The organism is Agrobacterium sp. 10T429 (assembly GCF_056393925.1).
Map to the genome: position 1 here is coordinate 1 of NZ_JBFTGV010000006.1, position 112,449 is coordinate 112,449.

115 protein-coding genes are annotated in these 112,449 nt (G+C 58.4%); 61 read left to right on the forward strand and 54 right to left on the reverse strand.

Annotated features, from left to right (window positions below; all coding sequences use genetic code 11):
* Positions 1-115: 115 nt before the first annotated feature.
* Positions 116-895 (forward strand): hypothetical protein, encoded by a 780-nt coding sequence (locus AC1DCP_RS14740; RefSeq protein ID WP_476774391.1) that lies wholly within the window; start codon positions 116-118, stop codon positions 893-895.
* Here the strand turns inward: AC1DCP_RS14740 and AC1DCP_RS14745 are convergent.
* Entirely contained in the window at positions 880-1,524 is a 645-nt protein-coding gene (locus AC1DCP_RS14745) for a hypothetical protein (protein ID WP_476774392.1), read from the reverse strand. The two genes, AC1DCP_RS14740 and AC1DCP_RS14745, sit on opposite strands and share 16 nt — an antisense overlap.
* A gap of 123 nt (positions 1,525-1,647) precedes the next feature.
* On the opposite strand from AC1DCP_RS14745, the gene AC1DCP_RS14750 reads away from it, so the two are divergent.
* The 3 genes from AC1DCP_RS14750 to AC1DCP_RS14760 all read left to right on the forward strand — a co-directional run bounded on the left by AC1DCP_RS14750 (position 1,648) and on the right by AC1DCP_RS14760 (position 3,253).
* Complete coding sequence (locus AC1DCP_RS14750; RefSeq protein WP_476774393.1) at positions 1,648-2,559, forward strand: glycoside hydrolase family 19 protein; 912 nt, start codon at positions 1,648-1,650, stop codon at positions 2,557-2,559.
* Between the two features lies 1 nt (position 2,560).
* On the forward strand, positions 2,561-2,785 hold the full coding sequence (locus AC1DCP_RS14755; protein ID WP_476774394.1) for a hypothetical protein: 225 nt from the start codon (positions 2,561-2,563) through the stop codon (positions 2,783-2,785).
* Positions 2,786-2,908: 123 nt separating this feature from the next.
* Positions 2,909-3,253: a hypothetical protein gene (locus AC1DCP_RS14760; RefSeq protein ID WP_065687874.1), complete on the forward strand. Its 345-nt coding sequence runs from the start codon at positions 2,909-2,911 to the stop codon at positions 3,251-3,253.
* 37 nt (positions 3,254-3,290) lie between these two features.
* On the opposite strand, the gene AC1DCP_RS14765 is transcribed toward AC1DCP_RS14760, so the two are convergent.
* The 5 genes from AC1DCP_RS14765 to AC1DCP_RS14785 all read right to left on the reverse strand — a co-directional run bounded on the left by AC1DCP_RS14765 (position 3,291) and on the right by AC1DCP_RS14785 (position 5,730).
* Positions 3,291-3,506 (reverse strand): hypothetical protein, encoded by a 216-nt coding sequence (locus AC1DCP_RS14765; protein ID WP_476774395.1) that lies wholly within the window; start codon positions 3,504-3,506, stop codon positions 3,291-3,293.
* A 169-nt stretch (positions 3,507-3,675) separates the two neighbouring features.
* A complete protein-coding gene (locus AC1DCP_RS14770) occupies positions 3,676-4,074 on the reverse strand; it encodes a hypothetical protein (protein WP_162695636.1) in 399 nt (132 codons plus the stop codon).
* An 11-nt stretch (positions 4,075-4,085) separates the two neighbouring features.
* Positions 4,086-4,748 (reverse strand): SOS response-associated peptidase, encoded by a 663-nt coding sequence (locus AC1DCP_RS14775; protein WP_476774396.1) that lies wholly within the window; start codon positions 4,746-4,748, stop codon positions 4,086-4,088.
* Positions 4,749-4,750: 2 nt separating this feature from the next.
* A complete protein-coding gene (locus tag AC1DCP_RS14780; protein WP_476774397.1) occupies positions 4,751-5,206 on the reverse strand; it encodes a hypothetical protein in 456 nt (151 codons plus the stop codon).
* Positions 5,207-5,490: 284 nt separating this feature from the next.
* The gene (locus tag AC1DCP_RS14785) at positions 5,491-5,730 is read right to left on the reverse strand and encodes a hypothetical protein (RefSeq protein WP_065687879.1); all 240 of its coding nucleotides are present in this window, start codon (positions 5,728-5,730) and stop codon (positions 5,491-5,493) included.
* Between the two features lie 193 nt (positions 5,731-5,923).
* On the opposite strand from AC1DCP_RS14785, the gene AC1DCP_RS14790 reads away from it, so the two are divergent.
* Both AC1DCP_RS14790 and AC1DCP_RS14795 read left to right on the forward strand, forming a co-directional pair.
* Complete coding sequence (locus tag AC1DCP_RS14790; RefSeq protein ID WP_476774447.1) at positions 5,924-6,535, forward strand: hypothetical protein; 612 nt, start codon at positions 5,924-5,926, stop codon at positions 6,533-6,535.
* 13 nt (positions 6,536-6,548) lie between these two features.
* Complete coding sequence (locus AC1DCP_RS14795; protein WP_476774398.1) at positions 6,549-7,616, forward strand: helix-turn-helix domain-containing protein; 1,068 nt, start codon at positions 6,549-6,551, stop codon at positions 7,614-7,616.
* Positions 7,617-7,653: 37 nt separating this feature from the next.
* Here the strand turns inward: AC1DCP_RS14795 and AC1DCP_RS14800 are convergent, their stop codons facing one another.
* On the reverse strand, positions 7,654-8,547 hold the full coding sequence (locus tag AC1DCP_RS14800) for a hypothetical protein (RefSeq protein WP_476774399.1): 894 nt from the start codon (positions 8,545-8,547) through the stop codon (positions 7,654-7,656).
* A gap of 563 nt (positions 8,548-9,110) precedes the next feature.
* On the opposite strand from AC1DCP_RS14800, the gene AC1DCP_RS14805 reads away from it, so the two are divergent.
* From AC1DCP_RS14805 to AC1DCP_RS14820, 4 genes are all read left to right on the forward strand, one after another.
* Complete coding sequence (locus AC1DCP_RS14805) at positions 9,111-9,326, forward strand: hypothetical protein (protein ID WP_476774400.1); 216 nt, start codon at positions 9,111-9,113, stop codon at positions 9,324-9,326.
* On the forward strand, positions 9,313-10,608 hold the full coding sequence (locus AC1DCP_RS14810; protein ID WP_476774401.1) for a deoxyguanosinetriphosphate triphosphohydrolase family protein: 1,296 nt from the start codon (positions 9,313-9,315) through the stop codon (positions 10,606-10,608). The genes AC1DCP_RS14805 and AC1DCP_RS14810 overlap by 14 nt, the downstream gene beginning before the upstream one ends.
* Positions 10,609-10,760: 152 nt before the next feature.
* Entirely contained in the window at positions 10,761-11,069 is a 309-nt protein-coding gene (locus tag AC1DCP_RS14815; protein WP_476774402.1) for a hypothetical protein, read from the forward strand.
* Between the two features lie 111 nt (positions 11,070-11,180).
* Positions 11,181-11,696, forward strand: a complete 516-nt coding sequence (locus tag AC1DCP_RS14820; protein WP_013761732.1) for a disulfide bond formation protein B — start codon at positions 11,181-11,183, stop codon at positions 11,694-11,696.
* Positions 11,697-11,725: 29 nt separating this feature from the next.
* Here AC1DCP_RS14820 and AC1DCP_RS14825 read toward each other — a convergent pair whose 3' ends face one another.
* Positions 11,726-12,283 carry an HNH endonuclease gene (locus AC1DCP_RS14825; protein WP_003511248.1) on the reverse strand — a complete coding sequence of 186 codons (558 nt, stop codon included), beginning with the start codon at positions 12,281-12,283 and terminating at the stop codon, positions 11,726-11,728.
* A 321-nt stretch (positions 12,284-12,604) separates the two neighbouring features.
* Here AC1DCP_RS14825 and AC1DCP_RS14830 point away from each other — a divergent pair, with 321 nt between their 5' ends.
* From AC1DCP_RS14830 to AC1DCP_RS14840, 3 genes are all read left to right on the forward strand, one after another.
* Positions 12,605-12,907, forward strand: coding sequence for a hypothetical protein (locus tag AC1DCP_RS14830; RefSeq protein ID WP_065687882.1), 303 nt, complete (start codon positions 12,605-12,607; stop codon positions 12,905-12,907).
* A gap of 148 nt (positions 12,908-13,055) precedes the next feature.
* Positions 13,056-13,661 (forward strand): transglutaminase-like cysteine peptidase, encoded by a 606-nt coding sequence (locus AC1DCP_RS14835; RefSeq protein ID WP_025595463.1) that lies wholly within the window; start codon positions 13,056-13,058, stop codon positions 13,659-13,661.
* 240 nt (positions 13,662-13,901) lie between these two features.
* The gene (locus tag AC1DCP_RS14840; protein WP_003511251.1) at positions 13,902-14,693 is read left to right on the forward strand and encodes a metallophosphoesterase family protein; all 792 of its coding nucleotides are present in this window, start codon (positions 13,902-13,904) and stop codon (positions 14,691-14,693) included.
* A gap of 54 nt (positions 14,694-14,747) precedes the next feature.
* Here AC1DCP_RS14840 and AC1DCP_RS14845 read toward each other — a convergent pair whose 3' ends face one another.
* The 4 genes from AC1DCP_RS14845 to AC1DCP_RS14860 form a co-directional block, all read right to left on the reverse strand.
* Complete coding sequence (locus tag AC1DCP_RS14845) at positions 14,748-15,965, reverse strand: glycosyltransferase family 4 protein (protein ID WP_065687883.1); 1,218 nt, start codon at positions 15,963-15,965, stop codon at positions 14,748-14,750.
* A gap of 9 nt (positions 15,966-15,974) precedes the next feature.
* Positions 15,975-17,300 carry a polysaccharide pyruvyl transferase family protein gene (locus tag AC1DCP_RS14850; protein WP_035199577.1) on the reverse strand — a complete coding sequence of 442 codons (1,326 nt, stop codon included), beginning with the start codon at positions 17,298-17,300 and terminating at the stop codon, positions 15,975-15,977.
* Entirely contained in the window at positions 17,285-18,772 is a 1,488-nt protein-coding gene (locus AC1DCP_RS14855) for a lipopolysaccharide biosynthesis protein (protein WP_065687884.1), read from the reverse strand. The genes AC1DCP_RS14850 and AC1DCP_RS14855 overlap by 16 nt, the downstream gene beginning before the upstream one ends.
* Before the next feature lie 161 nt (positions 18,773-18,933).
* Complete coding sequence (locus AC1DCP_RS14860) at positions 18,934-20,169, reverse strand: glycosyltransferase family 4 protein (protein ID WP_019564824.1); 1,236 nt, start codon at positions 20,167-20,169, stop codon at positions 18,934-18,936.
* Between the two features lie 470 nt (positions 20,170-20,639).
* Here AC1DCP_RS14860 and AC1DCP_RS14865 point away from each other — a divergent pair, with 470 nt between their 5' ends.
* From AC1DCP_RS14865 to AC1DCP_RS14895, 7 genes are all read left to right on the forward strand, one after another.
* The gene (locus AC1DCP_RS14865) at positions 20,640-21,968 is read left to right on the forward strand and encodes a hypothetical protein (protein ID WP_065687886.1); all 1,329 of its coding nucleotides are present in this window, start codon (positions 20,640-20,642) and stop codon (positions 21,966-21,968) included.
* Between the two features lie 132 nt (positions 21,969-22,100).
* Positions 22,101-23,219 (forward strand): acyltransferase family protein, encoded by a 1,119-nt coding sequence (locus AC1DCP_RS14870; RefSeq protein ID WP_035199581.1) that lies wholly within the window; start codon positions 22,101-22,103, stop codon positions 23,217-23,219.
* A 186-nt stretch (positions 23,220-23,405) separates the two neighbouring features.
* Positions 23,406-24,314: a hypothetical protein gene (locus AC1DCP_RS14875; RefSeq protein ID WP_065687887.1), complete on the forward strand. Its 909-nt coding sequence runs from the start codon at positions 23,406-23,408 to the stop codon at positions 24,312-24,314.
* A gap of 130 nt (positions 24,315-24,444) precedes the next feature.
* Positions 24,445-26,700 carry a polysaccharide biosynthesis tyrosine autokinase gene (locus tag AC1DCP_RS14880; protein WP_003511263.1) on the forward strand — a complete coding sequence of 752 codons (2,256 nt, stop codon included), beginning with the start codon at positions 24,445-24,447 and terminating at the stop codon, positions 26,698-26,700.
* A gap of 10 nt (positions 26,701-26,710) precedes the next feature.
* A complete protein-coding gene (locus AC1DCP_RS14885) occupies positions 26,711-27,370 on the forward strand; it encodes a hypothetical protein (protein ID WP_065687888.1) in 660 nt (219 codons plus the stop codon).
* A gap of 70 nt (positions 27,371-27,440) precedes the next feature.
* Positions 27,441-28,964, forward strand: a complete 1,524-nt coding sequence (locus AC1DCP_RS14890; protein ID WP_142851174.1) for an O-antigen ligase family protein — start codon at positions 27,441-27,443, stop codon at positions 28,962-28,964.
* A gap of 89 nt (positions 28,965-29,053) precedes the next feature.
* Positions 29,054-30,259, forward strand: coding sequence for a glycosyltransferase family 4 protein (locus AC1DCP_RS14895; protein WP_065687890.1), 1,206 nt, complete (start codon positions 29,054-29,056; stop codon positions 30,257-30,259).
* Between the two features lie 37 nt (positions 30,260-30,296).
* Here AC1DCP_RS14895 and AC1DCP_RS14900 read toward each other — a convergent pair whose 3' ends face one another.
* Positions 30,297-31,391: a glycosyltransferase family 4 protein gene (locus AC1DCP_RS14900; RefSeq protein WP_065687891.1), complete on the reverse strand. Its 1,095-nt coding sequence runs from the start codon at positions 31,389-31,391 to the stop codon at positions 30,297-30,299.
* Positions 31,392-31,446: 55 nt separating this feature from the next.
* A complete protein-coding gene (locus AC1DCP_RS14905) occupies positions 31,447-32,595 on the reverse strand; it encodes a glycosyltransferase family 4 protein (protein ID WP_026330708.1) in 1,149 nt (382 codons plus the stop codon).
* Positions 32,596-33,015: 420 nt separating this feature from the next.
* Between AC1DCP_RS14905 and AC1DCP_RS14910 the strand changes: the two genes are divergently transcribed.
* Positions 33,016-34,353 carry an SGNH/GDSL hydrolase family protein gene (locus AC1DCP_RS14910; RefSeq protein ID WP_065704386.1) on the forward strand — a complete coding sequence of 446 codons (1,338 nt, stop codon included), beginning with the start codon at positions 33,016-33,018 and terminating at the stop codon, positions 34,351-34,353.
* A gap of 136 nt (positions 34,354-34,489) precedes the next feature.
* A complete protein-coding gene (locus AC1DCP_RS14915; protein WP_065662497.1) occupies positions 34,490-35,872 on the forward strand; it encodes an O-antigen ligase family protein in 1,383 nt (460 codons plus the stop codon).
* Between the two features lie 74 nt (positions 35,873-35,946).
* Here AC1DCP_RS14915 and greA read toward each other — a convergent pair whose 3' ends face one another.
* Complete coding sequence (greA, locus tag AC1DCP_RS14920; RefSeq protein WP_065687892.1) at positions 35,947-36,429, reverse strand: transcription elongation factor GreA; 483 nt, start codon at positions 36,427-36,429, stop codon at positions 35,947-35,949.
* 209 nt (positions 36,430-36,638) lie between these two features.
* Here greA and eglC point away from each other — a divergent pair, with 209 nt between their 5' ends.
* A complete protein-coding gene (gene eglC / locus AC1DCP_RS14925) occupies positions 36,639-38,036 on the forward strand; it encodes an endo-1,3-1,4-beta-glycanase EglC (RefSeq protein ID WP_065687893.1) in 1,398 nt (465 codons plus the stop codon).
* Between the two features lie 78 nt (positions 38,037-38,114).
* On the opposite strand, the gene AC1DCP_RS14930 is transcribed toward eglC, so the two are convergent.
* The 6 genes from AC1DCP_RS14930 to AC1DCP_RS14955 form a co-directional block, all read right to left on the reverse strand.
* Positions 38,115-39,029, reverse strand: a complete 915-nt coding sequence (locus AC1DCP_RS14930; protein WP_065687894.1) for a TIM barrel protein — start codon at positions 39,027-39,029, stop codon at positions 38,115-38,117.
* A gap of 26 nt (positions 39,030-39,055) precedes the next feature.
* Complete coding sequence (locus tag AC1DCP_RS14935; RefSeq protein ID WP_065687895.1) at positions 39,056-39,781, reverse strand: glycerophosphodiester phosphodiesterase family protein; 726 nt, start codon at positions 39,779-39,781, stop codon at positions 39,056-39,058.
* Positions 39,782-39,792: 11 nt separating this feature from the next.
* Positions 39,793-40,905, reverse strand: coding sequence for an ABC transporter ATP-binding protein (locus AC1DCP_RS14940; RefSeq protein ID WP_035199593.1), 1,113 nt, complete (start codon positions 40,903-40,905; stop codon positions 39,793-39,795).
* Positions 40,906-40,910: 5 nt separating this feature from the next.
* On the reverse strand, positions 40,911-41,999 hold the full coding sequence (locus tag AC1DCP_RS14945; RefSeq protein ID WP_065687896.1) for a carbohydrate ABC transporter permease: 1,089 nt from the start codon (positions 41,997-41,999) through the stop codon (positions 40,911-40,913).
* Positions 41,999-42,910 carry a carbohydrate ABC transporter permease gene (locus AC1DCP_RS14950; protein ID WP_003511283.1) on the reverse strand — a complete coding sequence of 304 codons (912 nt, stop codon included), beginning with the start codon at positions 42,908-42,910 and terminating at the stop codon, positions 41,999-42,001. Before AC1DCP_RS14950 ends, AC1DCP_RS14945 begins: the two co-directional genes overlap by 1 nt.
* 67 nt (positions 42,911-42,977) lie before the next feature.
* Positions 42,978-44,351, reverse strand: a complete 1,374-nt coding sequence (locus AC1DCP_RS14955; RefSeq protein ID WP_065687897.1) for an ABC transporter substrate-binding protein — start codon at positions 44,349-44,351, stop codon at positions 42,978-42,980.
* A 94-nt stretch (positions 44,352-44,445) separates the two neighbouring features.
* Between AC1DCP_RS14955 and AC1DCP_RS14960 the strand changes: the two genes are divergently transcribed.
* The gene (locus AC1DCP_RS14960) at positions 44,446-45,585 is read left to right on the forward strand and encodes an ROK family transcriptional regulator (protein ID WP_112191711.1); all 1,140 of its coding nucleotides are present in this window, start codon (positions 44,446-44,448) and stop codon (positions 45,583-45,585) included.
* Positions 45,586-45,613: 28 nt separating this feature from the next.
* On the opposite strand, the gene AC1DCP_RS14965 is transcribed toward AC1DCP_RS14960, so the two are convergent.
* Together AC1DCP_RS14965 and AC1DCP_RS14970 are read right to left on the reverse strand one after the other, a co-directional pair.
* Complete coding sequence (locus AC1DCP_RS14965) at positions 45,614-45,937, reverse strand: hypothetical protein (protein ID WP_162540191.1); 324 nt, start codon at positions 45,935-45,937, stop codon at positions 45,614-45,616.
* A 188-nt stretch (positions 45,938-46,125) separates the two neighbouring features.
* A complete protein-coding gene (locus AC1DCP_RS14970) occupies positions 46,126-46,611 on the reverse strand; it encodes a hypothetical protein (protein WP_065662490.1) in 486 nt (161 codons plus the stop codon).
* 173 nt (positions 46,612-46,784) lie between these two features.
* Between AC1DCP_RS14970 and AC1DCP_RS14975 the strand changes: the two genes are divergently transcribed.
* The 7 genes from AC1DCP_RS14975 (at position 46,785) to AC1DCP_RS15005 (ending at position 53,158) form a co-directional block, all read left to right on the forward strand.
* On the forward strand, positions 46,785-48,737 hold the full coding sequence (locus AC1DCP_RS14975) for a BTAD domain-containing putative transcriptional regulator (RefSeq protein WP_476774403.1): 1,953 nt from the start codon (positions 46,785-46,787) through the stop codon (positions 48,735-48,737).
* 8 nt (positions 48,738-48,745) lie between these two features.
* Complete coding sequence (locus AC1DCP_RS14980; protein ID WP_003511290.1) at positions 48,746-49,174, forward strand: hypothetical protein; 429 nt, start codon at positions 48,746-48,748, stop codon at positions 49,172-49,174.
* Positions 49,175-49,301: 127 nt separating this feature from the next.
* A complete protein-coding gene (locus tag AC1DCP_RS14985; protein ID WP_236736221.1) occupies positions 49,302-50,408 on the forward strand; it encodes a YcaO-like family protein in 1,107 nt (368 codons plus the stop codon).
* Positions 50,408-51,121 (forward strand): TfuA-like protein, encoded by a 714-nt coding sequence (locus AC1DCP_RS14990; protein WP_142851177.1) that lies wholly within the window; start codon positions 50,408-50,410, stop codon positions 51,119-51,121. The genes AC1DCP_RS14985 and AC1DCP_RS14990 overlap by 1 nt, the downstream gene beginning before the upstream one ends.
* Positions 51,118-52,323, forward strand: a complete 1,206-nt coding sequence (locus tag AC1DCP_RS14995) for a hypothetical protein (RefSeq protein ID WP_142851178.1) — start codon at positions 51,118-51,120, stop codon at positions 52,321-52,323. The genes AC1DCP_RS14990 and AC1DCP_RS14995 overlap by 4 nt, the downstream gene beginning before the upstream one ends.
* A 69-nt stretch (positions 52,324-52,392) precedes the next feature.
* Entirely contained in the window at positions 52,393-52,830 is a 438-nt protein-coding gene (locus tag AC1DCP_RS15000) for a helix-turn-helix domain-containing protein (protein ID WP_025595440.1), read from the forward strand.
* A gap of 94 nt (positions 52,831-52,924) precedes the next feature.
* Entirely contained in the window at positions 52,925-53,158 is a 234-nt protein-coding gene (locus tag AC1DCP_RS15005) for a hypothetical protein (protein WP_019564849.1), read from the forward strand.
* Between the two features lie 200 nt (positions 53,159-53,358).
* Here AC1DCP_RS15005 and AC1DCP_RS15010 read toward each other — a convergent pair whose 3' ends face one another.
* From AC1DCP_RS15010 to xylF, 3 genes are all read right to left on the reverse strand, one after another.
* On the reverse strand, positions 53,359-54,141 hold the full coding sequence (locus tag AC1DCP_RS15010) for an ATP-binding cassette domain-containing protein (protein ID WP_013761766.1): 783 nt from the start codon (positions 54,139-54,141) through the stop codon (positions 53,359-53,361).
* Positions 54,142-54,159: 18 nt separating this feature from the next.
* Positions 54,160-55,473 (reverse strand): sugar ABC transporter permease, encoded by a 1,314-nt coding sequence (locus tag AC1DCP_RS15015; RefSeq protein WP_003511299.1) that lies wholly within the window; start codon positions 55,471-55,473, stop codon positions 54,160-54,162.
* A gap of 80 nt (positions 55,474-55,553) precedes the next feature.
* On the reverse strand, positions 55,554-56,594 hold the full coding sequence (gene xylF / locus AC1DCP_RS15020; RefSeq protein ID WP_003511300.1) for a D-xylose ABC transporter substrate-binding protein: 1,041 nt from the start codon (positions 56,592-56,594) through the stop codon (positions 55,554-55,556).
* A gap of 242 nt (positions 56,595-56,836) precedes the next feature.
* Here xylF and AC1DCP_RS15025 point away from each other — a divergent pair, with 242 nt between their 5' ends.
* Positions 56,837-58,069 (forward strand): ROK family protein, encoded by a 1,233-nt coding sequence (locus tag AC1DCP_RS15025; protein WP_476774404.1) that lies wholly within the window; start codon positions 56,837-56,839, stop codon positions 58,067-58,069.
* A 19-nt stretch (positions 58,070-58,088) separates the two neighbouring features.
* On the opposite strand, the gene AC1DCP_RS15030 is transcribed toward AC1DCP_RS15025, so the two are convergent.
* From AC1DCP_RS15030 to AC1DCP_RS15065, 8 genes are all read right to left on the reverse strand, one after another.
* Positions 58,089-59,633 (reverse strand): glycerol-3-phosphate dehydrogenase, encoded by a 1,545-nt coding sequence (locus tag AC1DCP_RS15030; RefSeq protein WP_142851180.1) that lies wholly within the window; start codon positions 59,631-59,633, stop codon positions 58,089-58,091.
* A gap of 189 nt (positions 59,634-59,822) precedes the next feature.
* Positions 59,823-60,239: a methylmalonyl-CoA epimerase gene (gene mce / locus AC1DCP_RS15035; protein WP_003511303.1), complete on the reverse strand. Its 417-nt coding sequence runs from the start codon at positions 60,237-60,239 to the stop codon at positions 59,823-59,825.
* Positions 60,240-60,252: 13 nt separating this feature from the next.
* Entirely contained in the window at positions 60,253-62,394 is a 2,142-nt protein-coding gene (gene scpA, locus AC1DCP_RS15040) for a methylmalonyl-CoA mutase (protein WP_476774405.1), read from the reverse strand.
* A 118-nt stretch (positions 62,395-62,512) separates the two neighbouring features.
* On the reverse strand, positions 62,513-64,516 hold the full coding sequence (locus AC1DCP_RS15045; protein ID WP_476774406.1) for an acetyl-CoA carboxylase biotin carboxylase subunit: 2,004 nt from the start codon (positions 64,514-64,516) through the stop codon (positions 62,513-62,515).
* On the reverse strand, positions 64,513-65,076 hold the full coding sequence (locus AC1DCP_RS15050; protein ID WP_111851409.1) for an RNA 2'-phosphotransferase: 564 nt from the start codon (positions 65,074-65,076) through the stop codon (positions 64,513-64,515). Before AC1DCP_RS15050 ends, AC1DCP_RS15045 begins: the two co-directional genes overlap by 4 nt.
* Positions 65,077-65,111: 35 nt before the next feature.
* Positions 65,112-65,489, reverse strand: coding sequence for a hypothetical protein (locus AC1DCP_RS15055; RefSeq protein ID WP_013761770.1), 378 nt, complete (start codon positions 65,487-65,489; stop codon positions 65,112-65,114).
* 125 nt (positions 65,490-65,614) lie between these two features.
* Positions 65,615-66,511, reverse strand: a complete 897-nt coding sequence (gene yghU / locus AC1DCP_RS15060; RefSeq protein WP_142851182.1) for a glutathione-dependent disulfide-bond oxidoreductase — start codon at positions 66,509-66,511, stop codon at positions 65,615-65,617.
* A 100-nt stretch (positions 66,512-66,611) separates the two neighbouring features.
* A complete protein-coding gene (locus tag AC1DCP_RS15065; RefSeq protein WP_065687910.1) occupies positions 66,612-68,144 on the reverse strand; it encodes an acyl-CoA carboxylase subunit beta in 1,533 nt (510 codons plus the stop codon).
* A 118-nt stretch (positions 68,145-68,262) separates the two neighbouring features.
* On the opposite strand from AC1DCP_RS15065, the gene AC1DCP_RS15070 reads away from it, so the two are divergent.
* On the forward strand, positions 68,263-69,681 hold the full coding sequence (locus tag AC1DCP_RS15070) for a helix-turn-helix domain-containing protein (protein ID WP_065687911.1): 1,419 nt from the start codon (positions 68,263-68,265) through the stop codon (positions 69,679-69,681).
* A 15-nt stretch (positions 69,682-69,696) separates the two neighbouring features.
* On the opposite strand, the gene AC1DCP_RS15075 is transcribed toward AC1DCP_RS15070, so the two are convergent.
* On the reverse strand, positions 69,697-70,344 hold the full coding sequence (locus tag AC1DCP_RS15075; protein WP_476774407.1) for a DNA-3-methyladenine glycosylase family protein: 648 nt from the start codon (positions 70,342-70,344) through the stop codon (positions 69,697-69,699).
* Positions 70,345-70,416: 72 nt separating this feature from the next.
* On the opposite strand from AC1DCP_RS15075, the gene gluQRS reads away from it, so the two are divergent.
* The gene (gene gluQRS / locus AC1DCP_RS15080; RefSeq protein WP_162690580.1) at positions 70,417-71,301 is read left to right on the forward strand and encodes a tRNA glutamyl-Q(34) synthetase GluQRS; all 885 of its coding nucleotides are present in this window, start codon (positions 70,417-70,419) and stop codon (positions 71,299-71,301) included.
* Here the strand turns inward: gluQRS and AC1DCP_RS15085 are convergent.
* Positions 71,269-72,186 (reverse strand): YihY/virulence factor BrkB family protein, encoded by a 918-nt coding sequence (locus AC1DCP_RS15085; RefSeq protein WP_013761775.1) that lies wholly within the window; start codon positions 72,184-72,186, stop codon positions 71,269-71,271. The two genes, gluQRS and AC1DCP_RS15085, sit on opposite strands and share 33 nt — an antisense overlap.
* Before the next feature lie 182 nt (positions 72,187-72,368).
* Here AC1DCP_RS15085 and AC1DCP_RS15090 point away from each other — a divergent pair, with 182 nt between their 5' ends.
* The 7 genes from AC1DCP_RS15090 to AC1DCP_RS15120 all read left to right on the forward strand — a co-directional run bounded on the left by AC1DCP_RS15090 (position 72,369) and on the right by AC1DCP_RS15120 (position 77,702).
* On the forward strand, positions 72,369-73,202 hold the full coding sequence (locus AC1DCP_RS15090; RefSeq protein ID WP_025595431.1) for an SDR family oxidoreductase: 834 nt from the start codon (positions 72,369-72,371) through the stop codon (positions 73,200-73,202).
* A 17-nt stretch (positions 73,203-73,219) separates the two neighbouring features.
* Positions 73,220-73,417 carry a twin transmembrane helix small protein gene (locus AC1DCP_RS15095; protein WP_003497428.1) on the forward strand — a complete coding sequence of 66 codons (198 nt, stop codon included), beginning with the start codon at positions 73,220-73,222 and terminating at the stop codon, positions 73,415-73,417.
* A gap of 1 nt (position 73,418) precedes the next feature.
* On the forward strand, positions 73,419-74,012 hold the full coding sequence (locus tag AC1DCP_RS15100) for a cob(I)yrinic acid a,c-diamide adenosyltransferase (RefSeq protein ID WP_019564859.1): 594 nt from the start codon (positions 73,419-73,421) through the stop codon (positions 74,010-74,012).
* Between the two features lie 32 nt (positions 74,013-74,044).
* Positions 74,045-74,818, forward strand: coding sequence for a rhomboid family intramembrane serine protease (locus AC1DCP_RS15105; RefSeq protein WP_065659671.1), 774 nt, complete (start codon positions 74,045-74,047; stop codon positions 74,816-74,818).
* Between the two features lie 183 nt (positions 74,819-75,001).
* On the forward strand, positions 75,002-75,748 hold the full coding sequence (locus AC1DCP_RS15110; RefSeq protein ID WP_013761780.1) for an electron transfer flavoprotein subunit beta/FixA family protein: 747 nt from the start codon (positions 75,002-75,004) through the stop codon (positions 75,746-75,748).
* A 25-nt stretch (positions 75,749-75,773) separates the two neighbouring features.
* Positions 75,774-76,703: an electron transfer flavoprotein subunit alpha/FixB family protein gene (locus tag AC1DCP_RS15115; protein WP_003511321.1), complete on the forward strand. Its 930-nt coding sequence runs from the start codon at positions 75,774-75,776 to the stop codon at positions 76,701-76,703.
* Between the two features lie 117 nt (positions 76,704-76,820).
* A complete protein-coding gene (locus AC1DCP_RS15120) occupies positions 76,821-77,702 on the forward strand; it encodes a 3-hydroxybutyryl-CoA dehydrogenase (RefSeq protein WP_013761782.1) in 882 nt (293 codons plus the stop codon).
* 67 nt (positions 77,703-77,769) lie between these two features.
* Here AC1DCP_RS15120 and tlpA read toward each other — a convergent pair whose 3' ends face one another.
* The gene (tlpA, locus tag AC1DCP_RS15125; RefSeq protein ID WP_003511324.1) at positions 77,770-78,438 is read right to left on the reverse strand and encodes a thiol:disulfide interchange protein TlpA; all 669 of its coding nucleotides are present in this window, start codon (positions 78,436-78,438) and stop codon (positions 77,770-77,772) included.
* A 24-nt stretch (positions 78,439-78,462) separates the two neighbouring features.
* Here tlpA and argH point away from each other — a divergent pair, with 24 nt between their 5' ends.
* From argH to AC1DCP_RS15145, 4 genes are all read left to right on the forward strand, one after another.
* On the forward strand, positions 78,463-79,863 hold the full coding sequence (argH, locus tag AC1DCP_RS15130; RefSeq protein WP_025595424.1) for an argininosuccinate lyase: 1,401 nt from the start codon (positions 78,463-78,465) through the stop codon (positions 79,861-79,863).
* A 195-nt stretch (positions 79,864-80,058) separates the two neighbouring features.
* A complete protein-coding gene (lptM, locus tag AC1DCP_RS15135; RefSeq protein WP_003511326.1) occupies positions 80,059-80,262 on the forward strand; it encodes an LPS translocon maturation chaperone LptM in 204 nt (67 codons plus the stop codon).
* Between the two features lie 13 nt (positions 80,263-80,275).
* Positions 80,276-81,544 carry a diaminopimelate decarboxylase gene (gene lysA, locus AC1DCP_RS15140; RefSeq protein WP_003511327.1) on the forward strand — a complete coding sequence of 423 codons (1,269 nt, stop codon included), beginning with the start codon at positions 80,276-80,278 and terminating at the stop codon, positions 81,542-81,544.
* Positions 81,545-81,722: 178 nt separating this feature from the next.
* Positions 81,723-84,416, forward strand: coding sequence for a TIGR02302 family protein (locus AC1DCP_RS15145; protein ID WP_476774408.1), 2,694 nt, complete (start codon positions 81,723-81,725; stop codon positions 84,414-84,416).
* Between the two features lie 247 nt (positions 84,417-84,663).
* Here AC1DCP_RS15145 and AC1DCP_RS15150 read toward each other — a convergent pair whose 3' ends face one another.
* The 3 genes from AC1DCP_RS15150 to AC1DCP_RS15160 form a co-directional block, all read right to left on the reverse strand.
* The gene (locus tag AC1DCP_RS15150; RefSeq protein ID WP_003511329.1) at positions 84,664-85,023 is read right to left on the reverse strand and encodes a response regulator; all 360 of its coding nucleotides are present in this window, start codon (positions 85,021-85,023) and stop codon (positions 84,664-84,666) included.
* Positions 85,024-85,165: 142 nt separating this feature from the next.
* The gene (gene hpt, locus AC1DCP_RS15155; RefSeq protein ID WP_003511330.1) at positions 85,166-85,708 is read right to left on the reverse strand and encodes a hypoxanthine phosphoribosyltransferase; all 543 of its coding nucleotides are present in this window, start codon (positions 85,706-85,708) and stop codon (positions 85,166-85,168) included.
* Between the two features lie 70 nt (positions 85,709-85,778).
* Positions 85,779-86,447 carry a hypothetical protein gene (locus AC1DCP_RS15160; protein ID WP_333717982.1) on the reverse strand — a complete coding sequence of 223 codons (669 nt, stop codon included), beginning with the start codon at positions 86,445-86,447 and terminating at the stop codon, positions 85,779-85,781.
* Between the two features lie 199 nt (positions 86,448-86,646).
* Here AC1DCP_RS15160 and ftsE point away from each other — a divergent pair, with 199 nt between their 5' ends.
* The 4 genes from ftsE (at position 86,647) to AC1DCP_RS15180 (ending at position 90,078) form a co-directional block, all read left to right on the forward strand.
* Positions 86,647-87,306, forward strand: coding sequence for a cell division ATP-binding protein FtsE (ftsE, locus tag AC1DCP_RS15165; RefSeq protein ID WP_003511334.1), 660 nt, complete (start codon positions 86,647-86,649; stop codon positions 87,304-87,306).
* On the forward strand, positions 87,299-88,306 hold the full coding sequence (locus AC1DCP_RS15170) for a cell division protein FtsX (protein ID WP_112161100.1): 1,008 nt from the start codon (positions 87,299-87,301) through the stop codon (positions 88,304-88,306). The genes ftsE and AC1DCP_RS15170 overlap by 8 nt, the downstream gene beginning before the upstream one ends.
* Positions 88,307-88,419: 113 nt before the next feature.
* Positions 88,420-89,157 carry a YdcF family protein gene (locus AC1DCP_RS15175; RefSeq protein ID WP_421611604.1) on the forward strand — a complete coding sequence of 246 codons (738 nt, stop codon included), beginning with the start codon at positions 88,420-88,422 and terminating at the stop codon, positions 89,155-89,157.
* Between the two features lie 123 nt (positions 89,158-89,280).
* Positions 89,281-90,078 carry a lysophospholipid acyltransferase family protein gene (locus AC1DCP_RS15180; RefSeq protein ID WP_025595414.1) on the forward strand — a complete coding sequence of 266 codons (798 nt, stop codon included), beginning with the start codon at positions 89,281-89,283 and terminating at the stop codon, positions 90,076-90,078.
* On the opposite strand, the gene AC1DCP_RS15185 is transcribed toward AC1DCP_RS15180, so the two are convergent.
* Positions 90,075-90,602 (reverse strand): gamma-glutamylcyclotransferase, encoded by a 528-nt coding sequence (locus AC1DCP_RS15185; RefSeq protein ID WP_013761788.1) that lies wholly within the window; start codon positions 90,600-90,602, stop codon positions 90,075-90,077. The genes AC1DCP_RS15180 and AC1DCP_RS15185 overlap by 4 nt on opposite strands.
* Positions 90,603-90,651: 49 nt before the next feature.
* Here AC1DCP_RS15185 and AC1DCP_RS15190 point away from each other — a divergent pair, with 49 nt between their 5' ends.
* A complete protein-coding gene (locus tag AC1DCP_RS15190; RefSeq protein WP_013761789.1) occupies positions 90,652-91,653 on the forward strand; it encodes a DUF2125 domain-containing protein in 1,002 nt (333 codons plus the stop codon).
* On the opposite strand, the gene AC1DCP_RS15195 is transcribed toward AC1DCP_RS15190, so the two are convergent.
* The 4 genes from AC1DCP_RS15195 to AC1DCP_RS15210 all read right to left on the reverse strand — a co-directional run bounded on the left by AC1DCP_RS15195 (position 91,650) and on the right by AC1DCP_RS15210 (position 94,960).
* Positions 91,650-92,069 carry a GNAT family N-acetyltransferase gene (locus AC1DCP_RS15195; RefSeq protein ID WP_013761790.1) on the reverse strand — a complete coding sequence of 140 codons (420 nt, stop codon included), beginning with the start codon at positions 92,067-92,069 and terminating at the stop codon, positions 91,650-91,652. The genes AC1DCP_RS15190 and AC1DCP_RS15195 overlap by 4 nt on opposite strands.
* A 9-nt stretch (positions 92,070-92,078) precedes the next feature.
* The gene (locus tag AC1DCP_RS15200) at positions 92,079-93,008 is read right to left on the reverse strand and encodes a prephenate/arogenate dehydrogenase family protein (RefSeq protein ID WP_013761791.1); all 930 of its coding nucleotides are present in this window, start codon (positions 93,006-93,008) and stop codon (positions 92,079-92,081) included.
* Positions 93,008-94,114 carry a histidinol-phosphate transaminase gene (gene hisC, locus AC1DCP_RS15205; protein WP_013761792.1) on the reverse strand — a complete coding sequence of 369 codons (1,107 nt, stop codon included), beginning with the start codon at positions 94,112-94,114 and terminating at the stop codon, positions 93,008-93,010. Before hisC ends, AC1DCP_RS15200 begins: the two co-directional genes overlap by 1 nt.
* 84 nt (positions 94,115-94,198) lie before the next feature.
* Positions 94,199-94,960 carry a class I SAM-dependent methyltransferase gene (locus AC1DCP_RS15210; RefSeq protein WP_003511344.1) on the reverse strand — a complete coding sequence of 254 codons (762 nt, stop codon included), beginning with the start codon at positions 94,958-94,960 and terminating at the stop codon, positions 94,199-94,201.
* Between the two features lie 107 nt (positions 94,961-95,067).
* Here AC1DCP_RS15210 and gloB point away from each other — a divergent pair, with 107 nt between their 5' ends.
* Both gloB and AC1DCP_RS15220 read left to right on the forward strand, forming a co-directional pair.
* The gene (gene gloB, locus AC1DCP_RS15215) at positions 95,068-95,838 is read left to right on the forward strand and encodes a hydroxyacylglutathione hydrolase (RefSeq protein WP_013761793.1); all 771 of its coding nucleotides are present in this window, start codon (positions 95,068-95,070) and stop codon (positions 95,836-95,838) included.
* Complete coding sequence (locus tag AC1DCP_RS15220) at positions 95,838-96,278, forward strand: cupin domain-containing protein (RefSeq protein ID WP_013761794.1); 441 nt, start codon at positions 95,838-95,840, stop codon at positions 96,276-96,278. The genes gloB and AC1DCP_RS15220 overlap by 1 nt, the downstream gene beginning before the upstream one ends.
* A gap of 5 nt (positions 96,279-96,283) precedes the next feature.
* On the opposite strand, the gene AC1DCP_RS15225 is transcribed toward AC1DCP_RS15220, so the two are convergent.
* On the reverse strand, positions 96,284-97,057 hold the full coding sequence (locus AC1DCP_RS15225; RefSeq protein ID WP_013761795.1) for a DUF3108 domain-containing protein: 774 nt from the start codon (positions 97,055-97,057) through the stop codon (positions 96,284-96,286).
* A gap of 251 nt (positions 97,058-97,308) precedes the next feature.
* On the opposite strand from AC1DCP_RS15225, the gene rpmB reads away from it, so the two are divergent.
* The 3 genes from rpmB to AC1DCP_RS15240 all read left to right on the forward strand — a co-directional run bounded on the left by rpmB (position 97,309) and on the right by AC1DCP_RS15240 (position 98,797).
* Positions 97,309-97,599 carry a 50S ribosomal protein L28 gene (gene rpmB / locus AC1DCP_RS15230; protein ID WP_003509888.1) on the forward strand — a complete coding sequence of 97 codons (291 nt, stop codon included), beginning with the start codon at positions 97,309-97,311 and terminating at the stop codon, positions 97,597-97,599.
* 111 nt (positions 97,600-97,710) lie between these two features.
* On the forward strand, positions 97,711-98,349 hold the full coding sequence (locus AC1DCP_RS15235; protein WP_003511348.1) for a queuosine precursor transporter: 639 nt from the start codon (positions 97,711-97,713) through the stop codon (positions 98,347-98,349).
* Between the two features lie 115 nt (positions 98,350-98,464).
* Complete coding sequence (locus AC1DCP_RS15240; protein WP_013761796.1) at positions 98,465-98,797, forward strand: pentapeptide repeat-containing protein; 333 nt, start codon at positions 98,465-98,467, stop codon at positions 98,795-98,797.
* A gap of 4 nt (positions 98,798-98,801) precedes the next feature.
* On the opposite strand, the gene AC1DCP_RS15245 is transcribed toward AC1DCP_RS15240, so the two are convergent.
* The 4 genes from AC1DCP_RS15245 to AC1DCP_RS15260 all read right to left on the reverse strand — a co-directional run bounded on the left by AC1DCP_RS15245 (position 98,802) and on the right by AC1DCP_RS15260 (position 103,522).
* Positions 98,802-99,779, reverse strand: a complete 978-nt coding sequence (locus AC1DCP_RS15245) for an esterase-like activity of phytase family protein (protein WP_041694705.1) — start codon at positions 99,777-99,779, stop codon at positions 98,802-98,804.
* 37 nt (positions 99,780-99,816) lie between these two features.
* Entirely contained in the window at positions 99,817-101,718 is a 1,902-nt protein-coding gene (gene cobT / locus AC1DCP_RS15250; protein ID WP_013761798.1) for a cobaltochelatase subunit CobT, read from the reverse strand.
* Between the two features lie 107 nt (positions 101,719-101,825).
* Positions 101,826-102,815 (reverse strand): cobaltochelatase subunit CobS, encoded by a 990-nt coding sequence (gene cobS / locus AC1DCP_RS15255; RefSeq protein ID WP_003511352.1) that lies wholly within the window; start codon positions 102,813-102,815, stop codon positions 101,826-101,828.
* A 68-nt stretch (positions 102,816-102,883) separates the two neighbouring features.
* A complete protein-coding gene (locus AC1DCP_RS15260) occupies positions 102,884-103,522 on the reverse strand; it encodes a J domain-containing protein (RefSeq protein WP_013761799.1) in 639 nt (212 codons plus the stop codon).
* A gap of 115 nt (positions 103,523-103,637) precedes the next feature.
* On the opposite strand from AC1DCP_RS15260, the gene AC1DCP_RS15265 reads away from it, so the two are divergent.
* Entirely contained in the window at positions 103,638-103,919 is a 282-nt protein-coding gene (locus AC1DCP_RS15265; RefSeq protein ID WP_019564879.1) for a BolA family protein, read from the forward strand.
* Between the two features lie 19 nt (positions 103,920-103,938).
* On the opposite strand, the gene aroB is transcribed toward AC1DCP_RS15265, so the two are convergent.
* Both aroB and AC1DCP_RS15275 read right to left on the reverse strand, forming a co-directional pair.
* Positions 103,939-105,072 (reverse strand): 3-dehydroquinate synthase, encoded by a 1,134-nt coding sequence (gene aroB, locus AC1DCP_RS15270; protein WP_003511355.1) that lies wholly within the window; start codon positions 105,070-105,072, stop codon positions 103,939-103,941.
* A 5-nt stretch (positions 105,073-105,077) separates the two neighbouring features.
* Entirely contained in the window at positions 105,078-105,659 is a 582-nt protein-coding gene (locus AC1DCP_RS15275) for a shikimate kinase (protein WP_003511357.1), read from the reverse strand.
* A 188-nt stretch (positions 105,660-105,847) separates the two neighbouring features.
* On the opposite strand from AC1DCP_RS15275, the gene AC1DCP_RS15280 reads away from it, so the two are divergent.
* From AC1DCP_RS15280 to AC1DCP_RS15300, 5 genes are all read left to right on the forward strand, one after another.
* A complete protein-coding gene (locus tag AC1DCP_RS15280; RefSeq protein ID WP_003511358.1) occupies positions 105,848-106,021 on the forward strand; it encodes a hypothetical protein in 174 nt (57 codons plus the stop codon).
* Between the two features lie 11 nt (positions 106,022-106,032).
* Positions 106,033-107,013: a site-specific tyrosine recombinase XerD gene (locus tag AC1DCP_RS15285; protein ID WP_410171195.1), complete on the forward strand. Its 981-nt coding sequence runs from the start codon at positions 106,033-106,035 to the stop codon at positions 107,011-107,013.
* A gap of 63 nt (positions 107,014-107,076) precedes the next feature.
* Complete coding sequence (locus AC1DCP_RS15290; protein ID WP_003511360.1) at positions 107,077-108,030, forward strand: acetyl-CoA carboxylase carboxyltransferase subunit alpha; 954 nt, start codon at positions 107,077-107,079, stop codon at positions 108,028-108,030.
* Positions 108,031-108,320: 290 nt separating this feature from the next.
* On the forward strand, positions 108,321-109,619 hold the full coding sequence (locus tag AC1DCP_RS15295; protein ID WP_476774409.1) for a L,D-transpeptidase family protein: 1,299 nt from the start codon (positions 108,321-108,323) through the stop codon (positions 109,617-109,619).
* A complete protein-coding gene (locus AC1DCP_RS15300; protein ID WP_025595404.1) occupies positions 109,616-109,852 on the forward strand; it encodes a sulfurtransferase TusA family protein in 237 nt (78 codons plus the stop codon). Before AC1DCP_RS15295 ends, AC1DCP_RS15300 begins: the two co-directional genes overlap by 4 nt.
* A gap of 107 nt (positions 109,853-109,959) precedes the next feature.
* Here the strand turns inward: AC1DCP_RS15300 and AC1DCP_RS15305 are convergent, their stop codons facing one another.
* Together AC1DCP_RS15305 and AC1DCP_RS15310 are read right to left on the reverse strand one after the other, a co-directional pair.
* Positions 109,960-111,099, reverse strand: coding sequence for a CobW family GTP-binding protein (locus AC1DCP_RS15305; protein WP_476774410.1), 1,140 nt, complete (start codon positions 111,097-111,099; stop codon positions 109,960-109,962).
* Positions 111,100-111,305: 206 nt separating this feature from the next.
* Positions 111,306-112,364, reverse strand: a complete 1,059-nt coding sequence (locus AC1DCP_RS15310; RefSeq protein WP_046205618.1) for a D-alanyl-D-alanine carboxypeptidase family protein — start codon at positions 112,362-112,364, stop codon at positions 111,306-111,308.
* Positions 112,365-112,449: the final 85 nt, after the last annotated feature.

Sequence of the window (112,449 nt, forward strand, 5' to 3'; positions counted from 1 at the left end):
AACAACCGGCGTTCGCGGCAATGTTCGCGATGGCTCAACCGACCTCACCGCATTTGGCGAACCCATGCACAACTGGGCCTGCCACCAGCTTGTCAATCTTTAAGGAGAATTGCGAATGACACGACTTGTTGTCGTCCCCGGAACCCGTGGTATCATCTTGCCCAATGCCCCGAAAATCCAGATGACGGATTTCGACAAAACCATCGCCAACATTCCCGGTCTGCGCTTCGTGATTGATCCCGCCACGCTCGCCAGCGACGGCTCCGGCCGGGACAGGTTTAGCCAGACGCTGATTGCGCCTCGTGGGACAGGTAATGCCCGGATCGCAAACGATGCCGATTTCAACGGCCTGCCGGTGATTTCAATCGCTAACGGCTCATCTGGCCTCGGTTTGCCCCCCGGCAGTCTCACGTCGAGCTTCACCATGATCGGTGTGGCGCGGTTGGACACTGCACGTTACGACGCCGCCACGACCAGCATCCTGTTTGCATCATCCGTCAATGATGGGACGCAGATATCCTCGCTGCGGGCAAACTCGGCCAACGATCCAACGTTCGTGGCCGTCGAAGGGGTGAATTCCAACAATATTGCAGTGTCTGGAAAGCCGGCCCGTGGTTCAACGGCAGTATGGGCGCTGTCGTTCGACTACGACACTAAGGAATCTGCACTTGTCACCGGAAATGGCAGTGTGGTTAAACTGTTCACTCATGCTTCTTCACATCAGGCCCTTGAAGGTGACCGCTGGCACTACGGCGGCAACCGGAACACTGCCTCAGGCTGGGTCGGGAAGATCGGCATGGGTCTGCTCTGCGACCGTGCTTTGCACAAGTCTACGCTGTTGCCGTATCTGCTCTCTTCGATTCAAGCCCTCAAGGTGCGCTACGGCGTCATTTGAACCGGTTGTTTCTTTTTTATCTTCTTCTTCGTGGTCTCGGCGGTGTAGTTATATAGTTTGGCTTCACCTTCGTGCCACGAGGGCTTGAATGCGTTGTGGTCGCCGCCGACGTACTTGTGACAAAATACATGCTTCCACGACCGGCCGTCTAAAGACGAATAGTCAACGAACCCCATGAGATACACGGCAGTGTTGGCGTCCGTGTCGATCTTTTCGAGGGGCACCGACTTCTCGCGTGACAATACCGGTTCACTTCTCCCTTTGTCAGCGACGATGATCGCTCCATCTGTCTTCCATCCTGTATGTTCAAGAAGGTTAATGGGGGAGAGGCGTTTGTAGTCTTCGAAGAAGAACAATTTCGCCTCAAGGTTTTTTATGATGGCGGGAGATGATCCGAAATTGGTGAGAACAAAGCTGATCCTCGTGTGCTGCTCAGGCGGAGTTACCGTTTTGTCGGGCTTCTCGCCAATGTTGGATATGTAAATCCTTGGCACATCTAGCAGAGCCTGTTCGCGCTCGTTTTTCAGGGTGTTGTTGAGCGCCTTTCTCACAATTAAAGTGTTGTACGCTGTCAACGCAGCGGCGGCGAAAGTGCCTATCGCGGCCATCGGTGTCCAAATGTCGGTCATTGGATGCTTTCTTTCCCAACTCGTTTGGCAAAAGGTTAATCTCTTACGGTTTGCCCGAACCTTGCGCACAAGACTTCACTGGGCCGTTTAGCGCTATCCTCTAAAAATCAGGAGATATCCTCAATGGATATGACAACGTTCTTCGCATATGCGAGGCGCGCGCCTTTTGGTGGCCGCCTTTCGCAGGGCCAGATTGACGGCATGAATGCCCTTTTCCGGTGCTGGGCTTCTCACAAGATTACCGGTTCGGACAATAACCGCCTTCTCGCCTATATCCTGGCATCGGTGTTTCATGAGACTGGCGGCCGCATGCTGCCGGTGCGCGAAACCCTCGCATCAACCGACGCCGGCGCAATCGCTGCGCTTGAAAAGGCATGGAAAGCCGGGAAGCTCGGACAGGTGAAGACGCCATACTGGCGCAAGGATAAGGACGGCAAGAGCTGGTTCGGCCGTGGCGATATCCAGCTAACGCACAGAGTCAACTATGATGCGCTTGGCAAGCGGATCGGCGTCGATCTGGTCGGAAATCCATCACTTGCGCTCGATGTCGATATCAGCGCCGAGATTGCCATTGTCGGCATGTTGGAAGGCCTGTTTACCAAGCGAAAGCTTACCGAGTTTTTCAACCTCAAGAACGATGATCCTATCGGCGCTCGGGCAGTCGTGAACGGGACCGACAAGGCGAAACTGATCGCCGGCTATTACAAGTCCTTCCTTGATGCATTGGAGGCGGCCACCCTCGCCCGCTACAACGGTCAGCCGGCTGATGTTGCCGCGCTCGATGCGCAGCCGGACAACGTGCCGGTGGCGCAAAGTCGTTCGCTCTGGACGATCATCGGCAGCTTCTTCGGCGCTATCGGCCTCGGCGCGGTGGGTGACGCGAGAGCCTTTGTCGATAGCGGCGCAACGCTGTTCGGTGCGATCTCCAATCCGTGGTCATTCGGCAGTCTGGTTTTCATCATCGTGGCGGCCAGCGTGCTGTTTTGGCTGATCGGTTCTGGCCGCATCACCATCAACCGGGCAAAGGCAAGTTGACATGCTCGACACCCTGAAACGATGGCTGGCGGTTGCTGGCGTGGCGCTCACATTCGTTGTGAGCGCTTTTCTTTATGGCCGCACGACCGGCAAGGCGGATGCCACGGTCGAGCAGCTCAAGCGCAACGCGAAATCCGCCGCAAAGGCGCGAGGGATTGAAGATGATATTCGCAAGACTGGCGATGCTGACGTTAAGCAGCGGCTTGATCGCTGGATGCGTGACTAACGGCAATTATTGCGATGTTGCCCGCGCTATCAGGCCATCAACGCAAGATGCCCTGACGCCGGAAACAGAGCGGCAAATCCTCACCGAGAATGAAAAGATTCAGAAACTATGCGGAGTAAAGCCATGACCGGCAGCGAAATCATGGCCGTCGCGGTCTTCTTCATCACGATTTTTGGCTTTCTGTTCGGCCTCTGGAAGTATGTTGATGCAAAGATCAACACTGCGAAGACAGAGGCTCATGGCGCTGCGTCGGCAGCATCCGCATTGGCGTCTTTGGCAAGAGAGGAGCTTGCTGCGCACCGCTTGCACGTGGCGGAAACCTATGTCTCGAAGTCCGGGCTTCGCGAACAGACGGAGCAGATTATGGGCGCAATTGGCGCTGTAAAGGACGCTGTCGACAAAATGACGTTGCGCGTAGACCGCATCGTCGAAAATCAATCTAAACCGCGCACGACGCGGACTTCTTAAGTTAACCCGCTTGCCGAGAGGTAGGCGGTTTTTTTTGTTATTCCACCACCCGCAAAACCGGCGGTGCACCCTCAGCTCTAAACGTCTTAAGATCCACCTGCGTCATCGGCCCACGTGACGTGTGCATTGTCAGGGTGCTGATATCTACATCCAGACCAGTCTTGTGAACTTCCTTGATGGCATCGTTCAATTGACGGAGAGCAATGGCCAGCCGTTGCTCTGCGCTCTTCTGGCGAGCGATGCGGGTTATCATCGTGGCGGCTCCTTGTGCGGGTAGTGCTCCCAGCAATGCCATATGGGCTTTTCAGCATTCGATTTCGAGTAGCCGAAGCCGCCCCACTTACGACAGTTCTGGTACGCGCACCAGTGATTCTCATGGATGCCGTCGCCGGCTTTCTTCTCGTCACTCATTCATTTCTACCTCAATTCGGGGCGTCGCCGGCAGCGACTGGCACCGCTCCGCCAGCGTGATGTTCTGCTGACCATATGTGAAGTGCGGTCGCTGGATCATCCGATGTGACCCAGCTTATGACCACGTCTGAAAGTGCCGGGTCGTGATAGAGAATAACGGCAAGCTTCTGTTTGTCGCTGTAGAGCATGTGCATCGACGCACCCGAGGTTCGCGTCGCGTCGGCCCAATATCGTTCAGGGCCGGCGTAGGCGTAGACCTCATCAAATTCTGGTCTCGCCTGAGCCGCCTCAATGAGCCTTCTGTCTATAACAGACAATTCCACCGCATCCATGTCCATGTAGTCGCCGTCGGCAGGCTGTCTAATAGCGCTTATTCCACGTTCTTCGAGCACGCTGGGTTTCAGAAGCATTTTCTCCTCCCTCATCCAAAAAGATCGGCAGTCTTTCTCTCGTCTTCGACAGGCAGCAGCACGAGGCCCTCATCAGGTAATGGTCGTTGAAGCGATTTCGCTTCTTCCCATGGCGCTGTCAGCCATGTTTCAATTTCATCCTTGTTCGTCAGAATGACCGGCATCGCTTTCGGATGGATCGGCTTGACGATGCTGTTCGGCTCAGTCGTCAGGAATGCAAAAAGCTGGTGTTCTCCACCGCGTGGGTTCTTCATTGAACCGCGAACACCATTCCAATCCGTCCAGATGCCGGCGAAGAAGGCGAGCGGTGCCTCTTCGTTGATCGCAAACCAGCGCTTTGTCTTGCGTGGCGTGGTGTCCTCCCATTCGCAAAACATTGTCCACGGCACAACGCATCTGTTCTCAGGCCTAAGCCATCGCCGCCAGTGGGGCGACGTAACATTACGAATGTTTGTGACACCCGTGTCCGGCTTCCCCTGTGTGACGAATTGCGGCGAGGGCATTCCCCAAGTCAGACCGGCGAGTTCCCGGCCATTGTCGCCGTTTCGCACTACGGGCGCCGATCGGTCCGGGTAGATTTCTATGTCAGGCTCGAGGTTAAGCCGTTCCTGCATGACGCCCACGATGTCGCGGATAGATTCCTGATTGGTCTTCACACGGTATAAATTACACATGCTCACCTCGGCATCTTGGCTATGGTGATTTTGACGTCACCCTTTGTGTTGCACCTTTTGCACTTTAGCCGCTTGGCAATATCGTCGACGGTGGTATCTGTCCTAGCCACGCGGTTGAGTTGCCAATGCTGGATATTCGAAACGTGACCGCAGTAATTGCACTTGGCAACGACAATCTCCCAGTTCCGTATTTCCTTGACCTTAACGGACGTCGGCGGCGCTTGTTTCAATGTTTCGATGAGGCTGCGCGAGCGGGCGTGGTATGTAAGCCTGCATCGATCCGAAAATCCCTCTATCGGCCGGGGACACTTGATTATATCCTTCGCTATCTTGTTGAGCAGGGATGGCATTGAGTGGTCGCCATATTCGATCATAAGCTCTCCCGAGCAGACGAACTTCAGAAGCTCGCAATCCTCGCACAACACGCCAACCGGTTCGCCGCCGTAGTCGGACAGCAAATATGCTCCTTCACCTGGCATCTCGATCTGCTTCCGGCATCCATCCCCTAGTGAAGCCTCGGCCCATTGCAGCCGTCGCCAGAGCGAGTTGCATCCTCAGATGCAGAATGTCCTCCATGAGCGTCTCAATAGCAGCGCGACTATCGCCGTCATGCCATGCAATGATGTGGTCCACCGGATCGGCGTCCGGCCTTTGTATTTCCGGGCGCACGTCCTCGTTCTCCTTTTTCAGAGCCGCAAAATATTCCCTGTCATGAAAAGGCGCGCGCCCCCGCGCCGGTAAATCAGTCTGGCATCAAGTCGGAAATTTGCCCATGTGAAACCAGCAGACGCGGGTTTGTCATGCCCCCGCTTTCCTCGTCCACGGTGACGGCGTAAGCCGCAACGCCGATATGGCGCGGTGCCATTGCGCTCGCTATTTTCTCGGCGGAGGCTTGATTAGAAGCTTGACGCATTTCGCCCGGAACAACACCGCCACGACTGTTTTTGAACTGCACGACAATGATTTTTTCAGCGTCTGACATGTGTCTTGGTCTCTCATTTGTTCTATAAATGTTCTCATTCTAGATAAGAGTCAACATGGTTTGTCCGGCCTATTGGTTGGCAACGCCAACCGAAATCTTTTCAGGATGAGGTCATCGGATGAACTTCATATTGCCTTGTTGATTTTTTTTACCTACAAGTAGGTTAGAAAAACCGACAAGGCGTGAAACCGTGATGATTCAGACAAGCTTAGTGAAGGATGAATTCGACGTTGAACAACGTCTCCAGCAGTTGCAACTGGATCGCAAACTTCTTTTGGAAGTACGTGATGTGGCTCGTGCGGCTGCGAATTCTGCTACCTCGTTCCATACCGCAAACGCATCCGGCACCTACGCATACATTGAGGGTACTTGGGCATTGCGGGATCGTTTCGTTGGTCCGGACTGGGAAACGGATAGGTCCGAGGGCGTCGAGGCAATCTTTAATAAGAAGCTTATGCTTCGCGTTGCATTTTCCAACGTTGATATTGCCGCAAACCACTTTCGTCACCCCAAGCCCAGATCTCCAAAAGGAGCAGGCGCCGAAAGGATTTGCGAAGGAAACCTTTTTGGGGATGACCTTCCTTCGTATGCGCCGATCGAACCGAGTGGTATCGCCACATATTACATGATGGTTGATGAGCGCGGCGCTGCCGAGCTGTCCCGGCCTGTCATTCAGGCCAGCACCTTTATCGCTTGTATTGAACGGATTTTTCTCTCTGACGGTCTCGATTCAGCTCTTGACAATCTCGTGCAGGAAAACGACGACCGCGCCGACGACTTCGATCCCAGGGTGATCGCGCGATAGCGCCGGAGCATACATGTTCAATAGTAAGAGGCTCAGCTTGGCCCGTATGAGGCGTCGGCTCACAGCAAAGAGTCTTGCGGAGCTGACGAATTTGTCGCCGATGACAATAACTCGGCTGGAAAAAGGAGAGAATCAACCGGACGAGAGTACGGTTGAGAGGATTGCATTAGCGCTCGACTACCCATTTGAGTTCTTTTTCTCTGATGATCCTGAACCGTTAGATACTGATGCGGTGAGTTTTAGAAGTCTCACGAAAATGAGCGCCAAGGAGCGCGATGCGGCTATATCTGCCGGCGCGTTAGGTTTGCAACTAGCTGACTGGGTTGAGAGACGATTCTCTTTGCCTGATACGGATGTGCTTGACCTCAGCTATGAGACTGATGTGGAGGCCGCCGCGAGATCGCTTCGTGAACATTGGGGATTGGGTGAGCGTCCAGTTGGAAATGTGATTGGGTTACTCGAAACAAAGGGCATCAGGGTATTCTCACTCTCCGAAAATACGAAAACAGTCGATGCGTTTTCTTTCTGGCGAGATAACAAGCCGTACATTTTCTTGAATAATTTTAAAACGGCAGAGCACAGCATTTTCGACTCGATTCATGAGCTTGGTCATCTTGCCTTGCATCGCCATGGTGGCCCGAAGGGTGATAGTAGGCAAGTAGAGCGTGAGGCGAATGCTTTTGCATCGGCCTTTCTTATGCCTGCGAATGACGTGAGGGCGCGCGCACCACGGTTCATTGATATAAACGTCGTGCTGAAAATGAAATCTCGCTGGCGTGTTTCGGCGATGGCAATGGCCTATCGCCTGCACCACCTCGGCAAGCTGACGGAATGGCAGTATAAATCAATGTGCATAGAACTTGGTCGCAGAGGCTATAGAAATGGAGAGCCAGATGGAATCGAGCGCGAAACGTCAATAGTTTGGCGAAAGGTTCTATCCCATCTGTGGCAAGAGCGCGTCAGCAAGAACGAGATTGCTAAGCAACTCAATATTCCCCTAGACGAGCTTGAAGGGCTGATTTGGAGTCTTACTGGCACGCCACGCCCCCCTGTATCGCCTGTCGGCCTTTCCGCGGTTTAGGGCAGCCTGTATTCACCGGCAGCTTAGTCAAGGTTTCTCATTTAAGTTCGGGTGACTGCAGAATAAAAAACTGCGCTCCAAACCCGTGGAGCGCTTCCTCGGCGATCTCCCGCAACATTTGCTGCTCTACGCTGAGTTCCTTGGGTGTTCTAACGTCCGGGGCTGGGCCCGCAGGAGGTAGCGCGACCTCAGTCTCTCTCCAGCGCCTACGGAACGGGCTAGGATAGCGGATCGCCACCTTTCTTTCTGCGCGGACACCGTCAATAACGGCCTCGACGAATTCTTGTGTCTCTCGCGCTTCTTCACGCCGTGCTCTGATATCTACAAGCCACTCTTTCAATTGGCTTCTGACGGGACGGCGATCGAACTCAATGCGAGTAACAATCAAATCATACAAAGCCGCCGCTGAAACCGCCTCTATTGAAACAGGTTCAGAGCAGAAGAAGGCGCGCCTACCATCGTAAGCCACGTGATGCTTTTCGTCGTCAGTAATCAATCCGATAGAGCGCGGACGGACAAAGATGGAGCGCGCTGCGACGTCCTTCGCGTGCCATGCCTCGTTAATCTCGGATATCAGGTGAAAACGGGGGGCGGCGTAAAACACAAGATTTCTTCCATTGTCCAAAGTGAACAGTGAAGTATGTTGGAACGACTTGGTCCTCTCTGTTATTGGGAAACGATAGAATGGCCGAGTAAGCGGAAGGCGGTGTTTCTTAATCTCTTTGGCGCTTGCTCTGGACATGCAGTCAGCGCGCTTAAACTGGAGATAAAGAGCAACTCCAGGGGCATCCAACTTAAGGTCATAACCGCCCCCTTGCTTCCCCTCTTCAATCAAGCTCGGAAAAATCGGCGCAGCATTTAAAGGAGCCCAGCCCACAATCTCATTTGTGAGCGCAAAACCGTAAGAAAACTCAGAGATATCAGAGATCAAATCACGCACCAAAACCCAACTAAATGCCGTATACGCTTATCTATTCTCTTTTAACGTGTAATTAATGGCGGCAAGCCCACCAGTCATCTTGGTTGAAAGTAGCAATCCCGAGCTACGGTACAACCTCTAGGTTTTGAGCCGGTGGCTAGACGCCTTGTTGCCTCGTCAGACTTGATGTTTTCGCTTGGCGTTGCAACTACGACTGAAACTGAACGGTAAACGGCGGATCGTTGTCGCGGCGGTAGAGTTTATTTTGAAATCGAGCTTCTAAAACTGCGATCGCTTGTGTCGTCCGGTGTCGAGACTTAGCATATAGGAACCGATTGTTATGACCGTAAAATCTACAGATGATTTGTGTTAGGCTACGAAAGCAAAGTGAATTGTTATAATTAATTTTGTGAGTTACGATTTGATGCGTCGAGATAGCGCGCAACCATTCTGCGTGTTCGGCGTTGCATAAATAGCAACGAAGCGGTAATGAGAGCCAAAAGCCACAATAGTCCGTTAAGAGACCATTAAGGGACGTTGCTGCGTAATAGCTGCAACAATGAAGGGAAGATGTCATGTCGGTGTCAGCCATCGTGTTCAATGCTCTAATGCAGATTTTAGAGGCGAAGCAGCCTATTCCCGCCCGAGCGCTTGTTGAAGCTATGCAGCAAGCTGGTCATGGCCAAGTGGAATCAAAACGAGCCATCCAGCTTGCGTTCGAGCGCGGCAAGATCCGCCTAGATGAACAAATGCGTGTCGTAATGGTAGAGTCTCATCTTGCGGCAGCCTAAGTGGCAGCTAGTTGAGCGAGAAAGACGCCAGCACTGCATTTCTAAGCAAGATCAGCGCAATCAATTCGCAATCGACAGAGACCGAATTCAGTATTCGTCGTCTTTTCATCGCCTTGCCGGGGTGACGCAAATCGTCCGCGCCGGCGAGGCTGATGTATTTCACACTAGGCAGCAACATACATACAAGGTCGCCCAAATTGGCCGACGCTTGGCGGAGATGTGCCTCAACGCGTATCCGGAACAAAGCGAATACCACGGCCTAGACGCCGAAGCGGTCGAGGCGGCAGGGCTTGCCCACGACCTCGGTCATCCGCCGTTTGGTCATGCGGGTGAGTACGAACTAAACCGTCTGGTCGAGGCGGCGGGAGATACTGATGGCTTCGAAGGCAACGCACAGACGTTTAGAATACTTACGGCTCTGGGCGTAAGGTTCACCGACGTCAACGGTTTGAACCTCACGCGCGCGACGCTTGCAGCTGTGCTGAAGTATCCATGGCATCGAGATCTGGACCACCCTAACAAGAAGAAAAAGTGGAGCGCCTATAAGGTAGACGCTGTGGCCTTCGACTTTGCGCGGGAGTTTCATCTTAAAGACGATCAGACCCTCGAAGCTGCATTAATGGACTGGGCGGACGATATTGCGTACTCCGTCCACGATTTGGAGGACTTCCACCGCTGCAATGCCATCCCGTGGAGGGTCATCATCGACGAGAGTGGCGAGGCTGTGAAAGCGTCAGCGAAACAACGCTGGCACAACCCTCCCCATGACATAGATACCCTTCTCGATGAAGCTTTCGTACGAATTGGAGACGCAATATACCTCTTCGCCGAAACGTTATTGGCGCCCTACGATGGATCTCGTGACCAGCGTGTGGGGTTGAGGACTTTTACGTCGGAACTGATCGGCCGACTGATCAAGCAAACCCGACTGGATTTCGACGGGAGCGGAGTGGTAATACCGCGAGAGGTTGAGGGTGAGGTACGCATCCTTAAGGAAATTACGAAGCATTACATAATTAGCAACCCCGCATTGCTCGCGCAGCAGCGGGGCCAAAAGAAAATAATCTCAGATATTTTCCAAGCTCTTTGCGAGGAATCGAAGGTAGCGCCACCGGGATACCTTCCGACGAGGCTCAGATATATTTGGGATTTAAACGAGGGCAACTTACCGCGTTATGCAGCAGACTGCATCTCAGGACTGACCGAACGGGAAGTTGTGAGCCTTCATGAGCGAATGTTCGGCGCTAATGCCGGTTCAGTCCTCGATCCGATCGTACGATAGCTCATTCGCCTATATCTTTCCTATACCGATCTCGAACCTTCTTAGGCGCCATCATCGGCGGTCTGCGTCATCGATATAACCGCGCGTGTCCCCCAAAAACGCCGCAACATTTTTTCTGTAACATAGCGTTTCAGGACGTTGATAATATCTTCGTGTCGTCTGCCGTGGCCGCCGCAGCAAATATCGGCGCGGCAGGCGTTGGACACTTTCCGAAAAAGCGTAATGTTCGCGTGGGAAACGATGAGGCACAACAATCGCGTAAGCCGCTGATTTACTTGAAAATCAGCGGCCCGGCTTGGGGTACCATTTCCAAAATCGCATTGATTTTCTTCGTTTTATTCCGGTCTTTCAAAAAGACCGGTCGATTGCTTCGCGGCCATCGAGACACTCACGAAACTTTGCTCATTCGCCCCTCGAATATTACCGGGCTTTCATTTGCCAGATGCAAAGGACTGGATTAGACGAATCCGGGAATACACCGTTGAACCGGCGACTTAATTTCGCCATCACGCCCGCCTTTTTGAAAGCCCGTTCGGGATATCTGCTTCTTCGTGAAGTTTGGGGAAAACATCATGGCCACTGCAACAACCGCCGACAACAGCCGCACGCTCGCCGCTCTTGGCGTAACGGCGGGAATGATCTTTACTGTCGGCTCCGCCCTCGGTTTCCAGCATATTGGCGGTTATACGCCCTGCGCATTGTGCCTTTTGCAGCGCGATCCCTATTACTACGCCATTCCGTTGGGTATTCTGGCCATAGCGACCAGCATCTTCAAGCTGCCGGTTCAGATCACGCGGCTGCTTCTCGCCCTCATTGGCGTGGCGATGCTGATCGGCGCCGGGCTTGGTGTTTATCACGCTGGTGTGGAATGGGGTTTCTGGGCAGGGCCTATCACCTGCGCCACGGGTGCGCCATCCATCACCACCAATGCCGGTGACCTGCTTGGCAATCTGAATGCCATCAAGGCACCCTCCTGCAACGACGCTGCACTTCGGGTGCTCGGCCTTTCGTTTGCCGGTTGGAATGTCATTGCAAGCGTTGCGCTTGCGGCCGTTGCCTTTTTTGGCGCGAGCCGGAAAAGCCGTTAAACGGAAAAGCCGCGTTGCAGTCCTCAGGATCAAGGCTGCAGCTCGGTATCCCAGTAAAGATAGTCCATCCAGCTTTCGTGCAGGTAGTTGGGCGGGAACAGCCGCCCGTTATTGTGCAAGTCCTGAACCGTCGGCTGGAAGGGCTTCTGCGCCGGGAACATGCCCGCCTGCTTGGGAAGCTTGCTGCCTTTTCTAAGATTGCAGGGAGAGCAGGCCGCCACGACATTGTGCCACGTGGTTTCGCCGCCATGGGCGCGGGGAATCACGTGATCGAAGGTCAGGTCGTCCCGCGTGCCACAATATTGGCATTCGAACTTGTCCCGAAGGAACACGTTGAAGCGCGTGAAGGCGGGGTTGCGGGTGGGCTGGACATAGGTCTTGAGGCTGACGACGCTCGGCAACCGCATGGAAAAGCTGGGTGACGACACCGCGTGATCATATTCTGCAATGATGTTCACACGGTCTAGAAAGACGGCCTTGATCGCGTCCTGCCAGGACCATAACGACAAGGGATAATAACTCAGTGGCCTGTAGTCTGCGTTCAGAACGAGCGCCGGCAGGGCCTGTGGTGAAACTGCAATCGTCAAGGGCTTCTCCTGATCGATTCGGCATCTGCACTTGTATATTAGGTCCGTTGTTACAGGATTGTGAAGCCCATAAATGCAGCGGAGAAGAGCTTAATTTTTCAGCTCTAAAAACGTCTTTTTTGCGTTCCGGACAATCGTGCGGCGAGATAGTCGTCTGGCCACTATCTGGTGATGCGCCCAGCGGTACCGAAGCGATTCGCCTGCCGACGAAGGCTATATTCGTTCTCACCCTCAATGCGGGATCAGTGATATAGTCAACGCGACGAACGATTGGGAAAGCAGAATGCGTATCTGTCGTTCTGTTGAGGGAAGGAAACGGCCATGATCTTGCGCAGGCACCAAACGGCAGCGTTATGGAAGGGCCTGGCGGCTGGCGCCTTTGGCGTGCTGATGGGCCTGCCCGCTTCCGCTTCTGCCCAGCAATATCAGAATTTCGAAGTCACGCCGAATGGCCGTGGCGGTGCGCAGGGAACGATCGGCGGGCGCAATTTCGAGGTCTACCGCAATTACGACCGGCCGCCGGCAAGTCGCAGCAACTCAACCGATACGCGGCGTGAGTACCGAAACGCTGTGCCACAGCAGACATGTATCATAGATGCCGAGGGCCGCACCCGCTGCAAGTAAGCGCCATCGCACCGGTTTCCCCGCTGTTCTATCTCGCTTTAATAAAATTGGATTTCGCTAAAAAGCAATCTATCGACTTAAACGGCCCGCAACGAAGGGTCGCTATGTTGCCATGCACAAGAGACAACAATCGGGCAGAGGCAGAGACATGGCGAAGAGACAAATCCGTCTGGCAAAGACTTTGGCAGTTGCCGTCAGTGTGGCGGCAAGCATCGCGACAATGGCATCGGCCGCCCCGCTTGCGGGCCTGGCGCAGAACCCGACCGCATCGCGTCCCGGCCTGTTCATGACGACAAGCCGCCCGACAATTGCACCCATCGCCTTCGCAAAATTTTGCGACGACGCCGCCGACCAATGTGTCCGGATTGGCGATCGCGACACGGTCGAACTGACCAAGCAGAAGCGCACGGAACTCCAGCGCATCAACGCCGAGATCAACACATCGATAATCTACACAAGCGAAGCGGACGGACAGGACGAATGGAATCTGAACCCCGCAAGCGGTGACTGTGACGACTACGCGGTGACCAAGCGGCAACGCCTTCTGCGCGCCGGCTGGCCCTCGGGCGCCCTGCGCATTGCCACCGCCCGCACCCCTACCGGCATAGGCCACGCCGTTCTGGTCGTCAGCACCAGCCAGGGCGATCTGGTGCTGGACAACCGCACCAACGTCGTCAAACCTTGGAAAGCGGTTGACCTGAAATGGATCAAGATCCAGTCACACGAAAACCCGCGTGTCTGGCTGAAACTCTAGGTCTATCTCGCACAGGATAGTCATCTTCGAACAGGAAGGGGGCGCTCCGTTCCTCTTCAATCGCCGCGGCGCGCCTTGCGAAAATCGACACCGGCTTTCGCAATTCCCTGCCCCGGATAGCTTTGTCCGACGGGGCTTTGGCTGATGCTGTAGCCGTTGCATGGACCCAGGTTTTACGGGCTCTGTGGCGTTGGCTTTCAACACTCTTGACCTCGTGCAAGAGAGACAGTATCGGCATCTATGCCTAAAGTGCTCAACTGGATTCGCGGTCGTAAACAGCCAGCCCCCCGCGACGACCGGAGGCGGCGCAGAATAGACCTCGGCGACAAATCTCCGTCTTTTCCGATCTATGCCATTGGCGACGTCCATGGCAGCCTCGATCTGCTTTTGCAGGCGGAACAGAAAATCCTTGCCGATCTCGCAAGCAATCCATCCCCCGCTCTGGTTATTCTTCTGGGCGACTATGTCGATCGTGGCCGGGATTCCTGCGGTGTTCTCCAGCATCTGCTGCAACCACCGCCGGCGCCCCTGCGCCGCATCTCGCTTTGCGGCAATCACGAACAGCTCTTCAGCGATTTCCTCGAAAATCCGCAAGACAACATGCACTGGCTGGATTTCGGCGGCCGCCAGACGCTTCTGTCCTACGGGGTCGATATCAGCTACTTCATGAACAACGGCCGTCTGCGGCTTCAGCCGTTCAGGGATGCGCTGATTGGCGCGATCCCGCAGGCCCATCGGCAACTTCTAGTCAGCCTGCCTATCTGCGTCCGCATGGGACCCTATTTTTTCGTTCATGCTGGCCTCAAACCCGGGGTGCCGCTTGAGGCGCAGACCGATGAGGACATGTTGTGGATCAGGGAACCCTTCCTGTCGGAAGGGGCGGGACTGGACCTTCTCATCATCCACGGCCATACGCCGGCGCCGGAGCCACAGACAGGTCCGCAACGGATCGGCATCGACACCGGCGCGTTTACGACGGGCAGGCTTACCATTTTAAAGCTCACGGATGCGGGGCCGCGACTTATTGCCTGATGGCTTGCCATCGTTGGATCAGGTTGCACCAGCCAGACGCATCACAATCGCGATTTATTTGCCCTTCAGAATATTGCCGAGCACCGTCATTTGCCGGCGGTTCCATTCGACAGCGTCAAGGAACGCATTGTTTCCCAATTCCTGCCGCTGCTCCCGACTGGAAGAGAGCCTCATAATGGCATTGGCAAAGGCCTGATGATCTCCATCTTCAACGACAATCACGCCACCACGATATCCTTCTGAAAGCCCCCTCACACCCGTCTGGGTGCTGATCGTTGGGACACCCGCAGCCAGAGCGTCAAGCAGTTTTATATTGATGCCCGTGCCAAGCGTGATGGGATTGATGGAAAGTGGCGCGCGCGTGAACGCATCCTTCAAGTTCTCCACCCGGCCAAGCTTGAGAACCCCCTCCATGTCCTCGACCTTTCCACATATGCTGCCTGCCAGCACCAGGCGAATGTCCGGACGGGCCGCCCTGACCAAAGGCAGGACATTGTGAAGGAAACTATTGAGAGAAATGACGTTCGCGTCGTTGCCTGAACCGAGAAACAGAAAATCAGCGGAAGTGAAGTCTTCCACTCTCTGGCCGAGATCCAGAATATGGCTCACCGTTTCAACCACCGGCGGCTCTCCTGCCAGCCGCTGCTTGAACGAACGTTCCTCTTCTTCCTGTATGGCGACAACGACATCGGCGCGGCGGAATGCCTTGCATTCCACGTCCGGCGGAACCGAGAACCAGTACCCAAATCTGTTGGCCGTGTTCACGAACGCCTTGTGACGATCGGCGAAGGAATCGTGCGTGTCGAGAATGCGAAGCACATCATCCGGCAGCCCAAGAAAAGCTCTCGAATGAAAGGCATATTCGACGATAACGGCGTTAATCCCGAGTCGACGCTGAAGATCCAGGACCTGCCTGCCTATTTCCGGATAATAGAACTCGTCGAGGTAATTGTAGAAACCGCTGTCGCGGCCAAGGAGCCGTTGAATTTTCCGACGGGTTCGAAATGCGGTCAACCCAATCTCGAACCTGAAGTCGTCGATGAGCCGTGCTGCAAACCCGCATCTTTCCCTGGACACGACGTGCATATGTCCGGCCCCAAACTCGACCTCATGGGCCGCGGGATCGAAATCAGCTATCATCGGAGTATCGACATAGACGAAATGCACTTCATGTCCGAGGCTACGCACGGCGCGTGTCAGCTGGAGAATCCTGTTCCGCGCACCCTCGTTGGCGGGAACGGCAGGGAATACGGAAACAAAAGCGACTTTCATGAAAATGACTCAAGGCTGCTTGGCGAAGGTTTCGAACACCTGAAAATTCCTTTTGGAAAGGTCCAGAATTTCAGGCAGCTTCTTCCCGACTTTTTCGCGAATCTCATCGGCCTGATCCACAAAATTGATCAAGGCATTCTTGATGCCATCATCCGTATGGAACTTGGCGGGCGAAAGCAGCTCAGCCGCGGAGAGACCGAAATGCTGGTACAACCCTTCGAACTTGCCTTGATACGCAATGCATATCACAGGAACGCCCTTGCCCAGCGCAGCGATCGCAAGATGCATGCGTCCGCTGACGAGGCCATCAAGTTTACCGGCAACGCCTTTTAAAACCGGGGCTGGCCATCTGCCATCCAGATATCGAACCCTGTCTGTCTGTGAAGATGGAGCAAGCTCGGTAATGGCCTTGAGGCAGGCTTGATCGCCCACGTCTTTCCGGTAGTCATGCGGAATGACCAGCCAGCAGACCGGTCTTGCATCGGCAACGAACTCCAGTGCTTCGGCCCCGCGCCTGATGATCGCCGCGATCTGCGCGCTATCCGCATTCTTGAACAGCATGGGATGCAGATTGAAGCCCATGACCCTGTATCCCTCGGCGCGCTTTCGCGCGATCCACGAGATCGTATCTTCATCGGGTTCCGATGGGACAAGGCTAAATGCAGAATCGGAAACCAGTGCCGCCTTGGCCGTGGCAAAGGCGTTCAGACGCTCGAGGGAAACAACGTCACGCACATTGAGCGACACCCCCGGATGAAGGGAGCTGTAGAACTTCGCCAAAGCGGGGTGCGGCGTTTCATTAAAACTGAAACCGAGGATAACGTTTTTGATCCCGGCAGCGGCAGCCAGATCAGCGCTTGCCAGGAGTTTTGCGCTGACCAGCGGATGATAATAGCCATCCATCACGTCGGCACCCACAACGACGATGCAATCGTACTTCCGCACCGAAAATTGCTGGGCAAGGGCCTGGATGAAGTCAGGCTTTCCAAAGATATCGACGGTAACAAAGCCTCTCTGCAAAGCAGAGTCGCCAAAATTCGTTCCGTCGACGAGGATGTCTATCTCGACATCGGGATTGCTCGCACGGGCATTCTGCACGGTCGCCGTGATCATCGCGTCATCGCCGGCGGAACCGAACAGGGTGATGGGATCACCAGCCACGATCAAAAGCCGGTTCAGCCGATCTCCGACATTGATAGGCTTGATACTGTGCTTCAGCTCTTGCAGATCATTGAAGAGTTGCTGGACCGCATTATCCAGATTGCGCCGCTCGTTATATTGCACCAGCTTCCGACGCAGTGGTGCAGGGAGTATTTTTTTCACGAGCTTGCGCATTTTCTTTCCTTTCGAGAACCGATTTTGCTCATGATGAGGGCGATGGCGGACCGGGCCTCGCTTCTCGCGGTCAGAGCCAAAAGCAACAGATATGCGACGCCAAACATACCACCGAGCAGGATGCCGGATACGAGGTCGCCCGCACCCAGCATTTTAACTTCAGGTCGCATCCACTGAACGAGCAGGAAGCAGAGACCGCTGGAACCGAAGCTTGGCAAAAGCAGGAGGAAAATTCTCCACAGCTTGATGCCGAGTTCCCGGGCGACAAAATAAAATGTGAAAGGCGTCGAAGTGAGCTGCCCGAAGACAAACACGATGACGATTTCCCGGATGTTTTCCGTCGGGACAAGCAATATCAACAGGATGGTAGAGATTGCCTTGACCGTCCCGGCAATCAGCACCTTATCCGGCCTGCCGCGTGCGGACAGAAACGGGCCGTTTTGAAACTGGACGCATTGCAATGCACCCAGCAGCAGCAGCGGCCGCGCAACCGCGTCGGCACCCTGCCATTGCGCGCCGAACAGGACGTTGCAGATCTCTGGCGCCAACGCAGCCGAGAGCACGAAGATCGGTGTCGAAAAGATCGACGATATGGTGATGGATTGCTTGTACAGTTCCGCCATGCGCTCCCGCTCGTGCGATATGCGGGACAGCACCGTCAACGAAACATCATATAGCGCCGCCTGAAGCAGCTGCATGAGAAGCTGATAGAGCCTGCTGCCGACGGTGTAGAGCCCAAAGAGGGCAACCCCGTAACGCCCCAGGATCATGACGTCGATCAGCCGCGTGGCTCCGAAATCCACGATGCGCAAACCGAGAGCCGACGAGCCGAAGCGAAGCAATTCGAAAAAAGTGTCGGGCTTGAGCGTGGTGCCCGGAAGCCAGTGCGGTTTGCGCCAGAGCCAGATCAGCGTCACAATGGTTGCAACATAAGTCTGAACGACGAGGCTCCAGACGCCCAGGCCCATGATGGCGAAAGCAATCGCAACGCCACCGCCGATAATATTCGAAATGAAGGTTCTTATTGCCAGCGGCTTGAACGCGAGCGCACGCCGATAATTGACTTCCTGAAAAAGCGAGGCGGTATTCAGCGGCAGCAATATACAGATTGCCACGATGATCGGTGCCAGCCCTTCCACCTCGAACCAGCTTTCCAGTCTGGGCGACAGCAGACAAACAACGATGACAAACACCGTTGCCAGCGCAACGGACACATAAAATGGCAGATTGACGTCGCTTGGCTCCAGATTTCGTTTCTGCACGATCGCATCTGCGAAACCGAACTCCGACAGCATCTGGATGAGCATCAGAACCAGGCCCGCCGTGGCGACCATGCCGTAGTCGGTGGGGCTGAGGAACCGGGCAAGAACGATGAAAAGAATGGAGGTAAAAAGCTTTCCACCCCAGTTCTGGACGATGGACCAGAAAACGCCTGTTATCGCGGCGCTGCCTATCGAACTTTGCTCCGCCATCAACCTGCCGCCTGCAAAGCCGGTCGTGACAGCCCGACCACCGCAGCGGCCAGAAAACGATCGAAGTCCAGCTTGGGGAAACGGACTTTGCCGATATTGCTTTCTACCATGTGCTCTTTCCTTGGAAGAAACGCTTGCAACGGACCCGGTCCGTTGCCGGTCTAAGATGCGCGTAAGGTTCGGCTTTCCCTGCTTTTCGCCAGCACGTCCTCGTAGAGCTTCACATAGTTCTCACCCACCCGGCGCGAGGTGGATTCCTCGACGATATTTCCGAAATCGGCCTCCGTCGGCAATTGCTCGCGCGAAAGCGTCAACACCCGGCGAATGCGTGCGGCAAGGTCCGTGGCGTTGCCCGGTTCGAACAGCCAGTCGTGGTTGGTCTCGCCGATCAGTTCCGGAATGCCGCCCGAGGCAGCGCCGATGACCGGAACCCCCATCGCGTAAGCCTCGTAGATGGTGCGCGGCGAAGGTTCAGCCCAGAAGGAGGGAACGATGAGCACATCGATCTCTTCGAAGAATTCCTTCGGCTTTGCCCAGCCGACGAACTCGATCGGCAGGTCGCCGGCCTGGGCCTTGAAGCGTTCGATGGAATCGTCCATCGCGTGGCCGGCAACAAGACAGCGCCAGTTGCCGTGGCCGATTTCCCTGAAGGCATCGACCATGTTGCCGACACCCTTTTCCGTGTTGATGCGGCCGATATAGCCGAAGGTCATCGGCTTGCCGGTTCGGTCGATCTGCCTGCGTGCGACCGGGTCGCCCTCCGGAACCGTGCAGGAATAAAAGATCACACGGCGCATGCTTTCCGGCAGGTGATGGAAAAGCCCGTGATCGACATGGGTTTTAAGGATTTCCGTGCCAACGCTTGCCACCGCGCCGATGTAGCGCTGCGTGAATTTCTTGGTGAAATTCACCACCTGACAGCCGAGATGGATGTGTTCGCAGGGCTTGCCGCCCTTGAACATGGCGGCGTTACCGCACAGAAGATCATATTCGCAGATCGTGTGGACGATCGGAATGTTGCGTTTATGCGCCGCCCGCCACACCAGCGTCGTCACATCCAGCAGCGAGTGCGTATTGAGAACATCCGGCTTGAAATCGTCAAGAACGGCTTCGAACTGCTTCTCGACGTTGAAATTCCATTGCTGCTTGATCTTCTGCATACGCCTTTGCTGCGGCGTATATTGTGGCCAGTCCTCGAGCCAGAAATCGTTATTGTGGAACATGCGGTAGACGCTGACGCCATTGCGCACCGTTTTGGGTTCGGCCTGCCGCTCTATGCAGGCGGCACCGACCTCATGTCCCATGGAGACGAGTTCCTCGGCAAGATGTTCGACCGAGCGTTCGCACCCGCCAACGATATGCGGCGGATAAAGGCTGCTGAGATGGAGAATTCGCATACGGATACGCTCTATTTCCTTATCGAAAATTTATGACTTCCGCTTGGCCTCGCCCATGTTGCCGGATACTCCGGGACCAATGAGACATGTGCAAAAAACACAAAAGGCAGAGCAGATTTAACGCTTGAAAATATGAATAACCAAAAATCCACTTTCAAAAAGCACGGGAACTGACGGCATTTCAAGTGCTTTTTTTTCGCGGCGCGACAAAAGTCATGCCGTGTTGCGAAAAGAACCTGTCCCGTGTTAGCTTCATTCTCATATGGAAAAACGTACGGGCGGAAGCGGTGAATTCTGTTTCGTCCGCATATAATATCATTAATTTATATATTTATTTCATTTCAGAAACATGGATTTGATGGCGAATGAAGATGCCAAAAACTTCCAGGACAATCTGACATATTGAGAGGCGCCGCCGATATGATCGCGGCTGCTTTTTATAATCTCGCCGGAATGACCAGGAGACGCAGATGAACGGAAAACAGCCGATCACCATGGGCCACCTGACACGGCGCGGCCTGCTTTCAGCTGCACCTTTCGCACTGGTTGCCGCCACGGGTGTGCGCCCCGCTTTCGCGCAGACTCAATCCGTTTTTTCGGCCAGCACGGAAGTCTTTTTGGACAGTGTGGGCGTGTGTGGCCATTTCGCCCGGACAAACGGCATTTATCCGGAAAGCTTCGAGCGCATCCTGCCTGAACTGGAAGCGCTTGGTGTGGGCCACCTGCGTGACGAGGGACTGATTACCGCAAGGGACAGCCGCAACAGCCCGGCTTTCCAGCGCCTGCGCAGGATTGTGGCGGCCAACGTTCGCCTCACGATCATCTGTTACGACAATCTCAACCCCTACGTCTCAACGCCACTGAACAGGATTGCCGATTTCTACAACTGGTGCGACGGCGGCATCGAAGTTTTCGAAGGCAGCAATGAACCGACGCTGACGAAAGACCCGGCCAATGCGCCGCGCATTTCGGCAGAGCATCAGGCTGCACTTTTTGCAACGATCCGCTCAACTCCGGCCGTGAGCAACGTACCGCTTGTCGCGCCAAGCTATATCCAGGCGAATACGGCGCTGGCGCTAAACCTGCAGAACGTGTGCGACTTCGGCAATATTCACCCCTACGCCGGAATGGAACATCCCGAAACGACTGGGCCGGGGGCGCTCTCCAAATCTGTCGCGGCCTCGGCGCATATAGCAGCCGGCCGGCCGGTGATCGCCACGGAGATTGGGTACCACACCTCACTGCAACCGAAGACCTTCCATTTTCCCGTCACCGAAGGCATCAAGGCGCGCTACATGCCGCGCACGCTCCTGTGGTCCTTCATCAGCGGCATCCGCCGGGCTTACATCTATGAAATGGTCTCCAGCTTTGCCGAAGACGAGACAAATCCGGAATCGTCCTTTGGCCTGCTGCGCCACGATCTGAGCCGGACCCCTGCGTACGGGGCCGTTCGTGCCCTTCTTGCGCTTTGCAAGGCAAGTCGACAAACAGAGCCAGCGGAACGCAGCCTCGCTTTCCTCAACGATGATTCCGAAAGGTTTTCCCTGCGCCTGACAAGACCAGACGGCGCGCTGCTCGCCCCGGTGTGGCTTGGCATACGCGGCTGGCAATGGCCGGCGCGGATCGAAAATCCGCCAACCGAACGTGCAACGGCCTTTTCGGTAACCGGCCCGCATAGCCAAGTCATCGCGCACCGGTTCGGCGATGACGGTTCCGTAAGCCAGCGGGTGATCGCAAAGGAAGGTGGGCAATACCGGCTTTCCGTCAGCGACCAGCTTACGGTGCTGGAGGTTTTCTGAACGCGTGCGGGCGAAAGCCGACAAATTTTATATATCGTGTCAGCCTATTGCATGATAGCCTTCTGAAATAGAGGACTTTTGCTCGCTGCTACGAGCGCACAATATTACTGTATAAATTTTTTCTTTTTATAGATGATGACGATGCAAAAAATTGAAAAAGCGCCTGTTTCCGGGGCGCAGCGTCTCGATATTCTTCAAATGATGCGTGCGCTGGCGGCAATCATGATTGTTGCGCTGCACGCGCAGGTGAACTGGGAGTTCTCGCTCGTCAACCTCCATCTCCTGAGGCTGGGTGCGGGCGTCGATCTGTTTTTCGTCATTTCCGGCTTTGTCATCGTTTATGCCTCCCGGCCGTATTTCGCAGCGGAGGGAGGGCGCTCGGCCTTTCTTGTGCGCCGGCTTCTCCGCATCCTTCCTCTTTACTGGTTCGTGTTGACCATGCGGCTCGCCATGGCCGCGGTCGCCGTTCTTCTCAGCGCCAAGGCCTTCCCGTCCTTGCAGGCCGTCCTAACCTCCTACCTCTTCATTCCCTATGACAGCATGGGTTATGGTGACGCTTATCCGTTTCCAATCATCGATCTGGGCTGGACGCTGAATTACGAGATGTTTTTTTATGTCGTATTCGCGGTTTTCATCTTCCTGCCGCTGGAACGCGCCGTGCTGACAACAGCGGCTGTGCTGCTCGCCGCAGTGCTCATCGGCTCCAACTTCAGTCTCGCCTTGCCGTTTAGTTTCTGGTTTCAGCCCATCATTCTGGAGTTCGTGGCGGGAATGTTGCTCGCCGTGCTTTTCCTGCGCGGCGTGCGCCTACCGCCCTTGCTGGGGATTGCGGTGGCCCTTTGCGGCGTGGCGATTTGGACGCTTATCGATCTGAAAAGGTTCGAATTCCAATGCAATCCGGGCTGTTATTCCTATACCCGGCTGCTCGTTTTTGGCGGTGGCGCGATTTTCCTGATGGCCGCGGCAACCCTGACCAGGGGCATCTCCCTGCCCCGTTTTGCGCAGCCGCTGGCGAAACTGGGCGATTCCTCCTACGCGCTTTACCTTCTGCACCCATTCATCTTTCGGGCATTCCTAGTTGCTTCCGGCGGCATCACCTGGCCGCAGGAGTGGAAAAATGTCGTCTATCTCATCGTCGTCGCCAGCACCATCGCCATCGCCCACGCATTTCACGTCCTTGTCGAAACGCCCGCAAATATCTGGCTTCGAGACCGGCTGATAACACCCCGGCGAAAAGTCGCCGTGTCCTGACGCCCAGAGAAAAGTCCTCGTTTCTGCTGTTAAGTATACCCCGAAGTTCCGTTCACAAGTTTATTTTAGCACTTGATCGTTAGCTAGGGCTGTGCGATTTAAAAAGAAAATTTTAGATGTTGGATAACCATATTCAGCATTTCAGCTTACTTAAAATCGTATTTTTTAAAAATTTGGAGAGTTGTGATGTCCCGCCTTCGTATTGGCTCGACGCTCACTGGTGCGGTATTGATCACCAGCCTCGGTCTTTTTTCCGCAGTCGCCAACGCCCAGAACGTGGAATCAGCGCCGCCAGCTGCCGGGCAGCAGACGCCGCCGGTACAGACTGCGACAACTGGCGCACCCGTAAAGGCCGCCGACGAAACCAACGCCGCATTTCTGGCTCGCGTTAACAGCTCCAATCCGGACACGGTTTCCCTTGCTGCCGCGGAACTGTTCAAGCAGTCTCCGACGCAGGCAACGGTCAAGGATCTGGCCGGCATCGCTTCCAGCACCGATGCGGCAAACGCCGAAATCACTGGAAAGGTGACGAACGGCTTTCCGATCATTGCCGTTTCCACCAGCGCGGCGCAGTTCTCCGAACAGCTTTCTGGCCTGATCCTGAGCGACTCCAGCCAGTTGCCCACCATCGTCGCACTGGCCCAGAAGGTCGGCAACAAGGACTTCTCCGAAGTTGTCGGCGAAGGTCTGGCGCTCGCCTATTCTACGGCGATGCAGAGGGGCAACACGATACTTGCCGCCGCAATCCAGTTGCAGACCAAGGGTGTCGGCGTGCCCTCCGATCTTCTGATCGCCTTTAGCGAAAATGTTCAGGGAACGGCGGCCGGTCCGGCAGCGCCTGCGGCAGCTGCAGCTGCTGCCTCACCGATTGGTGGCGCCGGCTCTTCACCTGCAAGCGGCAACAGCATTGGCGGCTCGGGAGCGGCGGGCTCACCAGCCGGTACGGCACAGGCCGGCGGCGGAGCCGCACCGGTTGGCGGTGGCGGCAGCGGTGGCAGCACCGGCAGCGGCGGAACCACCACAACCAACAACTTCTTTGCCGCGCCCCTTTCAACCGGCAGCACCAGCACGCCAGTCAGCACAAGTCCCGTTTGAACCCGGTTTTGCCGCCCGTCCTGCGGGAATGGCGGCCGCCTGTCCTACCATGCAACCGAGACTTGGCGGGTGCCACGCCCGCCAAAAAGAGCGAGGCTGACAGTTGTTGCAAAGGCACGATCCCTTGACTATGGCCGATATCGACAAAAGCGGATTTACAGCCGACTTTATCGATATAGACGCCGTTCTTGCCACGGTCCGCCGACAGTGGCGCGTCGTCCTCGCGGCAGTCGCCATTGCCGGGACAATCGGTCTCGCTTATGCCGCGACGGCCGTTCCGATCTATTCAGCTTCGGCTACCCTTTTGATCGACCGCAACAACAGCCAGGTCGTCGAGCAGCTTTCGACGATCGGCGGCGTCGTGGAGGACGAGGCTTCCATTCTCAGCCAGGTCGAGGTCCTGCAATCGGAAACCATCGGGATTGCCGTCGTCGACAGTTTGAACCTGACGGAAAATCAGGAATTCAGGGCAAACCGTGCCTCGCTTCTGAGTTCGATATTCGGCACGATCCGTTCGCTCGTCAACGTTTCGCAATGGTTCTCACCGGCAAAAGAGACCGTCATCGACGACGGCACGCTGAAGCGGGCGCTGTCGGACCGGCTACTGGACGGTCTCAGCGTCAAGCGTATCGGCCGTACCTACGCGCTGGAACTGACCTACAACTCGACATCACCGGTTCTCGCCGCCCAGATCGTCAACGCGGTGGCGTCGGCTTATCTGGTGGACAAGCTGAACTCCAAATACGAGGCGACGAAGCGGGCCAGCGACTGGCTGTCCGACCGTATTGCCGAGTTGCGTCAGCGGGCACTCGACACCGACCTTGCCGTACAGAAATTTCGCGCCGAACACGGCTTGATCGAGACCGGCAATAACGGCCTGCTTTCCGATCAGCAACTGGCCGAGTCCAACAGCGCGCTTATTCTGGCGCAGTCGGAAACGGCCAGGTCGCGAGCGCGGGTACAACGCATCGAACATATCCTTGCCACGGATGATGTCGACGCCGTCGTCACCGACATTCTCGAGAGCTCGGTTGCAAACGATCTGCGCAAGAAATATCTCGAATCCTCGAAGATCGAAACGGAAATCACCCGCAGGCTTGGCAGCAACCATGTTCAGGCGGTGCGTCTGCGCAACGAAATGCAGGAATACCGCCGGCTGATGTTCCAGGAAATCAGCCGTATTGCGCAAAGTTACAAGAGCGATCTGGAGGTTTCAGAAGCAAGAGAGAAATCACTTGCGGAGAGCGTTGCCAAGGCTACCAGCGTCAGCAACTCGGCCAGCCAGACCCAGGTTCAGCTTCGCGAATTGCAGCGTGAAGCGGAAACTTACAAGAACATGTATCAGACCTTCCTGCAGCGTTATCAGGAAGCGATGCAGCAGCAATCCTTCCCCGTAACGGAAGCACGCGTGATTTCGAGGGCAGTTCCGCCCAACATTCCAAGCAAACCGAACAAACCGCTACTTTTGGCGCTGTTCATGATCATGGGCGCCGCGGCCGGCGGTGGCATCGCCATGTTTCGCGAGTTCCGCGACCGTTTCTTCCGCACCGGAGAACAGGTTCGCGACGTTCTCGGGCTGGAATTTCTGGGCAACACCCCGCTCGTCCAAAACAAGCCGGGCACGGATGTGTTGCCAAAGGGACAGGAGGGGCCGCCTACCGCCACACGCCCGTCCAGCGTTGCCCGCTACACTGTCGATCACCCGCTATCATCCTTCGCCGAAACGCTGCGCAGCACACGGCTTGCGATAGATCTCGGCATTCCCCCGAAAACCGGCGCGCGGGTGGTGGGCGTCGTATCGGCGTTGCCGAGCGAGGGCAAATCGACGATCTCCATCAATCTGGCTCAGCTTCTGGCCGGACAGGGAGCAAGGGTTCTTCTGCTGGATGCGGATATTCGCAACCCGGGCGCCACGCGCGCTTTGGGGCGTCATGCTGCAGAAGGCCTGCTCGAAGTGCTGCTGGAAGGCCGCAATATGCGCGATGTGCTGCTGCACGACGAAAAGACGCGGCTCGCTTTCCTGCCAACGGTCGTCAAGCAGCGCGTACCGCACTCCTCCGAGCTGCTGACATCGGCGCAAATGTACAAATTGCTGGCCGAAGCGAGCGGTCTCTTCGACTACATCATCGTCGACCTGCCGCCTCTCGGGCCGGTGGTGGATGCCCGCGCGATGGCCGGCCGGATCGACGGTTTCGTCTTCGTCACAGAATGGGGCAAAACCGCCCGCAGGGCGGTACGCAATACGATTGAAAACGAAGTCCAGATCCGCAAGAAGTGTCTCGGTGTCATCCTCAACAAGGTGGACACGGAAAAGCTGAAGCTTTACCGAGCTTACGGTTCAAGCGAATATTATCACGCGCGCTACACGCGATATTACCATGATTAGGCGGGACGGAATGGCGGGCCTGCGTAAATTCTTCGCGGTCGTGCCGGTTCTCATCCTTTCCGTGTTTGTTTTATCCGTCGCCGCACAGGCGTTTTCCGAAACCCGGCGGTTTTCCGATGTCGTCGCCTTGGCAAGAATTGCCGACGACAAAAGCGGCCTGGCGCACGATCTTCTGGCGAAGACGGTCGATGGGCTGCACCCCGTCGTTGCGGAGAAAATCTGCCGTTCGGATATCGTCAAGGCCGGGTTACGGCTCGTTCTCGCAGATCTCGATGCAAATGGCCAAGATGCGACGTCGGAGGCCGGTGTGGCGCGTCTCGGCTTTGCCGAAAGCTATATTCGTCACGCGCTCTCCTGTTTGCCTGCAAATGGCGATGTGTGGCTGCGTCTTGCCATGGTTCGTTCGCTGCGTAACGCCTCGCCAATGGAAATCGCCGTTCTGATGAATTTTTCCCAACTTTACGGGCCTGCAGACGCCAACCTGATACGCGGGCGCTTCGTGATGTGGCAGCAATTTCCAAAAGACACACTGCCTCAGGCCGATGCGGCCCGCAATGCGGACACGGCAGTCGTCTGCGGTAAGGAGGGGGAAATCCTGCGATGGACCCTGCGGAAGATCTGTCCGCAGCAGCCGCAGGCCGGCATGAAACGCACCGTGCCGCTTCCGTGAAATAGCGGCCCGCCTCGTCCTTCTACCTTAGACATCGTCGCAGCAACAGTTATTGCAAAGCCGAAAGCCAATGTCGTCCATCGAAGCCCAATCAGAACCGCTATCCTCATCGCCACCGCGACCGGTTGCGTTTCCAGACTATTTTCGGACGGCCGCCATAGTCATCTTCTGGGCTATCTTCCTGCTTGCGCTTCTCAATCGCGGCGCAACTGAAATCGAGAGCCGTATCGTCGTCACCGTTGCAATTTATTTGTTGCTCGTGCCCGCCATCCTGTTGTTCGGGCCGCCCCGGGCTGGTTCAAGCTTGGCACTTGTGGCGACCTGCCTTTTGCTGGGGGCACTCATCATCCAGCTGTGGCTGCAATCATCTGTGCCGGGTATTGCTCCACCCAATCCCGCCTGGTCGACCGCCGCCATGTTCATGCAGTTCGCGCCCGACGCCACGGTTTCGCTCACCCCGGCGGATGATCGGCTCGGCCTGTTAAGCGCCGCCCTGCCCTTCGGCGCCTTCATGGCCGGCCTCGTCATTTTCGATACCGACGAGCGCGCGGCAAAAGCGCTGCGATGGTTCGCAATTGCCGGCGGATGGCTGGCACTGTTGTCAATCGTGCAGTTTCTGCTTTTTCCAGAAACACTCGGCTTCATTCAGAAGCGCTTCTATCTCGGCAGCCTGACCGGCCTTTTCGTCAACCGTAATACCGCCGCCACCTTCTTCGGTCTCATTCTCCTGACCCTCGTCGTGATGCTGCACAAACGGCTGACGGCTCCAGACTGGGGAATGGTCAGGGTGCTGGTGGCAAATCGCCTGACCGTTCCAGTCGGCCAGAAACGCCTCATCCGCAAGGCCGCCTTCATCGGCGTGCTCACTGCCTTTTGCTTCATCGCCCTGATGCTGACCGGATCGCGCGCCGGCATCGCATCAAGCTTTGCGGCACTGAGTTTCCTCATTCTTCTGACCGTCTTCAACTCACCCATCAAAACAGGCCGCAACGCGGCTGCCCTGCGGCGCAAGCGGCGCGGCACGAAGCGCCGCGCGGCGATCGTGCTCGCCATTACGCTTGGCCTGTTCCTGCTCTTCGCTAATCGCGTGGCGCTTCGCATGGAAACGCGATTGGAAGACGACATGCGCTTCTGCTACATGCCGGGCATCGCGCGTGCCATTTCTGACAGCTGGCCTTGGGGAACCGGCCTTGCAAGTTTTACGGAAACCTACGCGCCCTATCATGCGGCGCAATGCGGGGTGGACGCCATCGTCACCCACGCCCACAATGTCTATGCCGAGGGACTGCTGACGCTCGGCCTCGCATTTCCATTTTATGCGGCTTTTTTTGTGCTCGTCCAACTCGCCATTTTTATTCGCGGGGCGCGCAAACGCAAAAACTACCGGTACGCCTCCCATCTCGGCCTCGCCGGGCTGCTGCTCGTCGCATTGCATTCGACACTTGATTTTTCCCTGCAGATCCCCGGCTTCGCAATGGCTTACGCCGTATTCCTTGCGCCCGTCGTCACGCTTTGTCTCAACCCACCAGGTGTTGGACGGGACCGTTCGCGGCGGCGCGAACCATCTCCAACCGATCCCGCAATGCCGGCCTAGATCAGTCCGGATGGACAGCAGCCTTCATTTCGCTGATGCGAAATAGTTGTAACGATTATAAAACCACACAAAGACGCGAGAATTTGGGCATGCGGATATTGCAAATAACGTCGCTGTTTTCTCCGGACCGGGTCGGCGGCGCGGAGATATTCGTGGAAGACCTCGCGCGCGGGCTGGCGGAGAAGGGCCACACGGTAGCGGTGGCGGCGATCTCCCGCAAACAACAGGCCGTGGAGCTGCGCGACGATTTCGCCGTTTACCGCCTCGGACATACCACGCCGTTTTTTATCGGGGACTGGGAACAGCAACCCGGATGGAAGCGAAAATACTACAAGATCGCCGTGCAGCTGGATCCGGGTCTCGTGCGCCGGCTTGCCCGCGTCATCGATGATTTCCGGCCTGATGTCGTCAACACCCATTCGCTGTCGGAGCTGACACCGCTGGTCTGGCCGATGATCCGCAAGCGCGGCATTCCGCTCGTACATTCCCTGCACGATTTCACCAGCATGTGCACCAACGGCTCCCTGTTTCATGACGGTCACATCTGCGACGGCACCAGCAAAAAATGCCGCGCCTTCTCTTACCTGCACTGGCGTTGCCAATGCGCCGTCGACGCTGTCGCCGGTGTCGGCCACGATATTGTCGAGCGCCATGTGCAGGCCGGCTTTTTCACCCATGTACCGGAAAGCCGCCGCACGGTCATCTGGAATGCCATCGCGCCGCCAGCTTCACAGACACAGCGCATTCCACGCGCGCCTGGGGACCCGCTTGTTTTCGGCTATCTGGGCCGCATCGAGGCGCCCAAGGGTGCAGATCTCCTGATCGAGTCGCTGCCGCTCCTGCCGCCGAAGGGCTGGCGACTGGTCATGGCGGGTCGCGCGCCGGGCGGCATCGAAGCCTACGAGCAAAAAACCGCCAACCTTCCGGTCGAATTTCCCGGCTACGTGGACGCCGATAGTTTCTTCGCCGGTATAGATTGTCTGATCGTTCCACCACTCTGGCCAGAGGCTTTCGGGCGCACGGTCGCTGAAGCTATTCTACGCGGTGTGCCGGTTCTCGGCGCCAATCTCGCCGGTGTCGCCGAACAGATCGGTCGGGACCGGCCGGAACGCCTTTTCGCGCCGGGCAACGCCGCCGAGCTTGCCGCCCGCATGACTGACGCGATGCGCAACCCCGCCATTCTCGCGGAAACACCGGAAACCAAAGCGCGCATTTCGCAGGGCGTCGCGCCCGAACGGGTAATCGGGGCATACGAAACGCTTTATTCGGAGCTGCGCAGCGGCATCAGGGCATGAGCCGCAAGATTTCACCCGGGGACATGACTCCTAGACGTCAGGTCTGTTCATGGAAAACCTGCGCATAGCTTTCCGCCGCCTTCTGCCATGAATACAGCTTGCGGTTTTCATAACCCGCCTGGCGAAGATCGCTTGCCAGATGCGGCTCCCGAAAAAGCCGCTCAAGTGCCGCGACAAGGCTGTCAGAGTCCGCGGGATCGAAGGTGAGTGCGCCCTTTCCGGCGATCTCCGGCGTTGCGGAACGGTTGGAGCAGACGACCGGACACCCCAGTTGCTGCGCCTCCAGCACCGGCAGGCAGAACCCTTCATATGTGGAAGGCACGCAAAGGCAGGCGGCGTGGCGGTAAAGGTCTGCCAGTTGATGGTCGTCTATGCCGGAAAGCCGGATCAGTCGCGCCTTCAGCTCCGGATCATCTAGTACGCTGCCGATTTCCTCGGCATCGTCGCGGCCAACATGCACGACGTGCAAATCCGGCCTAACTTTGCCAATCACGGCAAAAGCCTTGCCCAGAAGCGAAAAGTTCTTATTCGACGTCGCGTTTCCGACCGCCAGTATGTAGGGCGCGGCAACTGGCGGCGGGCCGTTTAAACTCGCTAGATCGACATTCAGGGTGCTGTCAGAATGGATAGTCAGGCTTTTCCCGGCAGCCGATGGATAAAACTGCGCCAGATCCTTACGCGTCGCTTCCGATACGCAGGTGATCCGGTTCGAACCAGCCATCATCAGTCGAAAGATCAAATCCGTCGTCAACGTCGCCCGCCAGCCGATCTGTTCGGGAATGGTCCTGAAATAAAGATCGTGAACCAGGGTGACGCGCCGTTTGCCGCCGCTGGGACTTCCGAAGGGATCGGCGTTGAACAGCACATCGATGCCGAGCTTGCGGCAAAGTGCCGGTAGCGTCATGGCCTGACGCAGCACATCAAACACCATGATACGCGGCCGCGGCGTCTCAATCAGCTGAAGGCGGCTTTCGCGCAGGTTTTCGGGCAGCTGTGCCCGCGTCCAGGGAGAGCGCAGGATGTAGTCGTCCCGCGTCTGATCCAGCAGCCGCTCCAGCAGGCTGAAGGTCACGCGGCCGACGCCGGAAGGTTTGCCGCCATACTGGCTCGGCATGTTTACGAGAATACGCATCCTGACCCTTCCGCTTGCCTGCACTTTCTGTCCGAATTGATCGCCAAGAGGCCCCTCACACTGCTTCCGACAGCAAAGCGGAAACAGACCGGCAGGTCTCCTCCAGCGAAAAACGCCGGCTCACATCCTCGCGGCCCTGCTGCGCCAGCCTTTCCGCCAGAGCTGGCTGCGACAGGATGCAGCCTAGTGCTGCCGCAAGCGCCGATGCGTCGCCCGGCGGCACCAGAAGACCCGTTTCGCCGTCCCTAATGATTTCGGTAACCCCACCACCGCGTGTAGCGACAACTGGCCGCCCGCACATCATGGCCTCCACCACCACCCGCCCGAACGGTTCGGCGACAACAGAGGTGTGGGCAACGGCATCCATCGATGCCATCAGCTCTGGTACATCCGACCGGAAACCGAGGAAGCGGACACGACCATCCAGACCGAGACGGGATGCCTGCTCGCGGATGCGCGTCTCATAGGCGTCCTGCCCGAATAGCGCTCCGCCAACGATGACGGCCTGAACGCCATCCATCGCCGCGATCGCGTCCAGAAAGACGTGCTGCCCCTTCCATTCGCTCAGCCGGCCGAACAATCCGACAAGCGGTTCAGGACCAAGGCCCAATTCCGTACGCAACCGCGCAGCTCTGCCGGGATCGTGGGCCACAGCCTTTGCGGGGTCGAAGCCGTTATAAACGATGCGGACCTTTTCTGCCTGCCCGCCAGCTTCAACGAAAGCCCGGCCGGTTTCCTGCGAATTGACGGCCACCAGCCTTGCGAAAAGGCGCGCGAATGCCAGCGAGGCATGGCGATTGGCGGAGCTGAATGCGGGATCGGTGACTATATCGTGCAAAACCCAGACAAGTGGGCGGCGGCTGAGTTTCGCGGCAAGCGCGCAAACGAACAGCGCCTTCTGCGAATTGGCGCAGATTACGTCGTAATGTCTCGCCTGCTGGCTCAATTGCCAAGCGACGGCGACAACATCGGCCGCGCCACGCAGCATTGCGCCAAACGGTGAGTCACGGCGGATCGACAGCATTTTTTCGCCAGCGGATAACATGACCGGAGGCCTCCCGGCCGCTGCCAGATCATCAGCAGCACCACCGCCACTGAGAAAACAAGCTCGCCAGGAATGCGGTCCGGCCTTGACGAGGTCCGTCAGAAAAAGCTCGGCGCCACCCTTCTCTCCTGTGTGACTGACAAATAGAGCGGATGTCATGACATCACCTGTGAAGTACCAGAGCACCCAAGTTGCCATTGCCCTAAATTGCGGGCATGAATGGACAGCCCGTGAAAATGACGAGTGCACTTGCCAACGGCAGGGATATTTTCACCGGCAATTTCAGTATAAGAACAACAATGCTTGATTGTGGTTAGAAAAAATAACATTCAAACCTTTATGCGGATAAGAATCCGATATACGTAAATTAAAAGAAAAATATTCTATCTATATATTTTAAAAGAGATCGAAGAAAAATTCGTGACGTATAATTTTACTGCTTTTCGCCGTCCCGTTTCCTGCGTTTTGTCCCCCGGCCTTTCGGCGGAGTTATCCTAGGGCCAGACGAGGAGAACGAACGATGACACCGCTCAAACGCAACATATGCATATATATGACCGGAACGGAAGAGGTGCCGGCATGATCGGCGTATCGCTCGGCATCACCTCCCGAAACATCCCCACCATGGTCCCTTCCCTGAACGCGCTCTCACCCTTGCGCGCGCGTTTGACTGCGGGTCAGAATGCCACGATCTTCGTGAATGGTGACAGCACCGCCTATGCCGATGCCGGACCATTCCAGCAGTTCGCCATGATGCTTGGCGATCTGCACGACACAAGGGTTGTGCTGCACCGCTGGGCAGAATGGCAGACAAACGCCCCCACCGGGCCAAAGGCCTATGCGGATTCGGTTACGCTGCGCGCAGGCATGGGGCCAACGCTCACGGTCTATCTTGCGGCACTGCCCGGCGGCATGGCCGGTTACATGCTCGCGGACCAGCGCGCGGCGGCGTTGAAGATTCCGCGTCCCGACCTGTGCATCACGCATCATGGGCATAATATGCAGAGTTTCGAGACGCCGGGTGGTATCCTAAGCTCCGGACGAGCCGCCCTGCTCGGACCGCTTGGCATGATCGAATGGCAATGGCCGGGTGCCCCCCAACTCATCACCACCCAGAACCCCTGGCGCGATAGCACCGGTTACGACAAGGTCTATAATGCGATCCTTGACCTTGCCCGAGCGCACCCGGGCCTCACGCTGGTGGATACACACGCGTCATTTGTAGCGAGAGGCAAGGACCATGCGCTTTACCGCGACAACGTCCATCCGAACGATGCCGGATCTCAGCTCATCGCCCGAACCTTGTTCAGTTGTTATCTGGGATCGGCGCCCGATAACGTCTTTCAGACACCTTGTTGGCCAAAACTTCCCGCCGCCAATCTTATCGTCAACGGCGATTTCACCGATTGGACGGGGTCCGCTCCATCGGGTTGGAGCCTGGCGGCGTCGGGTTCCGCCATAAAAGCCGCAGAAGTCACCTTTTCTCCGGCTTTCGCTCACAGCCTCGGTTTGCGTGCGAATGGCAACCAGTCGGCCGCACTGGTTCGTTATTTTCGCAATGCGGAGGCCGCCGCGATGATCGGCAAAACCGTTTCATTTGCAGTGCTTTATAAAAATACCGAGGGACAGCGTGCGCCCTATGTCACACTGGTTTCAAAAAGCGGCGGCGCAGTCCGGACGATCAGTTGCTCCGCGCTTCAATTTGGTGGTGCGAACGCCCTCGACAATAGCGGCTGGATGTGGGCGACAGCCAACGACATCGCGATCGATCCTGATATCAGCCCCAGCGGATATGGTTTCTATGTGAGGATCATGCCGGCATTCGGCATGAGCGCGCCGGTTTCCAACGAACCGCTTTACATACAGCGGGTGATCGCCGTTGAGGGCGCTCTGCCAAAAGGCAATCTGAGCGACTGAAAACCATAGAAAATTGTCTTGCGCGGCAACGTCATCAAGACCACTATTCATCGTCATCACCCTGTCGCCTCATGGTGATGACGTCCTCTCCCACAGGGCCGCACCAAGGTCCGCCAGTGAAGGATACAGGCCGGGAATGACCAGAAGCACAAATATGGCGGCATCGCATCAATCGCCGTTGCCGGGTTTCGTTTTGGCGATGCCTCTTTATCCTTCAAAAACCATACAGGTGCCCGGTCTCTTTCTGGCGATCTTCGTTTTTTCCATTGGCTTTTTCATTCAATGCAATGTGCTGACCAGCAATCTGGGCCTGCGCTTCCTCAACATCACCGACATGCTTGTCCTGATGACGCTACCCGTTATTGCCCTGCTTTACATTCGCTGTCTGACGCCCTCGATCATCCTGCTTTATCTCGTTCCGCTAACCATTTTTTTTGCACTTTCGGCTGTCTTTGCCGACGAACGTGGCGAAGGTGAATTTTACACCACCGCGATGGCATATTTTTACGCGGTCTATTTTCTGTTTTTTGCCTATATGCTGTTTAAGGAGAACCTTCTCGAGCTGTTCTGCTGGGGCATCTTCGCCGGCTTCATCGCGGTGACGATCCTGCTTTTTCTGGACATCGTCATTCACGACCAGCTCGCCTCCCTTGGCCTCTCTTTCATGTTCGATGAAACCGCCGTGCTGGCAGCTGCGGCAAAAGGCGAATTGAGCCCGTTGCTTTTGCGTGTCGAAAAAGCGGGTGGCATCTGGCCGGTGGGCAACACAGCCGGACCTGCCTTTGCGTTGGCGGGTGCGGCAGTCGCCTATCTTGCCGAAAGGCAAAAACGTCCCGCGCTGTTTGCCGTATTTCTGCTGGTCTATCTGGCGAGCTTCACACTTACTCTCAACCGGTCCGGAGTATTTGCCGTTCTTGCGATCGGGGTCTATTTCTACATCAGAAATTTTTCCATCAAAATGCTGCTCAGCACCTATTTTGGTTTTGCCTTGTCCGCCCTTGTCATCGCGGCGGTTTTGCCATTGGGTGCTTTCGATTTTGCGGAACAGATATTTTCAAAACGGTTTCTCGAGGACAGCAACAGCAGCAACAATGCGCAGGAGCGCTGGGATACGCTCACTGGCGGCTTTCAGGTGATGCTCCATCATCCTTTCGGCATCGGTTTTACCGCTCGATATGAAGAACTGTCGCGAATATCGAGAATCGGAACACCGCATAGTGGCTTTCTCGCCACGGCCTATGCGTCCGGCATAGGATTTGGCCTTCTCAGCGCCTTTGCGCTTGTTTACGCGATCCTCCGGAAACGAAAAGTCGGTTTCTTCGCCTATTCGGCGATCGCAATCGTTATCGTCTATCAATTTGAAGAGCTGAATTTCAATCCCGTTTTCATGGCCTATATGGGGCTCGTACTCGCCTATACTTTCATTGATCTGGATTTCAGGTTCTTTCTGAAAAATACGATGATGCGGATGGCTGGAATGGCAGAAGAGGACGCTTTGGCGACGGCACGACCGGCGTAAATTGCGGCGAGGTTCTCTCGCTCCAAACCGCACATCCTTGCTGGCAAAATTTGTTCCGTTTTCAAGTGGGCGCTTTAGGTCACTTCGATGATTTCAATCTCTTTGCCGCCCAGGCTGACAACATCACCGGCAGATTTTCCCATCAACACTCCTGCGACCGGGGAGACATAAGACATCGATCCATTGGCCGGATCGGCTTCATCCTCGCCTACGATCCGGAACCGTTGCGTCCTCCCGTCATCACGGCTGAATGTTACCACGCTGCCGAAGGCAACGGTGCCATCAGCAGGCGGGCTCGGCATCAGCTGGGCGGTGCGAACGCGCTCCGCGAAATACCGAATGTCCCGCAGAGGATTGGCTGAAAGCCGACGTCTTTCATTGACGTCTTCGACGGCATTGGCCGTTTCGCAGGCTTCGCGCGCCAATTGCAGCTGCTGCTCCAGCGCTTTCAGCCCAGCCTCCGTCACCAGATTGGGATGAGGCGAAATCACCCGGTCCGGCAGAACCGTTTCGGCTGCGGTTTCGGCACTATCTTCCTTGGTAAAGGCTACACTCAACTCTCGCACTCCATCCCCGTGAGATGCCACTTTGAGCATCTCCCTTGCCGTCCAATCCTGCCACCGCCCATCGCAATGCTGCAATAGCGTGCACCACGGAAACCGCCCATGTACCCCTCATTTCTGGCTCTAACAGGAGGCTTTTCGCCCTGTTAGGGTATTGCCCAAGAGGAGTGAGAAAGCCAACGCTAACGGACAGGAGACGGTCAATGGCCCGGACAGTATTGAATGCGCTTGGAGACACACTCTACTACAGCGACAATTCCACCGGATTTTTTTCCGCCACGGGTTCCGGACCGCTGCTGACAGGCACTGGCCTCAATGATTCCATGTGGGGCGACAGTTCCGTCAATGTGACAATGGCGGGCGGCACGGGCGACGATATTTATTACCTCTATTCCAGTATCAACCGTGCCGTCGAAAATGCCGGGGAGGGTATCGACACCATCGACACCTGGATGAGTTATACCTTGCCCGACAATTTCGAAAACCTGCGGGTAACCGGAGATGGTCGTTATGCCTTCGGAAATGAGCTGGACAACATCATAACCGGCGGATCGGGCAGCCAGACCATTGATGGCGGGGGCGGTAACGACGTGCTGATCGGCGGTGGCGGTGCGGATACATTCGTTTTTACGAGCGGCAACGGCACCGATCTCATCATGGATTTCAGCGCCAACGACACGATCCGGCTTAACGGTTACGGCATCACATCCTTCGAGCAGCTCGTCAGCAATGCCACCCAACAGGGCGATAATCTCTGGCTGAACTTCGCCAACGGCGAGGCCGTCGTTCTTGCCGGAACGACCATCGACGATCTTCAGGCCGACCAGTTCGAGCTCAGCCTCGACCGATCATCCCTCACCCAGACCTTTGCCGACGAATTCGATGCACTTTCACTTCGCAGCGGCGATCAGGGGACTTGGGATGCCAAATATTGGTGGGCACCGGAAAAGGGAAGCTCGCTGACGACGAATGGCGAGGCGCAATGGTACATCAACCCCGCTTATGCCGGCACATCAGAGGTCAATCCCTTCAGCATCAACAACGGTGTCCTGACCATCACCGCTGCGGAAACCCCGCAATCGATCGCCAACGAGGTTGAGGGCTATGATTATACCTCGGGTATGCTGAACACCTATTCGTCGTTCAGCCAGACCTATGGTTATTTCGAAATGCGCGCCGACATGCCGACCGACCGGGGCGCTTGGCCGGCCTTCTGGCTTTTGCCTGAGGACGGCTCCTGGCCACCGGAACTCGATGTCGTGGAGATGCGTGGGCAAAACCCCAATACGTTGATCATGTCCACCCACTCCAATGCAACGGGAGAACAGACATCAGTCATAAACAATGTCAGCGTGCCAAGCACGGAAGGTTTCCACACATATGGCGTTTTGTGGGATGCGGAGCATATTACCTGGTATTTCGACGACGTCGCCGTGGCGCAGACGGATACGCCTGATGACATGCACGACCCCATGTATATGGTCGTCAATCTTGCTGTCGGCGGCATGGCAGGAACGCCGTCGGCGGTTGATTTCAGCGACGGTTCGCAAATGATGATCGATTACATCAAAGCCTATTCGCTTTCCGACTGGGCCGCGTAACGAAAAACGCCGGCAGTTGCGTTCAGAACTGCCGGCGCTTCAGACCTCAGCCTGTCGGCTGGGCCTTGTTCAGTTCAGTCATTCAGCCGCGATCTGCATCCGCTCAGTGTAGAGCGACATGAGATGACGCGCCGTTTCAAGACTCGCGGGCTGTTCGGCACGGTAGCGGCGGCCGATTTCCATCATCAGCACGGTATCCGGCAGGAAGGTCAGCTCCGAGAAGATGCCCTGCCAGTCGATATCTCCCCAGCCGAGCGGCATATGCAGATCGCCGATGCCGAGAGCGGTATTTTCCTGGTCGAAATACGGTTGATAAAAGCCCTGCGGCCGGCCGAAGGAATCGTGGACATGCAAATGGCCGGCAACCGGCGCCATGGCACGAAGCTGTTCGCGAAAATCGAGCCCGCGAAAGGTGGATTCGAGATAGGCGTGGCTGAAGTCGATCAGCGCAACGACGTTATCATGGCCGATGGCCTTAACTGTCTGGGCCACCTCGGCAGGCGTCTGGCGATATTGGCCGGGTTCGGTGGAGAAGATATTCTCAAGCGCGACCCGCACGCCATAGGGCTTGCAGAATTCCGCCAGCTCGAAAAGCGCCTCCCGCTCACGGGCATCGGCATCGGCCCGCTCGGCGATCTGGTCGGCACGCAGGGCACCACCGTGTTGAACGAGGATGCCCGCGCCGATGCGATCGCACAGGACGGCCAGCGCCTTGGCTGCATCTATCTGGTAGCGGCACGTTACCGGGTCCATGAAATTGGACGAAACAAGACCGTGCACCGTGTAGCGGAAGTCGAATTCTTTGGCGAGCGCCACGAACCGTTGAGCGCGCTCCTCGATGATGCGACCGCCTGCGATCAGATCAAGGCTCGTTGCGGCGATTTCAACGGTGTCGCAGCCAATTTCGGCAAGCGCACGAAGATCGCTTTCGAGTGTGGCCAGTTCACCGTCGTCCGAGCTGGCGTTGAAGCCGGTTCCAATAAGATTGCTCATGTCATCATCTCCAGGGGTAAGGAAGGTCATGCGAGTTCAGGCTGCCGTACGGCGCGGCGCGCCGTATCGAACAGGTCCGGGCGGTCGATATTGACGTAGTCTACCCCGGCCAATGCGATCTCATTATGAAGGTTGGCATCATCGCCGCCATAATAAATCATGATTTCCAGACCCGCCTTGCGGCATGCCGCGACAAGGCCGGGCTTGCGCATCTGCGCAGGTGTGATCTCGATGATCGAGGCATGGTGAACAGCCGCAGCCAGCGAAGGCGACTTGGCGATATCGAGCGTCATCATCTTGCGGAATTCCGGCGCGGCGGCGGCCAGGCCCCGGCGCATTTCTTCGGAGAAAGAGAAAAAGAAGGTGTCGCGCACCATGCCGAGGCTCCGTACCAGTGCCGCCACCTTGACGGGATCGCAATATTTCAGCTCGACATAGACGCCGCAGCGGCCGCGCAAATGGCTGAGATAGGCATCGAGCCGCGGTACAGCCGCACCCTTGAAGTTTTCGCCGAACCAGCTGCCGGCGTCCAGTGCATCGATCTCCCTCGACATTATGTGGCCGATGGGACCCGTGCCATTGGTGGTACGATCCAGCGTTTCGTCGTGAAAGACATAAAGCACGCCGTCCGCGCTCTCGCGCACGTCGAGCTCGATGTAATCCGCTCCCTGCTGCAAGGCGAGGTCGGCGGCGGCGAAGGTGTTTTCGGGCGCAAAATGGTTGGCACCGCGATGGGAGACGATTTTAGGCATGGAAATTCCTGTCAGTTTACGGCTTCCGGTTCACGCGCCGGAATAGTCGAATGGTGGGAAAGATCGGCATGCAGCCCGGCGATGCGGTTACCGGCGGCATCGAACACGAGCGTCAGCGCCGATTTGCAGCTGATCCCGACACGATCTCCCGGCGCGTGGCGTATCGTCTCGCCATATTCGAGCGCGTGGATCATCCCTGCAGGCGTATCGATCGTGTAGAACACCTCGCGCCCCATGGGCTCGACGGTGGTAACCTGCCCCTCAAGCCGCGCCTCGGACGATGTGACGAGGGCGATATCTTCCGGGCGCAGGCCAAAGGTGACTTCGCCGTCACAGCGGCCATTGAGGTCGAGCAGGGCATCGCCAATCTGCAACTGCCCGCCCTGCGCCCATCCTTTCAAGAGATTCATTGGCGGCGTGCCGATGAAACCGGCCACGAACAGATTGTCGGGCCTGCGATAAAGATCATCGGGCGTGCCGATCTGGGCAATGGCGCCGTTGTTCATGCAAATGATCCTGTCCGCCATGGTGATCGCCTCGATCTGGTCATGGGTGACGATCAGCGTGGTGATCTTCAGGCGCTTCTGCAGGCTTTTCAGCTCGGCGCGCATGGTGATGCGCAGGGTCGCATCGAGATTGGAAAGCGGCTCGTCCAGTAGCAGGATGTTCGGTTCCTTGACCAGCGCGCGGGCAAGCGCCACACGCTGCTGCTGGCCGCCGGAAAGCTGCGAGGGCCGTCGGTCGAGCAACGCGCTGATCTGCACGAGGCTTGCTGCCTCCTCCACCCGCCGCGCTGCTTCTTCACGCGGAACATTCTTGAAACGCAGCGGAAAGGCGATGTTCTGCCGCACCGTCAGGTTGGGATAAAGTGCATAGGACTGGAAGACGATGCCGACATTGCGGTCGCGCGCATCGATGCGATTGACGTTGTGGCCGTCGAAAGAAATCTGACCCGCGGTCGGCGCGTAGAGCCCGGCGAGCAGGAAAAGCGTGGTCGACTTTCCGCATCCGGACGGCCCGAGAACGGCGACGAATTCGCCGTCTTCGATGGAGAGGGTCATCGGTTGCAGAACGCGGGTGTCGCCCCAGCTTTTGGTGACATTGTCGAGGGTGATCCTGGCCATGGCGATTATCCTTTGATCCCGCCGAAACTCATCTGGGTGATGTATTTCTGCGTGAAGATGTAAATGATCAGCACAGGCAACAGATAGATGATGCCTACGGCAGCGATCATGCCGTAATTCACGCCGGCGCTGTCCTGTGCCACGAAGAAGAGATAGAGGCTCATCGTCATCTGGCTTTTTTCGATGAGCAGGGTCTGGACGAAAACATATTCTTCCCAGCCACGCAGAAAGGTGAAGGTGGCAACCGCGATCAGCCCGCTTCTTACCTGCGGCAGAACCACCATGCGAAAGGCTTGGAAGCGGCTCGCGCCATCGGTGACGGCACTCATTTCGATGTCCCAGGGAACGTTGTCGAAAAAGCCCTTGAGAACAAAAATTGCAAACGGCAGCTCAAGCGCACTCATGACCAGCACGACGCCGAAGAGATTGTTGAGCAGGCCCATGTAATGCAACTGCACGAAGATCGCGACGGTGAGCGCGAGCGCCGGAAAGGCATGCAGCAGCAAAAGCCCGCGCAGCACATTTTCACGCCCGGCGAAGGTGAAGCGCGACAGCGCATAGGCGGCCGGCGTGGCGACCAGCGCGACGATCAGCGTCTGGGAAGCGGCAAACAGCAGTGAACTGCGCATGGCGGTCCAGATGGATGGCATCAGCGCCATGCGCGTGGTGCCGGTTTTCTCGATATCGCGGCTCCAGAGGAAACTGTAGTTGTCGATAGTCAGATGCGGCAGCACCAGCACGAAGACGAGCGCCGCAACCACGGCACCAAATGCCAGCCATAGCAGCGCGGGATTGCGCAGGCGCTCGGAAAGAAGCGCAACTGCTATCGCCCCGCCATAGGCAAAAGCGGCGATTGCGCCGCTGCGCCACAGCACAAGTCGGCTGAGATTGTCGTCGGAAGTCGTGAGCGACTTCACCAGCAGCCACAGGTAGGGCAGGAGAACCGGAACCGAAACCACCGTCAGGAACACAAGAATGACGGGAACGAAACCGGCGCGATGGGCAAGGCTGCGCCTTTCAAGACGCGTCCAGTCCGGCTTCAGATCAAGCGCACGCCTGCTGTGGGCAGGCGAGTGGGTGTGGGCGAGCGTCATCACAGCACCTCGATTTTGGCGGGAGCAAAAGTCGAGCGCATATTGCTGATGCGCCATTGAATGAGGGTGATGGCAACGCCTATCGCCATCAGGCCAAGCGCAAGTGCAGCACCATAGGCATAGGCGCCGTTTTCGAAGGCGCGCCGGTAGATATAAAGCGGATAGGTCGTGGAATCGTAGACAGGCCCACCGCCGGTGATGAGCAGGATATATTCATAGGTCGTCATCAGTGAGAGCGCCTGATAGAGCGTGATGAAACGGATCGGTGACGAGAGCGCGGGTGCGACGACATGGCGAAGCACACCCCATTCGCTGGCGCCATCGACGCGCGCCGCATTGGCCAGATGCGACGGTATGGAGCGGATGGCCGATGTGAGGATGACCATGGCGAAAGACGCGCCGACGACACCGTTCGCCACCACCACCAGAAACAGCGGAAAGTCGTTGCGCAGGTTGAGAGCGGGTGCGCCGAGCGCGCCAAGAAACTGGTTGAGCAGGCCGGAAGACGTCGGATCGGCGATCCATATCCACAGCACGCCGTAAAGCACGGCGGGGCTCATGCGCGGCAGCAGCCAGAGGCCGCGAAAGAAGTTGCCTAGCCGGTCCGGTATCGCCGTGGTCGTAACGGCCAGAAGCGCGCCAAGCCCGATATTGAAGATGAACAGCGTTGCGCCGACATAGATCAGCGTCGTCAGCAACACCATCGGCAGGCGCACGTCGCGCTGAAACATGCGCTGGAAATTCTCGACCGTGAATTTGCCCACCCTCAGGTTTGCGCCCATATCGGTAAAGGCGATCACCAGATTGACGACGATCGGGGCAAGAAAGAACAGGCCAAGCAAGGCGAGAGCCGGAGCCAGATAAAAGATCGGCCGGGCCGGGCGGCGCGCCCGAAGCTGAAATTGAGACATTACGATATACCGGTGGGAACGCGGAAAAGCCGCCCGGCAGAACCGGGCGGCATGGTTTCGGGCAAACTCAGTTGCTTGCGGCGTCGCGGATTTCGATCTCCGCGCCAAATTGCAGCTCAAGCTCGTCGGCGATGAAATCGACCGCCTGCGCGGCCGTCATCTTGCCGGTCTCAACCGCTTGCAGACCGCTGAACAGCACCTTGTTGTAGCTGCCGAACTTGGTGTGGTTGGGCACGAACTGCGCGTATTTCATCATCGGCGAAGCAGCGGAGAGTACCCAGTTATCGCGGTATTTCGGCATGGCCGTCTGGGCGTTGCTGATGGCCGTATGATAGGATGTCACGGCGTGTTCGTTGTTGAAATAGGGCAATGTCGCAAGCGCCACGAGATCGGCGGCGATATCGGCATTGGCACTCTTCGGATTGAGGGTGTAGAGCAGCGGGTGCGACAGGTTGGCCGGCTTGCCGCCTTTTTCGGCTGCCGGAGCGGAAATCCAGCCGATCTTGTTGAAGTATCCCTTGCCATCTGTCGGCCAGGTCGCGCCGTTCTTGTCACCCACCTGCCAGGCAACCGCCCAGACACCCTGATGGAAGATGAAGGCCTTTTCCTGCTTGAAGGCCGTCTGGATCGCCTCCCAGCTCATGGCGGTATTGTCGACGGGCGTCACGCCTTCCTTGGCATTGCGCTCATACCAGCCGAGCGCCTTGGCCATTTCGGCCTTGGGGAACATCAGCTTGCCGGTCTTTTCGTCCATGAACTTCACGCCATAGGACTGGAACACCATCAGATAGTCGATACCGACATTCGGGCGGTGCAGCATGCCGTATTGTGCGGCCTTGCCGTCTACCACTTCCTTCGACAGGGCCGTCAGATCGTCGAGCGTGAATTCGCCGGCGTCGACCTTGGCCGGAAGGCCTTCGATGAAGGCTTCGTCCTTGCCGATCTTGCGCAGCATGTCCTTGTTGTAGAAGAACATGCGGATTTCCGCGTCCTGCGGAATGCCGTAAATCTTTCCGTCCGTCGCCTTGGCCGAATTCCACAGAACCGGCAGGATATCGCCATAGACCCAGGGAGCAGCGGCAATCTTGTCTTCCATCGGCATGGCATAGCCGTCCTGCGCGAACTGGCCGATCCATTCATGCGGCAGGATGTAGATATCCGGCCCCTGCCCCACCGAAAACGCCTTCAGCGTGTCGAGCGCGAAGGAGTCCCAGCCCTGCACGGCGCTGTTGTTGATTTCGATGACGACGCGTTTGTCGACGCCTGCTGCCTTGAACTGTGCGTTCATGATGCCGGCGGCGGCTTCGATGTTGGTGACGCGGCCCGGCGCATTCTTGTCGGCGAGCGTCCAGAGCTTGATGTTGATGTCTTCGGCAAAGGCGACAGCCGGCAAAAGCGCGCCGAGGGCAACCGTGGCCATCAGGGTGAGAGACTTGAACATGTGATCCATTCCCGTTGAAACTGATTATTTAATTAAGTTGCTTAATTAACAGCTTCATGACATTTCCCTAGGTAAAGCGCGGGAGAGTGAAACTTTGACTGAGAGACGGCAGGGCGGGCTGGCAGGCATTGGCGCAACACAGGGCGCGCTTCTGGGATATATCAGGCGCAAGGGTTCGGCCTCGCGGGTCGAGCTTGCCGACTATTGCAGCATAACGCCGGCTGCCGTGAGCATGATGACGCGAAATCTGCTTGAGCGCGGTATCATCGAGGAAGGTGCACGCCGGCAGGAAGGCCGTGGCGCACCCCATATCGACCTCACGCTCAAAAAAACCGTCGGTTACGCCCTTGGTGCGCACGCCAACCGTTATTCGGTGATGTTAACGCTGTTGAATTTTGGCGGAGAGATCGTTGGAGAATTGCAGATGCGCGGCTCCTACGACGCGTTTTCCGATGTCCAACGGGCGCTTCAGGACGGATCCGAAGAACTACTGACGAAAAATGCGATCAACAGGAGCCAACTGATCGGCGCGGCCATTGCCATGCCGACCCGCTTTCGCAAGGAAGCCATGTCGCTCGATCTTGCCGAAGAGGTTATTTCCTGGGCCGGGTCTGACCTTTCCGCCATGCTGCGCGAGGCGCTGCGTTGTCCGGTGATCATAGAAAATGATGCCAATGCCGCAGCCATGGGTGAACTGACGCTTGGCAATGCGGACGGACACGAAAATTTCGCTTATCTCTATCTCTCCGAGGGGATCGGCGGCGGCATCATTATCAAAAATGAGCTTTATCGCGGTTATCTCGGCAATGCCGGCGAGATAGGCGCCTTGCGCGGCCGCAGCACTTCGCGACCCTCCTTCGAAGACCTGGCGGCATGGTGCGTGGAGCATGTGGGAGAAAAACCCTCGGGGCGCGCACCCGATATCTGGACGGATTACCTCTTGCGCAACTCCGCCGTGTTTGAGGCGTGGCTGGAACGGGCGGGACCGGAGGTTGCGCGCCTCGCCTTCGCTGTGAGCGCCGTTCTGGCGCCCACGGCAATCTTTGTCGGCGGCACCTTACCAAGGATCGTACGACAGCGGCTGGCGGAATGGCTGGATTACGAACGCTCGGACCCGTTCGACGGCGCAAAGGTGATACAGCCGAAAATCCAGCTGCCGGATGTGGTTGCGACAGACCCCGTGGCCTTCGGTGCGGCGGCGATGATCCTGCACGGCGTCGGAGAAGTGCGTTAAAGGCCGGAGCGCATGTCCGGGGGAGGCCTCAGCCGAGATTGGTCACCATGAAATAGATCAGCCAGCAATGCCCGATCACCAGCACGGCCCAGGCCCATTTTGCAAGCCTGATATCGACATCGATGACGGTATTGCTGATTTCCGCCACGCGAAAAGCCTCTTCCTCAACCCGGTTCTCCGGCGGGCGAGATCTCAGCACCTTCCTGGAAACCGGCTCGCCCACGACATAAAGCCTGTCGTTCGCAACTGATGGACGCGGGTCGCCGTTGGCGCTCCCGTCAAGGGAAAGCACGTCGTCACCCGAGGCGCAACTCACCGCTAATAGCTGTGATGACACCCGCCTGTTACGCATGTTACCTCCATTGGGCATCACAAATCTTCCACACAATAAAAATAAAAAAATTCACCTGCTGCTCCCGACAAAGCCTTGGCTTTACCGGGCATATTTGCGATGCGCGCAATACGCGCCGCGCCAGTTGAACCCCTTCTCGCCCCACGCTCTTGCGCTCCCCCGGAAACGCATCGGCATCAGCCCCGCCATTAACGTGCCGGGCTTCCCGGCAAATCGTGCCTTCCCGCGTAAGGCTTTACCTCCCGCTGGATCAGGAAGACGGATTTCTCCACCGGCAGCGGTTCGGCTGTCCGGTAGCGATGAGACCGCTTGGAATATTCAAACCGGATCCGCCTGTCTTCGAACTTCCCCGCCAGAACGCGATAGCCGTTGACGACCTCGTTCAGTATTTCCAGCTCTTCTCCCCACAGCCAGCCACCGTAAGAAGTGCCTTCGTTGGAGCGCAGCACGATCTCGAAAAAATGCCCGCCGGCCGCAAATGGCATGCGGAAAATAATATCGAGATTGTCCTCATCTTCGTCGTCGCATGCCGACAGTCTGGCATGGGCAACCTTCGCATGGGCCAGCGCCGAGACCGGATAGAACGGGCGCCCTTTGAACCACATGAACTCGCACACCGCATAACCGACGTCGTCGGCACGCTGGTAAGGTTCAGTACGCGGCTCGAACGCCATGTAGCTTCCGTTAAACGCTATCAATTTCGAAAATTCCCGATGCCTGCCTGATGCATGATTGCTGTTTTCCGCCCGTCATCCGCGCCTCTGTTCACGACAATAGGCAAGCGGCGTCACACCAGCGTCAAATGGAACGCCAATGATGACTTTCAATTTCCCGGACACATTGTTAGATGGTGATTCATGAGGGAACGAAAGTGGCTGGGAACGCTGAACTGATACCGATCCGGCTTTTTGGCACTCCGCGCTGCGATGCGGTGCGGCAAGCGTTTTTCCCGTCCAAGGGCTTTGCCCTCACTGCCGCTCTGATCCTTGCTCCCAACCAGTCCCTTTCCCGCCAGCAGGTCGCATCGCTGTTGTGGGAAAACGTCGAGCAAAAAAGGGCACTCGGCAATTTGCGGCAGCTGATCCTGCGCCTCCAGAAGCTGTCGAGCGATGACGATGCCATCCTTCTGACAGAAGGGAACGACCTGAAGGCCGGAAAGCTGGCGCAGCGGACCGACCTTGCGATCTTTCTTGCCGGCGCGAGAGCAGAAGACCCGATGCAGAGGCTGCAAGCCCTGCTCGAATTCGGCGGCGATCTGCTGGAGGGGCTGGAGGCTGGGCAGGACCACCTTTATCTCTGGCTGCTGTCTGAGCGACGCCGTCTCAAGGACCTGTTCTTTTCAAGCTATACACCGCTTCTGGAGGAGTTGACGCGGTTCGGCCGCGCCAGTTCGAACAACATCGCATCGCTTGCCGAATGCGCGCTGAAGATCGAGCCGGAGCGCGAGGAAACCTACCGCGCCGCCATGGCGGCCTATGCGCGGGTGGGAAACACCAGCGCCTGCGAGGGAATTTTCCAGCTTCTGATGGAACAGCTCCGCCAGGAGGACCGACCTCCGGAGGCCGAGACAGTGGCGCTTCGACGGCGGATACAAAGTCTGGCCTCGACGATAGTAGCCCCCGCCGAACCGGATGAGGGTAGCCGCCGAAAACCGATGGCAAAACCACGCGTCGCCTTCAGCCGTCCGGTGCGGGTGGACGGGCTTGCGGTATCGCCGGTGATGAGTGCCTTTGTCGAGGATGTCGCCAATAGTCTCGTTCGATACCGGACCTTCACCGTTCTTTCGACGCACAGCACCTTTGTAGCGACACACGACCGGACCGACGACAGTTATGCAATGTTGCGGGCGGATTACCGCATCGTCTCCACGGTTTTCGACGATGCCCGCATGTCGGTAGCGCTGATCGAGGAAGCGACCGGAGAAATCGTCTGGTCGCTGGAGGTTGTGCTGACCGCGCGGCATATTCACGCCGCTTTTCGACTGCTGTCCAAACAGGTGGCCGCGGGGCTTGCCCGCGAGATCGAGCGGCTTCAGGTGGAACCAGACCGCAACCACAGCGGCGAGGCCTACCGGCAATTGCTGGAGGGCCAGCAGCTTCTGCGCGGCAAGTGCGACCTGCCGCTTCTTCGAAGAGCCCGCTCGATGTTCCGCAAGGCGGTCGATCTGGATAACAGCATGGCGGTTGCCCGCGCCCGCGTGGCGCAGAGCCTGCAGCTGGAATGGCTGATGCTGGGCGGCAACGACCCCCACCTGCTGCACCGCGCCAAGGCGGAGGCAGACGCCTCAGTCGAAATCGATCCCGCTCTTGGCGTCGGCCACTGGATGTGCGCCGTCGTGGCGCTCTACCAGCGGGATTTCGACATATCCGCCGAAAGGTTCTTCGAAGCCGAGGCGCTTGCGCCCAACTCCGCCGACCTTTTGCTCCAGCATGCCGATGCGCTCGCCCATTTCGGCGATGCCGAAACCGCATGGGAAAAGTTTCAGCAAGCCATCGACCTCAATCCGCTCGCACCCGACATCTACTGGTGGGCGGGCGCCAGCATCGCGTTCAAGCGTGAGGATTACGGCACGGCAGTAGAACTGTGCGCGCGCATGGAAAATGACGAGCCGGCATTGCGCGTCTTGACCGCGAGCCACGCGCTCCACGGTGATTTGGACGCTGCCAGGGAAACCGGCAGCAGGCTTCAGGAAAACTATCCGGGTATGACGGCGAGGGAAATCAGCAGCCTGTCCCCAGACCGAGACCCGGTAGCGAATGAAAAATTCTATAACGCACTTCGATTAGCTGGGATCAAATAGGAGTTATTATGTCCTCGCACTTCTTTATTGTCGGAAAAAAGGGTTTCGGCGTTCTCTTCATTCGCACGGCGCCGCTCAGGGTTGCGTCCGTCTCGCATGAGACGATTGCCGCCTATGAAGCCAGCCATCCCGGTGTGGACGGTTACGCGCGCGTTGCTGCGGCGGCAAAATCCATGCTCGTTCGTCAGGACGGCCAGCCCGAAAACGAGCTGGATCAGGTACAGATCCAGGGCATCGAAGCCCTCGTCGCCGGCGGCGCTGTCGTTTCCGAGGCCGATTTCGCCTTTGTCGGCGAAGTGATCGACGCCGGCTGGGATTTCAACCGCATGGTGCAGGCACCGATCGAATCGGCCCTGAAGGCTGTTGGTCCGGCGGGTTCCGTCACCGGCGAGCTGTTCGACGCCATCCTTGCCGACGACACCAACGCGGCGCCTTGATTGCGGCCCCGCAGCCTTGACCGCTGACGGCGCACATATACCAGCGACAGCGGCTTTAGGGCATCCGGACGCTTCGTTCTTTGATCCCGAACTGCTTCGGCGGTTCGGGATTACCCGCGTCGGAGACGTGACCGGTCTCGATATTATCGGCATACCCGTCTGGTTCGCGACGCGGCCCAATTCACGCGGACTGTCTGTCTCCCAGGGCAAGGGGCTTGTCGCGGAGCAGGCACGGCTTTCCGCGATCATGGAAGCGATCGAAGGTGCCGTCGCCGAAGACACCCGCAAACATATCACCACTTTCGGCTCCATTCGTGAGATGCGGGACAAGGGCGCCCCTCTCGTTCCTTTCGAAACAATCGGCCGGGTCGACCCGGACACTCTTGATCTGCGAAACCAACGCGCCTGGGTGAAGGGAACATCCATACGCCAGCAGCTGGAGGTTTTTGCCCCCTATGAACTGGTGGGCATGGATTTTCGCACGGATTTCCCCTGGGACCGGCAGGCCTTTCTCATGAGTTCGCAAGGTCTTGCGGCGGGTTTCGACCATGACCACGCGGTTCTGCACGCCCTGCTCGAACTCATCGAAAACGACGCCTGCTTTCTCGTCGATACCTTCGAAACCCGCAATATCGCGCCGGAACCGGTCGTGTTGCCGATGGGTGTCGACGCATCCTTCGATGCTCTTGCTCAACACCTTTCACATATCGGACTGCCGCCCCGCTTCTTTGATCTCACCAATACGCTCGGCGTGCCTGTAGTCATGGCAAGCCTGCCACGGTCAATCCACGCGCAGGACGGACTTGCCACCCGCAGCGCTGCCGGCGCAGCGTGCCGGTTTGGCACCTATGACGCGGCAATTGCCGCGCTGCTGGAGGCGATCCAGTCGCGACTGACTGACATCAGCGGCGCAAGGGACGATCTCTCTCCTTTGCGCTACCAGCGGGATATGTTTGCGGCGGGACCGGCGGCATCCGAGGTGCGGCCGATGGACCGGATCCCGGCCAGTCTCGATTTTGCGATTAGCGATCCGGCTCTACCCCCGTGGCGTCAGCTTGCAGAGCATCTTTTTGCCGCCGGGATCGACGACATCTATGTCTTTGCGCTGGAAACGGGCGTATCCGGTCTGCATGTCGTCCGGGTTCTGGCAAGCGGCCTCACCCCTGCCGGTGGTGGCCTTCAACGTATATCGCAGCGGACGCTCGACCGGTTCCTGAACCTCGGAGGCCTTTGATGAAGCCGGTGGTTTTTGCGGGCCCGTCCATCCACGGCATCACACCCGCGCAGATTTCCGGCCTCGATCTTCGTGGCCCGGCTGCCTGCGGCGATATTTTCGACGCGGTAAAGCAGGGTGCCCGGACAATCGGGCTGATCGACGGCCTCTACGGTGACTGCGCCGCCGTGTGGCACAAGGAAATCCTGTTTGCACTGACAGGCGGCGTCACTGTTCTTGGTGCCGCCAGCATGGGCGCGCTAAGAGCGGCGGAATGCGCGGCCTTCGGCATGATCGGCATCGGCGAAATCTTTGAAGCCTATCGGGACGGGCTGCGTTTTTCCGACGCCGATGTGGCAGTCAGCCACGCGCCCGGCGAACTCGACTACCGCCCGCTGACAATCGCGCTTGTCGATGCCGAAGCGACGCTCGAAGCGTGTCGCGCCGCTATCGCCCCAGAGGAACACGACGCCTTGCTGAACGCCGCCCGCAAGCTGCATTTTAACCGCAGGACATGGCGTGCAATGGCAACTGAGGCAAACCTCAACCTCGAGACCGCAAATTTTCTAGCCGGAAACGCGGTTTCCGCCAAACGCAACGATGCGGCCCGGCTTTTAGGCCTGCTCGGCAGCGGGGAATTGCCATCCCCGCCGTCGCAATCGTGGAAATTACAGAACACGGTATTTTTCCAGCAATTGGCCACGCGGCAGACGGCGGGAGAAAAAGCGTCTTGACCGCTGCCCCGCACCCGTCTCTGCTGCCCGATTGCGGAGGGCTGATCCGGACAATCGCGCTTGCCTTGCCCGCCGCGTTTTTTGCGGGTGACAGGGCTGACGGGGGCGTATCTCCGCTCATCCCGATCGGAAACCTGCTTTCGGCTCTGCCTTCCGACGTCACGGCCCTTGTTCTTATCGATGGCCCCTGTCTCGCCTCCGCTCAAAGCTGGCTCAGCAGGCTGGCAGACACCTGCGCCGCAGAACTGTTGCCGCTCGATGCAACCAGCAGCGTTTCGCACCCGTGGATACAGGACGTGTTCCACGTTCGGACTGCTGATGGGATCGCAACCGAACTGCTTTATGCATCGGAAAGCGCCATCACTGGCGAGCTCGCCAATCGTCTCGGGCTTGCCGCCAACGCTTCGCATGTCACTTTGCCGGGCGGTAACCAGCTGGTCGGGCCGGACTTTCGATTGGTGGGCCATTCCAGCCTGCAGGACGACAGGGGTATGGCAAACAATGCGGAAACCGAACGGCCGCAACAATGGCAGCGGGTTCAGGCACTCGACTACAGAACCGTGCGCAGCTTCGGATATCGGCCGGAAGACCTTGGCAATGCCTCGGCCTCAATCGCTCTTACCTCGGCAAAAACGTCGCCTCCGGCGATCACTTTAGGAAAAATCCACCAATGCGGTTTCCACGTCGACCAGTTCGTTTCGGTCACAGGTCTAAGACGCGATGGCCACCCGCTATTGCTGGTTGCCGATCCGGTGGCCCATGAATGCAACGCCCGTAATGCGATGGATTTGAAACGTAAACTGGATGCCTCCGTTCTATTGCTGGCACAGCAGGGCTTCGCAATCCTGCGAAATCCCATTCCGGTTTTACCCGCCATCGACACCAACAAATGCCTGCCTCGGCTTTATAACAACGTGCTTGTTGAAAATATCGTGCGCTCCGACCAAGAGAAGCCATTCGTCTGGGTTCCCCATTTCGGTGATGCGGAAACGCTCGACGGTTTCGACCGAGAGAACAGGAAAATTTGGGAAAGACTGGGCTTTCACGCCATCGGCGTGGCCGGCTGGAGCCATTTTGCCAGCCGAAACGGGGCATTGCGATGTGCAACAAAGGTGATAAACCGTCAACCAGCACAGCATACCGACGGAAAACAGCCTTACTTTATCAGTAACACCTCACAATACCCGTGGAAATTGTGTTGAATGTCTACCTTCAACAATATTAATTGATAAATATCCAATTTAAGAACCTCACAACTGGAGGAGTTCATGATGCAGGCCAAACTACCCAGCCCGATCGATGTGCATGTGGGTACACAAATCCGAATGCGCCGCAAGTCGCTCGGCATGAGTCAAAGCGCGCTGGCGGGCCGGTTGGGCATTACCTTCCAGCAGGTCCAGAAATACGAAAAGGGTGCCAATCGCGTCGGCGCGTCCCGTTTGCAAGCCATTGCATCGGTTCTCGGCGTCGATGTCAGCTCTTTGTTCGCCAATGCGACGCCGGATGTTGGAAACGCCAATCCCGCCCTTGGCACGATCAATGCCATGCAGTCTTTCGTTGCGTCGAATGAAGGATTTTCGCTCAATCAGGCCTTTGCCCGAATCAAGAGCGCAACCGTGCGCAAGAGCATCGTTGCCCTCGTGACGTCGCTTGCGGCTACCGAAGCGGCGGAAAATAACGGCGCGCCGGAAAACAAGAGCGACGATTGACGCAGGTGTGACGCTCGCGTGACGCTCGATGTGGTCGAAAATGAACAACGCGGGATCAACGCGTTTTCATACTGTCGACTGTCGAGAGGGAATCATGGTGGCGTCTACCGCAGCAATACTTGAAGAGGACAATGCAGACGAGATTCTGGCGCTCGGGCGGATGGTTTCCTATCTTTGCCAGCGCTCCAAATCTCTGGAACTGGGGATGTCGACCTATTTCCTGGAAATGGCATTGCTGTCGCTGGCCCAGGACATCAATCAGCATGGCTCGCTACCGGCCGGCGCAGAAATGAACGGCAGCGGTTTCGCACACGCTGAACTCCATTAAAACACCGCTTTTTAACGACCGCGTCTGCAATTGCGCAGAGCCGCAGACATTTTTCGTCTGCGGTTCCGGCTGGGCTGAAACACACCGGACGCATATATTTTTTAGTCAACTCCAAGAACTTTTGTTCCCAGCATTTGTCGAGGCCCGGTTTTTACCGGGCCTCGATTTGTAGTGGAAGTAAAGACGACAGAATTCTGTCGTCAGGCAACGACCGCGCCCGGACCCGCCACAGCACCCGGCGGCACCTTGCCCAGAATAATCATGCCGAGGACCTCGTCCTTCGTCACATCTTCCGTGCGGGCATGGCCGACCACCTTGCCGTTTTTCATGACGAACACCCGGTCGGCGAGATCGAAGACGTCATGGATATCGTGGCTGATTAGGAAGATGCCGATGCCCTGCCGTTTCAGTTCCTTGACGAGATCGCCGACCTGTGCCGTTTCCTGCGGCCCGAGTGCTGCCGTCGGTTCATCCATGATGAGGATGCGGGCATCGAACAGAATGGCGCGGGCGATTGCCACGGACTGCCGCTGGCCACCGGAAAGCGCCTTCACCGGCTCCTTGAACCGCCGGAAATTGGGGTTGAGACGCCCCATGACCTCGCGGGCCGAAGCTTCCATGGCGACATCATCCAATGTTCCCCATTTCGTCTTCAGCTCGCGGCCGAGATAAAGATTGGCCGCCGCATCGACATTATCCGCCACCGCCAGCGTCTGGTAGATGGTTTCGATGCCGTATTTCTTGGCGTCGCGGGGATTGCGGATATCCGCATCCTCGCCGTTGATGAGGATTTCGCCCCCATCCCGCCGGTATGCACCGGACAATATCTTGATGAGCGTCGATTTGCCGGCACCGTTGTGGCCAAGAAGGGCCACCACCTCACCAGGGAAAAGATCGACAGAGGCGTTTTCCACCGCATGGATACCACCGAAGGAAATGGAAATATTGCGCATTTCCACGAGGGGCGTGACTTGTTCCGTCATTGGGGTTCTCCTCGGTTCTTACTTGGCGCGGGCGCGGTAGATGGTGTCGAGCCAGACGGCGACGACCAGAACCACACCGACGACGATGCGCTGAAAGGGCGTATCGATGCCCACAAGCACCATGCCGGATTGCAGCGATTGCATGACGAGCGCGCCGAGCATCGCGCCCGCTATGGTGCCGACGCCGCCGGCGAGCGACGTGCCGCCGATGACCGCCGCCGCGATCGTATAAAGTTCATCCAATTCACCCTGGGCATTGGTGGCCGCGTTGAGGCGGGCAGTCGAGATTGCCGCAGCGATGGCGCATAGAACGCCCATCAGCGTGAAAATCTTCACCGTAACCCAGCGGGTCTTGATGCCGGCGAGTTCCGCCGCCTCCGGGTTGCCGCCGATTGCGAACACGTAGCGTCCGAAGCGCAGCCGCGTGGCGATGAAGGTCATCACCGCGCCGACGGCAAGCGCCATCAGCACCGGAATGGCAATGCCGTGCGGAATGAACAGACCACCATCCGGCCAGGTAATGCCATTGGCATCGGCATAGTTGCGGGCAATGTTGACCGGCCAGGGATAGCTGTTGACGACAGCTACGAAACCGACGACGACGACGCAGCCAAGTGCCACCAGGAAATATTCCGCCCAGACGGGCCGCAGCGGAAAACCGAAACGGCGACGCTGGTGGCGGGAATTCAGGATTGCCGCGACAATGGCGACGCAGGCGACAATGGCTGCGATCCAGCTCCATGTCGCGCCGATCGAGCCGCTGGTGCCGCCACCCATCAGGCGGAAGGTGGAATCCATCGGCGCCACGGTGCGGCCGCTGGTGACGAACCATGTGCCACCGCGCCAGACCAGCAGACCACCAAGTGTGACGATGAAGGACGGCACGTTCAGGAAGGCGATGATCGAGCCCTGCAGCATGCCGATCGCTCCGCCGACGAGAATGCCGACCAGGAGCGTGACGATCCATGTCGCCCAATGTTCAAAGCCGAGGAGCTGCGGCAGGATTTCCGCCTGCATGACACCCATGATCATGCCGGAAAAACCGAGGATCGACCCGACCGACAGATCGATGTTGCGGGTAACGATGACAAGCACCATGCCTGTCGCCATCACCGCGACCGAAGCGGTCTGGACGGAGAGGTTCCAGAGGTTTCTCGGCGTCAGGAACAGCCCGCCCGAAAGAATATGGAAACCGATCCAGATCAGAAGAAGCGCGCCGACCATGCCGAGCAGCCGGGTATCAAGCTCCGTGGCACTGATGAAACGCGAAATCGAGCCCGTCTTTTCCGTCTTGGGGGACGCTGTGGAATTGGATTGTGTCATGTCGGCCATGGACTGCCGGTCCTCCTTACATCTGAAAGGCGCCGCGCCACGTGTCAGTGGCGCGGCGCCCAAACATCAACCTAGCGGTCTCAGTTGCAGGCCTTGACGGATCCGGCCTTTACACCCTGGCAGGCCGTTTCCTTCTTGATCCAGCCGGCGTCGATGACGACGTTCAGATTGTCCTTGGTAATGGCGATGGGCTTGAGGAAGACTGACTGCATCGTCACTTTTTTCGGACCGCCATCAAAAGCGGCAACGCCCTTGATTTCCGTCATCTTCTTGCCGCCCGCAAGTTCCAGCGCGATGCCGGCAGCTTCCTTGCCGAGTTCGCGGCTATCCTTCCAGACAGATACCGTCTGCGTGCCGAGCGCTACGCGGTTGAGCGCGGCGAAGTCCGCATCCTGACCGGATACGGGAACAGAACCTGCGAGGCCCTGCGCGGCAAGAGCGGCAATTGCGCCACCGGCCGTTCCGTCGTTCGAGGCGACGACCGCATCGACCTTGTTGTTATTCTTGGTCAGGAACTGCTCCATGTTCTTCTGGGCATTTTCCGGCTTCCAGCCATCGGTATAGGCTTCGCCGACATTCTTGATCTTGCCCGCGTCGACAGCGGCCTTCAGAACTTCCTGCTGTCCGGCAAAAAGAAAGTCCGCATTCGGATCGGAAGACGAACCCTTGATGAAGACGTAGTTGCCTTCCGGCTTGACCTTGAAGACTTCGGCGGCCTGAAGGCGACCGACTTCCTTGTTGTCGAAGGTGATGTAGAAGGCGTTCTTGTTTTCGATCAGGCGGTCGTAACCCACCACCGGAATACCTTCAGCGACGGCCTTTTCAACGGCCGGGCCAATCGCGTCGCTGTCCTGCGCAAGAATGATCAGCGCATTGGCGCCCTGGGAAATCAGCGATTCCACGTCGGTCAGCTGTTTTGCGGCGGACGACTGCGCATCGGCGGAAATATACTTCGCACCGGCCTTGTCGAGAGCTGCCTTGATTGCCGCCTCATCCGTCTTCCAGCGCTCTTCCTGGAAATTGGACCAGGAAACGCCAACGACGAGATCAGCAGCAATGGCTGCGGTGTGCAGGGAAACGAGTACAGCTGTACCCGCCAAAAGCTTGGCAAACGAATTCATGATGTCCTCCCGGTAAGGGCGAAGCCTGCACCTCCATGCAGGGAAAACGCCCGGAAAAAGCTGTCGGGCTCTGTGATTTCACAATTTTCTCGACAGTCGAGAAAATTAATGTCAGAGATTCCCCATGCTGTCAACAACGGCTGCGGGCAGCATCCGGGTGCCTTGATCTTGCTCGTGGCGTGCGCCATCAGAGGGGATAAGCACGACAGGAAAAAAGCCGTTCAGGGAGCATACCCCAGCCCATGTCCGCCATTGCAAGCACGGAACTGGTGCGCCAGAAAAACAGCCTGTCGGTGATGGCAGCGCTGCGCCTTCATGGCAGCCTCTCCCATACGGACATGTCCTCCTTCACCGGGCTTGCCTCCGCCACCGTTTCCGCAATCACCACGGAACTCGAGCGGGCCGGCCTAATCCTGCGCAAAGAGCAGCTAGCCGCCGCCGGGCGCGGGCGGCCGCGCATCCTGTTTGGGCCTGATGGTGCTTTCTGCCACGTCGCCATCGTCATCATTTCGTCCGACAGCGTGCAATATTCGTTGGTCGACTATGCCGGCAAGCTGGTGGACCGCTTCACCGAGCAGAGGATCACGGCTGAAAAAGGGTCGTTCGGCGGCTCGATCCTCTCCGGCCTTGCACGGCTTGCGGACCGTTCGCGCATCGACCGGCACGACATTCTCCAGGTGTCGATCAGCAGCAAGGGGCTTGTGGACGCGGCAGCGGCGGTGCTCGTCTGGTCGCCGGTGCTCGGCACCGAAAAGATAGATTTCCAGCAGCTCATTTCTCAGGACGGCCGCATCCGCGTGACGCTGAACAACGAAACGCTGCTGGCCGCAAAAGCCATCTGGATGCAGGAGCAGGCAAAGGACGGCCCGAAACCGGAGGCACTTGTCACCCTGTCGCTCGGCCACAGCATTGGCCTCGGCATTGCCCGCGCCGCGGGTGGCGGGATAGAGGTTAGCGCCCCCAATTTCGGACATATGCTGCATCTGGCCGATGGCGCCCTTTGCCGCTGCGGCACCAGAGGCTGTATCGAGGCCTATTCAGGGTTTTATGCAATCCTGCGTTCGGCATTCGAGGCCCCGCCGCGGGCGGAACCGGCAAAATTCGTGCCGATTGCCGAAGTGGACAAGATCGCCGCTTCCGCCCGCGCCGGCGGGCGCATGGCGCGGCTTGCCTTCCGCACAGCCGGGCTTGCACTCGGCAACGGCCTTTCACGTCTGTTCAGCCTGCACGGCCATATGCCGGTCTTCATCACTGGCCCCGGCACACGCTATTTCGATCTTCTGGAAAGCGGCCTTCACGATGGCCTTGCGCAATCGCAGTCGGTACGCTTCGGCGGAATGCCAAAAATCGGCATCGCGCCCAACGAACCGGAACTGGTGTTTGAAGGGCATATGGAACACGCTCTGTCCGCCGCCGACGACTATATATTGAGCGCTGATGGCCCTGAAAGAGCTGCAAGGAACTCGGGGAACTGACGGGACAACTCGTAGATGCTCAGGCCTGCTCCGTCACCGCTTCGCCCTTTTCCTTGACACCAGTCAGCGTGGAAACGAATTCATCCAGAGCGGCAGCCTCGTCCCTGCTCAACCGCAGGCCCTGTTTAGTGCGCCGCCAGAGAATATCCTCGGCTGCAAAGGCCCATTCGTGTTCCACCAGCCAGCGCACTTCGCATTCGTAAAGTGTGCCGCCGAAATGCCGGCCAAGGCCGGAAACATCGGTGGCGACACCGAGCAGTTCCGCAGCCTTCGTGCCGTAGTTTCTGATGAGCCGCTCGGCATGGCGTCCATCAAGGAATGGGTAACGGGAGACAAGCGCCCTCACCTGGGCGTCATATCTCTCCGCCCCGAAGTCACCGCCCGGCAGATACGAGCCCGCCGTCCAGGGCTTGCCCTTTTCTCCGATGGCTGCGCCGATCTTTTCCAGAGCATGTTCCGCCAGCCGCCGGTAGGTGGTCAGCTTACCGCCGAAGATATTGAGCAGCGGCGCTTCGCCCTCTGCCTCTTCAACCTTCAGCACATAGTCGCGTGTGGCTTCCTGCGCCTTTGAAGCGCCATCATCGAAAAGCGGGCGCACGCCGGAATAGGTCCAGACGATATCATCCGGCTTCACCGGTTCGCTGAAATATTCGCTGGCGGCATTGCAGAGATAGGAAATCTCTTCCTCAGAGATGCGCACCTTGGCCGGATCGCCCTTGTAGTCGCGGTCAGTGGTGCCGATCAGCGTAAAATCTTGCTCATAGGGAATGGCGAAGATGATGCGGTTGTCMGGGTTCTGAAAGAAATAGGCGCGCGGATCGGAAAACTTCCTGCGCACGATGATGTGGCTGCCCTGCACGAGACGAACATTGTGCACATCGTTGCGGCCGAACACGCCGGACAGCACGTTATCCACCCATGGGCCAGCGGCATTCACCAGCATGCGCGCTCTGTGCGAGGCTGAACGGCCGGTCTTTTCGTCCAGCGTCTCTATAAGCCACACGCCGCCTTCGCGCCGTGCGGAAACGACCCGCGAGCGGTTCATGATCGTCGCACCGCGATCCGCCGCGTCACGCGCATTCAGAACCACGAAACGGGCATCGTCCACCCAGCCGTCGGAATATTCGAAAGCCTTGGCAAAGACCGGCTTCAGAGGTTTGCCTGCCGGGTCTTGCCGAAGATCGACCGTGCGCGTCGGCGGCAAAAGCTTGCGGCCGCCGAGGTTGTCATAAAGAAAGAGGCCAAGCCGGACCATCCATGCCGGACGCACGCCGCCTTTCTGGAGCGGCAGGACGAAGCGCATGGGCCAGATGACGTGCGGGGCCATGGCCCACAGAATTTCACGCTCCATCAAGGCTTCGCGCACCAGACGAAACTCATAATGTTCGAGATAACGCAGGCCGCCATGGATGAGCTTGGTGGCCGCCGAAGACGTACCGGAGGCAAAATCGCCCTTTTCCGCAAGCGCCACGGAATAGCCCCTACCCACGGCATCGCGGGCAATGCCGCAACCATTAACGCCACCGCCGATGACAAAAAGATCGAATATGTTTTCGCCGGACATAGGGCCTCCCAAGACAGCGCCGGGGACCATTTCCCCCTACGTTGAAAGATTATCGTCATAAAAACGAAAACAAAACGAATGTCAAAAGAAAACAAACGAAACCCATGTTTCCAGCACAAGCGAACGGCAACTGCCGCCGGTGAATCGCTTCGCCAGCGTGTTTCGGGATGTCGGTACGGGGTCTGTGTTTCAGACGTGTGTCGGAGTGACCTGCTCAAGCTCGTAAAGCACGCCGCCCATATCCTTTGGATGCAGGAAGAGAACGGGATTGCCATGCGCGCCTATCTTCGGCTCGCCATCACCTAAAATGCGGATGCCTTTTTGGACGAGATCGTCTCGCACGGCCAGAATATCCGGCACCTCAAAGCACAGATGATGCGTGCCGCCACCCGGATTTCTTTCGAGGAAGGCGGTAATCGGGGAGTTCTCTCCAAGCGGATGAAGAAGTTCGATCTTGGTATTGTCAGCCTGAACGAAAACCACTGTCACGCCGTGTTCGGGCAGGGATTGCGGCTCGGAAACTTGAGCGCCAAGCGCCCTGTATCGCGAAACCGCGGCATTAAGATCGGGCACGGCAAGGGCGACGTGGTTCAATCTTCCGAACATGGCCGTATTCCTCTCACGCGTTGCGCCGGATGCCTTCCAGCAGATCGAGAACCTTGTTCGCCGCATCCATGACATTGGTGCCGGGTCCGAAAATCGCCGAAACGCCGTGGTCGAGCAGGAACTGATAATCCTGGCGCGGAATGACGCCGCCGGCGACGACGATGATGTCCTGGGCACCCTTCTGCTTGAGCGCCTCCACAAGCTGCGGTGCGAGCGTCTTGTGGCCTGCGGCAAGCGACGACATGCCGACCACATGCACCTTGTTCTGAACCGCAAGATCGGCTGCCTCGGCAGGCGTCTGGAACAGCGGCCCGGCCAGCACATCGAAACCGATATCACCAAAAGCCGACGCGATAACCTTCGCGCCGCGATCATGCCCGTCCTGCCCGAGCTTTGCGACCATGATGCGCGGTTTGACGCCGAGCCGTTCTGCCACGCCGGAAAGCCGCGTAGCGAGCGTGGCAAGCTCCGGCTCGTCCTTGTAGGCCTCGCCGTAAATATCCTCCACCACTTCCGGCACGGCAACGTAATCGCCGAAGACGGCACGCAGCGCATCGGAAATCTCGCCGACGGTGGCGCGGGCGCGGGCGGCGACGACTGCCGCCTCGAGAATATTACCCTTGCCGCTACGGGCAATTTCAGACAATGCCGCCAGCGCCTTCGAGACGTCCCCGCCGTCGCGGCGACGTTTGGTGTCCTCAAGGCGGCGGATTTGCGCAGCGCGTACGGCGGCGTTGTCGATATCGAGAACGTCGATATCCTCCTCGGTTTCCAGACGGTAGCGGTTGACGCCGACGATGACTTCCTCGCCCTTGTCCACGGCCGCCTGCCGACGCGTGGCCGCCTCCTCGATCAATCGCTTGGGCAGGCCTTCGGCCACCGCTTTGGTCATGCCACCAAGCGCCTCCACCTCCTCAATCAGCGCCCAGGCTTTTTGCGCCAGTTCATCCGTCAGGCTTTCGACGTAGTAGGAACCGGCCAGCGGATCGACGACCTTGGTGACGCCGGTTTCATGCTGGAGAATAAGCTGGGTGTTGCGGGCGATGCGGGCGGAAAATTCTGTCGGCAGGGCAATGGCTTCATCAAAGGAATTGGTGTGCAGCGATTGTGTGCCGCCCAGCACGGCGGACATGGCCTCGAAAGCGGTACGGACAATGTTATTGTAAGGGTCCTGTTCCTGAAGAGACACACCGGATGTCTGGCAATGGGTGCGCAGCATGAGCGACGACGCCTTTTGCGGCTTGAACTCTTCCATGATGCGCGACCAGAGGAAGCGGGCGGCGCGCAGCTTTGCGGCCTCCATGAAGAAATTCATGCCGATGGCAAAAAAGAACGACAGGCGGCCGGCGAAATCATCGACATTCAGTCCCTTGGCAAGGGCGGCCCGCACATATTCCCGCCCATCCGCCAGCGTGAAGGCAAGCTCCTGCACCAGCGTGGCACCTGCCTCCTGCATGTGATAGCCGGATATCGAAATGGAGTTGAATTTCGGCATCTCCTTCGCCGTATATTCAATGATATCAGCAATGATACGCATCGAAGGCTCGGGCGGGTAGATATAGGTGTTGCGGACCATGAACTCCTTGAGAATGTCGTTCTGGATGGTGCCGGAAAGTGCGGCACGCGAGACACCCTGCTCTTCCCCCGCAACGATGAAATTGGCGAGCACCGGAATGACGGCCCCGTTCATGGTCATGGAGACGGAGACCTTTTCGAGCGGTATACCATCGAACAGGATTTTCATGTCCTCGACGCTGTCGATCGCTACGCCCGCCTTACCGACATCGCCTTCAACGCGCGGGTGGTCGCTGTCATATCCGCGATGAGTGGCAAGATCGAAGGCGACCGAAACACCCTGTTGGCCGGCGGCAAGCGCCTTGCGGTAAAAGGCGTTGGAAGCTTCGGCAGTCGAAAACCCGGCATATTGGCGGATCGTCCATGGCCGCCCGGCATACATGGTGGCGCGCGGGCCGCGCGTGAAGGGCGCAAAGCCCGGCAGACCATCGAGATGTGAAGCCTTTTTCAGGTCATCGGCCGTGTAAAGCGGTTTGACGTCAATGCCTTCGGGCGTATGCCAGACGAGTGCATCCGGTGAACGCTTCAGCTCCTTTTCGGCAAGCTGCAGCCAATCCCGCACCGTTTTTTCACCCGACATGCATATCTCCCCTTCTGCATTTCATTTTCAGTACTGTGACTGGTGATCGTGACCGAAATCCAGCCTACCCCGTAACCCGCTCCGCCCCTCTTCCGTTCCTCAAAAACGGTATCAAGCCCTATTCAAATTCGAGGATGACCTCATCCACGGCGAGGCTATCGCCCGGCTTTGCCGACACTTTGGCGACCCGGCCGCGTTTTTCGGCACGCAGGATGTTTTCCATCTTCATTGCTTCCACCGTCGCCAGCGCCTGACCGGCTTCCACCTCGTCCCCCTCGCCAACCGAGATCCCGGTGATGACGCCCGGCATCGGGCAAAGCAACAGTTTCGACGTATCGGGCGGCAGCTTTTCCGGCATCAGCAGCGCCAGTTCCGCCACGCGCGGGCTGCGCACATGGGCGAGAACATCCATGCCGCGCCAGCGCAGACGAACCGCCGCACCGGCAAGATCGACCTTGGCGGCGATCACCTCGCCCGCCACCGTGAACAGGCCAAGGCTGCGGCCGGGAAGCCAGCCGGTAGCGACCGTCAGCGCAGCACCATCCTCAAAACGGATTGCCATGCCTTCAGCACCGGTCTCCACGCTGACGCTTCGACGGGATTGACCAAGCGAAACCACCCAGTCCTGACCGACAATGCGACGATGATTGCCAATGGTACCGGAAATTTCGACCGCACGGTTTTGAAGCCGCTGGTGGATAACGGTGGCGATGGCTGCGAGCTTGCGCGCGGAAGCCTCATCGGGCTCCACCCCGGAAAAGCCCTCCGGAAATTCCTCGGCGATAAAACCCGTCGTCAGACGGCCGGCCCGAAAACGCTCGTGCTGCATGACAGCCGAGAGGAACGGTAGATTGTGGCCGATGCCCTCCACTTCGAAACGATCCAGCGCCTGCCCCATTGCATCGATGGCGGTTTCACGATCCTTTGCCCAGCTACAAAGCTTGGCGATCATCGGATCGTAATACATCGAGATTTCACCGCCTTCGAAGACGCCGGTATCGTTGCGGATCACCGTGTCGTTTTCCTGCTCGCCCTCTTTCGGCGGGCGATACCGCGTCAACCGGCCGATGGAGGGCAAGAAATTACGATAGGGGTCTTCGGCATAAAGCCGGCTTTCGATTGCCCAGCCGTTCAACTTTATATCGGTCTGCCCGAAGGACAGCTTTTCGCCTGATGCCACACGGATCATCTGCTCGACCAGATCAATGCCTGTGACGAGTTCCGTTACCGGATGTTCCACCTGCAGACGCGTATTCATTTCCAGAAAGAAGAAATTGCGCTCGCCATCGACGATGAATTCCACCGTTCCGGCCGAATGGTAACCGACTGCTCTCGACAGAGCCACGGCCTGTTCGCCCATGGCCTTGCGCGTTGCCTCATCAAGAAAGGGCGATGGCGCTTCCTCGATGACCTTCTGGTTGCGGCGCTGGATCGAGCACTCTCGCTCGCCAAGGTAAAGGATATTGCCGTGTTGATCGCCCAGCACCTGAATTTCGATATGGCGCGGCTGGGTGACGAATTTCTCGATGAAGATGCGGTCGTCCCCAAAGGAAGATTTCGCCTCGTTTTTTGACGACTGGAAACCCTCGCGCGCCTCCGCATCGTTAAAGGCGATGCGCATGCCCTTTCCGCCGCCGCCGGCCGAGGCCTTGATCATCACGGGATAACCGATCTCGGAGGCGATCCTCACCGCCTCATCTGCATCCCCAATCAGCCCCATATGGCCGGGCACGGTGGAAACACCGGCTTCCGCCGCGAGCTTCTTGGAGGTGATCTTGTCGCCCATGGCCTGGATAGCGCGGACCGGCGGGCCAATGAAGATCACACCCGCCTTCTCCAGCGCCTCGGCAAAGGCAGCGTTCTCCGACAGGAAGCCATAGCCGGGATGCACCGCATCAGCCCCGGTCTTCTCGATCGCAGCAAGGATTTTATCGATGACGATATAGGACTGCGACGAGGGCGCCGGACCGATATGAACGGCCTCATCCGCCATCTTCACATGCAAAGCATTGGCATCAGCATCCGAATAGACGGCAACCGTCGCAATGCCCATCTTCTTCGCCGTCTTGATGACCCGGCAGGCGATCTCGCCGCGATTGGCGATGAGGATTTTCTTGATCATTTGCCATCGCCTTCAAAAGTATGATTCTCAATCAGCGTCAGATAAGCAGCGGGAACAGCATCGGTCAGCCAGACACCATTGTCGGCTTGAAAAAAGCTGTGGCCAGCGGCAAACATCCGACTGGCATCAACCATTAGGATGGCGGGTTTTCCGTGCCGCTGGCCGACCGCATGTGCCGTCACGCTGTCTGCCGAAAGGTGAACCTGCTGCCGGCTGCCCGGTCGCAATCCTTCCTGCAGGATAGCATCTAGGAAACGTGTCGCAGTACCATGGAAAAGCTGCGGCGGCGGTTCTAAAGGAGCGCTACCAAGATCGACCTTTACTGAATGCCCCTGCGCGGCCCGGATGCGGTGCCCATCTTCCGAAAGGGTGAAACGCTTCTTGTCGCTTTCGGTAACGACCGCACGCAGACCGGCCTCGTCGAGCAGCGTGCCACTCGCATTTGCTTTTGCCAATAGATCTCCGACATCCGCCCAACCCTGAGCATCCAAGGTAAGCCCGATGCTTTCGGGCGCATGTCGCAGAACATAGCTCAGGAATTTGCTGGTGGCCGTCGACATTGAATTTCATTCCCTATTGGCGGATGACAGCACACTCAAATCTCGAAAAAGTTCTCGAAGGATTCCGGGAAATTCTGCCGGGCGACGCGCTCGTCGATGACAAGCATCGCCTGGTAGGAAAGCGGATCGAAATTCTTTTCCGCCGGCAAGACCTCGCGGCCGAACAGCAGGCTGAGGCGGGCCGCGTCGAGATTACCGCGCTCGAACGGCTCGGGACCAAAATGGTGCCAGAGCGAGTGCAGGAAGGCCGCATCGATGCGGTGTTCCTTGGAATCGTCCCGCGCCCTTCGAGGTATCATCTTGATGGGCGTTACCCCTTTTGGATTGGCGCGGCGGATGGTGAACTGGATGCCCGTACTTGGCATGCCGGAGGGAAATCCCTTGTGTTTGGTCATTTCGGGCAGGTTCGCCATCTTTTGTCCTTCCAGAAGCATTTCCATTAAAAGCAGGTCCGCTTTTACGTCCGGATATGCGTAAATTCAAATAATTAGAGCGCTTTCATGGTCCTATTAAAACCAGAAGCGCTCTAGTCTTTTCGTTATGCCTTGCCGATTTTGTCCTGCGTCTTCTGCTCGAAGTCGGAAGCATCGTGGCGTTCGTGCAATTGTTCGGACGGATCGCCCGAGGTTTTGTTGACGATCACGCCGCGCTTGACCGCAGGTCGTTCGCCGATTTCAAGCGTCCAGCGCATAAGGTTCTTATAACCGGCCGCTTCAAGGAAAGCACCGGCATCGCCATAAGCCTGGCCGAGCGCGATCTTGCCATACCACGGCCAGACGGCCATGTCGGCAATCGTATATTCCGAGCCCGCCAGATAACGGTTGTCGTCCAGATGACGGTCAAGCACGTCAAGCTGGCGTTTAACTTCCATGGCGTAACGGTCGATAGCATATTTGATCTTGATCGGGGCGTAGGCGTAGAAATGGCCGAAACCGCCGCCGAGGAAGGGGGCGGAACCCATCTGCCAGAACAGCCAATTCAGCGCCTGCGTGCGGGCATTGCCCTCTTTCGGCAGGAAAGCGCCGAATTTTTCCGCGAGATAGACGAGGATCGAGCCGCTCTCGAAAACGCGGGTCGGCTCGGGCGTCGAATGATCCATCAGCGCCGGGATCTTGGAGTTCGGATTGACGCCGACAAAACCGGAGCCGAACTGGTCGCCTTCGCCGATCTTGATCAGCCAGGCATCATATTCGGCGCCCTTGTGGCCAGCGGCCAGCAATTCTTCCAGCATGATCGAGACCTTCTGACCATTCGGCGTTGCCAGCGAATAAAGCTGCAACGGATGTTTGCCGACCGGCAATTCCTTGTCATGGGTGGGACCGGCGATCGGGCGATTGATATTGGCGAACTGGCCGCCATTACCCTTGTCCCAGGTCCAGACCTTGGGCACTTCATATCCGGCGGGAAAATTATCTGCGGAGGAGTTCTCGGCCATAAAAATCAGTCCTTGTGCGTTTCGGGAGGGCACCGAAGGTCGGGCGCCTGAACATCATTATAGTAAGGTGGCCAAAGTATTTTTCCAGCCCCAGAGCAGGTCAGAGCGGAATGGTATCGTGCTTTTTCCAGCGGGTTTCGACGTTCTTGCCCCGCAGCGAGGCAAAAGCACGAGCGATGCGGCGGCGCGAGGAATGCGGCATGATGACCTCATCGATGAAACCACGCTCTGCCGCCACGAAGGGATTGGCGAAACGCTCCTCATATTCCCTTGTGCGCGCGGCGATCTTGTCCGGATCGGAAAGCTCCGAGCGATAGAGGATTTCCGCTGCCCCTTTTGCGCCCATGACAGCGATTTCCGCAGTCGGCCAGGCATAGTTCACATCAGCGCCGATATGTTTGGATGCCATCACGTCATAAGCGCCGCCATAGGCCTTGCGGGTAATCAGCGTCACCATCGGAACCGTCGCCTCGGAATAGGCAAACAGCAGTTTCGCGCCGTGCTTGATGACGCCGCCATATTCCTGCGCCGTTCCGGGCAGGAAACCGGGCACATCCACCAGTGTCAGCAGGGGAATGTTGAAGGCATCGCAGAAGCGCACGAAGCGGGCGGCCTTGCGTGAGCTGTCAATATCTAGACACCCGGCCAGCACCATCGGCTGGTTTGCGACGACGCCTACCGTCTGGCCTTCCAGACGCATGAAACCGGTGATGATGTTTCTGGCAAACGCCTCCTGCAACTCGAAGAAATCGCCCTCGTCTGCGAGCGCATGGATCAGTTCCTTCATATCGTATGGCTTGTTCGAACTGTCGGGGATCAGCGTATCGAGGCGCGCTTCCAGCCGTGCGGGATCGTCATGAAAAGGCCGGACTGGCGGTTTTGCCCGATTATTCAGCGGCAGGAAATCGAAAAGCAGGCGCACATGCTCAAGTGTCTCGATGTCGTTTTCATAGGCGCCATCGGCAACGGAGGATTTTTTGGTGTGTGTGGAGGCGCCACCCAGCTCTTCCGCCGTGACGATCTCGTTGGTTACGGTCTTCACCACATCCGGCCCGGTTACGAACATGTAGGAGGTATCGCGCACCATGAAGATGAAGTCGGTCATGGCAGGCGAATAAACGGCACCACCGGCACACGGCCCCATGATGACAGAGATTTGAGGCACGACACCGGAGGCGATGACGTTGCGCTTGAAAACGTCGGCATAACCGCCGAGCGAAGCAACACCTTCCTGAATGCGCGCGCCGCCACTGTCGTTGAGGCCAATCACGGGCGCGCCGTTGCGCACGGCCATATCCATGATCTTGCAGATTTTCTGGGCATGGGTTTCCGACAGCGAACCGCCGAGCACGGTAAAATCCTGGCTGAAAACATAGACCTGCCGGCCGTTGATGGTGCCCCAGCCGGTAACGACGCCATCGCCCGCCACCTTTTGTTCGGCCATGCCGAAATCCACCGCCCGGTGGGTAACGTACATGTCGTACTCTTCGAAGGAACCTTCATCCAGCAACACATCGATGCGCTCGCGCGCCGTCAGCTTGCCCTTGGCATGCTGCGCCTCAATGCGCTTGACGCCGCCGCCGAGCCGCGCTTCGTCGCGGCGCGTCTGCAATTGCTCCAGAATGCTGGGCATGTTTCCTCCATGCGTTTCCTCAAAATCAATAGCTTAGAAAACATTCGCCTAGAAGCCTTGATCGTGCGCGTATGCGTGGCATAAATATTTGCAATATTTACTTTTGCAAAGTTGCAACATGGCTATGGAAAAGCTCTTCATCGGCCGCAAGGTCCGCGGCCTTCGCGAAAACGCCCGCGCCACGCAGGCGCAGTTTGCCGAACGGCTCGGCATTTCGGCCAGTTATCTGAACCAAATCGAAAACAATCAGCGACCCGTTTCCGCCAGCGTTCTGGTGACGCTGGTGGAAAAATTCCAGCTCGACGTAACGGAGCTGGCAACCGGCGAAAACGACCGGCTGGTTTCCGCTGTGCGCGAGGCCCTGAAAGACCCGCTGTTCCTGAATTACGAGCCCGGGCTGCAGGAGCTGAAGCTGATTGCGCAGAACGCACCGGGTTTTGCCCATGCGCTTTTGCGCGCCCACCAGGCCTACCGGCAAAACAGCGAGCAGCTGGTGCAGCTGGATGACAGGCTGGGGCGGGGAACCGCGCAGGTGGAGAGAACACCTTACGAAGAGGTCCGCGATTTCTTTCACTTCGTCGACAATTACGTTGCCGAGATCGATCTTCTGGCGGAAGAACTTGCATACGAACTGGAGATAGAGGGCGGCGAGACCTACGGCATTCTCGCGGCCCATCTACGCAGCCGCTTCGGTGTCCATATCACCAGAACGGAGGCGGCGGGCGGATTGATCCGGCATTTCGATCCGGCCGGCAAAACGCTGGCGCTCAGTTCCTACATGGCAGCACCGACCCGCTGTTTTCAGCTTGCGCTTCAGATCGCCCAGCTTCATGCGGGAGCAACCGTGGACAGAGTGCTGGCCGGCGCCGGTTTCCGTAGCGCCGAAGCCGCGGAAATCTGTCGCATCGGACTTCACAACTATTTCGCCGCCGCGCTGATCCTGCCATATAGGCAATTTCACCGGGCCGCGCAGGAATTGCGCCACGATCTGGAACTTCTGGCCGTGCGCTTCGGCGCGAGCCTTGAACAGGTGGCCCACAGGCTCAGCACTTTGCAACGCCCTGGTCAGAAAGGCGTACCGATCTTTTTCGCCAAGATCGACCGGGCTGGCAACATCACCAAACGCCACAGCGCCACAAGGCTGCAATTTGCCCGTTTCGGCGCGGCCTGTCCGCTCTGGAACATTCATCAGGCCTTCGAAAGCTCCGACAGGATAGTACGCCAGCTGGCGGAAACACCTGACGGCGTGCGCTATCTTTCCATCGCCACACAGATCGAAAAAGCCGGCGCCGGTTTCAACACGGACAGGCCACGCTATGCCATCGCGCTCGGCTGCGAAATTTCCCATGCGCAGAATTTCGTCTATGCCGATACACTCGATCTCGCCAATACCGCCTCCTTCAAGCCCATCGGCGTTTCCTGCCGGGTCTGCGAAAGGGTCGATTGCGTGCAGCGCGCCGTACCGCCGCTAAAACGCAAACTACATGTCGATCATCTCTCACGCGGGGCCTTGCCCTACCGGATCGCAGACTTCTAGCGCCGCGCGGCCATATCAGGGTAGCGGCACCATCGCGCGCCGCATGATATTCGCATAGTAGCCCCAGAACAGCCGGGCGGCGACGGAGCGCCAGGGCGTCCAGAGTTCCGCCCGCGCCGCCAGCCATTTCGCATCCGGCCGTGCCTCGAGCGAAAGCGCGTGGCCCACCGCAGCCCGCAGCGCCACATCGCCAACCGGAAAAATATCGGGGTGGCCGCCGCAGAACATCAGATATACTTCCGCCGTCCACGGACCAATGCCGCGAAGCGCCACCAGCTCCGAAAGGGCCAAATCTGCTTCCTTGCGACTGACGGCATCAAGATCGATGCAGCCATCCGCAACCGCCTGCGCTAACCCTTCCAGCGTTGTTGCCTTGGCCCGGGAAAGGCCGAAAGTGGCGCGCAATTCTTCCGGCACCGCCAGATAGTTTTCCGCCGTCACCGCCCCGCCCGTGCCGGCAAGGATACGGACCCATATGGCGTTGGCGCTGGCGCGCGACACCATCTGCGACACGACGATATGGGCAAGGCCCGCAAAGCCGGGCTCGTGAATACGCAACTCCAGCGGACCGGCTTTTTCGATAATAAGGCTAAGAGCCGGATCGAGGCGGGCAAGATGCGCCAGACCTTCGCTGATATCGTCGAGGCCCCTGATGATTTTCATGTCTACACAGCCCATATTCACGTTGGCCCGGCACCGGGTGGCGAGGCGCTTCAAAACATGGCAGAAGAAATCATGCCTTCGCCCGTCCGTCAAAAACCGGTTTATCGTTTTGCGCCCAGCCCCAATGGCGCCCTGCATCTGGGCCATGCGCTTTCCGCTTTTCTGAACCACGACATGGTGCGGGAAAACAGTGGCCATTTTCTGCTGCGCATCGAAGATATCGACCAGACGCGCTGCACTCCGGAGCTGGAGCAGGCGATCTATGATGATCTTGGCTGGCTGGGACTGGAATGGGAAAAGCCGGTGCGGCGGCAATCGGAGCACTTCGATGAGTATCGCACAGCACTCGACAGGCTGGTCGAGGCCGACCTCGCCTATCCCGCCTTCTTAAGCCGGGGTGAGACGAAAGCCATTGTCAGGGCCTTTGAGGCAGAGGGAAGGCTCTGGCCGCGCGATCCCGACGGCGCGCCGCTTTACCCGGCAATAGATCGGCAAAGGCCGCAGGCGGAACGGGCCGAACTTCTGGCATCGGGCAGGCAACACGCCTGGCGGCTCGACATGGAAAAGGCGGTCCGCACCTTGCACAGCAAGCTGTTCTGGCGCGAGAGCGGCGACGGGCAGACCGGGGAAATCGAAGCTTTGCCGGCGCTGTGGGGCGATGTGGTGCTGTCGCGCTCCGACGCCCCCTCAAGCTATCATCTTTCCGTTGTGGTGGATGACGCGCTGCAAGGCATCACCCATGTGGTGCGCGGCATGGATCTGTTTAACGCAACCGCCATTCACCGGCTGCTGCAACAATTGCTGGACCTGCCGCCACCCGCCTATCACCACCACCGGCTGATTTTGGGTGCTGATGGGCGCAAGCTCTCTAAAAGCGAAGGCAGCACCGGCCTTTCAGCGCTTCGGGCGGAAGGAAAAACGCCGTCAGATATCCGCCGGCTTGTCGGGCTCCTCTAGCACCTGCTCGCGGCGCGCACTGTTGCCGGAGATATTGCGGCGGATGATCTGCCGGACCTTGTATTTCATCAGAGCGGCATTCACTTCCGCACCCAGCATGAAGATGACACCCACCATGTAAAGAAACACCAGAACCACCATTACCGAGGCCAGACCGGCGTAGGTGGCGGCATAATTGGCGAAGGTGGAGAGGTAATAGGCAAAGATCGCCGCGCCGATGACCCAGAAGATCATTGTCAGCAGAATGCCGGGCCAGACATCCCAGATGCGGCGTTTGCCGGCCGGAAGCCACAGATGCGCCGCCACCAGCCCGACCGTCAGAACGACGATGGTGCCGTAAAGTCCCAGGCTGGAAACCGTGTTCAGCGCATCCGTCAGCCAGGGAAATCGCTGCTCGGCAAAGGACGTTGCGACCGGCACCGCAACAAGCACGATGCTGATGCCGGTAAAGACCACCACTGCGATCAACACATAAAGCAGACTGAGAAGACGGGTGATGTACCACCAGCGCGTTTCCGTGACGCGATAGGCGCGGTTGAGCGAGATTCGGAGCGCCTCGACGCCGTTGGAGGCAAAATATGCGGCCGCCAGCACCGAAATCGTCAGCAGTCCGCCGCGCGGAATGGTCAGGACCTGCTGCACCTGCGCGGCAAGCGGACCTGCAATCGCTTCCGGCCAGGTGTCAAAAATCAGATGCACCGCCGTCTCGGAAAACTGGTCAGCCCCCAGAAAACCGGCCAAAGCCGTGCCGAAAATCAGGAACGGGAACAGCGCCAGCAGGATGGAAAGCGCCATGTGGCTCGCCATCGCCCAGCCGTCATCCTCGGCAAAATGAGAATAGGCATCGAAGGCAACCTTGCCTGCCAGGCGCACTGCGGCAACCATGTCGCCTCCATTCATCGGCATTTCATTTGTAACTTCGCCCCGAATATGGGAAGTCAGCTCTACTTTGTACAGCGCACAATCCCGCCTTTCGGTTCCCGCAGGCATACAGATTTTGCGCAATACAATTTTCACAGGCCGGACCATCGGGCCAGCGCAACATTCGGCTTTCCGGAGCGGCATAGATGCCTGAAAAACCCGTCATCATAATTACCGGATGTTCCTCGGGCATCGGAGCCCATTGTGCCGGCGCGCTTCACCGCGACGGCTGGAGGGTGTTTGCCACCGTGCGCCGCATCGTCGATATGGCCGCACTCGAAAATCAGGGCATAGAAACCCTGATCATGGACTATACCAAGCCCGAAACCATCGCGGCTCTCGTGGATACGGTTGCGGCCAGAACCGGAGGCCGCATCGATGCGCTGTTCAACAATGGCGCCTATGGCCAGCCGGGTGCTGTGGAGGATCTGCCGGTGGAAGCACTGCGGCAGCAATTCGAAACCAACGTCTTCGGCTGGCACGATCTGACGCGGCGGGTCATTCCCTTCATGCGCCAGCGCGGTTCAGGGCGCATCGTGCATTGCTCCTCCATTCTCGGCCTTGTTCCCTATCGTTATCGCGGCGCCTATACCGCATCGAAATTCGCCATCGAGGGCCTTGGCGTCACGCTGCGCATGGAACTTCAGGGCAGCGGCATCCATGTGAGCCTGATCGAACCGGGGCCGATCACGTCGAAATTCACCACGACGGCGCTTGCCCACGTCAGGGACAAGATCGATCTGGAAAACTCGGCGCATGCTGTGGAATACAAGCGTCAGCTGGCGAGGATGGATGGGTCCGGCCCGGTCAACCGCCACAAGCTTGGCCCCGATGCCGTTTATGCCGTGCTGAAACACGCCCTGACCGCCGCAAAGCCAAAACCGCATTATCCCGTCACCGTTCCCGCCAAACAGGGGCTGTTGCTGAAACGGCTCTTGCCTGCCGGACTGTTCTATCGTCTGCTGCGCAGATTCGATTGAGGAGGAGTACCCCCTAAATGTCCGGCTTCACCACTGTTCTGGCCCTTATCGTCATGGGCCTCGTTGTCATCGTGCTGATACGAGGCCTTTTCAACATGCTGAAGGGCCAAGACGCCAACCGTTCCAACAAGTTGATGCAGCTTCGCCTCCTGTTGCAGGCCATCGCCATCGTGCTTATCATGCTGACCCTTTGGCTCACCGGCGGCGGACGCTGACATGGTGAAACTGAACAAGATCTACACCCGCACCGGCGACAAGGGCACGACGGCGCTGGTGTCCGGTCCCCGCCGCCTGAAGCACGATCTTCGCGTCGAGGCCTATGGCACGGTGGACGAAACGAATTCGGCGATCGGCGTGGCGCGGCTGCATACCGCCAATACTGATATTGCCAGCATGGAAAAGCTGGATGCCATGCTGTTCCGCATCCAGAACGACATGTTCGACCTCGGCGCGGATCTCGCGACCCCGGAAACCGGCGAGCCGCCGGCCTACGAACCGCTGCGCATAGTCGCGAGCCAGGTCACGCGGCTGGAAAACGAAATCGACGACCTCAACTCCGCAATTGACCCCCTGACCTCCTTCGTGCTGCCGGGCGGCAATGCGGCGGCGGCCAATCTGCATCTGGCGCGCACGATCTGCCGACGGGCGGAACGGCTCATGGTGGAGCTCTCGGTTGCTGAAAACGAGATCGTCAGCCCGGAAGCGCTGAAATATGTCAACCGCCTGTCCGACTTCCTGTTCGTTGCCGCCCGGTTTGCCAATGATATGGGCAAGGCTGACATATTGTGGGTTCCCGGCAAGAACCGCTAAAGCCTATCTCTCGCACAAACGAAGGGCGTTCGATGTTCATACCGCTGCACGATGCGAATTCCCTCAAACATATCCGGCTGCAATATGTCACGATCGGCCTGATCGTGGTCAACGTGCTGGTATGGCTATTTACCGGCGTGCTTGCCAGCGACGTCCAGGCCAATGCCGCAGCGCTCGGCCTCGGTTTCATCCCGGCTGTGGTGTTCGACTACGCCTACCTGGAGCCCGCCTTGCAGGTGGTGCCGGATAACCTGACCGTCGTCACCTATGCGTTCCTGCATCTGGATTTCTGGCACATGGCAGGCAACATGCTGTTTCTGTGGGTCTTCGGCGACAACGTCGAGGACGCACTCGGCCACTTCCGTTTCCTTATCTTTTACATCGCCTGCGCCATAGCCGGCGCGCTGTTGCACGGCTTTGTCGCACCCATGTCGGAAGGGCCGCTTATCGGTGCATCAGGCGCTGTTTCTGGCGTCGTCGCGGCCTATTTTCTCCTGCATCCCAAGGTGCGCGTCTGGGTTCTGGTGTTCATGCGCATTCCGTTGCCCTTGCCTGCCTTCATTCCGCTGGCGCTATGGATCGGACAGCAATTTCTGATGCTGGCACTTGGCCTTGAGGAAAATGTTTCCTGGGGGGCACATGTGGGCGGCATATTGGCCGGGGCTGTGATGGTAATTTTCATGCGCCGGCCGGACGTTCCCCTGTTCGACCGCACGATTGTTCCGCCAAGGGCGGCGCAGTTCAAGAATCCGTCGCAAACGGCGGGGTTGTCGCAAATCGAACGGGGCTATGACGGGAGCAGATGAGCCGTTGACGAAGAGATAAATTATTTACGTTAACGTCAACGTAAGGTATGCCTTGCGTGCATGTGATAATGAACATTGCTCCGTTGTATTTGCGGGAAAAATGCTTATCCATGTCGCCAACCTGTTTTTGGAGGTCCGCGCGGTCTTGTCGCCTCGCGGACAGGAGTTTGAGGAAAACCGCCGATGAAGATCCTTGTCCCTGTCAAACGAGTTGTTGATTACAACGTCAAGATCCGCGTGAAGTCGGATGGTTCGGGCGTTGAACTCGCGAATGTGAAGATGTCGATGAACCCGTTCGACGAAATCTCGGTGGAAGAGGCTCTGCGGCTGAAAGAAGCTGGCAAGGCCGAAGAAGTCGTGGTCGTGTCGATCGGCCCTGCCAAGGCGGAAGAGACGCTGCGCACGGCGCTCGCCATGGGTGCCGACCGCGCCATCCTGATCGAGACCGACGAGACGGTCGAACCGCTGGCCGTCGCCAAGCTGCTGAAGGGCGTGGCGGAAGCCGAGCAGCCCGGCCTCGTCATCGTCGGCAAGCAGGCGATTGACGACGACAGTAACCAGACCGGTCAGATGCTGGCCGCCCTTCTCGGCTGGGGCCAGGGCACCTTCGCCTCCAAGGTCGTACCGTCTGATGGCAAGGTCGCTGTGACGCGTGAAGTCGATGGCGGCCTGCAGACGGTCGAACTGAAACTTCCCGCTGTCGTCACCACCGATCTTCGTCTGAACGAGCCGCGTTACGCCTCGCTGCCGAACATCATGAAGGCAAAGAAGAAGCCGCTCGACAAGAAGACCCCGGCCGATTTCGGCGTCGATGTCACGCCGCGTCTGAAGGTGTTGAAGACCGAGGAGCCCGCAGGCCGCAAGGCCGGCATCAGGGTAGGCTCGGTGGCTGAGCTGGTCGAAAAGCTCAAAGCCGACGGCGTCCTCTAAGGTTTCGGAAAAGGGAGATTACATTATGGCCATTCTTCTTCTGGCAGAACACGACAACGCAACCCTTTCCGACCTGACGGCGAAGACGCTGACGGCGGCAACGCAGATTGGCGGCGACGTCCACGTGCTCGTTGCCGGCTCCGGTGCGAAGGGTGCCGCCGACGCGGCGGCGAAACTGTCCGGCGTTGCCAAGGTACTGCTTGCCGACGACGCATCCTATGCCAACGCGCTCGCCGAGCCGCTGGCGGCGCTGATCGTCTCGCTCAGCCCTTCCTATGACGTCATCATCGCACCGGCGACCGCTTCGGCCAAGAATGTCGCCCCACGCGTCGCAGCCCTTCTCGATGTGGCCCAGGTCTCGGAAATCATCGAGGTCGTCAGCCCGGATACTTTCAAACGTCCGATCTATGCCGGCAACGCCATCCAGACGGTGCAGGCAAGCGACGCCAAGAAGGTCATCACCGTGCGCCCCACCGCGTTTGCGGCAGCCGCTGAAGGCGGTTCGGCACCGGTGGAAACCATCGGCGCTGCCGAGAACCCCGGCGTTTCTGTCTTTGTGTCCGACGCGCTCGCCTCTTCCGATCGTCCGGAACTGACCTCTGCGAAGATCATCATCTCGGGCGGTCGCGCACTCGGCTCCTCGGAAAAGTTCCGCGAAGTGATCCTGCCGGTTGCCGACAAGCTCGGTGCAGCCGTCGGCGCATCGCGCGCAGCCGTCGATGCGGGTTATGCACCGAACGACTGGCAGGTCGGTCAGACCGGCAAGGTCGTGGCACCGCAGCTTTACATCGCTGCCGGCATTTCGGGCGCCATCCAGCATCTGGCCGGCATGAAGGACTCGAAGGTCATCGTAGCCATCAACAAGGACGAGGAAGCGCCGATCTTCCAGGTTGCCGATTACGGCCTCGTCGCAGACCTGTTCGAGGCTCTGCCGGAACTCCAGAAGGCTCTGTGATTTTAAGCCTTTAGCCAAAGGCGGCGCGTTTTTTGAACGCGCCGCCTTCTCTTTTTCGGCGATATGCGTAACATCGCCGCAAATGACGCAGATGAAATCCCATGAGGAGACCAGCATATGACCGCCCCCTTTAAAAACATCGGTATCATCGGAGCCGGTCAAATGGGTTGCGGCATCGCGCATGTTTCCGCCTTGGCCGGTTACAAGGTGCACATTTACGATCTTTCCAAGGACGGAATCGAAGCCGGCCTTGCCACGATCAACGGCAATCTTGCCCGTCAGGTCACCAACGGCAAGCTCTCCGACGACGCCCGCAAAGATGCGCTCGCGCTCATCAGCGGTTCGACTGACGTCAACGATCTGGCGCCCATGGATCTGGTTATTGAGGCTGCTACCGAAAACGAGGAAATCAAACGCAAGATCTATGCGCAGATCTGCCCGGTACTGAAGCCCGAAGCGCTTTTGGCCACCAACACGTCTTCCCTCTCCATCACCCGCCTTGCGTCCGCCACCGATCGTCCCGAACAGTTCATGGGCATCCACTTCATGAACCCGGTGCCTGTGATGAAGCTGGTGGAGCTGGTGCGCGGTATCGCCACCAACGAAAAGACCTTCGATGCGGCGAAGGACTATGTGCGGACGCTGGAAAAGGCGATCACCGTCGCCGAGGATTTCCCCGCCTTCATCGTCAACCGCATCCTGCTGCCGATGATCAACGAGGCTATCTACACGCTCTATGAGGGCGTCGGTTCGGTGGAAGCCATCGACACCGCCATGCGGCTCGGCGCCAACCATCCGATGGGACCGTTGCAGCTTGCCGACTTCATCGGTCTCGACACCTGTTTGTCGATCATGCAGGTGCTGCATGACGGGCTGGCCGACAGCAAATACCGCCCCTGCCCGCTGCTGGTGAAATATGTCGAGGCCGGCTGGCTCGGCCGCAAATCTGGTCGCGGTTTTTACGATTACCGTGGCGAGACACCTGTTCCGACGCGCTAAGGCGCAAGAGATATTCCTCTGAAATCATTCGAGATGACGGGAGGTAAGTCCCTCCCGCACTGGACAATTATTTAGCCTTCACTGCCGATACCAACGCCTTGGCATCTTCGCTGTCCCAGGCTGCCGGACCGTTCATGGCGGCAATCAGGCAGCCTTTTTCGTCCAGCAGAAGAGTTGCGGGAAGGCCGAAAGCCAGCCCTTCCTTTTTCAGAACATTGAAGACGCCCATGGAGCTGTCGCGATAAAGTTTCAGCGCGTCGATCTTGTATTCGTCAATGAAGGCTTTCGGTTTTTCGTCCGCGCCGGTGTCGATATTGACCGCAACAACCTCAAAGCCATCGCTGCCCTTTTCCTTCTCGAGTGCGTTCAGCGCAGGCATTTCCTCCCGGCATGGCACGCACCAGGTGGCCCAGAGATTGAGGAGAACCGCCTTGCCCTTGAGATCGGCAAGCGACATGTCCGACCCTTGCGGACCCTTGAAGGACAGCGGGATGACGCGCGGCGTATCCGTGGCCGACATGGCCGCCACCTGGCCCTTCAGAAGGGGTTTCAGCGAGGCGATGCGGTTTGCCGCACCTTCACATAAACCGGCCTCGGCAACCGCTGCCCCTTGAACCGGGCTCTCAGACCCAATATGCCTGAACCAGACCGCACCCGCGCCGAACACGACACCGGCAACGGCAGCAATTGCAACCAATCTGGCGGAAGGAAGCCTGAACGGCCTTTTTTCTGTCATCGAATACTCCAGGGCACGCAGAACATGGCTGACGGCACAGATCAGAAATCCTCCAACCAGATGTGGGGCGGACGTTTCGCTTCCGGGCCATCAGCCATCATGGAAGAGATAAATGCCTCCATCGGCTTCGACAAGAAGCTTTATGCACAGGACATCCGCGGCTCTATAGCGCATGCCACCATGCTGGCGGAAAAAGGCATTATTTCGCAGGAAGATAAAGACAAGATCGTTCACGGCCTGAACACGATCCTGTCAGAAATCGAGGCCGGCAGTTTCGAATTCTCGCGCAAGCTCGAAGACATTCACATGAACATCGAGGCGCGACTTGCCACCCTCATCGGCACAGCGGCAGGGCGTCTGCACACCGCCCGCTCGCGCAACGACCAGGTGGCGCTCGATTTCCGCCTCTGGGTCAAGGAAGAGCTGCAGAAGACGGAAGGCATGCTGACCGCGCTCATCGCCGCCTTCCTCGACCGCGCCGAGGAAAATGCCGATACGGTCATGCCCGGCTTCACCCATCTGCAGACGGCCCAGCCCGTCACCTTCGGCCATCATTGCATGGCCTATGTGGAAATGTTCGGCCGTGACCGCGCCCGCGTGCGTCACGCAATCGAACATCTGGATGAAAGCCCGATCGGTGCAGCAGCCCTGGCCGGCACCGGTTATCCTATCGACCGCCACATGACGGCAAAGGCGCTCGGCTTCCGCGAGCCGACCCGCAACTCCATCGACACCGTTTCCGACCGCGATTTCGCACTGGAGTTCCTGTCGATCGCCTCGATCTGCGCCACGCATCTGTCGCGCCTCGCCGAAGAAATCGTCATCTGGTCGACGCCGCAATTCGGCTTTATCCGCCTGTCCGATGCCTTTTCCACTGGCTCGTCGATCATGCCGCAGAAGAAGAACCCCGACGCCGCCGAACTGGTGCGCGCCAAGACCGGCCGCATCAACGGCTCGCTGGTGGCGCTTCTGACTGTGATGAAGGGCCTGCCACTCGCCTATTCCAAGGACATGCAGGAAGACAAGGAACAGGTTTTCGATGCCGCCGAAAGCCTGGAACTGGCCATCGCCGCCATGACCGGCATGATCCGCGACCTTGAGGTGCGCAAGGACCGCATGCGTGCGGCCGCCGGTTCGGGCTATTCCACCGCCACCGATCTTGCTGACTGGCTGGTGCGCGAGGCAGGCCTGCCCTTCCGCGACGCCCACCATGTGACCGGAAATGCGGTGGCACTGGCGGAAAAGAAAGGCTGCGATCTGGCCGATCTTTCGCTGGAAGACCTGCAGGCGATCCATCCGGCCATTACAAGCGGCGTTTTCGACGTTCTTTCAGTCGAGGCATCGGTTGCCAGCCGCACCAGCTTCGGCGGCACGGCTCCTTCCGAGGTCAAGAAGCAGATCGCCTGGTGGCGTGGACGCAACTAACGCATCGGACCGAAAAGTGTGAAGCGGTTTTCGGAAAATCCGATGCGCAGACAAATTAAAATGAGCGGCGGAAACGATTTCATTTTTCTCCGCCGCCCTCATAAATCTGCGTTACGCTGCGATCACAAGAAACAGGGTGCACAAGCGCCCTGTTTTTCGTTATCAGAGAAGCACATATTTCCTTTGGACAGGCTCATGCTTTCAAAAACCGCGCGCAATCTCATCGTTCCCATCGGCATGACGCTCGCCGTCAGTCTTGCTCTCAGTGCCTGCGGGCGAAAAGGCGATATCGATCCGCCGAGCACGCCGGTCGAAATGCGCAACAAGCGCAATGCCGACGGAACCGAGACGAAGCCGGCAACGGCGGAGCGGCCGTTCATCCTCGACAAGCTTCTCTGACGGGAAAAAGCCTGTGAACCATTTTGGCTATATCGACGGCGTGCTTCACGCCGAAAACGTGCCCGTGCCTGAGATCGCCAAGGCGGTCGGCACGCCGTTCTATGTCTATTCGACCGCGACGCTGGAGCGCCACTACAAGGTGTTCTCAGGCGCTTTCGCCGATGTGGACGCCATGGTCTGTTACGCCATGAAGGCCAATTCCAACCAGGCCGTTCTGAGGACGCTGGCAAAGCTCGGCGCGGGTATCGACGTGGTATCCGGCGGCGAATTGCGCCGCGCGCTTGGCGCCGGTGTACCGGCAAACCGCATCATGTTCTCCGGCGTCGGCAAGACGGTGGCGGAAATGGATTACGCGCTGGAAGCCGGCATCTACTGCTTCAACATCGAATCCGAGCCGGAGCTTGAGGTCCTCAACCTGCGCGCCGTCAAGGCCGGAAAAAGGGCGCATGTGTCCTTTCGCATCAATCCGGATGTGGATGCGCGCACTCATGCCAAGATTTCCACCGGCAAAAAAGAAAACAAGTTCGGCATTTCCTATGAGCGGGCGCGTGCGGTCTATGCCCATGCCGCCACTCTGCCCGGCATCGAAGTCACCGGCATCGACATGCATATCGGCAGCCAGATCACAGAATTGCAGCCCTTCGAGGATGCGTTCCGCTTGCTGCGCGAACTGGTGGAATCCCTGCGCGCGGACGGGCACACGATCAGTCACGTCGATATCGGCGGCGGCCTCGGCATTCCCTACCGCGAGGACAATAATCCGCCGCCGCTGCCGGATGCCTATGCGCATATCGTCAAGAACGAGCTAAAGAGCCTCAACTGCAAGATCATCACCGAACCGGGACGCCTGATCGTCGGCAATGCCGGCATTCTGGTGACGGAAGTGATCTATGTGAAGGATGGCGGCGAAAAGAACTTCGTGATTGTCGATGGCGCGATGAACGACCTCATCCGCCCGACGCTTTACGAGGCCTATCACGGCATCCGCCCGGTCGTGCAGCCCGCGGTGGACGCCCCTCGCATCAAGGCCGATATCGTTGGCCCCGTCTGCGAAACGGGTGACTATCTGGCGCTGGACCGCGAGATGGCCGCACCGCAGCCGGGTGATCTGATTGCCGTCAGCTCCGCCGGTGCTTACGGCGCCGTGCAGGCAGGCACCTATAATTCGCGCCTGCTGGTGCCGGAAGTGCTGGTAAAGGGTGACAAGTTCCACGTCATCCGCCCGCGCGGAACCTATGAAGAGCTGATCGCTCTCGATTCAGTACCCGCCTGGCTCGATTGATCCGCCATACATCCGGCTTGGTCGATCACAATTGAGCGAAGCTGCCTAAAAAATGGGGGTGAGCATCCGCTTGCCCTCGTCTTCGCCACAAAGAATGTTATCCTTGCTTCTCATAATACAAGCAGCTCGCCGTTCCGGGAATGGCGTTTGACGTGGCCAGAACCGGGAGAACGGATTGATGACCACAGCCGGAGAGGACAGGACAGGCAGAAAGCGCCCAACCGGCGCATTCGCGCAGCGGCCGGATCTTGCCCGCCGGGTTGCGGCTAAACGCTTCTTCGCAAAAATCGTGTTGTTTTCGGAAAGAGTAGCACCGAAGACGCTGTGGCCGCTTTCCATCGCCGCCGCGTTTCTGGCGCTCGCATGGTTCGGCCTCTACCGGCAAATGCCTGACTTCGTACGGCTGGGCATCGTTTTCCTGCTGGTTTTTGGTTTCATCAGCACCATCCTGCCAATCGTCCGGCTGAAATGGCCGACAGACAACGACGCGTCCCGCCTTCTGGAAGAACGCAATGGTCTCGCTCACCAGCCAGTCGGCGTGCAGGAAGACGAACCGGCGTTGGACACCCCCATTTCCCGCGCCTTGTGGAAAGAACACCAGATCCGTATGGCGGAACGCATCGCCGCGCTGAATGCCGGCCTGCCGAAACCCGATATCGCCCGTTACGACCGCTCGGCACTACGCGCCATTCCCGCCCTTTTTCTGGTTGTCGCCTTCGGTTTTTCCTATTCCAATGGTGCAGGCACGATTGCAGATGCCTTCCGTAGCCGACCGGCAGCCGGTCCGCTCAATCCCGATATCCGTCTCGACGCCTGGGTCACGCCGCCCGCCTATACCGGCCGCGCCCCGATTTTTCTGACAGGGCGCGATGCGACAGGCCACGACGCGGTGCCCGTGCCGCAATCCTCCAAACTGACGATCCGCATGACCGGTGGCGATGGCGGCGAGGAAGTGACCTTCGAGCCTGAGCCCGCTGGCGCCCTGCAGAAGCTTGCCCCCGAAGCGGCGCGCGCCGACAGCGCAAGTGGCGATGTGGCGGCACAGACGGAAAAACGCGCGCCGGATCAACCTGTCACGCCGCGCACCTTTGCCATGGATGTGACCGAAAGCGGCATGATCACCGCCAATGGCCAACAATGGGTGTTCAACGTCATTCCTGACCAGCCACCCAGTATCGGCTTCGACAACATGCCGCGCCGCGCCGTCAATGGTGCGCTGGAGGTGGGTTTCACCGCCAAGGACGACTATGGCATCAAGGAAGCCCACGCCATCATAGAGCCGCTTGGCGTTGCGGAGGGTGCAACAGCACTTTACCCGCCGCCGGAATTCAAGCTCGACCTGCCGCGGCAGAACAACCGCGAGATCAAGGGGCTGACCAGCCGCAACCTGACCGAACATCCCATGGCAGGTAAGCGCGTGCGCATCACGCTGGTGGCAACAGACGGTGCCGGCCAGACCGGCCGCAGCCCCGCGCATGAAATGGTGCTGCCGGGCCGCAATTTCTCTGAACCGCTGGCGGCTTCGGTTGCCGAACAGCGGCAGATATTCTCACTCGACACGCGCCAGATGCCAAAGGCGATCGCCTATAACGAGGCGGTTGGTCTGCGTCCGGAAGAAACTATTCCCAACACCACGCACTATCTCCTGCTGCAATCGGCGCAGACCCGCATGCGGCTCGCCTATAATGAGGAGATGCTGAAGAACACCGCCGATTATCTCTGGGAGATTGCGCTCGGCATCGAGGATGGTGATCTTTCGCAGGCGGAAAAACGCCTGCGTGATGCGCAGACAGCGCTTTCCGAGGCGCTTCAGCGCAATGCCTCCGATGAGGAAGTCGCCAAGCTGATGCAGGAACTGCGTGAGGCGATGCAGCAGTTCATGAGCGAGCTTGCACAGCGCATGCAGAATGCGCCGCAAGCCAACATGAACCAGCAGGCACAAAACGTCTTGCGGCAGCGCGATCTGGAAAACATGATGAACCAGATCGAAAACCTCGCGCGCTCCGGCAACCGTGACGCAGCACAGGAAATGCTCTCGCAGCTGCAACGCATGATGAACAACCTGCAGGCGGGACGGCCGCAACGTCAGGGCCAGCAGGGGCAGCAGCAAAGCAGCAAGATGCGCCAGCAGATCGACAAGCTGGGTGAAATTTTGCAACAGCAGCAGAAGCTGATGGACGAGACCTTCAAGCTCGATCAGGCGCTGCGTGACCGCATGCAGCGCGGCGACCCGCAGGATGGCGGCGAAGGTCAGGACCCGCAGACGGGTGAAAACGGTGAATCACCGCAACAGGGCCAGCAGGGCCAGCAGGGCGAGAACGGCCAGCAAGGCGGACAGCCGAGCGAGCAGATGACTGCCGAACAATTGCGCGAGGCGCTGAAAAATCTGAGGGCGCAGCAGGACGCGCTGGGCAAGCAGCTGGGCGAATTGCAGCAGGGCCTTCGTGATCTCGGCATGGAGCCGGGCGAAAACTTCGGCAAGGCGCAGCAGGAAATGGAAGGCGCCGGCGAAGCACTCGGCAAAAGCCAGGGCGAACAGGCGGTCGAAGGTCAGGGCAATGCGCTGAACGCGCTGCGACAGGGCGCGCAGGATATGATGGGCCAGATCATGCAGGCCATGCGCCAGCAGGGACAGCAGCCCGGACAGGGGCAGGAAGGCATGGCGGGCCAAGGCGGACAGAACGGCCGCGATCCACTCGGCCGTCCGCGCAGCACAACCGGCCCCGATTTCGGCGACCAGGTGAAGGTGCCTGATGAGATCGACGTGCAGCGCGCCCGCGAAATTCTCGAGGCTATCCGCGAAAAGCTCGGCAACAACCCGCCGGGTGAAATCGAGCGGCGTTATCTGGAGCGGTTGCTGGATATACGGTGAGGATGGAAGCCGCCATTCCTAGCGATCGGCCTGTTTAACCTCGCGCATTTTTGAGGAAAGGCCAGCTTATCAAACACTCAACGTCATCCTCGGCCTTGTGCCGAGAATCCAACCACGTCTCAATCAATCGAGACGTGGCAGATGCTCGGGACAGGCCCGAGCATGACGGCGGAGAGAGTTGACAACTCCACAACAAAAAAGGCGGCCCAAAGGGCCGCCCTTTCTCAAATCTCTGTAGCCTTATCGCTCAGGCCGCAAGCGCCCGCGCAACAGCCTTGCGGATATCCGGAAGCGCAAAAGGTTTTGAAACCACGTCCACGATCTTTTCTGCCAGATCATCAGCACGTTCGCGCTGTTCGGCATAACCCGTCATCAACAGGATGCGCATGGCCGGGAAGCGTTCGGCGGCGCGGTGCGCCAGCTCGATGCCATCCATGACCGGCATGCGGATATCCGAAAGAAGGAGATCGAAATTGGTTTCCTGAAGCTTCTCCAGCCCCTGCTCGCCGTCTGCCGCCTCATGGGTCTCGTGACCGTCGAGACGCAGCGCACGGGCAACGAAAGCCCGCAATGCATCCTCATCTTCGGTAATCAGAATCTTCGCCATTAATCATTGCTCCTGGGCATCATTTCCAGCCGTAAGCAACATCGCAGGCTCCTCTTTTCAAGAGGTAAACACCCAGGGTTTCGCTGGGTGAATGGTTAATGAGGCGTCTCCGGCATGTCCCATCCCGGCACGGCAGAAATCGTCAGGCGTCGCCCGTGACGACGCCTACGAAGGGCAGTTCGCGGAAGGCGTAAGCCACATCCATGCCGTAACCCACAACGAAATAATCGGGACATTCGAAACCGACATAGTCGGCCTCCAGATCTTCCTTGCGCTTGACCTTCTTGTCGAGCAGCACGGCGATGGTGACGTGACGGGCGCCGCGTTCGTAAAGCAGTTCCTTGGCGAAACGCAGCGTGCGGCCGGATTCGAGAATATCGTCGATCAGAAGAACATCGCGGTCCTTCACGTCGCTGTCGATATCCTTGACGATCTTCACCCCTTGCGAAACGGTGCCGGCACCGTAGCTCGAAAGCGTGATGAATTCGACTTCGGGGGCAAGGCCGCTGTCATGCAGCGCGCGGATGAGATCGGCCGCGAAAATGAACGATCCCTTGAGCACGGCGATGACCAGCAAATCCTTGGTCGGGCCGCTCGCTATATGCTTGGCCATGTCGCGATTGCGCTCGGCAATCTGCTCGGCGGTGTAAAGCGGCTCAATGTTTTTTCCACGGACGACGGGCATTCTTTCTCCTGTGCTGCGCCTTGCCGATTTTACCTTTCAGTAAAAATACGAAGACCACGCGTTAGCACAGTCAACGTTCGGAAGCACCCGCTTCGACGAAGGAAAGCTTGATCTCAGGCGTTTTTCCACCGGGATGGCGCAACTTTGCCGAAAATCCGTGGCTGAAACCGGGCTGCATCTGCCTGACCGGCGGTTCGATGACCATACTGGCGACCAGTTGCCCCTTGGCAACGAAGAGGTCGGCGCGAAGTGCCGGCACCTCTTCCAGAGCGGCACCGTTGTTCTCCACAATACCGTTGATGAGCAGGACATCCATGCCGCCAGCCTCCTGCGGCGTGATGGTGACATGAGAAATGGCAAGCGGGTTTGCGGCCGCAACGACCGGCTTTTCCGGCACGACCACCGACAGGCCGCCTGAGCAGATGAAAACAAAAATGACGAGCGCCGCAACCAGCGCCGAATAGGCATCCACAGACAGGCGCGACAATTTGCGGTCCACCCAGCCGATGAACGCGTAACCAAGAGCACTGGCGGTGACGGGCGGTTTTTCCATCTGCCGGCGCATCGCGCCGCGATTATCGTTTCCGGGCTGACGGACACGGTTTTCCTTGATGGTGACAAATTCCGCGTCTACCACATCGGGGCCGGTGTGGGCTGCCCGCGCCGTACGGCGCACTGGCGCTTCCGGCATCAGGAGGTCGAAATCGAATGCCGCTTGCCGGCGAGATGAACGGAACATAGCCATAGAATTCCTTGGGTGAGGTTTTCCGGCCCGCAAAACTGGGCATTGCAACGAATCCTGCCAAGTTTTAAATTTAATTGGTTAATGCTTCGCAAAAACGGCTCGCTAGGCCACCGGAACCGGGTTAAACGGCCCATCCGGGCCTCACGCGCCAGCGGTTTGCGAACCACCACGAAACGAAGAGACTGGAAGTCCGTTGATCCATTTCGAAAATGTCGGGTTGCGTTACGGCATGGGCCCCGAAATCCTGAGGGACATGACCTTCGACATTCCCAAGGGTTCGTTCCAGTTTCTGACCGGCCCTTCCGGTGCCGGCAAAACCACGTTCCTGCGCCTGCTGCTGATGTCGCTGCAGCCCACACGCGGCAATATCCGCATGTTCAACCGCGATGTGTCGCGCATTCCGCGCAGCGAGCTGCCCATGCTGCGCCGCCGCGTCGGCATCGTCTTTCAGGATTTCCGGCTGCTCGATCATCTGACGACCTATGAGAATGTCGCCCTGCCGCTGCGTGTGCGCGGCAAGGAAGAAAGCGCCTACCGCAACGACGTCATCGAGCTTCTGAAATGGGTCGGGCTTGGCGAGCGCATCAATGTGCTTCCGGCCATCCTCTCCGGTGGGGAAAAGCAACGCGCCGCCATTGCCCGCGCATTGATGGACCAGCCGGAAATCTTGCTGGCCGACGAGCCGACCGGCAACGTCGACCCGCCGATGGCCAAGCGCCTTCTCAACCTCTTTCTGGAGCTCAACCGGCTGGGTACCGCTGTGGTCATCGCCACCCATGATTTCGGCCTGATGGACCAGATCGACGCACGCCGGATGATCCTCACCGAAGGGCGGCTCGACATCTATGAATGAGATCAACCGCAAACAGTTAAGACCAGAGGCGACCGCACCGAAGCGGCCGCCGATGCGTATCCGCCCGATGGCACCCATTCTGCCGCCTTCCAACATTCAGGGCAATGCGCTGATGGTGGTGATCGCCATCATGGCCTTTCTCGCCTGCCTGACGCTTGGTGCCGTTTCCATGGTGCGTGCCACCGCCGCCACCTGGCAGAGCCAGATTTCCCGCGAAATCACCATTCAGATCAAACCCGAGGACGGGCTGGACATGAATGCAGCGCTCACCAAGGCGCGTACTCTGGCGCTCACCTTCGTCGGCACGCGGGATGGCACGATCCTCGATGACGCCGCCACCGCGCGTCTTCTGGAGCCGTGGCTCGGCAGTGGCCTCGATCTTTCCGAACTGCCGGTGCCGCGCCTCGTCGTGATTACCATCGATGAAAACCACCCGCCCGATTTTCAGGCCATGCGCGATATGCTGAAGGCTGAAATTCCACAGGCGTTTCTGGATGACCACCGTACATGGGTCGACAGGCTCGTCTCCATGGCCAGGACCACCGTCATGATCGGCGTCGGGGTCCTGATCCTCGTCTTCACCGCCATGGTGCTGACGGTGGTGTTTGCAACGCGCGGCGCGCTTTCCGGCAACCGGCACATCGTCGAGGTGCTGCATTTCGTCGGCGCCGAAAGCAGCTTCGTCGCGCGGGAATTCCAGAAGCACTTCCTGAAGATCAGCCTGAAAGGTGCGGCAGCGGGCAGCGCCCTTGCCGCGGTGGTTTTCCTTGCCGCCGGTTTCTGGCAATCGAGCACGGTCGCAACGCCGCAAAGCGATCAGGCAAGTGCGCTGTTCGGCTCTTTTTCCGTTGGCCTCAGTGGTTATATCGGCATCGCCACGACGATGATCATCATCGCGCTGCTCACCACGATCACCGCGCGTGTGACTGTCATCCGCACGATCGACGATATCGACCGCGTCCGTTCCGATCCGTCTAAAAGCGACGGTGTCGCATCGTGACGCCGTCTCCCGGATCTCGCGAGGAAACTGCACCCTTCACACGCCGGATGTAACTTGCGGACGGTGGACAAAAATGCCTGTTCCTTGCCTTAATCGGCGAGTATTCAGGAGGAATGTTTGTGAGTCGGACGGACCATGATCAGGAGCAGACGACCACGCGACAGGCAAAAAAGGGCCTGTTGTCGCGGAGAAGTCGCCTGCGCCGTTTTATTCGCGGTCTCATCCTGCTTTGCGTCATTACTCTCGGGGCCTTTTCCGGCGGTTTTTTGTGGTTCGCAGATTCGGTCGCCTCCATGCGCCCGCCCGAAGGCGCCAAGGGCGACGCGATCATCGTTCTGACCGGCGGTTATCAGCGCATCGAACAGGCGGTCGGCCTGCTGCGGGACGGCGTTGGCATGCGCCTTCTGATTTCCGGCGTCAATCCGGCCACCACCCGCACGCAAATCCGCAAGATGACGCAAGGCTCTTCGGACATGTTTTCCTGCTGCGTGGACATGGGCTACAAGGCCATAGACACCATCGGCAATGCCAACGAGGCGGCGAGCTGGATACGCGACCACGGTTATTCCTCCATCGTCGTCGTTACCAACAATTACCATATGCATCGCAGCCTGCATGAATTGCACAATGCCAGCCCGCAAACCCAATTCATCGCCTATCCCGTCATCAGCGCCGACCTTGCCCGCACTAACTGGTTCGCGGAGCCAGATGTGGTCCGAACCATGCTCTACGAATACATGAAATTCGTGATTGCAGCAGGACGCGACCTGACCGGGCTCGGCAAGGGCGATGGTCTGCGCAAGGCGGGCGCCGATCACCCCACGATCAAGGCGGCAACCTCCTCCCCGTGAATGGAAAGAACGGAGAGAACACGCTTGCTGCGGAGCCTTGTTTTCGTGTAGGCGTCTGGCATCGGCATCCGGCATCGAGGCGCGCCTGAGCTTCGGAACGGCTGCAACCCGGGAATTCTGTCGATGCTCAAGCTGCGCTCTTTTCTTTTCAATACGCTGTTTTATCTCAATCTGATTGTCCGCATGATCGTGCTCACGCCGATCTATTTCATCCTGCCGCGCAGAATAGCCTATGAAATCCCCAAGAACTGGGCGCGATCCAACCATTGGCTGATGAAGACCATTGTCGGCACCACCTTCGAGATCGAGGGGCTGGAAAACATTCCCGAAACCGGCTGTATCTTCGCCCCCAAACACCAGTCCTTCTGGGACACCTATGCGCTGCTGCCCAACCTTCCCGATCCGGTCTATATTCTGAAGCGCGAGCTTTTGTGGATCCCGCTGTTCGGCTGGTATGCGATGAAGCAGCGCATGATCCCGGTCAACCGCGCCGCGCGCGGCAAGGTGATGCTGAAGGTCATGGAGCGGGCGAGAGAGGAGATGGCGGCTGGCCGCGAACTCATAATCTATCCCGAAGGCACGCGCCGGCCACCGGGCGCTGAGCCCGAATATCGTTATGGCATCGCACGTCTTTACCGCGACCTCAAAGTCCCCGTCATTCCGGTCGCCATGCATCCCGGCCTCTTCTGGCCACGCCGCTCGACAATGCGTTATCCCGGCCATTTCAAGGTGCGGATCTTGCCGGCCATCGAGCCGGGACTGGACCCGGACGTGTTTTTCAAGACATTGATCGAGGTGACGGAAAAGGCGAGCGACGAGTTGCTGCTGGAGACCGCGCGCAACAATCCGCACCTGCCGCTGCCACCGACCGCCGTGAAGCGTATCGCAGAACTTCAGGGGCAAGACACTCCCGCCGGCTAAACCGCGATCGTGCCGACACTGGCGGCAATGCTTTCCAGCAGCGTGTCGCGAATACCCATATCCTGCAGATGCTGCACGGTATTGAAGACGTAATCGGTATTCGGGCCGGACCTGCCCGATGCGGCAGCCACGATCGTAGCCGCTTCCGCGACACCCAGACCACCAATATACTGCTCGTGGGCGGGATCGGCCACATAGGTCACGGCACTGCCGCGCGTGCCATCGGCGAGCGCAATGGCAACGACGCGTTCCTTGTAGACATTCGTTACAAGCTCGCGCTCGCGCAGATAGGCCATGACCGGACCATGGTCCGCTCCGCGCACGCGAAAGGCAACGCCGAGGCAGGAGCCGCCGCGCTCCAGACCGAGAACAAGGCCGGGCTTCTCCTCAGTGCCGCGGTACACATTTGAACTGATGCAGAGGGAGCGTCGATAACCGTGCAGCCGCGCCTGCTGCCTTTCCTCAAAGGCAAAGCCCGGGTTCCACATCAACGAACCGTAGCCAAAGACCCAAAAATCGTCCATATCCCAAGCCAAATCGAATTTATCTGAAGTCTGTTCATCGGAGATCAATATGGCATCGTCAAGCCAATCCGGCACGGTCAAAAAATTCCTCTGGCTTGGTATCGCCGTCGTGCTGGTTATCGGACTTTACACGGCCGGGTGGTTTTATGCCGCCGACAAGCTGAAGCAGACGGTTCTGAACGTCATCTCGCCTTCGCAGGCCAGAAACGTCAGCGGCGAATGCGGCGACATTGCCTTCAAGGGTTATCCGTTCCGCATCGGCCTTTTCTGCTCCAAGGTAACGGTGGACGACAAGCAGAATGGCGTTTCAGCCTCGTTTGGAGAATTGCGTTCCGCAGCGCAGGTCTACAATCCCGGCCACATTGTCTGGGAACTGGATGCACCGGCTGAAATCCGCACCGCGCATGGTCTGACGGTTTCAGCCCTCTGGCAGAACATGCAGTCGAGCATCGTCACCAAGCTTAGGGGTATCGACCGCACCTCGCTTGTCATTGACGGCCTGAAGGCTCAGGCAGTTTCCACCGTTACCGGCCAGACGATCGATTTCGATGCCGCCAAGACGGAAATGCATCTGCGCCAGAACGGCGCCGATCTAGACGGCGCGATAACGTTGACCGACTCGTCAACCGTCATCAAGGATTGGCCGCAACTTCTGCCGCGCCTCAACGCCATCGCCGATGTCACCCTTGCCGGCAAGGCGGGTATGGTAGACGGCAGCGATACGGCCGGGCTTTACGGTGCGAGCGGCGAGCTTCGCCGGCTGGTCGCTGATATCGGCGAAGGCCGCACCATGCGTATCAGCGGCCCCTTCTCCTTCGATAATGAGGGCTATCTCTCCGGCCAGTTCAAGCTGGAGATCGAAAAGCTTGACGCCTGGTCGGACAATGCCAAGCAGGCGTTTCCGCAGCTGCAATCCACCATCGATACCGCCCGCAAAATGCTCCGCGCACTCGCCGGCGGCGGCGACAGGGCGTCCGTCGACCTCGTGGTGGATCGCGGCCGCGCCACCGTCAGCGGTTTCATTCCGCTGGGGAAGATCCCGCCGATTTAACAGAGAGCTTTTGTAAAAAACACCTCAGCGGCATCCTGAATTTTTGAAAGATGCAGGATGCCGGCTTCTTTGTATCCATTGCGACGATGCCACATCTGCGGTTCCCGCTCGTCCTGCTGGCTGGACGTCATCACCAGTGAGGCACCCTGCTCACGCATCAGAGTTTCCCAAAAAACTGTAAGCGTTGCGCCGACGCCATGTCCCCGAAACTCGGGAACGACGCGGATCATGTCCATGTAGGGAATCTTACCCCAGAACATCGAGAACCGCAGAAAACCGACTAGAATCGTATCTTCTTTCGCGACGAGATATTCGCGGCGTCCGACGCAACGCCGCAACCAATCCTCATCGATCCATTTGTCTTCCCGCAGCAGCCATTCGATATCGTCATCCGTCGCCGCCGATATCAATATCACTTCAGCGCCCTACTTCTTCTGATCCAGCGCGTGACGCCCAAAGTCAGGCGTATCGACGTCCTGACCGGCCTCGATGATGGAGCGGCGGATGGAGCGTGTGCGGGAAAACAGTTCGAACAGCTTGTCGCCCTCCCCCCAGCGGATCGCCCTTTGCAGCGAAGCAAGGTCTTCCGAGAACCGTGCCAGCATTTCGAGGATGGCATCCTTGTTGTGCAGGCAGACATCGCGCCACATGGTGGGGTCCGAGGCGGCGAGACGCGTGAAATCTCGGAAGCCGGAAGCGGAATATTTGATGACTTCCGACTCGGTTACCGTCTCCAGATCGTCCGCCGTGCCGACGATGTTGTAGGCGATGATGTGCGGCAGATGCGAAACGATCGCCAGAACCTTGTCGTGGTGTTCGGCATCCATTTCATCCACACGCGAGCCGAGCGCCCGCCAGAAATCCTTGAGCCTTTCCAGCGCCTCCGCATCCGTGCCCGGCAGCGGCGTGAAGATGCACCAGCGCTCGCGGAAAAGACCGGAAAAACCGGCATCCGGGCCGGATTTTTCCGTACCCGCCAGCGGATGTCCGGGAATGAAATGCACATTGTCAGGCATATGCGGCGCCATCTGCGCGATGACAGAGGCCTTGGTAGAGCCGACATCGGTGACGATGGCGCCGGGCTTCAGATGCGGCGCGATCTGCTCGGCAACCGCCCCGGATGAACCGACCGGCACTGAAACGATGACAAGATCAGCATCCGTGACGGCCTGCGCGGCGGATGTCGTATACTCGCTTCCAAGCGCCAGTTCCTCTGCCCGCTTCAGCGTTTCCGCGCTGCGGGTGGAAATCGTGACATGCCGGGCAAGACCCAGTTCCTTGATGTCGCGCGCAATAGACGAGCCGATCAGGCCGATGCCAACAAGCGCGATGCGCTCAAACATGATCTCGCCCATTACGCCTGCCCCATGAACTCGGTGAGCGCGGCGATGACGCCAAGATTGGCTTCTTCCGAACCAACCGTCATACGCAAGGCATTGGGGAAACCGTAACCGCGCACGGCACGCAGGATATAACCGCGGCGGCTCAGGAAGTCGTCCGCATCTGGTGCACGCTTGCCATCCTGGTCCGGGAAATGGATGAGGACAAAGTTGGTGACTGATGGCGTGACCTTGAGGCCGAGACAGGTGAAGACCGTCGTGAGTTTCTCCAGCCAGAGCGTGTTGTGAGAGATCGCCTTTTCCAGGAATGCCTGATCGCGGATGGCCGCGGCACCCGCTGCGATCGCCGGCGCGCTCATGTTGAACGGACCACGCACCCGGTTCAGCGCATCGATGATGGCGGCCGGACCATACATCCAGCCGACGCGCAGTGCGGCCAGACCGTAAACCTTGGAGAAGGTGCGCGTCATCACCACGTTGCGGTTGCCAGACACCAGCTCGAGACCGGCCTCGTAGTCGTTCTTGCGTACATATTCGGCATAAGCCGCATCAAGCACGAGCACGACATGTTTCGGCAGACCAGCCTGAAGGCGGCGGATTTCCGCGACCGGAACATAGGTGCCGGTGGGATTGCCGGGATTGGCGATGAAAACCATCTTCGTCCTTGGCGTGACGGCGGCGAGAATCGCGTCCACATCGACGGCGCAATCCTTTTCCTTCACCGTCACCGGCGTTGCGCCCGCACCCATGATCTGGATCTTGTAGACGAGGAAACCGTGTTCGGTGATGATCGCCTCATCGCCCGTACCCAGATAGACGTGGCAGAGCAGGCCAAGAAGCTCATCCGAGCCGTTACCGCACATGATATTCGCTATGTTGAGGCCATGCACGTCTGCAATCGCCTGACGCAGCGCAATCGCCTGTCCGTCGGGATAGATTTCCAGATGGCTGGCGGTGGCGGCGAATGCCTCGATCGCCTTCGGGCTTGGCCCGAGCGGCGTTTCGTTGGAGGAGAGCTTATAAACCTTCGCGACGCCATCCACGTGTTCCTTGCCGGGAACATAAGCGGCGATATCCAGAATACCCGGACGCGGAAGAGGTTGGCTAAGCTCTGCACTCATTTGATCGACCTTCGGAAATGCGCCGGGGAGCCCGGCAAAAGCAATGCCGGAGGCATTAGACCGGAATGGCCCCTTTGTCGAGGGTCAGCGCGGCTTTCCGTGCTTTGCGGCGGTGCGGGTGGTGGGCACACCCTGAGGCGCCAGGACCGGCACGAAAACCCGGCGTGAGGCGCGCTGGGTAACGGGCAATCCCTGATAGAGACGTTTCTGTGCCTCAACCACGATAACGCCGGAAAACAGCGGCCAGAGCCTGCGGCCGGTAAGCTCAAGGTATCGGCGGAATTTCAGTACCGGGCGGCTGGTGGTGGGCGGAAAGAACAGCGCTTCGGCGCTTGCCCCCGGCGTAAAATTGGTCTCGCGCAGAAGCGCCGTCAACTGCCCGCGCGAATAGGGGCGGCCCGAGCCGAAAGGTGTGTGTTCCATGCGTGCCCAGACCCCACGCCTGTTCGGCACCACGATCACCAGACGCCCGCCGGGCGCCAGCACCCGCCAGAGTTCTTTCAGGGTTTCGCGCGGATTTTCGGCAAATTCCAGAGCATGCACCATCAACACCCGGTCTATCGACGAATCGGGTAGCGGCAGCTCCTCGTCAAACACCAGCGCCGTGGAGGAAAGCTCGCCTGCCGGCCAGTTCACCGCTCCCTGCCCCGCCGGCATGAAGGCAAAGGTGCGCTCCGTGTCATGACGGAACCGCTCCAGAAACGGCACGGCGTAACCGAGGCCGACCAGCCTTTCCTCCGGCAAAGGCGGCCAGAGCGATGAAAGCGCCATGGTGATCGCCTGCTCGGCCGAGCGGCCAAGCGGGGAATGATAGAATTCGCGCAGATCGACGATATCGGTGTTCATGGGCGAGAATGTAGCATCAGGCGGTTGGACTTCAAGGCGTCTGCGCCTACATTGAAATTCAGGCGGACAAATGCGCCGGCTAAGGTCGGCAAATGGAGAGGACCACGATGAAACCTTTGGAAATAGACGTCTTTCTTTGCCGCAGTGATAATTTTGGCGTTCTGCTGCACGATCCAGAAAGCGGGGCGACCGCCGCGATCGATGCGCCGGAGGAAGGCCCCATCCTGCAGGCTCTTCATGGGCATGGCTGGAAGCTCACGCATATCTTCACCACCCATCACCATCAGGACCATGTGGAAGCCAATCTGGCGCTGAAGGACAAATTCCAGTGCGAAATACATGGCCCACATGATGAGGCGATTGCGATCCCCGGTCTCGACCGGTCCCAGGCCGATGGCGACGAGTTCGAATTTGCCGGACGGCGCGTTCAGGTCATTGCCACACCCGGTCATACGGCGGGGCATATCTGCTACTACCTTCCCGATGACGGCCTGCTGTTTGCTGCCGATACGCTGTTCGCCATGGGTTGCGGTCGCCTGTTCGAACGTACGGCAACAGATATGTGGCACTCTTTCCAGAAGTTAATGGCGCTGCCGGATGACACGAAAGTCTATTTCGGCCACGAATATACACTTTCGAATGCCCGTTTCGCGCTCACCGTCGATCCTGATAACGCAGCTCTAATCGAGCGCGCCGAAAGCGTCGAAAAGGCGCGGCAGGCGAATGAATTCACCATTCCCACCACCATCGGGCTGGAAAAACAGACCAACCCTTATATGCGGGTGGCCGATGCTAGCATCCGCAGTCATCTTGGCCTTGAAGGCGCAACCGATGCCGAAGTCTTTGCCGAAATCCGCACACGCAAGGACAATTTCTGATGGGCGCCGATCTGTCTTCGGCAGCGATCATTCGCGAACTGGAACTGGAGCCGCACCCCGAGGGCGGCTTTTACCACCAGACATTTCGCGACAAGGCAGGTGGTGAGCGCGGCCATTCGACGGCGATCTATTATCTTCTGGAAAAGGGGACGCGCTCTCACTGGCATCGCGTCACCGATGCGGTGGAGGTCTGGCACTATTATGCCGGCGCTCCGATCACCCTGCATCTTTCCGAAGATGGCAGGGAGGTACAGACCTTTACCCTCGGCCCCGACATTCTGGAAGGCGAGCGCCCGCAGGTGATCGTACCTGCCAATTGCTGGCAATCGGCAGAAAGCCTCGGCGACTTCACCCTCGTCGGCTGCACCGTCTCGCCGGGTTTCGCCTTTTCAAGCTTCGTGATGGCCGAACCCGGCTGGTCGCCGGGCGATACGCCGTAACTGCATCAGCCGCCATATTTGGTGGCGGTGATGTAGACTTGGCCTACCCGCGTCGGAATGACGGCGTAGACCGGAGCATACACATCCATATTGTCGGATTTGGCGAACCAGATCTCCATGGAAATGGATTTCAGGTATTCGATATCCTTGCGCCCCTGGCGATAACCCGACTTTGGCACGTAACGCGCCTTGCAGACCACGGCATCGCCGCTGAAGCCATTCGTCTTGAAGGGCTTGGTGCCGCTGGGGCTCAACACCAGATCCAGCCGCGATTCGCCGTCATAGATCGGCAGGCGCGACGGGCAGATGCGGCCGCCGGCGGGAATGATGAGACCAGAGATTGGATCGAGGACGGAGCGCAGGTCGCCGTCCTTCACATTCACCCAATTGTCCGGCCGCGCCTTCGGCTCCGGTTTCACCGTCGTCGATGTGACGTTGCCGTTACGATAGACCACATCATAGGTCCGCACCCGCTTGCCGTCCTTGTAAACAAGCGAATATGTATTCGCCTGCAGCCGATGGCCGCGTTTGGCACCCGAAATCGTCGTCTTGCCGGAAATATCCGCCAGAACGCTTGCAAGCCCTGCTGAGCTGAAGGAACCGGAAATCGAATAGTTCGGGCCGTTCATGCGAGTCGAAAAACTCGCCTTGGCAATTGGTAGAATACCGAGATTGATGCTGTATTCGCTTGTATGGCGGGCTTCGGCGGCGAGCGAGGGAGATACGCCTGCAAACGCCATTGTCACAGCCATGAAAATGCTTTTTCCTCTGGCAATCATTTGGATATCACCTTAAAAGAGGCGCGGAAGCGGCCTTATGGGGCGATCATATACGCCGACTTGTGGCAATAAAAAAGCGGATGCCGGTTGAAAACGCCGGAATTTCCTTTCATTTGCTCGCGAGCGGCTTGACTGTTAAGTCCCGTCTGACTATAGAACCGCAACTTTCCAATCATGGCCAGTTGGATTGCCACCACGGTTTTGCCGGTGGCGAGCCAGTGGTGAAACAGACAAACGAAATAGGTGTACCCATGTCCCGTGTATGCGAATTGACCGGCAAGGGCGTCCAGACGGGCAACAACGTCAGCCACGCCAACAACAAGACCAAGCGCCGGTTCCTTCCGAACCTCTGCCAGGTTACGTTGATCTCCGATGCTCTCGGCCAGCGTTTCCGCCTGCGTGTTTCCGCAGCAGCTCTGCGCTCCGTTGAACATCGTGGCGGCCTCGATGCCTTCCTTCTGAAGTCCGGCGAAAACGAACTGAGCATGCGCGCTCGTCTCCTGCGCCGCCAGATCGCCAAGAAGACGGCCGAAGCTGCTTAATTAGCGGTTTCGACATCACTGATATTCAGAAGGCTTGAATGGCTTTTGCCGCTCAAGCCTTTTGCTTGTTCTAATTCGGCTCCAACTGGTGGCATCACCCAGGATAAAAAAATGCCCTACCTGCGCTACACGCTCATTTACGTTCTGCTGATGACACTGGTGGTCGTCGCGTCCAATATTCTGGTGCAATACCCGCTTTCCGGATCGCTGTTCGGCGTCAATCTCGGCGATCTTTTGACCTGGGGTGCCTTTACCTATCCGGTCGCCTTTCTCGTCACAGACCTTACAAACCGCCAGTTCGGCCCGTCAGTCGCGCGCCGCGTCGTACTTGCCGGTTTTATTGTTGGTGTCACACTGTCCTTCTGGACCTCGATCCCGCGTATCGCCGTTGCCTCCGGCACCGCCTATCTGATTGGCCAGCTGCTCGATATTTCCGTATTCAACCGCCTGCGCCGCCAGCGCTGGTGGCACGCACCTCTTGCCGGCTCCATGCTGGGTTCGGTGCTGGATACCGCGCTGTTCTTCTCCATCGCCTTTGCTGCGAGTTTCTCCTTCGTCGGTCCCAACGATGCCTTCGCCATTGAAAATGCCCCCGTGCTCGGCATCTTCGCTCTGGAGGCACCGCGCTGGATTTCCTGGGCGCTCGGCGACCTCTCGGTGAAGATCCTCGTCGGCCTCGTGATGCTCCTGCCCTACGGCGCACTGATGAACACGCTGAAGCCGATGCCAAAGGTCGCCAAATCGGGCTGACACCATTGTCATCCAGGTTTAAGGCTGGGGTGGGAGCGTGGATCGAATCGCGCTTGCAAACCAGCCGACTGCGTTGCAGTGTGCGGTCCGTGGCACAGCTCAGAGGCAGGCAGATATGCAGATCAATGACGTTATCGATATTGTGGAGGCCGCCAGCGCCACGCTTTCAGGCTCCAGCTTCAACGACGTCAATCTGTCGGGTACGGTGTTCAACGACGTCAATCTCGCCGGAACCAGCTTCAACCAGATCAACTTTTCCGGCGCGTCATTTACTGACAGCAACATGTCCGGCTGGTCGATCGACGATGTTAATCTTTCCGGTCTGAAACTGAGCAACGCCAACCTGTCCGGCGCGCAGATAACAGGATGCCGAATGACAGGGATGAAGATCGACGGCATTCCCGTCGAGGATCTGATGGCTGCCTACAAGGCGGCGCAGCAGGTGTGAGCCTTCACTCCACCAGCTTGAATTCCAACATCAGATTGCGCTGGAGAAATGAGTGATTGTCATCGGAAACGATGATGAGGCGCGTGGAACCATCAGGCCCCTTCACCACATCCATGCCTTCCATATTATCGATCTGGTAGACCATGCCCGCTTCCAGCAGGATTTCGCCATCCACCACCGCGCCTGGCCTGATATCGGCAGCCTTGATGCGGCGGATGCGCATCCCCACCCCTTCAGCGAAATTGAAGCGGCGCTCCAGAAGCAGCAGGTCGCCATTGGGCAGGAAAGCGCCGTCCGTCACGTCGAATGAGGGGTGATGGGTGACCGCGAATGTGCCCTTCAACGGGCCTTCCAGTATGGCGGCGAGAAGATTGCCGTCGGCATCGATGCTTTTCTCAGCCACCACGACAAGGGCACCGGCAAGCGGCGAATCGGCCGGCGAGACCGCAAGGGCCTCCATGCCGCCATTGTGGCGCAGTTCGCTGTTGGGAATGAGATGAGGCAGGCGGCTGAGCGGCTTTGAGGTCTCGAACCCCGGATCGGGATAGGCATCGATCCTGTGCCGCTGCTCGTAGCTGACGAATACCTTGCCATCCCGCAGCGCCAGACCTTCCGCATCCATTTCCATCTTGCGGGAAGGTTCACGGCCGCTGGCATCCAGCATGGCAGTGATACGCACGTCAGCCAACCCGGACAGCGCGCCCGACGGGCCGCGTGCGATCTTGCCCGTGAGCCAGTGGCCGGTATCCAGCACAGCAACGAATTCCTGCCCGTTTGGGCGAAAGCGGATGGAGGATATGGCACCGAATAGTTTTTCCGGCGTGCTCATCACCATGCCGCCGATAAATTCCAGCTTGCCGAAACGCTTGGCGCTGGTGCCTACCTCGAAGCCTGACAACAGACGAACGCTGACCGGAACATCGATGGTCGATGCGCCAATGGGAACCGGAACAAGCGCTGTGACCGCAAGAACTGCAGCCATCGCCAGCGATTTACAGGAAAGAAAAGCCCGGCCCCGCTTATCCCGCACGGCGAACCTTGCGGGACGAGCTGGCGGTATTGGTATCCTCGAAGAGAGCAGCAAGCTGTTCGGTCATCGCGCCAGCCAGTTCGTCCGCATCCACGATCGTCACGGCGCGACGGTAATAACGCGTCACATCATGGCCGATACCGATCGCCAGAAGCTCCACCGGCGAACGTGTCTCGATCTGTTCGATAACGGCGCGCAGGTGCCGCTCCAGATAATTGCCCGCATTGACCGACAGCGTCGAATCGTCCACCGGCGCACCGTCCGAAATCATCATCATGATCTTGCGCTGCTCGGGGCGGCCGATCAGGCGGTTATGCGCCCACATCAGCGCTTCGCCGTCAATGTTTTCCTTCAGCAGGCCTTCACGCATCATCAGGCCAAGATTGCGCCGTGCACGCCGCCAGGGTGCATCCGCCGACTTGTAGATGATATGGCGCAAATCATTAAGCCGACCCGGCGAGCCGGGTTTGCCGCTGGCCAGCCATTGCTCGCGCGACTGACCGCCCTTCCACGCCTTGGTGGTGAAGCCGAGAATCTCCACCTTCACACCCGACCGTTCCAGCGTACGCGCAAGAATATCGGCGCAGGTGGCCGCAACCGTGATCGGGCGGCCACGCATCGAACCCGAATTGTCGATGACGAGCGAAACCACCGTGTCGCGGAACTTGGTGTCGCGCTCCTTCTTGAAGGAGAGCGGCTGCATGGGATCGATGATAAGCCGTACGAGGCGAGCCGGATCGAGATAGCCCTCTTCCAGATCGAAATCCCACGAACGGTTCTGCTGCGCCATCAGGCGGCGTTGCAGCCGGTTCGCCAGACGTCCGACGGCGCCCTGAAGATGGGCGAGCTGTTTGTCGAGAAACGCGCGCAAGCGGTCAAGCTCCGCCTCGTCGCACAGTTCCTCGGCGTGGATTTCCTCGTCGAATTCCTGCGTGAAGATGCGGTAGTCGACCTTCTCGTTGAAATCGTCGAAGGGGCTGTTGGGGCGGCGGGTCTCGCCGGGCGTCTCGGAATCCTCATCGAGATCGTCGGACATTTCCTCGTCCGACATCTCGGCGCCGTCCATCTCGCCTTCTTCCATCTCCTCCTGCGAGGCCTCGCTTTCATCAGCGGGCGTCGCATCGGAACCGGCTTCTTCCTCGACCTGTTCTTCTTCGGTCTCGTTAGTGCGCGGCTGCTCCTCGTCGGATTCTGCCTCCTGGCTTTCCGGCTCGTTATCGTCGTCGCCGAATTCCTCCGCCATCTGCATGGAGGTCAGCATCTTGCGCACCAGCCGCGAAAAAGCCTTCTGGTCGCCAATCACCTTGGAAAGGTCGCTCAGGTCGCCGGCGGCCTTGTCCTCGATGAAGTCGCGCCACAGGTCGAGAACCTTGCCGGCACTGGCCGGTGGCTTTTCGCCGGTCAGCTTCTCGCGCACCAAAAGGGCGACGGCTTCGGCAAGCGGTGCATCGTCCTTCGTGTTGATGCCCGAAAAATTCGCCTTGGCATATTTTTCCGTGTTCATCGCCTGAATGTTGGAGGCCATGCCCGGCATGCGCAGTGCACCGATGGATTCCACCCGCGCCTGCTCAACAGCGTCAAAGATCAACCGCGCCTCGGCACCCTGCGGCGACATCACCGCATGGGTGTCAGCGTCATGGCAGGCAAGGCGAAGCGCCATGGAATCGCCAAGGCCACGGGTGACGGCAATTTCCTGCGCGGTGGGTTTCTTGGAAATTTCCGGCAGGCGCATGCGCTCTCCGGCAAGGCCAGGCCGCTCATTGGCGAAAACGACCTCAACCTCTGCATCGCCGGCAACCGATCGCACACATCCGGCAATCGCCTGACGCAACGGTTCGGTATCGACCGCCGTACCCGGTTTTGCTCTGGAATTGTCGCCGCGCGCTGCCATTGTCTTTCCTGTCAGTTGTCGACGCTTCGGAGCCGCCCATCCAAGGATGCGCGGCCCGCCGGCGTCTTCAAGTCATCGGTGATGTTCTCCGGACAAGCCGGGGAAGATCAGGCGCTGAGAACGATGTTCGCAGCACTTTCCTTCAGCTCGACGCCGAAAGCCCGCTGATATTGTTCGGCAACCAGCGTGCGCTCCAGTTCGTCGCACTTGTTGAGGAAGGTCACGCGGAACGCAAAGGCGAGATCGCCAAAGATTTCCGCATTTTCCGCCCAGGTAATGACGGTACGCGGGCTCATGACCGTGGAAAGGTCGCCGTTGACGAAGGCCGAACGGGTAAGATCGGCCACACGCACCATCTTGGAGACGGTTTCGCGACCCTTCGGGTTGTTGAGGCTCTTTACCTTGGCGGCAATGATGTTCACTTCCTGCTCATGCGGCAGGTAGTTCAGCGTGGTGACGATGGACCAGCGGTCCATCTGCGCCTGGTTGATCTGCTGCGTGCCGTGGTAAAGGCCCGTCGTGTCGCCGAGGCCGACCGTGTTGGCGGTCGCAAAAATGCGGAAGGCGGGGTGAGGACGGATAACGCGGCTCTGGTCGAGCAGCGTCAGGCGGCCCGAGGATTCCAGCACGCGCTGGATGACGAACATCACGTCCGGGCGACCGGCATCGTATTCGTCGAAGACCAGCGCGACATTGTGCTGGTAGGCCCAGGGCAAAATGCCGTCCTTGAATTCGGTGACCTGCTTGCCGTCTTTAAGAACGATGGCGTCCTTGCCGACGAGGTCGATACGGCTGACGTGGCTGTCAAGATTGACGCGCACGCAGGGCCAGTTCAGGCGGGCAGCTACCTGCTCAATGTGGGTGGACTTGCCCGTGCCGTGAAAGCCGGAAACCATGACGCGTCGGTTGTGAGCAAAACCGGCAAGAATAGCGAGCGTCGTATCGCGGTCGAAAAGATAGTCGGGATCAAGGTCGGGCACATAGGCGTCGCCCTGCGAATAGGCGGGAACCCGCAGATCCGTATCAATGCCGAAAACCTCCCGCACGGACACCGTCGTGTCGGGCAGGTTGGAAATATCAAGGTCGATTTTGCTCATCACGTCTCCAAGGCGGGCGGCGGCCACCCGGCCACATCATCAATCAGGCGGTAAACACGAACGTTGGCTTAGCAGAAACCTGACTGCTTTAACAATTGATATGCTTGAACAACAGCCCGAAAACGTTCTTCCGAGCCGCGATCGCCACCATTAGCATCAGGATGGTGCTTTTTGACAAGCTCCTTATAGCGCCTTTTTATCTCTTCCTGCTTTGCACCCGCAGAAAGGCCGAGCGTATCGAAGGCTTTCGCCTCCAGCGTCTTCAACTTGCGGTCCTGCTGCAGGCGCTGGCCGCCGGCCTTTGCCCCGTTTGCAAAACCATTCGTGAAGCCAAAAGGATCGCGGATGCGGGCATTGGCCGCGCCCGCCGCGCCGGAACGCAGCGTGGAGTGCAGCGGGCTGTCGCGCGCAGTCTTGTTCACGCCAACCGTCCAGGTGGGACGATGGCCGGTGATCGCTTCCTTCTGGTAACGGGCGATCTCGGTGTCAGACAGGCCGGAGAAATAATTATAGCCCTTATTGTATTCCTTCACATGCTCGAAACAGAACAGGAAGAATTGCCCCTCGGCATTGCGGCCGACAGGTGCACGGTGAGCGCCCGGCTTGTCGCATCCGTCCCACTGGCAGGTCGGGGCCTGAACCTCAGGTTCCCTGTCCCTTTTTCTGCGTGTACGGATGCGGTCGAAATATTTCGAATCCAGTTTCATGATGCCCTGATTATGGGGTGCGAAAAGGCGCACAACAAGAATTGACAAAGCGGAATGTTGCAGGCTTTTAGGTAGCCCCTTTTAAAGACCAGCCAACAGGATTGGAGCCCATCGCATGTCCCTGCGAGAACGCATAGAAACAAAGCTTCGGCAGAGCTTTTCGCCGGAACGCCTGGTGGTGATCGATGAAAGCCAGATGCATGCCGGCCATCAGCCGGACATAACCGGCACCGGCGAGACGCATATGCGTGTTCAGATAGTGTCTGAAAGCTTCGCAGGCAAGTCACGCATTGAGCGCCACCGGGCGATCAATGCACTTTTGAAACCGGAACTCGACGCCGGGCTGCATGCCCTCGCCATCGAGGCGGCGGCGCCGGGGGAGCCGACGCGGTTCTAGGCAACGCGCGCCTTAAGCCTCAGCCGGGATGCTTTTCCGACAGGAAAGACTGCACCTCGGACGTCGCGACATCGTCGGCCACGAAGGACTGGCCAATGCCGTGAGTTAGGATGAAGGTGAGCTTGCCGCCCTTGACCTTCTTGTCCTGCGCAATTGCCGCCATCAGCATCTCGACCGGCGGCAGTTCACCTGGAATATCCTTCATTGACACTGGCAGACCAACCGCCTTGAGGTGCGCTTCGACGCGCGCGGCATCATCAGGGCTTGCAAGGTTGAGGCGGGCGGAAAACTGGTGCGCCAGCACCATGCCGATGGCGACACCTTCGCCGTGCACCAGCCGCTTGCTGTCATAATTCGTTGCTGCCTCCAGCGCGTGGCCGAATGTGTGGCCGAGGTTCAGAAGGGCGCGTACGCCGTTTTCCTTCTCGTCGGCCACCACCACATCGGCCTTCGCCTGGCAGCTTGTGGCAATCGCCTGGATGCGGGCGGGACCGCCGGTGCGGATTTCATCCCAGTTCTTTTCCAGCCAGAAGAAGAAGTCCGGCTTGTCGATCAAGCCGTATTTCACCACCTCGGCGTAACCGGCGCGGAATTCGCGCTCGCTCAGCGTATCGAGCACCGCCGTATCGGCCAGCACCAGATCGGGCTGATGGAAAACGCCGACAAGGTTCTTGCCTTGGCGGGTATTGATGCCCGTCTTGCCGCCGACGGAGGAATCCACCTGCGACAGAAGCGAGGTCGGTATCTGCACGAAACGCACGCCGCGACGCACGATGCCCGCCGCAAAACCGGCGAGATCGCCGATAACACCGCCGCCAAGTGCAATCACCGCATCGTTGCGCTCCACCCGTGCGGAGAGAACGGCATCGCAAACAGTGACGAGATGTTCGAAGCTCTTGGTCTTCTCGCCTGCGGGCAAGGTCAGCGAAACGGCTTCGATGCCATCCGTCTGCAGGCCGTCCATCAGGCCTTCGAGGTAAAGCGGTGCAACATGCTCGTCAGTGATGATAGCGGCACGCCTGCCCTTCAGCCGCGACGAAATCTCGCCGCCCGCCCTGCCGATCAGGCCCGGTCCGATCAGAATGTCGTAAGCGCGCTCACCGAGCGGCACATGGACAAGACGTTCGTCGGTGTGGATTTCGGAAGGCGTCATGATGCTCAGTCTTTCTGTTCAAGGCCGGCGATGGCGGCCAGCACTTCGGTCACGATGATCTCCTTGCGGACATCGCGGGATTCGATGGTCAGATCCGCTTCCGCATAGATCGGATACCGTTTCTCCATCAGGGCCGCCAGCGTGGCCTTGGGGTTTTCGGTCTTGAGAAGCGGGCGATGATCACGCTTGTTGACCCTTTCCCACAAAACCTCGATATCGGCCTTCAGCCACAGCGACACACTGCCGCGCGTGATGTGCCGGCGGGTATTGTCGTTGATGAAAGCGCCGCCGCCGGTAGAAATGACCTTGGGGCCACCGCGCAGCAGCCGCTTGACGACCCGCGTTTCCAGCGCCCGGAACTCCTCCTCGCCATAGGTGGCGAAAAGTTCGGCTATCGTCATGCGGGAAACACGCTCAATTTCGACATCCGTGTCGATGAAGGAGACCTTGAGCTGCTGGGCGACCATGCGACCGATCGCGGACTTTCCAGCCCCCATCAGTCCGACAAAGACGACGTTGCGCCCGGCGAGCTTGGCCCGCGCTTGCTCCCCGAGTGTGACCGGGACAGATAAATTCTTTTCATTCATAAAATTGAAAGCCCGTTTGGCATGGATATCTGCAAATGTTTACGAAGCGTCAAGCCAAATTGCTGACTGAATTGCGTTGAATCACATTCATCGCCGCATGCAGCAGCGGCGGACTACCGCTTTTTGATCTTGTCGCCGCTTTCGCTGCACCGCATATACATTCAGACTGCCACCCTCACGGAGCCGCCATGCCAACCCTCTTCCGCTTCACGATGATACTGGCAACCATCGCGGGGCTGATCTATGGCGGCATGGTGCTGCTGGTCATGTTCGTCAAGCCCAATGATCGCGAGGTGACGGTGCGCATTCCTTCCGAGCGGCTGAACCCGCCGTCGGCGGAGCCGGCAAGGCGCACCCCATGAGTAGCAAAGAGATGAGCGGGCGGGACGGCGCGCGGCTCGAAAGTTTTCTGGAAATGATGAGCGCCGAACGGGGTGCCGCCGCCAATACGCTCTCTTCTTACGAACGCGACCTTTCCGATCTGCGTGAATTTCTCGGTGGCCGAGGCCAGTCCTTGATGGAAGCCGCCACGGCAGACCTGTCGGCCTATCTGACCCATCTTTCCACTCAGGGCTTTGCAGCCACGTCGCAGGCAAGACGCCTGTCTTCCATGCGGCAATTCTACCGGTTCCTATATTCTGAAGGACTTCGCGGCGACGACCCGACCGGTACCATTGATGCGCCCAAGAAGGGCCTCACCCTGCCCAAGACGATGAGCGTCGCGGACGTGACAAAACTTCTTGGCATCGCTGCTGAAGAGGCCGCCTTAACCGGCCCCGGCCAGCTTGCCCGCATCCGCATGCATCTCCTGCTCGAACTTCTCTACGCGACCGGTATGCGCGTCAGCGAACTCGTTTCGCTGCCGGTCAAGGTTTTGCGCCAGGAGGGACGCTTCCTGATGATCCGCGGCAAGGGCAACAAGGACCGCATGGTGCTGCTGTCTCGCGCGGCCATCGACGCGATGGACAAATACGACGCGGCCAGGAAGTCGCTCGTACCTGAGAAAAGCAGGACGCCCGCGTCCCCCAAAAAGGCTGACAGTCCGGAAAGTCCGTGGCTGTTTCCTTCAAACAGCAAGGAAGGGCATCTGCCGCGACAGGTTTTCGCCCGCGACCTGAAGGACATTGCCATTCGAGCTGGCCTCAATCCCTCGGCGGTGTCACCGCATGTCCTGCGCCACGCCTTTGCCAGCCACCTTCTGCAGAACGGCGCCGACCTGCGCGCCGTGCAGGAACTGCTCGGCCATTCCGACATTTCCACGACACAAATCTATACACATGTGCTGGAAGAACGCCTGCAAGAGCTGGTACAAACACATCACCCCCTTGCCAAACAGGGCAAAAACCTTGATTAGAGCGACCGGAACCGCCGGATAATCCGGCTCAAACCTTGCGCAAAACGATCGGAAACGGATCTCATGCACAATTATCTCGACTTCGAAAAACCTATCTCGGACCTTGAAGGCAAGATCATCGAGCTGAAGAAGCTTGCCGATGAAGACGAGAGCATAGACACCTCGGAGGAGATCAATCGCCTGGAATCACGCGTCAATGACGCGATGCAGGACATCTATTCCAAGCTGAACGCCTGGCAGAAAACGCAGGTCGCGCGCCATCCGCAGCGCCCGCATTTCGTCGATTACGCCAAGGCGCTGTTCACGGATTTCACGCCGCTTGCAGGCGATCGCAAATTTTCCGAAGACGCTGCCATTCAGGCAGGCCTTGCCCGCTTTAATGGCCAGCCCGTCGCCATTATCGGCCAGGAAAAGGGCAATGACACCAAAAGCCGCCTGAAGCACAATTTCGGCAGCCCGCGTCCGGAAGGTTACCGCAAGGCGATCCGCGTGCTGGAACTGGCTGACCGCTTCTCGCTGCCGGTCGTGACCCTCATCGATACCGCTGGTGCCTATCCCGGTGTCGGCGCAGAAGAGCGCGGTCAGGCAGAAGCCATCGCCCGCTCGACGGAAATGTGCCTCAACGTCAAGGTGCCGATCGTCTCCGTCGTCATCGGCGAAGGCGGATCGGGCGGCGCAATCGCGATCGCCACGGGCAACCGCGTCTACATGCTCGAACATGCGATCTATTCGGTGATTTCGCCGGAAGGTGCCGCTTCCATTCTCTGGCGCGATTCGACCCGTGCCAAGGAGGCCGCGACCAACATGAAAATCACCTCGGAAGATCTGAAGTCGCTTGGCGTCATCGACGGCATCATTCCCGAGCCGATGGGCGGCGCGCATCGTGATCCGGCGGCCGTGATTGGTGCCACCGGCGACGTTATCGCCAAGGCGCTCGCCGATCTTTCGCAGCGCTCGGGCACGCAGCTGCGCGCCGAACGCCGCCAGAAATTCCTGGATATCGGCAGAAACCTTTAGAGCGTTTCCAGTAAAAGTGCGCAGCGGTTTACGTCCGGAAATGCGCAAAAAGAGGGAGTTAGATTTTTTGGTGGATCGAAAAGAAGCCAAAACAATCTAGCTCCAGCCTTATTTTCCTTGAATCTCGCCCCAACTCGGCCATAGTCCGGTCACATCAACAGATGTATCGGCGGCCGCAGGGGCGGGTCCGATTTGAGTTAAGAAGATGTAAACGGTTAATACCGTATTTAAAATACACGCGGGACGGTGTAGAACTCCGTCGCCCGTGCCATCGTCTTTCGGATCAGATCATGCGTTTGACACATTTTGCACTTCTTGCCTGCACCGCGCTCATTCTCAGCGGCTGCAACGATACGCTCGAAACCGTCGAACGCGACGTCTCCCACGTTAAAAACAAGGTTGATTACCCGCTTTCTCCGTCCATTCTTGCCGAGATCGACAAGAAGAACATGGATCGCACCTCGCCAATCATGATCCGCATCTTCAAGGAAGAAGGCGCGTTGGAAATCTGGAAGGCCAAGCGCGACAACCGCTTCGACAAGATTGCCGAATACCAGATTTGCGCCTGGTCCGGCAAACTCGGCCCCAAGGTGAAAGAGGGCGACCGGCAGGCGCCGGAAGGTTTCTACAACCTGACGCCCGCGCACCTCAATCCCAACTCTAAATATTACCTCGCCATCAACACCGGCTTTCCGAACCGCTACGATGCCGCCAACGGCCGCAACGGCACCAACCTGATGATCCATGGCGCCTGCTCGTCCTCCGGCTGCTATTCGATGACGGACGCGCAGATCCTTGAAATCTACGGTTTCGCCCGCGACGCCTTCAAGGGTGGCCAGAAGACCGTTCAGCTGCAGGCCTTTCCCTTCCGCATGACCGCGGAAAACATGGCCCGCCACCGCCAGAGCGAACATCTCGATTTCTGGAAGATGCTGAAGGTCGGTTACGACAATTTCGAAGTCACGAAACGCCCGCCGGAAGTGAATGTCTGCGAGAAGAAATATGTCTTCAACCAGCAGACCGAAGGCGGCACGTTCAACGCATCTGCGCAATGCCCGGCCATGAGCACGCCGCCGGCACTGGTGAGCGCGCTTTCGAGCTACGAAAAGACCTATGATCTCGCCTATGAAAAGGCGATGAAGAAATATGACGGCATGGCCTGGTACGACCCGAGCGAGGCGGAGCGCAAGGCGCTGGTTGCCGAAAAGCGCAAGGGCCGCGAACCCGCTTATGCTCCGACCGGCTCGGCGCTGAAGGCCGGCAAGCTGATGAAGGAAACGGAATATGCCGCGCTGATGGAGAAGAGGGCGCAGCAGGTGACCTCGTCTTCGCCGGCGACCACCGCAACCGCGTCTTCTCTGCGGACCCCGCATCCTTCGGCAACCCAGCCCGCAGCTCCGCAATCGAACCCTGCCCCGGCGGCCCCGACAATGGTTGCCGCTGCTACGCCTGCGGCTTCGGGGCCTGGTCAGAACGGAACTGCCGCCCAGGTCCCTGTGCCGGCCATGAACCCGCTCGCTTTTTCCGCAGCACCGCCAGCGGAAGCGCCGGAAAAGAAGCCGTTCTGGAAGTTCTGGGCCAAGGAATGACCGACACGGCTGACATAGTTTTCGACTTGAGGGGGCTTAAATGCCCCCTTCCGGTTTTAAGAAGCCGTAAAAAACTCTCTGGCCTGCAGGCGGGCGATGTTCTTGTTGTAGAGACGACGGACCCGCTGGCGGTTATCGATATTGCCCATATGTGCAACCAGGATGGGCATAGCCTGGTTGAAACTACGACGTTGACCAAAGGACACCGATTCAGGATCGTGAAGGGAGCGTAATTACCCTCGCTGCCGAGAATACTCCACTCGATCTCCCCCTTGAGGGTGAGATACTCGACAAGGTAAAGGGGTGCCCCGCCCGCGGGTTTCAACCACCGTTTTGCGACCTAAAACCTCAACCCCGAAACCGCCAGCGGATTGTCCGTCATCGCCTGCCTGTCCGGACGGTCGATGCCCGGCGTGCCGGTGAACGCAGCAAACAGGTCCTGCACGAACGCCTCCGGCAAATCCTTGGTAATCAGCACCATGCGCGTGCGCTGGTCAGATGGGTCCGGCCATGCCGCGAGGCGCTCGGGTGTGTGGAAAATGTTCTGTACCCCGTGCAGCACAAGGGGTCGGTCCGGATTGTCCGACAGCTTGACGACGGCCTTCATCCGCAACAACTTTTCCCCATGCGCCGAACGCAGCAAGTCCAGGAACATGTCGATTGCCATCGGGGCTATCGGCTGGTCGTGAATGATCGAGAAGGAACGGATCGACGCGTCGTGCCGGTTCACATCGTGGTGGTGATGGTGGCCATCGTGGTCGCCATGATGGTGGTGGTCATGATCGTGGTCGTGGTCGTGGTGATCGTGTTCCGCCTCTTCCCCCAGCCAGCGGCCGACATCGGCATTTTTGCTGCCGGGATCGTAAAGACCGTTATCCAGCAGTGCGGTAGCACTCCAATCCGCCCGATCACCATCCTCGATCGTCGCGCGCGGGTTTAGCGCCTGAAGGCGGGCCGTCAGCGTGGAAATTGTGGAAGCATCAGCAAGCGCGCGCTTCGTCATCACCAGCCGGTCGGCCACCGCCGCCTGCTTCACCGCTTCCTCGTGATTATCGAGTGTGGACAGGCCGTTCACGGCATCCACAACCGTAATGATGCCGTTCAGAACGAAATTCTGCGCAATCACTGGGTTGCCCATGACAGACTGCATGACGGGAGCGGGATCAGCAAGACCGGTGGTTTCGATCACGACCCGCTTCACCGGCTTCAGCTTGCCGGTCTGGATGCCGTCCATCAGTTCCGCCAGAGTATCCACCAGCTCGCCGCGAACGGTGCAGCAAAGGCAGCCTTCCGCCAGTTCGATGATGCCCTCGCCTGCACTTTCAACCAGCATATGGTCGATGCTGACATCGCCGAATTCATTGATGATGATCGCGGCGTCGCTCATATCGGGGTCTTTGAGAAGCCGGTTGAGCAGCGTCGATTTTCCGGCGCCGAGAAATCCGGTGATGATGGAAACCGGTATGCGATCGCGAGACATGTCTTGCCTGTATGTTGATGGCCGCTCCGGCAGATCGTTGGACGAGATTAGATCCGGAACCGCGCAATAATCACAAAAAATCGCCCGGGGCCTGAAGGCCACGAGCGACACTGTAATATCATAACAAACCGAAGCTGCGAATACAGATTCCGCGCAGCGTTCAGGCTTCGCGCGCGCCCTCATCCAAAGAGTGCGGTTAGGCGAAATCAGAATGTCGGACGCGGGATCGGAATCGGCACGTTGGCCACTTGTCCCTTGGCGCTCGCACCCTTGGCGGTGTTGACCGCCACCGTCTCACTGCCGGGAATGAGACCCGCGAAAGAATATTCCGGCGGACGGGTCATTTCCGTAACGTAGGGCGAATGGATGACCATGCGGCCGGTCTCGTCGCGGCTTTCGCTGCGCACCTTGGCTGCCTTCGGATTGCAGATTTCGGCACTGACGTCGTTTACCTCGGCGGTATCGCCATAGGGTGCCAGCGAGGCGAGTGAAACGCCTTGGCCCGAGGGCGCCGTCAGTCCCATCTGCAGCAGATCAGCGGACTGGTCGGTTCGCCCGGCAAGGCTATCTGCCCCCAGCACCACAGTTATGACCGAACGGCCGTTGCGCACGGCGGAGGACACCTGGTTGAAACCGGATGCACAGATAAAGCCGGTCTTCATGCCATCTGCGCCATCAAAGCGGCCAACAAGCATATTGAAGTTGGCGTAGTCCTTCTTGCCGGTGGTGACACCTTCCAGCGAGAAATAATGGGCATATTCCGGGAATTCCCGCTTGATGATCAACGCCAGAAGCGCAAGGTCACGCGCCGTCGTATATTGGCCCTTGCCGGGCAGGCCGTTGGCGTTGATGTAACGGGTGGAGCTCATGCCCAGCCGCTGCGCCTGCGCATTCATCTGCGCCACGAAATTATCGCTGGTGCCGCCGATGGTTTCGGCAATCGCCACGGCGATATCATTGGCGGATTTGATGAGCAGCAGCTTCAGTGCGCTGTCCATCGTCAGCTTCTGGCCGGGCTTGAAATACATTTTCGAGGCCGGCTGGTCGGCGGCCTTCTTGCTCATCACCACTTCCGTCTGCGGGCTGAGCTTGCCGGCCTTCATTTGCGAAAAGGCGATATAGGCGGTCATCAGCTTGGTCAGCGAGGCCGGATACCACTTGCGGAACGCTTCCTGGTGGGAAATCACCTTGCCGGTTTTGACATCGACCACCATTTTCGGATTGGCATTCGCCACGGGTGCAGCGGCAACAAGGCCGGCGGTCATGATGGCAATGGCTGCGGAGAGCCGTCGGGCAGCGTTTGGCGATTTAAGATTCTGTGGCAAGGCTTATCCTCGAATTCCCGTCTTC

Coding starts and splice junctions, on each gene's coding strand:
- AC1DCP_RS14930 (WP_065687894.1), bottom strand. CDS start 39,029: ATGAGCAATCTTATTGGAACCGGCTTCAACGCCAGCTCGGACGACGGT.
- scpA (WP_476774405.1), bottom strand. CDS start 62,394: ATGTCGGGTGAAAAAACGGTGCGGGATTGGCTGCAGCTTGCCGAAAAG.
- AC1DCP_RS14980 (WP_003511290.1), top strand. CDS start 48,746: ATGTCCTCGCACTTCTTTATTGTCGGAAAAAAGGGTTTCGGCGTTCTC.
- AC1DCP_RS14820 (WP_013761732.1), top strand. CDS start 11,181: ATGGCCACTGCAACAACCGCCGACAACAGCCGCACGCTCGCCGCTCTT.
- cobS (WP_003511352.1), bottom strand. CDS start 102,815: ATGAGCAAAATCGACCTTGATATTTCCAACCTGCCCGACACGACGGTG.
- AC1DCP_RS15090 (WP_025595431.1), top strand. CDS start 72,369: ATGCCTGAAAAACCCGTCATCATAATTACCGGATGTTCCTCGGGCATC.
- AC1DCP_RS15185 (WP_013761788.1), bottom strand. CDS start 90,602: ATGGACGATTTTTGGGTCTTTGGCTACGGTTCGTTGATGTGGAACCCG.
- AC1DCP_RS14850 (WP_035199577.1), bottom strand. CDS start 17,300: ATGCGCAAGCTCGTGAAAAAAATACTCCCTGCACCACTGCGTCGGAAG.
- AC1DCP_RS14845 (WP_065687883.1), bottom strand. CDS start 15,965: ATGAAAGTCGCTTTTGTTTCCGTATTCCCTGCCGTTCCCGCCAACGAG.
- AC1DCP_RS15160 (WP_333717982.1), bottom strand. CDS start 86,447: ATGTTCCGTTCATCTCGCCGGCAAGCGGCATTCGATTTCGACCTCCTG.
- cobT (WP_013761798.1), bottom strand. CDS start 101,718: ATGGCAGCGCGCGGCGACAATTCCAGAGCAAAACCGGGTACGGCGGTC.
- AC1DCP_RS15075 (WP_476774407.1), bottom strand. CDS start 70,344: ATGAAAATCATCAGGGGCCTCGACGATATCAGCGAAGGTCTGGCGCAT.
- AC1DCP_RS15095 (WP_003497428.1), top strand. CDS start 73,220: ATGTCCGGCTTCACCACTGTTCTGGCCCTTATCGTCATGGGCCTCGTT.
- AC1DCP_RS14885 (WP_065687888.1), top strand. CDS start 26,711: ATGGCGGGCCTGCGTAAATTCTTCGCGGTCGTGCCGGTTCTCATCCTT.
- AC1DCP_RS14775 (WP_476774396.1), bottom strand. CDS start 4,748: ATGTGTAATTTATACCGTGTGAAGACCAATCAGGAATCTATCCGCGAC.
- AC1DCP_RS15065 (WP_065687910.1), bottom strand. CDS start 68,144: ATGCCCAGCATTCTGGAGCAATTGCAGACGCGCCGCGACGAAGCGCGG.
- AC1DCP_RS15055 (WP_013761770.1), bottom strand. CDS start 65,489: ATGGCGAACCTGCCCGAAATGACCAAACACAAGGGATTTCCCTCCGGC.
- AC1DCP_RS14805 (WP_476774400.1), top strand. CDS start 9,111: ATGTCGGTGTCAGCCATCGTGTTCAATGCTCTAATGCAGATTTTAGAG.
- AC1DCP_RS15170 (WP_112161100.1), top strand. CDS start 87,299: ATGAATGAGATCAACCGCAAACAGTTAAGACCAGAGGCGACCGCACCG.
- AC1DCP_RS14865 (WP_065687886.1), top strand. CDS start 20,640: ATGAACGGAAAACAGCCGATCACCATGGGCCACCTGACACGGCGCGGC.
- AC1DCP_RS14915 (WP_065662497.1), top strand. CDS start 34,490: ATGACCAGAAGCACAAATATGGCGGCATCGCATCAATCGCCGTTGCCG.
- AC1DCP_RS14975 (WP_476774403.1), top strand. CDS start 46,785: ATGGTGATTCATGAGGGAACGAAAGTGGCTGGGAACGCTGAACTGATA.
- AC1DCP_RS15245 (WP_041694705.1), bottom strand. CDS start 99,779: ATGGCTGCAGTTCTTGCGGTCACAGCGCTTGTTCCGGTTCCCATTGGC.
- AC1DCP_RS14870 (WP_035199581.1), top strand. CDS start 22,101: ATGATGACGATGCAAAAAATTGAAAAAGCGCCTGTTTCCGGGGCGCAG.
- AC1DCP_RS15045 (WP_476774406.1), bottom strand. CDS start 64,516: ATGATCAAGAAAATCCTCATCGCCAATCGCGGCGAGATCGCCTGCCGG.
- AC1DCP_RS15240 (WP_013761796.1), top strand. CDS start 98,465: ATGCAGATCAATGACGTTATCGATATTGTGGAGGCCGCCAGCGCCACG.
- AC1DCP_RS14790 (WP_476774447.1), top strand. CDS start 5,924: ATGATTCAGACAAGCTTAGTGAAGGATGAATTCGACGTTGAACAACGT.
- AC1DCP_RS14770 (WP_162695636.1), bottom strand. CDS start 4,074: ATGCTTCTGAAACCCAGCGTGCTCGAAGAACGTGGAATAAGCGCTATT.
- AC1DCP_RS14875 (WP_065687887.1), top strand. CDS start 23,406: ATGTCCCGCCTTCGTATTGGCTCGACGCTCACTGGTGCGGTATTGATC.
- AC1DCP_RS15235 (WP_003511348.1), top strand. CDS start 97,711: ATGCCCTACCTGCGCTACACGCTCATTTACGTTCTGCTGATGACACTG.
- AC1DCP_RS15220 (WP_013761794.1), top strand. CDS start 95,838: ATGGGCGCCGATCTGTCTTCGGCAGCGATCATTCGCGAACTGGAACTG.
- AC1DCP_RS15190 (WP_013761789.1), top strand. CDS start 90,652: ATGGCATCGTCAAGCCAATCCGGCACGGTCAAAAAATTCCTCTGGCTT.
- AC1DCP_RS15015 (WP_003511299.1), bottom strand. CDS start 55,473: ATGGCCGACATGACACAATCCAATTCCACAGCGTCCCCCAAGACGGAA.
- AC1DCP_RS15000 (WP_025595440.1), top strand. CDS start 52,393: ATGCAGGCCAAACTACCCAGCCCGATCGATGTGCATGTGGGTACACAA.
- AC1DCP_RS15260 (WP_013761799.1), bottom strand. CDS start 103,522: ATGAAACTGGATTCGAAATATTTCGACCGCATCCGTACACGCAGAAAA.
- AC1DCP_RS15300 (WP_025595404.1), top strand. CDS start 109,616: ATGACCGACACGGCTGACATAGTTTTCGACTTGAGGGGGCTTAAATGC.
- AC1DCP_RS14855 (WP_065687884.1), bottom strand. CDS start 18,772: ATGGCGGAGCAAAGTTCGATAGGCAGCGCCGCGATAACAGGCGTTTTC.
- AC1DCP_RS14860 (WP_019564824.1), bottom strand. CDS start 20,169: ATGCGAATTCTCCATCTCAGCAGCCTTTATCCGCCGCATATCGTTGGC.
- AC1DCP_RS15290 (WP_003511360.1), top strand. CDS start 107,077: ATGCACAATTATCTCGACTTCGAAAAACCTATCTCGGACCTTGAAGGC.
- AC1DCP_RS15110 (WP_013761780.1), top strand. CDS start 75,002: ATGAAGATCCTTGTCCCTGTCAAACGAGTTGTTGATTACAACGTCAAG.
- AC1DCP_RS14910 (WP_065704386.1), top strand. CDS start 33,016: ATGATCGGCGTATCGCTCGGCATCACCTCCCGAAACATCCCCACCATG.
- AC1DCP_RS14880 (WP_003511263.1), top strand. CDS start 24,445: ATGGCCGATATCGACAAAAGCGGATTTACAGCCGACTTTATCGATATA.
- AC1DCP_RS14965 (WP_162540191.1), bottom strand. CDS start 45,937: ATGCGTAACAGGCGGGTGTCATCACAGCTATTAGCGGTGAGTTGCGCC.
- AC1DCP_RS14990 (WP_142851177.1), top strand. CDS start 50,408: ATGAAGCCGGTGGTTTTTGCGGGCCCGTCCATCCACGGCATCACACCC.
- AC1DCP_RS14955 (WP_065687897.1), bottom strand. CDS start 44,351: ATGTTCAAGTCTCTCACCCTGATGGCCACGGTTGCCCTCGGCGCGCTT.
- aroB (WP_003511355.1), bottom strand. CDS start 105,072: ATGACGCCTTCCGAAATCCACACCGACGAACGTCTTGTCCATGTGCCG.
- AC1DCP_RS14785 (WP_065687879.1), bottom strand. CDS start 5,730: ATGTCAGACGCTGAAAAAATCATTGTCGTGCAGTTCAAAAACAGTCGT.
- AC1DCP_RS14835 (WP_025595463.1), top strand. CDS start 13,056: ATGGCGAAGAGACAAATCCGTCTGGCAAAGACTTTGGCAGTTGCCGTC.
- AC1DCP_RS14840 (WP_003511251.1), top strand. CDS start 13,902: ATGCCTAAAGTGCTCAACTGGATTCGCGGTCGTAAACAGCCAGCCCCC.
- AC1DCP_RS15175 (WP_421611604.1), top strand. CDS start 88,420: ATGTTTGTGAGTCGGACGGACCATGATCAGGAGCAGACGACCACGCGA.
- hpt (WP_003511330.1), bottom strand. CDS start 85,708: ATGCCCGTCGTCCGTGGAAAAAACATTGAGCCGCTTTACACCGCCGAG.
- AC1DCP_RS14740 (WP_476774391.1), top strand. CDS start 116: ATGACACGACTTGTTGTCGTCCCCGGAACCCGTGGTATCATCTTGCCC.
- rpmB (WP_003509888.1), top strand. CDS start 97,309: ATGTCCCGTGTATGCGAATTGACCGGCAAGGGCGTCCAGACGGGCAAC.
- AC1DCP_RS15200 (WP_013761791.1), bottom strand. CDS start 93,008: ATGGGCGAGATCATGTTTGAGCGCATCGCGCTTGTTGGCATCGGCCTG.
- AC1DCP_RS14935 (WP_065687895.1), bottom strand. CDS start 39,781: ATGCCTAAAATCGTCTCCCATCGCGGTGCCAACCATTTTGCGCCCGAA.
- AC1DCP_RS14745 (WP_476774392.1), bottom strand. CDS start 1,524: ATGACCGACATTTGGACACCGATGGCCGCGATAGGCACTTTCGCCGCC.
- AC1DCP_RS14795 (WP_476774398.1), top strand. CDS start 6,549: ATGTTCAATAGTAAGAGGCTCAGCTTGGCCCGTATGAGGCGTCGGCTC.
- yghU (WP_142851182.1), bottom strand. CDS start 66,511: ATGGCCGAGAACTCCTCCGCAGATAATTTTCCCGCCGGATATGAAGTG.
- AC1DCP_RS14945 (WP_065687896.1), bottom strand. CDS start 41,999: ATGACGCTCGCCCACACCCACTCGCCTGCCCACAGCAGGCGTGCGCTT.
- AC1DCP_RS14765 (WP_476774395.1), bottom strand. CDS start 3,506: ATGATAACCCGCATCGCTCGCCAGAAGAGCGCAGAGCAACGGCTGGCC.
- AC1DCP_RS14890 (WP_142851174.1), top strand. CDS start 27,441: ATGTCGTCCATCGAAGCCCAATCAGAACCGCTATCCTCATCGCCACCG.
- AC1DCP_RS14950 (WP_003511283.1), bottom strand. CDS start 42,910: ATGTCTCAATTTCAGCTTCGGGCGCGCCGCCCGGCCCGGCCGATCTTT.
- AC1DCP_RS15150 (WP_003511329.1), bottom strand. CDS start 85,023: ATGGCGAAGATTCTGATTACCGAAGATGAGGATGCATTGCGGGCTTTC.
- gloB (WP_013761793.1), top strand. CDS start 95,068: ATGAAACCTTTGGAAATAGACGTCTTTCTTTGCCGCAGTGATAATTTT.
- AC1DCP_RS15310 (WP_046205618.1), bottom strand. CDS start 112,364: ATGACCGCCGGCCTTGTTGCCGCTGCACCCGTGGCGAATGCCAATCCG.
- AC1DCP_RS14830 (WP_065687882.1), top strand. CDS start 12,605: ATGATCTTGCGCAGGCACCAAACGGCAGCGTTATGGAAGGGCCTGGCG.
- AC1DCP_RS14940 (WP_035199593.1), bottom strand. CDS start 40,905: ATGGCCAGGATCACCCTCGACAATGTCACCAAAAGCTGGGGCGACACC.
- AC1DCP_RS14895 (WP_065687890.1), top strand. CDS start 29,054: ATGCGGATATTGCAAATAACGTCGCTGTTTTCTCCGGACCGGGTCGGC.
- gluQRS (WP_162690580.1), top strand. CDS start 70,417: ATGCCTTCGCCCGTCCGTCAAAAACCGGTTTATCGTTTTGCGCCCAGC.
- AC1DCP_RS15105 (WP_065659671.1), top strand. CDS start 74,045: ATGTTCATACCGCTGCACGATGCGAATTCCCTCAAACATATCCGGCTG.
- AC1DCP_RS15120 (WP_013761782.1), top strand. CDS start 76,821: ATGACCGCCCCCTTTAAAAACATCGGTATCATCGGAGCCGGTCAAATG.
- AC1DCP_RS14970 (WP_065662490.1), bottom strand. CDS start 46,611: ATGGCGTTCGAGCCGCGTACTGAACCTTACCAGCGTGCCGACGACGTC.
- AC1DCP_RS15210 (WP_003511344.1), bottom strand. CDS start 94,960: ATGAACACCGATATCGTCGATCTGCGCGAATTCTATCATTCCCCGCTT.
- argH (WP_025595424.1), top strand. CDS start 78,463: ATGGCTGACGGCACAGATCAGAAATCCTCCAACCAGATGTGGGGCGGA.
- mce (WP_003511303.1), bottom strand. CDS start 60,239: ATGTTCGGAAGATTGAACCACGTCGCCCTTGCCGTGCCCGATCTTAAT.
- lptM (WP_003511326.1), top strand. CDS start 80,059: ATGCTTTCAAAAACCGCGCGCAATCTCATCGTTCCCATCGGCATGACG.
- AC1DCP_RS15180 (WP_025595414.1), top strand. CDS start 89,281: ATGCTCAAGCTGCGCTCTTTTCTTTTCAATACGCTGTTTTATCTCAAT.
- AC1DCP_RS15010 (WP_013761766.1), bottom strand. CDS start 54,141: ATGACGGAACAAGTCACGCCCCTCGTGGAAATGCGCAATATTTCCATT.
- AC1DCP_RS15285 (WP_410171195.1), top strand. CDS start 106,033: ATGAGCGGGCGGGACGGCGCGCGGCTCGAAAGTTTTCTGGAAATGATG.
- AC1DCP_RS15070 (WP_065687911.1), top strand. CDS start 68,263: ATGGCTATGGAAAAGCTCTTCATCGGCCGCAAGGTCCGCGGCCTTCGC.
- hisC (WP_013761792.1), bottom strand. CDS start 94,114: ATGAGTGCAGAGCTTAGCCAACCTCTTCCGCGTCCGGGTATTCTGGAT.
- AC1DCP_RS15085 (WP_013761775.1), bottom strand. CDS start 72,186: ATGGTTGCCGCAGTGCGCCTGGCAGGCAAGGTTGCCTTCGATGCCTAT.
- AC1DCP_RS15275 (WP_003511357.1), bottom strand. CDS start 105,659: ATGAATGAAAAGAATTTATCTGTCCCGGTCACACTCGGGGAGCAAGCG.
- AC1DCP_RS14750 (WP_476774393.1), top strand. CDS start 1,648: ATGGATATGACAACGTTCTTCGCATATGCGAGGCGCGCGCCTTTTGGT.
- AC1DCP_RS14755 (WP_476774394.1), top strand. CDS start 2,561: ATGCTCGACACCCTGAAACGATGGCTGGCGGTTGCTGGCGTGGCGCTC.
- AC1DCP_RS14905 (WP_026330708.1), bottom strand. CDS start 32,595: ATGACATCCGCTCTATTTGTCAGTCACACAGGAGAGAAGGGTGGCGCC.
- AC1DCP_RS15115 (WP_003511321.1), top strand. CDS start 75,774: ATGGCCATTCTTCTTCTGGCAGAACACGACAACGCAACCCTTTCCGAC.
- AC1DCP_RS15265 (WP_019564879.1), top strand. CDS start 103,638: ATGTCCCTGCGAGAACGCATAGAAACAAAGCTTCGGCAGAGCTTTTCG.
- AC1DCP_RS14760 (WP_065687874.1), top strand. CDS start 2,909: ATGACCGGCAGCGAAATCATGGCCGTCGCGGTCTTCTTCATCACGATT.
- AC1DCP_RS14900 (WP_065687891.1), bottom strand. CDS start 31,391: ATGCGTATTCTCGTAAACATGCCGAGCCAGTATGGCGGCAAACCTTCC.
- AC1DCP_RS15280 (WP_003511358.1), top strand. CDS start 105,848: ATGCCAACCCTCTTCCGCTTCACGATGATACTGGCAACCATCGCGGGG.
- AC1DCP_RS15295 (WP_476774409.1), top strand. CDS start 108,321: ATGCGTTTGACACATTTTGCACTTCTTGCCTGCACCGCGCTCATTCTC.
- AC1DCP_RS15025 (WP_476774404.1), top strand. CDS start 56,837: ATGTCCGCCATTGCAAGCACGGAACTGGTGCGCCAGAAAAACAGCCTG.
- AC1DCP_RS15145 (WP_476774408.1), top strand. CDS start 81,723: ATGACCACAGCCGGAGAGGACAGGACAGGCAGAAAGCGCCCAACCGGC.
- AC1DCP_RS15225 (WP_013761795.1), bottom strand. CDS start 97,057: ATGATTGCCAGAGGAAAAAGCATTTTCATGGCTGTGACAATGGCGTTT.
- AC1DCP_RS15305 (WP_476774410.1), bottom strand. CDS start 111,099: ATGTCTCGCGATCGCATACCGGTTTCCATCATCACCGGATTTCTCGGC.
- tlpA (WP_003511324.1), bottom strand. CDS start 78,438: ATGACAGAAAAAAGGCCGTTCAGGCTTCCTTCCGCCAGATTGGTTGCA.
- AC1DCP_RS15005 (WP_019564849.1), top strand. CDS start 52,925: ATGGTGGCGTCTACCGCAGCAATACTTGAAGAGGACAATGCAGACGAG.
- xylF (WP_003511300.1), bottom strand. CDS start 56,594: ATGAATTCGTTTGCCAAGCTTTTGGCGGGTACAGCTGTACTCGTTTCC.
- AC1DCP_RS15100 (WP_019564859.1), top strand. CDS start 73,419: ATGGTGAAACTGAACAAGATCTACACCCGCACCGGCGACAAGGGCACG.
- AC1DCP_RS15050 (WP_111851409.1), bottom strand. CDS start 65,076: ATGTCGACGGCCACCAGCAAATTCCTGAGCTATGTTCTGCGACATGCG.
- eglC (WP_065687893.1), top strand. CDS start 36,639: ATGGCCCGGACAGTATTGAATGCGCTTGGAGACACACTCTACTACAGC.